Origin of the sequence: Nitrobacter winogradskyi Nb-255, from assembly GCF_000012725.1 — a bacterium.
Taxonomy (GTDB): Bacteria; Pseudomonadota; Alphaproteobacteria; order Rhizobiales; family Xanthobacteraceae; genus Nitrobacter; species Nitrobacter winogradskyi.
The window spans coordinates 3,223,968-3,339,310 of record NC_007406.1; the positions used below are offsets into that span (position 1 = coordinate 3,223,968).

Annotated in this window: 94 protein-coding genes, 1 tRNA gene and 2 pseudogenes (1 of these 97 only partly in view); 43 read left to right on the top strand and 54 right to left on the bottom strand. The window is 62.7% G+C overall.

Annotated elements, in window-relative coordinates:
- Positions 1-384 precede the first annotated feature (384 nt).
- Entirely contained in the window at positions 385-1,035 is a 651-nt protein-coding gene (locus NWI_RS15505; RefSeq protein WP_011316153.1) for a glutathione S-transferase family protein, read from the top strand.
- 569 nt (positions 1,036-1,604) lie between these two features.
- Positions 1,605-2,753, top strand: a complete 1,149-nt coding sequence (locus tag NWI_RS15515) for a PQQ-dependent sugar dehydrogenase (protein WP_011316154.1) — start codon at positions 1,605-1,607, stop codon at positions 2,751-2,753.
- A gap of 41 nt (positions 2,754-2,794) precedes the next feature.
- Here NWI_RS15515 and NWI_RS15520 read toward each other — a convergent pair whose 3' ends face one another.
- The 3 genes from NWI_RS15520 to aceA all read right to left on the bottom strand — a co-directional run bounded on the left by NWI_RS15520 (position 2,795) and on the right by aceA (position 5,316).
- Positions 2,795-3,349 carry a hypothetical protein gene (locus NWI_RS15520; protein ID WP_011316155.1) on the bottom strand — a complete coding sequence of 185 codons (555 nt, stop codon included), beginning with the start codon at positions 3,347-3,349 and terminating at the stop codon, positions 2,795-2,797.
- A gap of 425 nt (positions 3,350-3,774) precedes the next feature.
- The gene (locus tag NWI_RS15525) at positions 3,775-3,981 is read right to left on the bottom strand and encodes a DUF4170 domain-containing protein (protein ID WP_011316156.1); all 207 of its coding nucleotides are present in this window, start codon (positions 3,979-3,981) and stop codon (positions 3,775-3,777) included.
- 27 nt (positions 3,982-4,008) lie between these two features.
- Positions 4,009-5,316 carry an isocitrate lyase gene (aceA, locus tag NWI_RS15530; protein ID WP_011316157.1) on the bottom strand — a complete coding sequence of 436 codons (1,308 nt, stop codon included), beginning with the start codon at positions 5,314-5,316 and terminating at the stop codon, positions 4,009-4,011.
- Positions 5,317-5,485: 169 nt separating this feature from the next.
- Here aceA and NWI_RS15535 point away from each other — a divergent pair, with 169 nt between their 5' ends.
- On the top strand, positions 5,486-6,937 hold the full coding sequence (locus NWI_RS15535) for a helix-turn-helix domain-containing protein (RefSeq protein ID WP_011316158.1): 1,452 nt from the start codon (positions 5,486-5,488) through the stop codon (positions 6,935-6,937).
- 83 nt (positions 6,938-7,020) lie between these two features.
- Here NWI_RS15535 and NWI_RS15540 read toward each other — a convergent pair whose 3' ends face one another.
- Both NWI_RS15540 and soxC read right to left on the bottom strand, forming a co-directional pair.
- Positions 7,021-7,587: a c-type cytochrome gene (locus NWI_RS15540; RefSeq protein ID WP_011316159.1), complete on the bottom strand. Its 567-nt coding sequence runs from the start codon at positions 7,585-7,587 to the stop codon at positions 7,021-7,023.
- Positions 7,574-8,851, bottom strand: coding sequence for a sulfite dehydrogenase (gene soxC, locus NWI_RS15545; RefSeq protein ID WP_011316160.1), 1,278 nt, complete (start codon positions 8,849-8,851; stop codon positions 7,574-7,576). The genes NWI_RS15540 and soxC overlap by 14 nt, the downstream gene beginning before the upstream one ends.
- A 42-nt stretch (positions 8,852-8,893) precedes the next feature.
- Here soxC and NWI_RS18070 point away from each other — a divergent pair, with 42 nt between their 5' ends.
- Together NWI_RS18070 and NWI_RS15555 are read left to right on the top strand one after the other, a co-directional pair.
- Positions 8,894-9,139, top strand: a complete 246-nt coding sequence (locus tag NWI_RS18070; protein ID WP_041345208.1) for a hypothetical protein — start codon at positions 8,894-8,896, stop codon at positions 9,137-9,139.
- A 76-nt stretch (positions 9,140-9,215) separates the two neighbouring features.
- Entirely contained in the window at positions 9,216-9,719 is a 504-nt protein-coding gene (locus tag NWI_RS15555) for a DUF1993 domain-containing protein (RefSeq protein ID WP_011316161.1), read from the top strand.
- An 80-nt stretch (positions 9,720-9,799) separates the two neighbouring features.
- On the opposite strand, the gene glpD is transcribed toward NWI_RS15555, so the two are convergent.
- The 7 genes from glpD to NWI_RS18370 form a co-directional block, all read right to left on the bottom strand.
- Positions 9,800-11,374, bottom strand: a complete 1,575-nt coding sequence (gene glpD, locus NWI_RS15560) for a glycerol-3-phosphate dehydrogenase (protein WP_011316162.1) — start codon at positions 11,372-11,374, stop codon at positions 9,800-9,802.
- 161 nt (positions 11,375-11,535) lie between these two features.
- A complete protein-coding gene (locus tag NWI_RS18365; RefSeq protein ID WP_041345701.1) occupies positions 11,536-11,772 on the bottom strand; it encodes a hypothetical protein in 237 nt (78 codons plus the stop codon).
- Between the two features lie 330 nt (positions 11,773-12,102).
- Positions 12,103-12,552, bottom strand: a complete 450-nt coding sequence (locus NWI_RS15570; RefSeq protein WP_011316164.1) for an acyl-CoA thioesterase — start codon at positions 12,550-12,552, stop codon at positions 12,103-12,105.
- Positions 12,553-12,601: 49 nt separating this feature from the next.
- Entirely contained in the window at positions 12,602-14,692 is a 2,091-nt protein-coding gene (locus tag NWI_RS15575; protein WP_011316165.1) for a 3-hydroxyacyl-CoA dehydrogenase NAD-binding domain-containing protein, read from the bottom strand.
- 7 nt (positions 14,693-14,699) lie between these two features.
- Positions 14,700-15,983: an acetyl-CoA C-acetyltransferase gene (locus NWI_RS15580; RefSeq protein ID WP_011316166.1), complete on the bottom strand. Its 1,284-nt coding sequence runs from the start codon at positions 15,981-15,983 to the stop codon at positions 14,700-14,702.
- Positions 15,983-18,250, bottom strand: coding sequence for an acyl-CoA dehydrogenase (locus NWI_RS15585; protein WP_011316167.1), 2,268 nt, complete (start codon positions 18,248-18,250; stop codon positions 15,983-15,985). The genes NWI_RS15580 and NWI_RS15585 overlap by 1 nt, the downstream gene beginning before the upstream one ends.
- 345 nt (positions 18,251-18,595) lie before the next feature.
- Positions 18,596-19,000, bottom strand: coding sequence for a hypothetical protein (locus tag NWI_RS18370; RefSeq protein WP_244374934.1), 405 nt, complete (start codon positions 18,998-19,000; stop codon positions 18,596-18,598).
- A gap of 6 nt (positions 19,001-19,006) precedes the next feature.
- On the opposite strand from NWI_RS18370, the gene NWI_RS15590 reads away from it, so the two are divergent.
- From NWI_RS15590 to NWI_RS15610, 5 genes are all read left to right on the top strand, one after another.
- The gene (locus tag NWI_RS15590) at positions 19,007-20,785 is read left to right on the top strand and encodes a methyl-accepting chemotaxis protein (RefSeq protein ID WP_244374935.1); all 1,779 of its coding nucleotides are present in this window, start codon (positions 19,007-19,009) and stop codon (positions 20,783-20,785) included.
- Positions 20,786-20,987: 202 nt separating this feature from the next.
- Positions 20,988-21,203: a CsbD family protein gene (locus NWI_RS15595; protein ID WP_011316169.1), complete on the top strand. Its 216-nt coding sequence runs from the start codon at positions 20,988-20,990 to the stop codon at positions 21,201-21,203.
- Between the two features lie 137 nt (positions 21,204-21,340).
- A complete protein-coding gene (locus NWI_RS15600) occupies positions 21,341-22,108 on the top strand; it encodes a rhodanese-related sulfurtransferase (RefSeq protein ID WP_011316170.1) in 768 nt (255 codons plus the stop codon).
- Entirely contained in the window at positions 22,101-22,313 is a 213-nt protein-coding gene (locus NWI_RS15605) for a SlyX family protein (RefSeq protein ID WP_011316171.1), read from the top strand. The genes NWI_RS15600 and NWI_RS15605 overlap by 8 nt, the downstream gene beginning before the upstream one ends.
- Before the next feature lie 144 nt (positions 22,314-22,457).
- Positions 22,458-23,774 (top strand): DUF3422 family protein, encoded by a 1,317-nt coding sequence (locus NWI_RS15610; RefSeq protein WP_011316172.1) that lies wholly within the window; start codon positions 22,458-22,460, stop codon positions 23,772-23,774.
- Between the two features lie 31 nt (positions 23,775-23,805).
- Here the strand turns inward: NWI_RS15610 and NWI_RS15615 are convergent, their stop codons facing one another.
- A complete protein-coding gene (locus NWI_RS15615) occupies positions 23,806-24,792 on the bottom strand; it encodes an NAD(P)H-dependent flavin oxidoreductase (RefSeq protein ID WP_011316173.1) in 987 nt (328 codons plus the stop codon).
- On the opposite strand from NWI_RS15615, the gene NWI_RS18375 reads away from it, so the two are divergent.
- The 5 genes from NWI_RS18375 to NWI_RS17255 all read left to right on the top strand — a co-directional run bounded on the left by NWI_RS18375 (position 24,754) and on the right by NWI_RS17255 (position 32,995).
- Positions 24,754-25,761: a DUF2478 domain-containing protein gene (locus tag NWI_RS18375; protein WP_244374936.1), complete on the top strand. Its 1,008-nt coding sequence runs from the start codon at positions 24,754-24,756 to the stop codon at positions 25,759-25,761. The genes NWI_RS15615 and NWI_RS18375 overlap by 39 nt on opposite strands.
- A 179-nt stretch (positions 25,762-25,940) precedes the next feature.
- Positions 25,941-26,228 (top strand): hypothetical protein, encoded by a 288-nt coding sequence (locus tag NWI_RS15625; protein WP_011316175.1) that lies wholly within the window; start codon positions 25,941-25,943, stop codon positions 26,226-26,228.
- A 460-nt stretch (positions 26,229-26,688) separates the two neighbouring features.
- Positions 26,689-29,937 carry an ATP-binding protein gene (locus NWI_RS15635; protein WP_011316176.1) on the top strand — a complete coding sequence of 1,083 codons (3,249 nt, stop codon included), beginning with the start codon at positions 26,689-26,691 and terminating at the stop codon, positions 29,935-29,937.
- A 345-nt stretch (positions 29,938-30,282) separates the two neighbouring features.
- On the top strand, positions 30,283-31,101 hold the full coding sequence (locus NWI_RS15640; protein ID WP_011316178.1) for a formate/nitrite transporter family protein: 819 nt from the start codon (positions 30,283-30,285) through the stop codon (positions 31,099-31,101).
- Between the two features lie 950 nt (positions 31,102-32,051).
- A protein-coding gene (locus NWI_RS17255; protein WP_187147993.1) for an IS630 family transposase occupies positions 32,052-32,995 on the top strand; the annotation gives its coding sequence in 2 pieces (ribosomal slippage) (positions 32,052-32,387 and positions 32,390-32,995; 942 coding nt in all).
- 453 nt (positions 32,996-33,448) lie between these two features.
- On the opposite strand, the gene NWI_RS15655 is transcribed toward NWI_RS17255, so the two are convergent.
- From NWI_RS15655 to NWI_RS15665, 3 genes are all read right to left on the bottom strand, one after another.
- Positions 33,449-33,874, bottom strand: a complete 426-nt coding sequence (locus tag NWI_RS15655; protein ID WP_011316179.1) for a PadR family transcriptional regulator — start codon at positions 33,872-33,874, stop codon at positions 33,449-33,451.
- Positions 33,875-34,235: 361 nt separating this feature from the next.
- Entirely contained in the window at positions 34,236-34,430 is a 195-nt protein-coding gene (locus NWI_RS15660; protein ID WP_041345703.1) for a hypothetical protein, read from the bottom strand.
- Positions 34,431-35,105: 675 nt separating this feature from the next.
- The gene (locus NWI_RS15665; RefSeq protein ID WP_244374937.1) at positions 35,106-35,306 is read right to left on the bottom strand and encodes a hypothetical protein; all 201 of its coding nucleotides are present in this window, start codon (positions 35,304-35,306) and stop codon (positions 35,106-35,108) included.
- A gap of 356 nt (positions 35,307-35,662) precedes the next feature.
- Between NWI_RS15665 and NWI_RS15670 the strand changes: the two genes are divergently transcribed.
- A tRNA-Val gene (locus NWI_RS15670) sits at positions 35,663-35,737 on the top strand.
- Positions 35,738-35,783: 46 nt separating this feature from the next.
- Here the strand turns inward: NWI_RS15670 and NWI_RS15675 are convergent.
- The 5 genes from NWI_RS15675 to NWI_RS15700 all read right to left on the bottom strand — a co-directional run bounded on the left by NWI_RS15675 (position 35,784) and on the right by NWI_RS15700 (position 39,334).
- Positions 35,784-36,041, bottom strand: a complete 258-nt coding sequence (locus NWI_RS15675; protein ID WP_011316181.1) for a hypothetical protein — start codon at positions 36,039-36,041, stop codon at positions 35,784-35,786.
- Positions 36,042-36,184: 143 nt separating this feature from the next.
- Positions 36,185-36,493, bottom strand: a complete 309-nt coding sequence (locus NWI_RS15680; RefSeq protein WP_011316182.1) for a hypothetical protein — start codon at positions 36,491-36,493, stop codon at positions 36,185-36,187.
- Between the two features lie 61 nt (positions 36,494-36,554).
- Positions 36,555-37,306 (bottom strand): IS5 family transposase gene (locus NWI_RS17260; RefSeq protein ID WP_430691788.1). Its coding sequence is split into 2 segments (ribosomal slippage): positions 36,555-36,976 and positions 36,976-37,306, totalling 753 coding nucleotides; the frame shifts between segments, so codons are not numbered across the junction.
- A gap of 50 nt (positions 37,307-37,356) precedes the next feature.
- Positions 37,357-37,710 (bottom strand): metallophosphoesterase, encoded by a 354-nt coding sequence (locus NWI_RS15695; protein WP_011316183.1) that lies wholly within the window; start codon positions 37,708-37,710, stop codon positions 37,357-37,359.
- A 79-nt stretch (positions 37,711-37,789) separates the two neighbouring features.
- Complete coding sequence (locus NWI_RS15700; protein ID WP_011316184.1) at positions 37,790-39,334, bottom strand: acetolactate synthase large subunit; 1,545 nt, start codon at positions 39,332-39,334, stop codon at positions 37,790-37,792.
- A gap of 226 nt (positions 39,335-39,560) precedes the next feature.
- Here NWI_RS15700 and NWI_RS15705 point away from each other — a divergent pair, with 226 nt between their 5' ends.
- The gene (locus tag NWI_RS15705) at positions 39,561-40,124 is read left to right on the top strand and encodes a L,D-transpeptidase (RefSeq protein ID WP_011316185.1); all 564 of its coding nucleotides are present in this window, start codon (positions 39,561-39,563) and stop codon (positions 40,122-40,124) included.
- A gap of 98 nt (positions 40,125-40,222) precedes the next feature.
- Here NWI_RS15705 and NWI_RS15710 read toward each other — a convergent pair whose 3' ends face one another.
- The gene (locus NWI_RS15710; RefSeq protein WP_148203890.1) at positions 40,223-41,389 is read right to left on the bottom strand and encodes an isovaleryl-CoA dehydrogenase; all 1,167 of its coding nucleotides are present in this window, start codon (positions 41,387-41,389) and stop codon (positions 40,223-40,225) included.
- A gap of 350 nt (positions 41,390-41,739) precedes the next feature.
- Between NWI_RS15710 and NWI_RS15715 the strand changes: the two genes are divergently transcribed.
- On the top strand, positions 41,740-43,209 hold the full coding sequence (locus tag NWI_RS15715) for a YcjX family protein (RefSeq protein WP_041345213.1): 1,470 nt from the start codon (positions 41,740-41,742) through the stop codon (positions 43,207-43,209).
- Positions 43,206-44,252: a YcjF family protein gene (locus NWI_RS15720; protein WP_011316188.1), complete on the top strand. Its 1,047-nt coding sequence runs from the start codon at positions 43,206-43,208 to the stop codon at positions 44,250-44,252. The genes NWI_RS15715 and NWI_RS15720 overlap by 4 nt, the downstream gene beginning before the upstream one ends.
- A 226-nt stretch (positions 44,253-44,478) precedes the next feature.
- On the opposite strand, the gene NWI_RS15725 is transcribed toward NWI_RS15720, so the two are convergent.
- Entirely contained in the window at positions 44,479-46,227 is a 1,749-nt protein-coding gene (locus tag NWI_RS15725; protein ID WP_011316189.1) for a glycosyltransferase family 39 protein, read from the bottom strand.
- Positions 46,228-46,610: 383 nt separating this feature from the next.
- On the opposite strand from NWI_RS15725, the gene NWI_RS15730 reads away from it, so the two are divergent.
- The gene (locus NWI_RS15730) at positions 46,611-47,813 is read left to right on the top strand and encodes a molybdopterin-dependent oxidoreductase (protein WP_011316190.1); all 1,203 of its coding nucleotides are present in this window, start codon (positions 46,611-46,613) and stop codon (positions 47,811-47,813) included.
- An 11-nt stretch (positions 47,814-47,824) separates the two neighbouring features.
- Positions 47,825-48,157: a c-type cytochrome gene (locus NWI_RS15735; protein ID WP_011316191.1), complete on the top strand. Its 333-nt coding sequence runs from the start codon at positions 47,825-47,827 to the stop codon at positions 48,155-48,157.
- 356 nt (positions 48,158-48,513) lie between these two features.
- Here the strand turns inward: NWI_RS15735 and NWI_RS15740 are convergent, their stop codons facing one another.
- The 4 genes from NWI_RS15740 to NWI_RS15755 form a co-directional block, all read right to left on the bottom strand.
- The gene (locus NWI_RS15740; RefSeq protein WP_011316192.1) at positions 48,514-49,995 is read right to left on the bottom strand and encodes a trehalose-6-phosphate synthase; all 1,482 of its coding nucleotides are present in this window, start codon (positions 49,993-49,995) and stop codon (positions 48,514-48,516) included.
- Positions 49,996-50,175: 180 nt separating this feature from the next.
- On the bottom strand, positions 50,176-51,969 hold the full coding sequence (locus NWI_RS15745; protein WP_011316193.1) for a glycoside hydrolase family 15 protein: 1,794 nt from the start codon (positions 51,967-51,969) through the stop codon (positions 50,176-50,178).
- Positions 51,966-52,775 carry a trehalose-phosphatase gene (gene otsB / locus NWI_RS15750; protein WP_011316194.1) on the bottom strand — a complete coding sequence of 270 codons (810 nt, stop codon included), beginning with the start codon at positions 52,773-52,775 and terminating at the stop codon, positions 51,966-51,968. Before otsB ends, NWI_RS15745 begins: the two co-directional genes overlap by 4 nt.
- Entirely contained in the window at positions 52,772-54,217 is a 1,446-nt protein-coding gene (locus NWI_RS15755) for an MFS transporter (protein WP_011316195.1), read from the bottom strand. Before NWI_RS15755 ends, otsB begins: the two co-directional genes overlap by 4 nt.
- A 440-nt stretch (positions 54,218-54,657) precedes the next feature.
- Between NWI_RS15755 and NWI_RS18490 the strand changes: the two genes are divergently transcribed.
- From NWI_RS18490 to NWI_RS15775, 4 genes are all read left to right on the top strand, one after another.
- Positions 54,658-55,299 (top strand): OmpA family protein, encoded by a 642-nt coding sequence (locus NWI_RS18490; protein WP_011316196.1) that lies wholly within the window; start codon positions 54,658-54,660, stop codon positions 55,297-55,299.
- Between the two features lie 214 nt (positions 55,300-55,513).
- The gene (locus NWI_RS15765; RefSeq protein WP_011316197.1) at positions 55,514-57,097 is read left to right on the top strand and encodes a caspase family protein; all 1,584 of its coding nucleotides are present in this window, start codon (positions 55,514-55,516) and stop codon (positions 57,095-57,097) included.
- A gap of 201 nt (positions 57,098-57,298) precedes the next feature.
- Positions 57,299-58,126, top strand: a complete 828-nt coding sequence (locus NWI_RS15770) for an efflux RND transporter periplasmic adaptor subunit (protein WP_081431749.1) — start codon at positions 57,299-57,301, stop codon at positions 58,124-58,126.
- Positions 58,126-61,254, top strand: coding sequence for an efflux RND transporter permease subunit (locus tag NWI_RS15775; protein WP_011316199.1), 3,129 nt, complete (start codon positions 58,126-58,128; stop codon positions 61,252-61,254). Before NWI_RS15770 ends, NWI_RS15775 begins: the two co-directional genes overlap by 1 nt.
- Before the next feature lie 217 nt (positions 61,255-61,471).
- On the opposite strand, the gene NWI_RS15780 is transcribed toward NWI_RS15775, so the two are convergent.
- A complete protein-coding gene (locus tag NWI_RS15780; protein WP_011316200.1) occupies positions 61,472-62,146 on the bottom strand; it encodes a Crp/Fnr family transcriptional regulator in 675 nt (224 codons plus the stop codon).
- A gap of 285 nt (positions 62,147-62,431) precedes the next feature.
- Here NWI_RS15780 and NWI_RS15785 point away from each other — a divergent pair, with 285 nt between their 5' ends.
- Entirely contained in the window at positions 62,432-64,381 is a 1,950-nt protein-coding gene (locus NWI_RS15785; RefSeq protein ID WP_011316201.1) for an AsmA family protein, read from the top strand.
- A 175-nt stretch (positions 64,382-64,556) separates the two neighbouring features.
- On the opposite strand, the gene NWI_RS15790 is transcribed toward NWI_RS15785, so the two are convergent.
- Both NWI_RS15790 and NWI_RS15795 read right to left on the bottom strand, forming a co-directional pair.
- Positions 64,557-65,168: a pyridoxamine 5'-phosphate oxidase family protein gene (locus NWI_RS15790; RefSeq protein WP_187148049.1), complete on the bottom strand. Its 612-nt coding sequence runs from the start codon at positions 65,166-65,168 to the stop codon at positions 64,557-64,559.
- Between the two features lie 144 nt (positions 65,169-65,312).
- The gene (locus NWI_RS15795) at positions 65,313-67,043 is read right to left on the bottom strand and encodes a hypothetical protein (RefSeq protein ID WP_041345710.1); all 1,731 of its coding nucleotides are present in this window, start codon (positions 67,041-67,043) and stop codon (positions 65,313-65,315) included.
- A 529-nt stretch (positions 67,044-67,572) separates the two neighbouring features.
- Between NWI_RS15795 and NWI_RS15800 the strand changes: the two genes are divergently transcribed.
- Complete coding sequence (locus NWI_RS15800; protein WP_011316204.1) at positions 67,573-68,460, top strand: caspase family protein; 888 nt, start codon at positions 67,573-67,575, stop codon at positions 68,458-68,460.
- A 191-nt stretch (positions 68,461-68,651) separates the two neighbouring features.
- Here NWI_RS15800 and NWI_RS17265 read toward each other — a convergent pair.
- From NWI_RS17265 to NWI_RS18390, 11 genes and pseudogenes are all read right to left on the bottom strand, one after another.
- A protein-coding gene (locus tag NWI_RS17265) for an IS5 family transposase (protein ID WP_430691788.1) occupies positions 68,652-69,403 on the bottom strand; the annotation gives its coding sequence in 2 pieces (ribosomal slippage) (positions 68,652-69,073 and positions 69,073-69,403; 753 coding nt in all).
- An 85-nt stretch (positions 69,404-69,488) separates the two neighbouring features.
- On the bottom strand, positions 69,489-70,394 hold the full coding sequence (locus tag NWI_RS15815; protein ID WP_011316205.1) for an efflux RND transporter periplasmic adaptor subunit: 906 nt from the start codon (positions 70,392-70,394) through the stop codon (positions 69,489-69,491).
- 133 nt (positions 70,395-70,527) lie between these two features.
- Positions 70,528-72,975: an adenylate/guanylate cyclase domain-containing protein gene (locus NWI_RS15820; protein WP_011316206.1), complete on the bottom strand. Its 2,448-nt coding sequence runs from the start codon at positions 72,973-72,975 to the stop codon at positions 70,528-70,530.
- Between the two features lie 668 nt (positions 72,976-73,643).
- Positions 73,644-73,904, bottom strand: coding sequence for a helix-turn-helix domain-containing protein (locus tag NWI_RS15825; RefSeq protein WP_011316207.1), 261 nt, complete (start codon positions 73,902-73,904; stop codon positions 73,644-73,646).
- A gap of 454 nt (positions 73,905-74,358) precedes the next feature.
- Complete coding sequence (locus tag NWI_RS15830) at positions 74,359-75,396, bottom strand: alpha/beta hydrolase (protein WP_011316208.1); 1,038 nt, start codon at positions 75,394-75,396, stop codon at positions 74,359-74,361.
- 217 nt (positions 75,397-75,613) lie between these two features.
- Entirely contained in the window at positions 75,614-78,073 is a 2,460-nt protein-coding gene (locus NWI_RS15835; protein WP_011316209.1) for a TonB-dependent siderophore receptor, read from the bottom strand.
- A gap of 103 nt (positions 78,074-78,176) precedes the next feature.
- Positions 78,177-79,109: a FecR family protein gene (locus NWI_RS15840; RefSeq protein WP_244374940.1), complete on the bottom strand. Its 933-nt coding sequence runs from the start codon at positions 79,107-79,109 to the stop codon at positions 78,177-78,179.
- 116 nt (positions 79,110-79,225) lie between these two features.
- Entirely contained in the window at positions 79,226-79,774 is a 549-nt protein-coding gene (locus NWI_RS15845; protein ID WP_011316211.1) for an RNA polymerase sigma factor, read from the bottom strand.
- Between the two features lie 190 nt (positions 79,775-79,964).
- Positions 79,965-80,396, bottom strand: a complete 432-nt coding sequence (locus NWI_RS15850; RefSeq protein ID WP_041345214.1) for a hypothetical protein — start codon at positions 80,394-80,396, stop codon at positions 79,965-79,967.
- Positions 80,360-83,296, bottom strand: coding sequence for a toxin TcdB middle/C-terminal domain-containing protein (locus NWI_RS16525; RefSeq protein WP_187147994.1), 2,937 nt, complete (start codon positions 83,294-83,296; stop codon positions 80,360-80,362). The genes NWI_RS15850 and NWI_RS16525 overlap by 37 nt, the downstream gene beginning before the upstream one ends.
- Positions 83,297-83,613: 317 nt before the next feature.
- Positions 83,614-84,597 (bottom strand): annotated as a pseudogene (locus NWI_RS18390) (SpvB/TcaC N-terminal domain-containing protein); the annotation flags it as partial.
- A 334-nt stretch (positions 84,598-84,931) separates the two neighbouring features.
- Here NWI_RS18390 and NWI_RS15860 point away from each other — a divergent pair.
- The 10 genes from NWI_RS15860 to putA all read left to right on the top strand — a co-directional run bounded on the left by NWI_RS15860 (position 84,932) and on the right by putA (position 96,696).
- Positions 84,932-85,252: a hypothetical protein gene (locus tag NWI_RS15860; protein ID WP_011316212.1), complete on the top strand. Its 321-nt coding sequence runs from the start codon at positions 84,932-84,934 to the stop codon at positions 85,250-85,252.
- Positions 85,253-85,313: 61 nt separating this feature from the next.
- Positions 85,314-86,339: a FecCD family ABC transporter permease gene (locus NWI_RS15865; protein ID WP_049750596.1), complete on the top strand. Its 1,026-nt coding sequence runs from the start codon at positions 85,314-85,316 to the stop codon at positions 86,337-86,339.
- Complete coding sequence (locus tag NWI_RS15870; protein WP_011316214.1) at positions 86,336-87,118, top strand: ABC transporter ATP-binding protein; 783 nt, start codon at positions 86,336-86,338, stop codon at positions 87,116-87,118. The genes NWI_RS15865 and NWI_RS15870 overlap by 4 nt, the downstream gene beginning before the upstream one ends.
- A 5-nt stretch (positions 87,119-87,123) precedes the next feature.
- Positions 87,124-88,023 carry an ABC transporter substrate-binding protein gene (locus NWI_RS15875; RefSeq protein ID WP_011316215.1) on the top strand — a complete coding sequence of 300 codons (900 nt, stop codon included), beginning with the start codon at positions 87,124-87,126 and terminating at the stop codon, positions 88,021-88,023.
- 616 nt (positions 88,024-88,639) lie between these two features.
- Positions 88,640-90,712, top strand: coding sequence for a TonB-dependent receptor (locus tag NWI_RS15880; RefSeq protein ID WP_081431750.1), 2,073 nt, complete (start codon positions 88,640-88,642; stop codon positions 90,710-90,712).
- 327 nt (positions 90,713-91,039) lie between these two features.
- Positions 91,040-91,591 (top strand): TetR/AcrR family transcriptional regulator, encoded by a 552-nt coding sequence (locus NWI_RS18495; protein WP_011316217.1) that lies wholly within the window; start codon positions 91,040-91,042, stop codon positions 91,589-91,591.
- A 48-nt stretch (positions 91,592-91,639) separates the two neighbouring features.
- Positions 91,640-92,884 (top strand): MFS transporter, encoded by a 1,245-nt coding sequence (locus NWI_RS15890; RefSeq protein WP_011316218.1) that lies wholly within the window; start codon positions 91,640-91,642, stop codon positions 92,882-92,884.
- 333 nt (positions 92,885-93,217) lie between these two features.
- Positions 93,218-93,418: a cold-shock protein gene (locus tag NWI_RS15895; protein ID WP_011316219.1), complete on the top strand. Its 201-nt coding sequence runs from the start codon at positions 93,218-93,220 to the stop codon at positions 93,416-93,418.
- Positions 93,419-93,469: 51 nt separating this feature from the next.
- Complete coding sequence (locus NWI_RS15900) at positions 93,470-93,676, top strand: hypothetical protein (RefSeq protein ID WP_041345215.1); 207 nt, start codon at positions 93,470-93,472, stop codon at positions 93,674-93,676.
- A gap of 14 nt (positions 93,677-93,690) precedes the next feature.
- Positions 93,691-96,696 (top strand): bifunctional proline dehydrogenase/L-glutamate gamma-semialdehyde dehydrogenase PutA, encoded by a 3,006-nt coding sequence (putA, locus tag NWI_RS15905; RefSeq protein WP_011316220.1) that lies wholly within the window; start codon positions 93,691-93,693, stop codon positions 96,694-96,696.
- A gap of 182 nt (positions 96,697-96,878) precedes the next feature.
- Here putA and NWI_RS15910 read toward each other — a convergent pair whose 3' ends face one another.
- The 4 genes and pseudogenes from NWI_RS15910 to phaR all read right to left on the bottom strand — a co-directional run bounded on the left by NWI_RS15910 (position 96,879) and on the right by phaR (position 100,940).
- Complete coding sequence (locus NWI_RS15910; RefSeq protein WP_011316221.1) at positions 96,879-97,490, bottom strand: sigma-70 family RNA polymerase sigma factor; 612 nt, start codon at positions 97,488-97,490, stop codon at positions 96,879-96,881.
- A gap of 319 nt (positions 97,491-97,809) precedes the next feature.
- A pseudogene (locus NWI_RS15915) lies at positions 97,810-98,486 on the bottom strand (response regulator).
- A 1-nt stretch (position 98,487) separates the two neighbouring features.
- On the bottom strand, positions 98,488-100,230 hold the full coding sequence (locus tag NWI_RS15920; protein WP_011316222.1) for an ATP-binding response regulator: 1,743 nt from the start codon (positions 100,228-100,230) through the stop codon (positions 98,488-98,490).
- A gap of 116 nt (positions 100,231-100,346) precedes the next feature.
- Positions 100,347-100,940, bottom strand: coding sequence for a polyhydroxyalkanoate synthesis repressor PhaR (gene phaR / locus NWI_RS15925; RefSeq protein ID WP_011316223.1), 594 nt, complete (start codon positions 100,938-100,940; stop codon positions 100,347-100,349).
- A gap of 292 nt (positions 100,941-101,232) precedes the next feature.
- Between phaR and NWI_RS15930 the strand changes: the two genes are divergently transcribed.
- From NWI_RS15930 to yddG, 3 genes are all read left to right on the top strand, one after another.
- A complete protein-coding gene (locus tag NWI_RS15930; RefSeq protein WP_011316224.1) occupies positions 101,233-102,411 on the top strand; it encodes an acetyl-CoA C-acetyltransferase in 1,179 nt (392 codons plus the stop codon).
- A 145-nt stretch (positions 102,412-102,556) separates the two neighbouring features.
- Positions 102,557-103,282, top strand: a complete 726-nt coding sequence (gene phbB, locus NWI_RS15935; RefSeq protein ID WP_011316225.1) for an acetoacetyl-CoA reductase — start codon at positions 102,557-102,559, stop codon at positions 103,280-103,282.
- A 160-nt stretch (positions 103,283-103,442) separates the two neighbouring features.
- On the top strand, positions 103,443-104,309 hold the full coding sequence (gene yddG, locus NWI_RS15940) for an aromatic amino acid exporter YddG (protein WP_011316226.1): 867 nt from the start codon (positions 103,443-103,445) through the stop codon (positions 104,307-104,309).
- Between the two features lie 84 nt (positions 104,310-104,393).
- On the opposite strand, the gene NWI_RS15945 is transcribed toward yddG, so the two are convergent.
- A complete protein-coding gene (locus NWI_RS15945) occupies positions 104,394-105,752 on the bottom strand; it encodes an AmpG family muropeptide MFS transporter (RefSeq protein WP_011316227.1) in 1,359 nt (452 codons plus the stop codon).
- A 333-nt stretch (positions 105,753-106,085) separates the two neighbouring features.
- On the opposite strand from NWI_RS15945, the gene def reads away from it, so the two are divergent.
- The 3 genes from def to truA are packed head-to-tail and all read left to right on the top strand — an operon-like array spanning position 106,086 to position 108,357.
- Positions 106,086-106,613, top strand: coding sequence for a peptide deformylase (gene def / locus NWI_RS15950; RefSeq protein ID WP_041345216.1), 528 nt, complete (start codon positions 106,086-106,088; stop codon positions 106,611-106,613).
- A gap of 32 nt (positions 106,614-106,645) precedes the next feature.
- The gene (gene fmt, locus NWI_RS15955) at positions 106,646-107,590 is read left to right on the top strand and encodes a methionyl-tRNA formyltransferase (RefSeq protein ID WP_011316229.1); all 945 of its coding nucleotides are present in this window, start codon (positions 106,646-106,648) and stop codon (positions 107,588-107,590) included.
- The gene (gene truA / locus NWI_RS15960; protein ID WP_011316230.1) at positions 107,590-108,357 is read left to right on the top strand and encodes a tRNA pseudouridine(38-40) synthase TruA; all 768 of its coding nucleotides are present in this window, start codon (positions 107,590-107,592) and stop codon (positions 108,355-108,357) included. Before fmt ends, truA begins: the two co-directional genes overlap by 1 nt.
- A gap of 35 nt (positions 108,358-108,392) precedes the next feature.
- On the opposite strand, the gene NWI_RS15965 is transcribed toward truA, so the two are convergent.
- The 8 genes from NWI_RS15965 to yidC all read right to left on the bottom strand — a co-directional run.
- A complete protein-coding gene (locus NWI_RS15965; RefSeq protein ID WP_011316231.1) occupies positions 108,393-108,947 on the bottom strand; it encodes a 5'-methylthioadenosine nucleosidase in 555 nt (184 codons plus the stop codon).
- Positions 108,944-110,113, bottom strand: a complete 1,170-nt coding sequence (gene dapE, locus NWI_RS15970) for a succinyl-diaminopimelate desuccinylase (RefSeq protein WP_011316232.1) — start codon at positions 110,111-110,113, stop codon at positions 108,944-108,946. Before dapE ends, NWI_RS15965 begins: the two co-directional genes overlap by 4 nt.
- Before the next feature lie 7 nt (positions 110,114-110,120).
- On the bottom strand, positions 110,121-110,966 hold the full coding sequence (dapD, locus tag NWI_RS15975) for a 2,3,4,5-tetrahydropyridine-2,6-dicarboxylate N-succinyltransferase (protein WP_011316233.1): 846 nt from the start codon (positions 110,964-110,966) through the stop codon (positions 110,121-110,123).
- Positions 110,967-111,039: 73 nt separating this feature from the next.
- The gene (locus NWI_RS15980; protein ID WP_011316234.1) at positions 111,040-111,756 is read right to left on the bottom strand and encodes a pyrimidine 5'-nucleotidase; all 717 of its coding nucleotides are present in this window, start codon (positions 111,754-111,756) and stop codon (positions 111,040-111,042) included.
- Complete coding sequence (gene argB / locus NWI_RS15985; protein WP_011316235.1) at positions 111,753-112,649, bottom strand: acetylglutamate kinase; 897 nt, start codon at positions 112,647-112,649, stop codon at positions 111,753-111,755. The genes NWI_RS15980 and argB overlap by 4 nt, the downstream gene beginning before the upstream one ends.
- 244 nt (positions 112,650-112,893) lie before the next feature.
- Entirely contained in the window at positions 112,894-113,298 is a 405-nt protein-coding gene (locus tag NWI_RS15990; protein WP_011316236.1) for a DUF423 domain-containing protein, read from the bottom strand.
- Positions 113,295-113,948 (bottom strand): ribosome biogenesis GTP-binding protein YihA/YsxC, encoded by a 654-nt coding sequence (gene yihA / locus NWI_RS15995; RefSeq protein WP_011316237.1) that lies wholly within the window; start codon positions 113,946-113,948, stop codon positions 113,295-113,297. The genes NWI_RS15990 and yihA overlap by 4 nt, the downstream gene beginning before the upstream one ends.
- 150 nt (positions 113,949-114,098) lie before the next feature.
- Positions 114,099-115,343: the 3' portion of a membrane protein insertase YidC gene (gene yidC / locus NWI_RS16000; RefSeq protein WP_011316238.1), read on the bottom strand. It continues 600 nt past the right edge of the window; the window shows 1,245 of its 1,845 coding nt (coding positions 601-1,845); its start codon lies off the right edge, out of view — the gene reads right to left on this strand; it ends in the stop codon at positions 114,099-114,101.

Here is a 115,343-nt window from a genome sequence, read left to right on the forward strand (position 1 = left end):
GGGATCGCGGCACATTAGTGTGCGTCACGTTGCGCCGCAAGAAGCTTGCGATCAACGTTTCCGCGGCGATGCCGTTTCAGGGAAAATCGAGCCGGACACCCGGAGCCTTTCGCTCGGATGGAAATTATTGGCCTCGTCCCGCCTCCCCGGATCACAACCACCTGATGCCCCCGGCACCCGCGATCGCTTTCATGGCGAATGAACTTTCCAAAAAATCCCGGATAACGGCAACTCCCGGCTCTTCGCGCGGCGCAGCTTGTCGTCCCCCTCAATATGTTTCAGAGTTCAGGTCTTGCGTCGGTTCGATGCCATCCTCATTCTCAGATGCGGAAATTATCAGATGCGAAGTCGGCAGCTTCACGGCGCGACATCGGGGCCACGCGAATGTACAAGCTTTATTCGATGCAGCGCTCGGGAAACAGCTACAAGGTTCGCCTCGCGCTGACTGTCCTTGACGTGCCTTATCATGCCATCGAAATCGACATCCTGCGTGGTGAAAGCCGCACGCCGGATTTTCTGGCGAAGAACCCGAGCGGACAGGTGCCGTTGCTGGAGGTCGCGGAGGGGCGTTACCTCGCGGAGTCCAACGCGATCCTGTGGTATGTCGCGATCGGAACCAGGCTGGCGCCGGATTCACCGATCGAGCGCGCCGAAGCGTTGCAGTGGATGTTCTTCGAACAGCACGCGCTGGAGCCCAATATCGGCGCGGCGTATTTCTGGCTGTCGCTGGTCAAGGGAGGTCGTGATCTGCAGACTCACGCCCTGGACGACTGGATGGAGCGTGGCTATGCGGCCCTCCAGGTCATGGAGAATCATCTCAGAACCCATGACTTTTTCGCCGCCGGACAACTGACCATCGCCGACATCGCGCTTTATGCCTACACCCACCTCGCCGACCAATGTGATTTCGACCTCACCACGTTCCCCTCTGTCCGCGCCTGGTTGCGGCGAATCGAACAGCAGCCAGGCTTTATAACCATGGACGGCAGCGCGGCTTCTTCAGGCAACGCCGCGGTCGGAATCGCAAGAGCCTGATCGGCGCGGCCGGCATCAATCCCAGAGCCAGCTTCGACATGACAGGTACGGAATGGCAGGTGCGGGAACCGCTTCTCCTCACGCGGCTCGCCCCAATGCTGCCCGCGACTGGTGAAAGATGGTCGAGGGCGGGGGTGATTCGCGCATGCTCGTGGAGATTCGACAATGAGGCGCTCGCCGGGGTCGAGCGGATGGTTTGGAGGACGCTTCGCGCCCGTCGCATCCGCGCGCCTGATCAACGCGGTTGCGGCTTCACTGGCAATCGCCGCTCTTGCGGTCTTCCTTTCCGTCGCTTTCGCAATGTTGTCGATCAACGTCGCGATGGCCACGCCAATCGGAACCTGAACCATTCCTTGCAGTTTACATCAGCCGCCCCGCGATTGGATGCGGCTACCCATGTCTTGGGAATCCGATCTCTGCCGTGGGCCCCTGTCGTGAACCGTAGCTCATTAGAGCGGCCGCCGGTCAAATGGAATCAGCTCCGCCGCTCCAGTTAATTGATTGAGCATCGGATTTATCCCGAAACCGGTTCCCACTTTCGGGTCCGATGCTCTAGCCAGGAGCGGCCGATGAAAACACCCTTCACGCGGGCTACGGCCATTCTGAGTGCAACCACGATTCTCTCGGCTTTCTTCACCACCGGCGCGCGCAGCGAAAGCAGGTCGTTCCGGTCTTCAGCCGGACCAATCGAGGTCTCGACCGTCGCCAGCGGCCTCGTCCACCCCTGGGGGCTCGCCTTGCTGCCGGACGGGCGGATACTGGTCACGGAACGGCCCGGACGCTTTCGTATCGTCAGCCGCGACGGCGATCTGTCGCCGCCGCTGAAGAATGTGCCGGGTGTTTGGGCGTCCGGCCAGGGCGGCCTGCTCGACGTTGTCCTGGACAGGTCGTTCGCGGACAACAAGACCCTCTATTTCTGCTTCGCGGAGCGGGTGGACGGCGGCGGACGAACCGCCGTCGCACGCGCCCGGTTGGGTGAGGATCGTCTTCAGGACGTCCGGATCATCTTTCGTCAGGAGGGCCCGCTATCGTCAGGCAATCACTATGGCTGCCGCATCGCACAAGCTGACGATGGCAACCTGTTCGTGACGCTCGGCGATCACTTCAGTCATCGTGACGAAGCGCAGAATCTCGCCAACCACCTCGGCAAAGTGATCCGCATCGCGCCGGACGGCTCGGCGCCCTCCGACAATCCGTTCGTCGGCCGCGCCGACGCCAGGCCCGAAATCTGGAGCTACGGCCACCGCAACGAACAGGGGCTCGCCATCCATCCCGTGACCGGCGGGTTATGGGAGGTCGAGCACGGCCCGCGCGGCGGCGACGAGGTCAACATCATCGGCAAGGGCAGGAACTACGGCTGGCCGGTGATCGGCTACGGCGTCGATTACAACGGCGCGAAGATCCATGCCGGCGCGTCAAGGGAAGGCATGGAGCAGCCGGTGAAATACTGGGCGCCGTCGATCTCGCCTTCCAGCATGGCCTTCTATACCGGCACATTGTTTCCGTCGTGGAAAGGAAGCCTTTTCATCGGCGCGCTCTCGGGGCGGATGCTGGTGCGCCTTTCGCTCCGGGGCGATGAGGTCATCGGCGAGGAACGCCTGCTGCAAGACCTCAATGAGCGCATCCGCGACGTCCGCCAGGCGCCCGACGGCGCGCTTTGGCTCCTGACCGACAGCAAGGCGGGACGCCTGTTGCGGGTATCGCCATCCGGGAAATAACGGCCGCGCAGGGATCCCCGCACCGCGCGTCCCTCACCGTCTCACGGCGTTCTGAGCGCGGCGAGCAGCGCAAAGCCGAAAAGCACGGCGACGCCTGCGATGAATCCGAACGCGAATGTCAGGTATCCGCGGCGCGGCTTCCTCGTCTCCGCCGGCTCCCACAGCGGCGTCGCCGACAGCGCACGCTCACGCTCGATCATGCGTCGCGCGACATAATCCGTGACGGCCTTGACGATCGCGGCCGCGTCATGGGATTCCGTGAGCACGATCCGGCCGTACCGGGTATCCTGAACAAAGCGGTACAGGCGCTTGTCACGTCCCATCACGACATGGGCGACGATGTCGATCCACAGCCGCGGGGTGTCTCCCTTGCTGATACCCCGATCGAACAGATCGATCTGATCCGGCACCTGCGCGAACAGCGGGTCCAGCGCCTCGTTCAGGATTTCAAGCCGGGCCGCTTCCGCGTCGCGCAGATCCACGACGACGCCCGTGCGATCGGCGGCCTCGATCCGGGCCTGCCACAGCGCGTCGCGCAACCGCCGCGGCTTCGCCGTTTCCGCCACGCCCCTTCCAATGATCGGTGAGTCCGACATCGGTCGCCTTTCCCGCAGATGCTGCCGCCTTTTAACCAGACGGTAACCATGTAACTTAGAGCGTTTTCGAGGGAAGTGGCTACCGGTTCGCGTGAAGAAATCGCGTCAAATCAAATCCGAGAGCTCCGCTACTGATTGAATCGGAAGCGGAACGGCTCTAGCAGCAACTCCGGTCGGAAAAAATGCCATTTATATTCAAACATTTACGGGTTGGCGACTACTTCAGCGGGGGACTCCGCCTGCTGGATGAACAACGGCCCCGCCCGATCTGCCGGGCAGGGCCGCTGCTTCCTTGGACGCTTCTCTTCTTTTTAGAGCATGATCCCGAAAAGTGGAAACCGGTGTTCGGATAAGATCATGCTCGATCAAAAAATTAGCTTGGGTCTGGTTCAACGCAGTTGAAGCAGACTCTAGATGGACGAGCTTCAGCCCGCCATGCGGTTCGGCTCTTCCACGATGGAGAAGCGCACGCCGGCGCGGTAGCGGTTCTCCTCGGACACGACCTTCCAGGCATCCTCCGCTTCCTGCCGCGTCTTGAACGGTCCCTGCACCTGAGCCGAGCCTTCCACCAGCTTGTGGAAGTTCATTGAACCAAATTCGCCGCCAATCACCCAGAAATTGCTACGGGTCATGAGAACCTCCTCGCGTGTTCAACCGCTTTACTCAGCGGCCTGAACGTTGATCGGTGAGCCCTGAGACTTGAACTGCGCGGCTTCCGTGGAATCGTGAAGCGCAGTGGTCGACGACTGGCCTCCCGTGATCGTGGCCGAAACCAGATCGAAGTAGCCGGTGCCGACCTCGCGCTGATGGCGGGTCGCCGAATATCCGAACTTCTCCGAGGCGAACTCGGCCTGCTGGAGACGGGAATAGGCGGCCATGCCTTCGGCCTTGTAACCGCGCGCCAGTTCGAACATGCCATGGTTGAGCGAGTGGAAGCCCGCCAGCGTGACAAACTGAAACTTGTAGCCCATCGCCGCGATTTCCTTCTGGAAGTGCGCGATCGCGGCCTTGTCGAGGTTGGCTTCCCAGTTGAACGAGGGCGAGCAGTTGTAAGCCAGCATCTTGTCCGGATAGACCTTCCTGACGGCTTCCGCGAACGCGCGCGCGCCTTCCAGGTCGGGCTTGGAGGTCTCCCACCACAAAAGATCGGCGTATTTCGCGAACGACAGCCCGCGCTTGATGCAATGGTCAAGGCCGGTGCCAGGCTTCAGGCGATAGAAGCCTTCCGCCGTGCGTTCGCCGGTGATGAACTCGTGATCGCGCTCGTCAATGTCCGACGTGATCAGCTTCGCGCTCTCCGCATCGGTGCGCGCCAGCACGAGAGTCGGCACCCCGCAGACGTCGGCCGCAAGCCGCGCCGCGATCAGATTGCGCTCATGCTCCGCGGTCGGGATCAGCACCTTGCCGCCCAAGTGCCCGCACTTCTTTTCCGATGCGAGCTGGTCCTCGAAGTGGACGCCGGCCGCGCCCGCCTCGATATAGGCTTTCATGATCTCGAACGCGTTGAGCGGCCCGCCGAAACCCGCTTCGGCGTCGGCGACGATAGGTACGAACCAGTCGATCTTCGCCCCACCCTCGGCGTGCTCGATCTGGTCGGCGCGCTGGAAGGTGCGGTTGATGCGGCGACAGAGTTCAGGACCGGCGTTAGCCGGATAGAGGCTCTGATCCGGATACATCGCGCCCGCGGTGTTGGCGTCGGCGGCGACCTGCCAGCCGGAGAGATAGATGGCGGGCAAACCGGCGCGCGCCTGCTGCATCGCCTGATTGCCGGTGACGGCGCCGAGCGAATTCACATAAGGCATTTCGTTGAGTTGCTTCCAAAGCCGGTTCGCGCCCCTCTCCGCCAGGGTATGCTCGATCTGGACCGAGCCGCGCAGCCGTTCGACGTCCTCCGGAGCATAGGGACGGCTGATCCCCTCAAACCGCCCCTTGGGGGCGAGAACGATCTGCTCAAAGGTCCGGGACATCCCTATCTCCAGTTCACTTTAATGACATTGCATCGCAAGATGCTTGGGATAGATAAACGCCAAATCGGATTGATCGTATAGATGTCTTGATTTCAAATCATGATGTTGTGTAACACCTTGCTATGTAATGTATGTTATTTTGTAAAAATTGTCACATGCGAGCATCGGCATGGCCAGCGATCCAGGCAAGAAACTCTTCGTCGGTCCCCGGTTTCGCCGTGTCCGCCAGCAGCTCGGGTTGTCGCAGACCCAGTTCGCGGAAGGGCTCGGCATTTCTCCGAGCTACGTCAACCTGATCGAGCGCAACCAGCGCCCGGTCACCGCGCAAATCCTTCTCCGCCTCGCGGAGACCTACGATCTCGACCTGCGCGATCTCGCTACCGCCGACGAGGACCGCTTCTTCGCCGAGTTGAACGAGGTCTTTTCCGATCCCTTGTTTCGCCAGATCGACATTCCCAGGCAGGAGTTGCGCGATCTGGCCGAACTCTGCCCCGGCGTGACCCATGCGCTGCAGCGCCTCTACGCCGCCTATACCGAGGCGCGGCGCGGCGAAACGCTGGCGGCGGCGCAGTTCGCCGGCCGCGACGACAGCACGGGCGCACGCTTCGAGGCCGACCCGATCGAGCGGGTTCGCGACCTGATCGAAGCCAACCGCAACTATTTCCCCGAGCTTGAGCAGGCCGCGGAGGCGCTGCGCGACGAAATCGACGTTCCCGCACAGGACCTGTTCGCCGCGCTGAGCGCGCGACTGCGAGAGAAACATTCGATTCAGACGCGCATCATGCCGGTGGATATCATGCGCGAGACGCTGCGCCGCTTCGACCGCCACCGCCGGCAACTCCTGATCTCCGAACTCGTGGACGGTCCCGGACGCGCCTTCCAGCTTGCATTCCATATCGCGCTCGCCGAATGCACGCCCGTTCTTGATGCGATCATCGCCCGCGCCGGCGCGCTCGACGACACCTCGCGCCAGCTCTATCGCATCACGCTCGCGAACTACTTCGCGGGATGCGCGCTGATGCCTTATCAGCCCTTCCTTGCCGCGGCGGAATCGCTCGGCTACGACCTCCATGTGCTGGCGCAACGCTTCAGCACCGGCTTCGAGCAGGTATGCCACCGCCTGACCACGCTGCAGCGGCCGAACGCCCGCGGCGTACCGTTCTTCATGCTGCGCGTCGACAACGCCGGCAATGTCTCCAAGCGATTTTCGTCCGGCACGTTTCCGTTCTCGAAGTTCGGCGGCACCTGTCCGCTGTGGAACGTCCACTCCACGTTCGACACCCCGGACCGTCTGTTGAAGCAGGTGATCGAATTGCCCGACGGCACCCGCTACTTCTCGGTCGCACAGATGGTGCGCCGGCCGGTCGCGCCGCATCCGCTGGCGCAACCACGCTTCGCTATCGGCCTGGGTTGCGAAATCCGCCACGCCGCAAGGCTTGTCTATGCTTCCGGGATGAACCTGGACAATGCCGAGGGCACGCCGATCGGCATCAACTGCCGCCTCTGCGAGCGGGAAAACTGCGCGCAGCGGGCCGACCCCCCGCTCACGCGCACGCTGATCCTAGACGAAAATACCCGCCGCATGACAAGCTTTGCGTTTTCGAATGCGCGGGAGGTGTGATCGGCGGCGTGTTCCCTGTCTCGCTATCACGCTGTAATACTCTGGCGTTCTACCAAACTTCCATAGAGCACTGTCGCGTGAGTTCATCTGTAAAGTTCAAGCTCAGGCCGGGCGTCTGGGATAAAACCATCCTTGTTAGGCATCTGCACTTTGGGCAGGCTCTTCGCGTCAATGGTCTCGGACGGTTTGATGATCCTGGCTTCCGAAAGGATGTAAGCGACCAGCGAATATACTTCGTCATCCTTGAGCGAACCGGGCGCGCTGAACGGCATCGTACGCTTGATGTAATCGAATAGCGTCGTTGCATACGGCCAGTAGCTCTCGACGGTCTTGACCGGCGTTTTGCCCGCAAGCGAGCCCCGCCCGCCAAGCAGACGATCACCACCAATGCCCGCGGCGGGATTGCCTTGCAATTTGTCGCTATGACAAGCTGCGCAAGTGCTGGCAAAAACTTCCACACCGGCTTTTGCCGTTCCGCTCCCCGCAGGAAGTCCATCGCCCGAAGGCGGGATCGAGAAATACTTGGCGGCCTCGTCCGCCGTCGCGGTCTGGCCGACACCGAAGTGACCGACCATCGATTGAGCGCCAGCGCTGCCGGAGAACAGGCAGACGCCGATCACGCAGCCGAACCATGAGTTACGCATGGACATTGGTCACATCCCCCGCCTCGCTGACAGCCCAGCTCTGAATCGCATTGAGGTGATAGATCGAACCGAACGATCCGTTATTCCCACGGATTGCGATGAGTTGCTCGAGAGTGGGCTGGACATAACCGGTCTCGTCAATGCAGCGGCTCTGCAGCACCGCACCCTTGCCGTCCCACATCCACGGGAAGCTGAAGCGCACCGTGCACATCGGCTCGGGCGGCGATTCAAGCCGCGCCGGGTACCAGGTCCTTCCCGAATCCAGCGAGACATCGACAGACTGGACCCGCCCGCGCCCTGTCCATGCAAGGCCTGTGATGTTGTAGAAACCCGGACCCGGCAGCTTCATCTCTCCCGATGGAAACGTGATGACCGACTTGGCCTCCATGTCCAGGCTGAAGATGCGCGCCTTACCGCTTCCTAGAAGGTCGGTATACTTCGCCGTCTCCTCTCGCGTCATGAATGGCTTGTCGCTGACTTGCAGTCTCCGAAGCCATTTGATGTGAGTGTTTCCTTCATAACCAGGAAGAAGAAGCCGCAAAGGATAACCTTGTTCGGGACGAATAGCTTCGCCGTTCTGTCCGTAAACGATGAGGGCGTCCTTAAGCATTTTCTCCAAGGGAATGCTGCGTGTCATGACGGCGGCATCGGCGCCTTCGGCCAGAACCCAGGCCGCACCTTCCTTCAGTCCCGTCTCGCGCGCGAAAGTCGCGAACTGAACACCGGTCCACTCGGATGTGCTGAGCAGTCCGTGCGTTCCTTGCACGGTCTTCATGGTCGGCTTGTTCCACTCCGTCAGACCGTTGCCAGAGCACTCGATGAAATGCTTGCGCGTCACCGAAGGCAGCCGCTTGATGTCGGCCATCGAGAACGTCATCGAGCGTTCCACCATGCCATGGATCAGCAAGTTGTGCTTCGCCGGATCGATCGTCGGGATTCCGCCGTGATGGCGTTCGAAGTGGAGTCCTGATGGCGTGATGTTGCCAACTCCCCTGCCGAGCGGAGTGAGACTCCATGAGGTGTTCTCGTTCGGCGTCGGATAGCGCATGCGGGCTTCAGTCTCGAACTGGGACCTCGTTCCATAGCTTCCGTCGACGACCGGCCGTCCTTGCACTTTGGTCGGATCGTCAGGCACATCGTAAAGAACTGCACCGGTCGGCGCTTTCAGCACCTCGGCATGGGCGATCGTGGCTGCTCCGGCTGCGCCGACGAGTGAGCCCGCCGCGAACAAAAAGCCGCGCCGGCTCGATGTCGTCCGACGCGGGAACATTCCATCCCTGCACTCGCAATCTTCCCGGAGCCGATCTGCAATATGACGCTGTTCGGTCAAGACCAACTGCTCAGCCATCCGGCGAGCCTTGTCGTCATAGACGACCTTTTTGTTGCCGTTCAAGTCGCCCTCCTTGAGAGATTTCACGATCAAGGGAGCGTCACGCTAGACTTCGCTTTGTTGCTCTTCAAGCCGCTCTCCTCAAGCGTGTTTTTTTGCTGTGAAAGCGGCGCAGATCATGCGATCGAGAGGTTAGGATTTCCGTCCATGGTGGAGGTTGCGATATAATAATCTCCCATCCACAGAAGCACATTCCACTGTTTCGCCGTCGGTTTCCGCATTACCGAACACACAAAGGCATTCCATGTCATTCCATGATTCCGCTTCGCCGGCCTTTCTGCAAATGCTAGGCGCTCTCTCCGACATCCTCAGGAAAGCCGAAGCCCATGCCAGCGCCCGGAAGATCGCACCCGAAACGCTGCTCACCGCGCGGCTCTATCCGGATATGCTGCCGCTGACGCGCCAGATTCAAATCGCCTGCGATTTCGCCGTGAAGACCTGCGCGCGACTGAGCGGCTCGGAAGTACCGAGCACGCCGGATACGGAAAAGACCTTTGACGAGTTACAGCAGAGGATCGCGAAGGCAACGGATTACGTCAGGAAACTGCCGCCCGATAAATTCGACGGCGCGGAAGATCGCGAAATCACCTTTCCGGCGGGGCGCGACCAGACCATGACTCTGAAGGGTCAGCAGTATCTCAGCCACTTCGCCTTGCCGAATTTCTATTTCCACGCGACCACCGCATACGACATCCTGCGTCACAACGGCGTCGAACTCGGCAAGCGGGATTTCATGGGCGTGAAATAGGAAGGCTGGCTCGGGCATTTGAATGGCGGGAATGCTTCCGGTTTCGCGCGCGTTTGTTTCGCATCACCTTGCAATGATGCTCATGGGCGCGCTTCCGCCTCCCTCAAGCGTCCCTCCGTCTGCTCCGCGAACCAGGTCTCAAGCGCGGCGACGTCTGCCACCGACATCCGCAAGCCAAGCTTGGAGCGTCGCCAGATAACATCCTCCGCGGTGCAAGCCCATTCGTTGGTCATGAGATAGCGGACCTCGCGTTCCGTGAGCGTGGCCCCGAATTCGCGGCCCAGATCCGCCATCGTTTTCGCCGTCCCCAGCATCGCGGCGGCGCGGGAGCCATATGCGCGCGCAAGACGGCGCGCGTGCGCCAGCGTCAGAAAAGGATAGCCTCGCATTAGATCGGCCGGGATCCCCTCAACCGCGGAGACCTCCATGTCTCCGCCGGGCAGCGCCGCCTTCGACGTCCAGCCCTCGCGCGCCTTTGTCCCCTTCAGATAGGGTGACAGCTTTTCCAGCGCCTCTTCGGCAAGCCGGCGATAGGTCGTGATCTTGCCGCCATAGACCGACAGCAGCGGCGCGCCTTCAGGCGTATCGAGTTCAAAAGCGTATTCACGGGTAGCGGCCTTGGCCTCGCTCGCGCCGTCATCATAGAGAGGCCGCACCCCGGCATAGGACCAAACGACATCCCGCGGCGCGACCTGTTTCGCCAGATACTCGCTGACCGAGGCGCAGAGATAGGCGATTTCCTCATCCGACGCCTTCACCCTGGCGGGGTCCCCCTCATAGTCGCGATCCGTGGTCCCGATCAGGGTGAAGTCATCCTGATAGGGAATGGCGAACACGATCCGGCCGTCGCTGTTCTGGAAGATGTAGGCGCGGTCGTGATCGTAGAGCTTGCCGACCACGATATGCGACCCCTGCACCAGCCGCACCCGCGCGCGGCTGTTGACGCCGGCGCCCAGCCGCAGCACCTGTTCGATCCAGGGCCCGCCCGCGTTGACCAGCACTCGCGCGGCGATCGTGCTGCGTTCGCCGCTTCGTGTATCCTCGACCGTGACGCGCCAGAAGCCGTCGGACGGACGGGTCTCGACCGCGCGCGTCCGGGTCCGGATATCGGCTCCGCGATCGGCCGCATCGCGCGCTGTCAGAATGACGAGACGGGCATCGTCGACCACGCAGTCGGAATATTCGAAACCCTTATGGTAGCGGCCCGGACTCAGCGGCTTTCCGACCCGATCGCGCGCAAGGTCAACCGAGCGCGTCGGTGGCAACAGCTTTCGGCCTCCGATATGATCGTAAAGGAAGAGGCCGAACCGCAGCAGCCATGCCGGCCTCAGGCCGGCGTGATGCGGCAGCACGAAGCGCGCCGGATGAATGATGTGAGGCGCGATCCGCCAGAGGATCTCGCGCTCGATCAGGGCTTCGCGAACCAGGCGGAACTCGTAATATTCCAGATAACGCAGTCCGCCATGCACCAGCTTGGTCGATCCTGACGAGGTGCCACTCGCGAGGTCGTTCATTTCACACAGGAAGACCGAGTTGCCACGCCCGGCCGCGTCGCGCGCGATCCCGCAGCCGTTGATGCCGCCGCCGATGATAGCGAGGTCGTAAACCTGACCCACGGGCGCACCCTCCTCCATCATCTTATATGAAAGCGTCATCGAACCGGTTTGTGCCCAACGACGATCGTCTCGATTGCGAGGATAGCGACAATCGTGAGGCAGCAGCACCGAAGGCGCGGGACACCCCACGCCTGACATATGCCATGGTGCTGATGTTTGCCCAAGCGGTCAACGCAGTTTCTGCGTCGGCCTATGCCCCGTCAAAAAGGAAGCTTGGGCAGAGCGCGTCGCAGCGATTTCACGAACTCGGGACAGGCGGGCTTCTTGGACAACGCGCGATTCTTCGCCGCTCGCTCCGCGTCACGGGCACTGCGAAACAACCTGCCGTCGAGGGAGCTGAACCGCTGCGAGGCCGAGAAGAACCGGAACCCGGCGCGATCACGCACCACGATGCCTGCGGACTCTGAACCGACTTCGATGATGTAGCTTTTCGACATGTCCCACTCGCATTTTTTCGGCCTCAAGGCCGCGCCGATAACGGGCAACTGGGTGAAACGTTCCCTGTCGTTCAGTGGGTCATATGAGCATGATTCTGGGCAATACAACCTGGAATATGTCTAGAGTGAGCCGCCACCTCACGGAAACGTGAACAGGCCCATGTTTCTGATTCCTTGGGCATTCTTCAGGCGAACCGGTTTTTTATCCTGGTGCCGGGCGTGACAGGATATTTCGTTCAAAACGCGGCAAGCTGATGGCAGGTTGTACTTCGTGGCGGCAAGCCACGGCCAGGCCGACTGAAACGAGCGAATCGAAAAACGCCGGTTCGACTACGCCGGATTCGGCAGGCCGGTCTGGGGGATTTCCCGTGGCCGGCCGTTATCGTCGATCGCGACGTAGGTGAATTTGCCGTCGGTAACGAGGATGAACTGCTTCTCCTTGCGGCGCATCACCCAGGCTTCCAGATGCACCGCGATGGAGGTCCTGCCGACCCGGATCAGTGTGGCGTGTACGGAGACCAGATCCCCGACATAGACAGGCTTGCGAAAATTCATGGCCTCGATCGCCACGGTCACGGTGCGGGACTTCGCGAGCTTGGAAGCGAAGACGCCGCCGCCGATGTCCATCTGGCTCAATAGCCAGCCGCCGAAAATGTCGCCGTTCTGATTGGTGTCGGCGGGCATCGCCAGCGTGCGGATGCAAAGTTCGCCGAGCGGCGCGGTGTCGGCGATCGGCCGCGCGTGAGCGGCTGTCGGGTCGGTCATGGCCGTGTCTGTCATCCGTTGATCCGAAACAAGGTCACGCGTCGTCTTACTTGCACGCGTCGTCTTACTTGAATGAGTCCCAGCCGGGGTCCGGCGCAAAGCGAACGCCGAACTTCTCCGCGAGCCCGCGCAGATTGGCGGCGACATTCTCCGCGCCCCGGGTCCGCGCATATTTCAGCGGACCGCCGCGGAACGGAGCGTAGCCGGTGCCGAAGATCATGGCTCCGTCGACCAGGTCGGGATCATCGACGATGCCTTCGCGCAGGCACGCGACGCAGACGTTCGATATCGGCAGCATCAGGCGATCGATGATCTCGGGCTGAACCTGCACATCACCGGCCTCGCCCTTGTCGGCCTTGCCTTCGCGCCAGTCATAAAAGCCCTTGCCGGTCTTGCGGCCAAGCTCGCCCTTCGCAACCTTCTCGCGCAGCCAGTCCGGCGGCTGGGGGAGAGCGTCGCCGAACTTCGAACGCAGTTCGTCGCCGACGGCAAGGCAGATATCCAGCCCCACCTGGTCGGCAAGCTCGATCGGTCCCATCGGCATGCCGAATTTCTCCGCCGCCGCATCGATCACCGTCTTGTCGATCTTCTCATCCAGCATGACCATGGCTTCGAGCATGTACGGCGTCAGCGCGCGGTTGACGAGGAAGCCCGACGAGCTCTGCACCGGCAACGGCAGCCGGTCGATCGCCCCGACGAACGCCATGGCCTGTTTCAGCACCTGCAGGTCGGCGGCATCATGGCTGACCACCTCGACCAGTTGCAGCCGCGACACCGGATTGAAGAAATGCAGGCCCACCAGGCGCTCAGGGCGTTGCAACGTGGCGCGCAACTCCTGCAGCGGAATGCTCGAGGTGTTGGTGGCGAGGATCGCGCCCGGCTTCATTTTTGGCTCGATCGCGGCATAGACCTTCTGCTTCAGCTCGAGCTTCTCGGACACCGCCTCGATGATCAGATCCGCCTGACGCACGCCGTCGCCGCTCAGGTCGGGCACCAACCGATCAAGCCTGTCGCGGATACCGGTCCGCTTGCGGACGATCTTGCCGTAAAGACCGGCCGCGCGCTTGATCGCGGCGGCGATCGGTTCCGGCTTCATGTCCGCGAGCGTCACCCGGATATCCTGATGCGCGCACCACGCGGCGATGTCGCCGCCCATGGCGCCCGCGCCGATGACGTGCAGATGCTTCACCGTGTTGCCGCTGCCCGCGAGCTTCTTCATCTGCTCGCGGAGGAAGAACACCCGGATCAGGTTCTGCGCCGTCGACGTCACCATCAACTCGGCGAAGGATCGCTTCTCGGCCGCCAGCATCGCAGCCTTGCTGCCGCCGTGCTTTTCCCAGAGATCGATCAGCGCGTAGGGAGCGGGGTAATGCTCCTGCGGGGCCGCCTTCGCGGCCTCACGGCGCATTCGCGTGCCTAGAAAGCCGCGAACGGGACCGAGATTCAGCAGCCCGTTGAGCACGCTCGGCCGGCCACGCTTGAGCCGGCCGGCCACCGCATCCTTCACCGCGTTGCGGACGTGGCGCTCCTGCGTCACCGCATCGGCAAGCCCGAGCGATTTCGCTTTCCGCGCGTCGATGGTCTTGCCGGTCAGCATCAGCGTCATCGCCTGCATCGGGTTGACCAGCCGGGTAAAGCGCACCGTCCCGCCGAGCCCGGGATGCAGACCGAGCATCACTTCGGGGAAACCGAACCGCGCATTGTCGATGGCGATCCGGGTCCGGCACGCCAGCGCCACCTCAAGCCCGCCGCCGAGGCAGAAGCCGTGAATCACGGCGACGGTCGGAATCTTCAGGGCTTCCAGCCGATCGATGATTGCGTGGGCGCGGCCGATCGTCGTCTCGACCTCGCCGGGATCGGCGGCGCCGCGAAACTCGTTCACGTCGGCGCCCGCGATGAAGCCGGAGGTCTTTGCCGAACGGATCACCACTCCGGCGGGAGTCTGGTTTTCCAGCACGGTCAGAATCGCGGCGAATTCCTCCATCACCTCCGCCGACAGCGTGTTGGCGCTGGAATCCTTGCGATCAAACAGAACCCAGGCCACGCCATCGCTGTCACGGGTCAGCTTGAAATGGCGATAGGGACCGCCTGCGCCGGGTTTCGGCCCGAGTTCCAGCACGCGATCCTGAAGAACGTCCAATACTTTCGAATTCATGACGCCCTCACACCATCTCGACCAGCATGGCGCCGCCCAGCCCGCCGCCGATGCACTCCGTGGCAATCCCGCGCTTCGTGCCGAGCCGCTTCATGGCATTGACAAGGTGCAGCACGATGCGGTTACCCGAAGTGCCGACGGGATGACCAAGGCTGACCGCGCCGCCATCGACATTGAGTCTGGCGCGATCAATCGCGCCGGCGGCCCCTTCGAGCCCGAGCACGTCGCGGCAGAACTTCTCGTCCTCCCACGCGGCGAGGCAGCCGAGCACCTGCGTCGCGAATGCTTCATTGAGCTCCCAGGTCTCGATGTCCTGCAGCGACAGCTTGTTGCGATTCAACAGTTCGGTCGCCGACAGCACCGGCCCCAATCCCATGACTGAAGGATCCAACCCCGACCACTGGCTGTCGATGATCATCGCCTTCGGCTCAAGGCCGTGTTTGATGACGGCGTCCTCTGATGCGAGAATCGTCCAGCAAGCGCCGTCGGTGATCTGCGACGAGTTGCCGGCGGTGACCTGGCCCCACGGCCGCTCGAACACCGGCTTCAGCTTCGCCAGCGATTCCATCGATGAATCAGGGCGCACGCCATCGTCGTGATCGTAGAATCTGCCGTCGCGCGCGAAGGCGGTTTCCAGTTCGCCTTTCAGCCAGCCTTCGGCCTGCGCCTTCGCCAGGCGCTTGTGGCTCTCGACGGCGTAGGCGTCGGACTGCTCGCGCGTGATCCCGAAAAGATGACCGACCACCTCGGCGGTCTGGCCCATGTTGAGTTCGGTGATCGGATCGGTCAGCCCGCGCTCAAGTCCGATGACCGGCTTGAAGTAGGGCGGCCGCGCCTTGGCGATCGCCTTTACCTTCTCGACAATACCCTTGGCGGCGGCGACGCCGGCAAACCAGCGTACGCCCTGCTGCGGCCACACCAGCGGCGCATGGCTCAGCGCCTCCGCGCCGCCGGTCAGAATCAGGTTGGCGTCACCGTCGCGGATGTAGCGGTAGCCGGTGTCCATCGACTGCATGCCCGAGCCGCAGTTGATCTGCACCGTGAACGCCACCATCGCCTCGCCCATGCCGAGTCGCAACGCGGCGACGCGGGCCGGGTTCATCTCATCGGCGATGACGTTGACGCAGCCGAGGATGACTTGATCGAACGCCTCGGGCGCGAACGGCTGCCGCGCCAGGAGCGGCCGCCCGCATTGCACCGCCAGATCGACCGGCGTGAACGGTCCCGGACCGCCCCGCGCCTTCAGGAACGGGGTTCGGCTGCCGTCGATGATATAGACCGGGCGCACCATCAGCCTGCCGCCCTCGCCTCAGTCTGCTCGTGCACGACCTGCACGCTGACGGGCTCCTCCTTCTGGGGCGACAATGCTTCCGGCGCGAAATCGTCGACCTCGATGACACGGGCCACCGCCTCCTGCGCCGCGTTGTGCTGCTCGGCTTCGGCCTGGGTGATGACGCGCTGCCTGACGGCGGCATCCGCGTCGCGCAGGCGCGCCCCGCGCATCCGCTTGAACACATCCTCGGCGGCGGTAACCAGCAGGAATGCCTTTTCCAGCCGGGCCGGCCCGCTGTCATCATCGACATTCGACAGTCCCTGCGTCAGCCGATCGCGCGCGACGGAGGGCTCCAGCACCAATTGGGCGCAGGCGTGGATGACCTTGTCGCTCGGACCACGCGCCTGCGCGCCGAGCGGCTGGATCATGAATTTGAGCATGATCGCGACAACGCGGTTCGGCAGGTTCGCCAGGATGTCGGCGAACCGCTGCTCGATGGTGCGGAAACCGGTCGCCATGCACCATTCGACCAAAGCGAGATCAGCCTGCTGACGGCCCTCCTCGTGCCAGCGCTTGAGCACCGCCGACAGGAGATACAGTTCGGAAAGAATGTCGCCGAAACGTGCGGACAGCATCTCCTTGCGCTTCAATTTGCCGCCGAGCGTCAGCAGCGCCATGTCGGCGCAGAGCGCGAAAGCCGCCGAATAGCGCGAGAGCTGGCGATAGAATCCGGTCACCGCGCCGGCGTCATCCGGCGCGGGCGCGAAGGCCCCGCCGCTCCAGCTTCGGCCCCAGGCGCGGAACAGCGTTCTGAAGCTGTGGACGATGTGATCCCAGAAGGTCTTGTCAAAGGTGTCGAGACCTCTGGCCTTATCCGTGTCGCCGAGCGCATTCATCTCGTGCAGCAGGTAGGGATGCGCCCGGATCGCGCCCTGCCCGAAGATGATGAGATTGCGAGTCAGGATGTTGGCGCCTTCCACGGTGATCGAGACCGGCACCCCCCGATAGAGATTGCCGAGATAGTTTTGGGGCCCGTCGATCACCGCCTTGCCGCCATGGATATCCATCGCATCGTCGATCACGGTGCGCAGCCGCTCGGTGGCGTGCAGCTTCATGATGCCGGAGATGACGGCGGGATGGTGGCCCTCATTGAGCGCAGCGCAGGTCAGCCGCCGCGCCGCATCGATCAGATAGGCCGTGGCGGCGATCCGGGCCAGCGGCTCCTCGACGCCCTCGAACTTCCCGATCGGAATGCCGAACTGTTCGCGGATGCGCGCATAAGCACCGGCGGTGCGCGCGGCAAACGCCGCGCCCGCGGCCGACAACGAGGGCAGCGAGATGCCGCGCCCGGCGGCCAGCGCCGTCATCAGCATCTTCCAGCCCTGCCCCAGGCGTTCCTTGCCGCCGATGACATAGTCCAGTGGGATGAAAACGTCTTTTCCCCAGTTCGGACCGTTCTGGAATACCTGCATCGCCGGCAGATGGCGGCGGCCGATCGACACACCCGGCAGATCGGTCGGGATCAACGCCACGCTGATGCCGAGGTCCTCCTGCGTGCCGATCAGATGATCCGGATCAAAGGCCTTGAAGGCGAGGCCGAGCAGCGTCGCCACCGGCCCCAGCGTGATGTAGCGCTTGTGCCAGTTGAGCCTGAGCCCAAGCACCTCGCGCCCCTCGAACATGCCTTTGCAGATGATGCCGGTGTCGGTCATCGCCGCCGCGTCGGAGCCGGCTTCCGGGCTGGTGAGGCCGAAGCACGGGACGTCGCGTCCGTCGGCCAGGCGCGGCAGCCATTTGTTCTGTTGATCCCTGGTGCCGAAACGCATCAGCAATTCGCCGGGGCCGAGGGAATTCGGCACCATCACCGTGACTGCGGCGACCAGCGAACGCGATGAAATCTTCCGCACGACTTCCGAATGCGCGTAAGGCGAAAATCCGAGGCCGCCATGCTCTGTCGGAATGATCATGCCGAAGAATTTTTTCTGCTTGATGAAATCCCAGACTTCCGGCGGCAGATCGCGCAATTCCCAGTTGATCTTCCATTCGTCGAGCATGGCGCACAGTTCGTCCACGGGACCGTCGAGAAATGCCTGCTCTTCCGCCGTCAGCGTCGCAGGCGGCGTATCAAGAAGCTTCGACCAGTCCGGATTGCCGGTGAACAGGTCGGCATCCCACCAGACATCCCCCGCTTCCAGCGCCTCGCGCTCGGTATCGGACATCGAGGGCAACACACGGCGCGCCCAGGAGAAGATCAGCTTGGAGATCACGTCACGGCGAAAACTCATCGCAATGTCCTCTTGTTCGGGTAATCGACGCCGTCGAGCTGGTTCGGGATCGCTACAGGCAATGATCCTACACCCATAAGGGGAATATCTTTAGAATAGGGAAAGGCCGGCTTCATTTCATGTTTCATCTAAAATTAAACGAAAAATGGCCCGCCGAGCCTGAAGAGCCGAGCGCAAGGCCTGGTTGCGAGACATTTTCCGCTCGCGTCTATTGGTAAAATTTTAATCCTGTCCTCCGAAGATACCGCAGATTTGCGAAGATTCCGCAGATTCGAACGGTTCCTGTGTTCGCGCCCGCGAGGCCTTCTCGCCACCCCGCCGCGCATCGAAGCACGACGTTCTGACTCAATCTTTACTGAGAGACCAAATCAACGACTGGCTCTCGATCAACAGAGAACGGTTGATCGGCGTTTTACCTGCATCGGAAGGATCCGAATAATGAAGGCGAAGATAAGCGTTATATTGCCCGCGATCGTCTCCGCACTCGTCATGATAGGCGCCCTTTCCGCCGGAATCATGGCCTATCAGGCATACGAACAGCGACAGCAATCCGAGGCGTTCCTCGAAGTGAACCACATCTCGCAATTGCTGTTGCGAAGCGCGGGACAATGGGCTGTGGAGCGCGGATTGACCAACGCTCCTCTCATGTCGCCCGATGCCCTGCCCGCTGAACGCCGCCCTCAGATTCTTGAAGCACGGCAAACCGCCGATCGCGCATTTTCCGAGGCTGCTCGACTTCTGCGCGAACATACGGCGATGAAATCCGCGGAATCCCGGATCTCGGAAGCCGAGAGCGCTTTTCAGGCGTTCGTCGGGTTTCGCGCGCGCCTCGACGAGAATCTCGCCAGGCGAGGACCGGAACGGAGCGCGGAGGTCGTGGAGAGCTTCGCGCCGACCATCACCAGGCTGATCGAGGTTTCCGGCAACACGCTGCGGCTCACGCTGGAAACACTGACGCGTCCGCCCACCGCGGCTCTGACGCAACTGGTCAGCTTGCGGCATCTGACTGCGCAGATGGCGGAAAACGCCGGAAGGGAGCGCGCGCTCTTCGGAGGAATTGTCAGCTCCCGCGCCAGGCTTTCCACAAGCAGCTTGCGGACCATCGCGCGTTCACGCGGCTATGTGGAGCTGGCATGGGAAACCATCTCGCCAATCCGGATGCGCGCCGACCTGCCGCCAAAAGTCGCGGATGCAATCTCCGGCGTCGAGAAGGATTATTTCCAGCGCTACGGCCAGACTCGCGACGCCGTATTCGCGGCATCCGAGACAGGTGAATACAAGATCAGCGGCAACGACTATGTCGCGCAGGCGACGACCGCGATCAATTCAATACTCCGGCTGGCCGATGCGGTTGGGGAGGCCGCCGACCAGGAGGCGGCCAGGGTAGCCGCGGGCAGCCGGTCCCAACTGCTCAGCTCCGCACTGATATTGCTGGGCTGTCTCGCTCTCGCCCTTATCAGCTTCTGGATCGCGTTCTCGCGCATCCTGCGGCCGATGGCGGCGCTGACGACAGCCATGGGTGAACTCGCGAAAGGCAACTTCGCCGTCGTCCTGCCCGGACTGGAGCGCAAGGACGAGATGGGCGACATGGCGCGCGCGGTCGAAACCTTCAAGATCAAGGCCGAGCAGAAGGCGCGAGATGAAGCGGAGGCCAAGATGAAGCAGGATCAGTTGGCCGCGCAGCAGCGCAAGGCGGACATGCACCGTCTCGCCGACGGTTTCGAAGCGGCGGTCGGCGCGGTGATCCAGACCGTATCCTCGGCGGCGACCCAGTTAGAGGATTCGGCGACCGCCCTGACCCAGACGGCCGAGCAAACCCACCAGCTCTCCTCCGCCGTGGCGGCGGCGTCCGAGGAAGCGACGGTCAACGTTCAGTCCGTGGCTTCAGCAAGCGAGGAAATGGCGGCTTCCGTGAACGAGATCAGCCGGCAGGTGCAGGAAGCATCGAGGATCGCAAGCGACGCGGCGCAGAAGGCCCATCGCGCCGACCAGCGCATCAATTCGCTGTCGCAGGCGTCCACGAAGATCGGAGACGTGGTTGAACTGATCAACACGATCGCGAGCCAGACCAATCTCCTGGCCCTCAACGCAACCATCGAGGCCGCTCGCGCAGGTGAAGCCGGCCGTGGCTTTGCCGTCGTGGCGTCCGAAGTGAAGGCGCTGGCCGAGCAGACCGCGAAAGCCACCGCTGAAATCGGCCAGCAGATCACAAGTATCCAGTCCGCGACCAACGACTCCGTCGATAACATGAAGGAGATCGGCATCGTCATCGGCAGGATCGCGGAGATCTCCGCCACGATCGCTTCGGCCGTCGAAGAGCAGGCGTCCGCCACTCAGGAAATATCCCGCAACGTGCAGCAGGCCGCGACCGGAACCTCGGAAGTGTCCTCCAACATTATCGAGGTGAGCAACGGAGCTTCCGTGACGGGCAGCGCCTCCACGCAGGCCCTCGCCGCGGCGAAGTCTCTGGCCGGAGACACTGATCGCCTCAAGCAGGAGGTCGAGAAATTTCTCGCAACTATCAGAGCCGCCTGACACCCGGCGGCGCAAGACCTTCCTGGTCCGCGGCTGTATCTCGACGCTGACGTGAATCATGAGCGGATTACCAATCCGCTCATGAACATTCTCTCCTCCTCGCAATCCTCTAAATACGGCACGCCACCTGCTGTCCTTCGCTGGAACCCTTCAACGCGCCGCACGTTATGTTTCCGCAGGCTGACGTTAAGGAGAAAAACTCATGGGTTCCACGACCGACAAGATCAAGGGCACCGCCAACGAAGCAATCGGCAAGGCCAAGCAGGTTATCGGCGAAGCCACCGGTTCGGAGAAGCTTCAGGGCGAAGGCGCGATTCAGGAACTGAAAGGCAAGGGCCAGAACGCGCTTGGCGACGCCAAGCAAGCGACCAAGGACGCCGCCGACAAGGCGGCCGCCACCATCAACAAGAATCTCTGATCAATCAGGTTTCGGATGTGAAATGGGCCGGCCCTTTGCGGGCCGGCTCGTCTGTGCGGCGAAGTTAAAGATAACAACTCCGGTCCCTATAAACTGAACGGGTTTCGCGACGCGACGGGGGCTGCTAAACACGCCGCATGCTCAAGGTCGCCGCTTTGTATCAGTTCACGCCGCTGCCGGATTTTCGCGCGTTGCGCGAGCCGCTGCGCGAACTGTGCGCGGCACACGCCATCAAGGGCTCGATTCTGCTTGCCGCCGAGGGCATCAACGGCACCGTCGCCGGAACGCCGCGCGCGATCGATGCGCTGGTGTCGGAACTACAGACGGGCGCACTGTTTTCCGGACGGCTGAATGATCTCGAGCTGAAATTCTCGCAAGCGTCGGCGATGCCGTTTGCTCGGCTCAAGGTCCGTCTGAAGAAGGAGATCGTGACGCTGGGCGATCCCGCGACCGATCCGACCCGCGCGGTCGGCATCTATGTCGACCCTCAGGATTGGAACGAACTGATCGCCACGCCCGACACGATTCTCCTTGATGTCCGCAATGACTTCGAGGTTGTCATGGGCAGCTTCGAAGGCGCGATCGATCCGCAACTCGCCCGTTTCGGACAGTTCAAGGATTTCGCCGCGCAAGAACTCGATCATCGAAAGCATCGTCGAATCGCAATGTATTGCACCGGCGGGATTCGTTGCGAGAAGGCAAGCTCCTATCTGCTGTCGCGCGGATTCAAGGAAGTCTATCACCTCAAGGGCGGCATTCTGAAGTATCTTGAACAGATTCCTGAAAGCGAGAGTCGCTGGCGAGGCGAATGTTTTGTATTCGACGACAGAATCGCGCTCGGTCACGGACTGAAGGAATCCCGGCAGGCGAGCCCGGTGATGGACGGAGCGCCGCACGATGACTGACGAGACTTTCGCGGACCGCATCGACGCGCTGGAAATGCGCGCAACGTATCAGGAAGAGGCGATAGAGACGCTGAACCAGGTCGTCACCACGCAGTGGAAGCAGATCGACGCGCTGATGCGACAGATCGCTGAAATCGGCGAGCGCCTGCGGGAGGCTGAAGCCGCGCGGCCCGCCCCGGCCAATGAGCCGCCACCGCATTATTGAAGCGGACGCAACCCGTTTTCTCCCGCATCGCCGTTGATCGGCAGCCGTTCTGGGATTATCAGAAGGCGACACCGCGCATCGCCGCCGCGGTCGTTTCTCACGCAGCCGTCAACAGTAAAAGCGACGCACGCCGGAAAGGATCGCATGAGCGCGGAAGTCTCGATTGGGGACGCGGAGGCCGCCCGGCTTGCTCCGCACCCGCTCCGCAACGCGATTCTGGGCGAACTCCACGCGCGGCCCTTCACGGCGCTGACCGTCCCGGCCCGGATCCTGCATTTCGCGTTCGATACCGCCGGCGAGCGCGGGCACGCCGACCGCGTCAACCTCGCGAAATTCTGCGCGGCGCGCGGCCTTCCCGTGCCGACCTTCTCCGAACGACACTATCGCGTCGCCTTCGGCACCACCGCGCTACGGTGGGAGCAGCACTCCGAGTTCACGACCTACACCTGGGAGCTGCCCTCTCCCGCCAATGGCATTCCGTTTCATCCACCCGCCGCCGCGCTGGCAACCCCGATGCAGCTCGTGCCGCAGCCCGGGCCGCTGCTCGTCGCCATCGATATGCATGTGCTCGCCGACGGGCCCGCCGTCCAGCCACCGGAGCGGCTGTTCGAGCGAACCAGCCTTGCGCTCGCCGAAAACAATGACGGCGCGGCGATCTACGCCACGGACTTCCAGCCCGATCCGTCCGGCTTCGTGCGAATCCTGGTGGTCGACCGCAAGCTCAATCCCGACCGCGCCGGCGCGCTGGCCCAGCGCGTGATCGAGATCGAGACTTACCGCACGCTCGCCTTGCTCGGCCTGCCCGAAGCGCAGCGCCTCGCGCCTTCGATCAGCGCCGTCGAGCAGCGCCTCGCCGAAGTGACCGACAAGATGCGCAATAACGGCAATCTCGCGGACAATCGCCACCTGCTCGATGAACTCACGGCGCTGGCCGCCGAGGTCGAGGCCGGCGCCGCGGCGAGCGTCTTCCGCTTCGGCGCCAGCCGCGCCTATTATGAGATCGTGCAGCAGCGGCTGGCCACCGTCGGCGAGCGCAAGGTCGCCGGACTGCCGACGTGGACCTCGTTCCTGGCGCGCCGGATGGCGCCGGCGATGCGGACCTGCGTCACCACCGAGGCCCGCCAGGAGAGCCTCTCGCTCAAGCTCTCGCGCACCGCCAACCTGCTGCGCACACGCGTCGACGTCGAACTCGAGCAGCAGAACCAGGAGCTCCTGAAATCGATGAACGCCCGCACTCGGATGCAGCTCCGGCTGCAAACCACGGTCGAGGGGCTGTCGGTCGCGGCGATCACCTATTATGTCGTCAGCCTGTTCGGCTATATCGCCAAGGCGCTGCACGAGTCCGGAACGCTCGCGATCAAGCCGGGCCATCTGACCGCGGCCTTCATTCCGGTGGCGGCGTTCACGATCTGGTCGATCGTACGCCGCATTCGCCACAAGCACATCGGCCACGACGGCTGAACTTCCGGCGCATTTCGCTCCTGTATCCGCACTACGCCGCCCTACCCTCAAGCAGGCCGGTCAGGCGCTGGCGGATGATGCGCTCCGCACCGCTCACGATGCGCTCGATCAGATCCTTGCAGCTCGGCACATCATGGATCAAGCCCGCCGTCATGCCGCAGCTCCAGGCGCCGGCATTCACGTCGCCTTCGATCATGACCCGCGGATAGACGCCGGCGACCTGCTCCATGATATCGTCGATCCTTAGGCTGTCGCCTTTCTCGCGTTCGATCTCCATCAGCCTCTCGACCTTGCGGTTGTTCAGCACGCGCTCGGTATTGCGCAGCGCGCGCATGATCAGCCGGGTATCGCGCTCGGAGGCCGCGACCAGCGCCTGCTTCACGTTATCATGCACCGGCGCTTCCTTCGTCGCGATGAAGCGGGTGCCCATGTTCATGCCCTCGGCGCCGAGCGCCAGGGCGGCGACCAGGCTGCGCGCATCCGCCATGCCGCCCGACGCCACGAAGGGAATCCTGAGTTCGTCGGCCGCGCGCGGCAGCAGGATCATGTTGGGGATGTCGTCCTCGCCGGGATGACCGCCGCACTCGAATCCGTCGACGCTGACCGCATCACAGCCGATCTGTTCCGCTTTCAGCGCGTGCCGCACCGAGGTGCATTTGTGGATCACCTTGACGCCGGCGGCCTTGAGCGCCGCCATGTAGGCTTCCGGATTACGGCCCGCCGTTTCAACGATCCTGACGCCGCTTTCCACGATTGCGCGGATATACTCAGGATAGGGCGGCGCGGTGAAGGCGGGCAGAAACGTCAGGTTCACGCCGAACGGCCTGCCTGTCATGTCCTGGCAGCGCGCGATCTCCTTCGCCAGCAACTCCGGCGTCTTCTGGGTCAACCCGGTGATGATTCCGAGCCCGCCCGCGTTGGAGACGGCGGCGGCCAACTCCGCGAAACCAACATAATGCATGCCGCCCTGGATGATCGGATGCTCGATGCCAAACAATTCCGTAATGGCCGTTTTCACGTGAAGCTCCCGATTCGCTGGCGGTGGCGGATGCTTTCAGCATGCTCACACCCCACCGTCGATCCGGCAAGCTGGTTTAGGCGTTTCCGGATTGATGCAACGGCAAGCGGATACTCCGATCACTTGACAGGTTGCCATAGGTCGGTTTCACTTGCTTTCATATTGTTCCACGACCTGCCTGTCGCCAGTGAGGCAGCGTCCATTGCTGATCGCGAGGCCGCTCTGAAGCAGCAAGCTGCGGCTTTCTCCGCGCCGAATACATGCCGAATATATCAAAGGCTGCGGGCCGGAAAACGAGCGACGACGAAAACCCGGACGGCGATCAGGACAAGAACCCAGGACATGGCTGACGCAGAAGAGGAAACGATGGAGCAACGCCGTGCTCCCCACATTTCCGCCGGGTCCGGCCCCGACACGAATCCGATCGGGGTCGTGGCCTATGACGACGGGCTTGTCAGAGATGCCCTCATGGCCCAATGCGCGGCCGACCTGGCGACCTCAGGCTACAGGCTCGGGGGTATCGTCCAGTCAAATCCGCACCGTGAAGGCCGGCGGCGATGCGATATGTACGTCAAGGATCTGCTGGGCGGCGATGAAGTCAAGATCTCGCAGGACCGCGGCAACGAGGCGAGGGGATGCCGGCTCGACCAGGATGCGTTCGCGCGCATCGACGCCTGGATCGAGCGTGCCGTGCTCGAACATGTCGATCTGCTGATCATCAACAAGTTCGGCAGGGAAGAAGCCCAGGGCCGGGGCCTGCGCGCGGTCATCGCCGAAGCCTTGATCGCCGATATTCCGGTCATCATCGGCGTTTCCTCGCAGAACCTCGCCGATTTCCTGGCGTTCGCCGGAGAATCCGCAACGCGTTTGAGCCCCGACATCGAGACCATGACGGCCTGGTGCCGCAACGCGATCAAACGGCGCGCTCAAGATCAGTGCGAGCCGGGGCTGCCGCCGGTGGGCGCATAACCGACCGGCATAAAGGCCGCTGGCTGGATGAACCGGAAAAGGCTAGTCTTTCGTTCGGCGTCGGTTCGGTAGAGAACGAACCGCGTGATGCCGCCGCTGGCCTGCACCCATGGCTTCGAACGGCACCAGACAAATCAGCAACCACTTCATTCTCTGGCGCAAACAGATGAAACGACGCGATGGATGATAAGCAGATCCTCCAGAATGCCACTCGCAGTGCCGCCCAGGCGGGCATGATCACGCTTGTGTTCGAGAATTTTACCGCCCAACTGATCCGATATGTTCTCAGCGGGTATCTCCTTGATGATACGTCTCTCATGACCCTCCGGGACAACTGCATCCGCGATCTCAAGAATTCCACGATCACCGGATTGCCGTTGGATGACGAGGCGGAAATCTTCAGGCAGGCGGTCGAGAACGCGGAGAAGCTGCTCGACGCGGCGATCACCAGGGGGCGGGACATCTAGCATCCGCTGCCGTGTTCGACCTCCATTACATTGATGAGCCCCGCATGGAGGAGCCCCGCATGGCTCGAAAACGGCTCCTGGCCGGCCGGCTCGCGGCCCGCTGGGAGATCGCAGCAATCGCGCCCTCTTCCCCTCTCCGTTCTGATTTCCAGTCTGGCCGGGTACGTTGACGCCATGGTTTCAAGCCCGTACAGACGCTGGAGCGCCGCCGGTCCGGACTTGAACACCTGTCCTGCGGCTCCTGCGGCCGCCGCCTTCGCACGATGCATGCTCCCGGCGATCGTTCGACTGCGGACCATGCGGAGAGCTTTTCACGAGGTGCCAACAGGACCCTTCCGCGCCGGCGACGCGACGCCTCGGCGCGAATTCGGCGAACGTCTTGTGGCTGATGTCGCGGCCGGTCGGTTTTTTGTCCGGCCCACGACGATGATATAAACGAGTTGTTCAGTGAGGTTTCACGATGTCGGTATCCGTTAGCAGCACGATCGAGGAGATGCAGGCGGAGCGTAACGCGCTTCAAAGCTTTGCCGACGATCGCGCCCGCGACTTCGTCGGCAGGCAGTCGGTGCTTGCGCGTGTCACCGACCTCTGTCTCTCCCCCGCCAAGGAGCTTTCTCCCACGAAGGAGGGCCCGCCATGGGGGATCTGCATCACCGGCGATCCGGGTTCGGGCAAGAGCGCCCTGTTCGGCGAACTTCTCCGCCGCCTGAAGGAAACCGATGCCTTCATCCTCGCGCATGCCGCGGAAGCGACCCCGCAGGCCACGTCGATCGATGCCATGCTGCGCCGCTGGATTACCGAGCTTGGCAGCGCCCTCGGCGCCGGCGATATCGACCTCGCCGCCAATATCGATCCGGAGATTGTCGAACGGGCCTTCGCCTCGCTGCTGGTGCGGATGGCTTCGAAACGGCGCGTGGTGGTCCTGATCGACGCGATCGACCAGTTCAGGAAAACCTCTCGCGGGAAGTTTACGAGCTGGCTGCCGCGGCTGTGGCCGATCAATGCGCGCCTGGTCGCGACCGGCGTTGCCGGAGGCGCCTCCAAGGCGCTGTCCGAGCGCTCCAGTGTGGAGGCGTTGGCTCTGCCGCCGCTGGAGTCGTCCGAGGCGGAGGGCATCATCGAAGCGGTCTGCAAGCGCAACCAGCGCAAGCTGGCTTCACCGGTGATCGATGCACTGCTCGCGAAGAAGCATGCGGGCGGGCCGGCCTGGGGCAATCCGTTATGGCTGGTGCTGGCGCTCGAGGAACTCGAACTGCTCGACAGCAGTGATTTCGCCGACATGCAGCGTGAGTATGCCGGCTCTCCGGAGCAGCGCCTGCAGAGTGCGATGCTGGATGCGGTCGGCGCGATGCCGACCGACATTCCGCTTCTCTGCCGCGCGACGTTCGATAGCGCGGCCCAGCTGTTGAGCCCCGCGATCGCGGCGGCGTTCATCGGCCTCCTTTCCGCGGGCCGGACAGGATGGCGAGAGAGTGACTTCCGTCAATTGCTGCCGCAGGTCGGTGGCGAGGCATGGGACCAGAAGCGCTTTGCTACGCTGCGCAACCTGTTCCGCGGTCAGGTTCATCAGCATGGCGACCTTGCGCAACTGGATTTCAACCATTCCCAGGCGCGCGCCGCCGCCCGTTCGCGCCTTGCCGCGTTGCGCGTTACGAATCCCGAACTGCACCTGCTGATCGCGGATCACCTTCTGACGCTTGCACCGGACGACCGGCTGCGGGTGACTGAAACCATGGTCCATCTTCTGGCAAGCAAGGACGACGTCCGCGCGGCCCGGCACTATGGCGATCCATCGCTCGGCGAAAAGGAGCTGGGAGCCGCCACGCTGGCGCTCGCCGATGCGGTCATTTCGCCGGCGACCGGCACTCCGGCGAGCGCGGCGCGCGAGATGTGCCGTTTGCTTGAGAACCCGGATCACTCCGTCCGCGCCCGCGTGGCCGAGCGGCTGCTCGTCAGTTTTGACGATGTGGCGGGCCGGCACATTGCTTCCGATGTCCGCCTGATCGTTTTGAACGCGATCGAACAAGCGTTCCGGCAACTGCTGCGCGACGAACCCGGCAATGCCGGCTGGCAGCGCAATCTGTCGGTTGCCCACGATCGCGTCGGCGACGTGCTGGTGGCGCAGGGCAAGCTGCCTGAGGCGCTTGCGTCGTTCCGTGAGGGACTTGCGATCCGGGAGAAATTGACGGGCACGGACCCGGACAATGCCGGGCTCCAGCACGATCTATCGATCTCGTACGAGAAGATCGGCGATCTGCTTGCGGTGCAAGGCAAGCTCGACGAGGCGCTGGACTCGATCCGCAAGCAGCTCGCGGTTGTCGAGCGGCTGGCGAACAGCGATCCCGACAACGCAGACCTGCAGAGCGAGATCTCGCTGTGCCATGAAAAGATCGGCGAAGCGCTGATGGCGCGAGGCGATCTTCCGGGAGCGCTGGGCGCGTTCCAGAACCAGCTCGAGATCAGCGAGCGGCTGGCGCGCGGCGCGGACACCGACGACAGCAAATGGCAGCGCGAGCGAACGCTCGCTTACGATCGCGTCGGCGACGTGCTGATGGCGCAAGGCAAGCTGCCGGAGGCGCTCGAATTTTTCCGCAACGGACTGACGATCAAGGAGCGGGTCGCAAAGGCTCACCCCGAGAACACGAGCTGGCAACGCAGCCTGTCGATCTCCCATGATCGCATCGGCGACGCGCTGGTGACGCAGGGCAAACTGCCTGACGCGTTGACCTCTTATCGCACCGGACTTGAGATCGCCCAGAAACTGGCGCGCACCGAGCCCGAGAATGTCGGCTGGCAGCGCGACCTGTCGGTGTCGCACGCCAAGATCGGCGATGTGCTGGTGGCGCAGAGCAGTCTGCCCGACGCATTGAAAGCCTTCCATGAAGGTTTGACGATCAGGCAGCGCCTGGCGAACGCCGATCCCGACAATGTCGATTGGCAGCGCGGTCTGGCGGTGTCCTACGATCGCATCGGCGACGTGCTGATGGCGCAGGACAACATGGGCGATGCGCTGAGCGCCTTCCAGGATCAGTTCGCGATCGCCGAGAAGCTGGCGCGGATCGATCCGAACAACACCGGCTGGCAGCGCGATCTGTCCGTATCCTACGAGAAAGTCGGCGACGTCCAGATGGCGCAGGGCAATCTGCCCGACGCGTTGAAATCCTATCGCGGGGGGCTCGCGATCAGAGAGCGGCTGGCGCGCACCGAGCCCGATAACATCAACTGGCAGCGCAGCCTGTCGGTGTCGCACGATTGCATCGGCGACGTGCTGGAAGCTCAGGGCGAGGTGGACGAGGCGTTGAAAGCCTTCCACGAAGGGCTTGAGATCAGGAAACGGCTAGCGCAGCGTGATCCGTCCAACGTCGGATGGCAGCGCGACCTGACCGTATCTTACGATCGTCTCGGCGAGGTGTTGGAATCGAAGGGCGACCTGGAAGCGGCCGAAAAGTCCTTCCGCGAAGGGCTGGCGATCATGGAGCGGCTGTCGCTTGCCGACCCCGGCAACGTCGATCTGCAGCGCGGCGTGGCCGTGAGCCAGGGACACCTGGCCGAAATGTACCGCCGGTCCAACGATCACAACAGCGCGCTGGCCGCATTGCGGCAGGGACAGGCCGCCATGGAGCGCGTCGTCATGCGCGCACCTGAGAATGCCGGCTGGAAAAAAGATCTGGACTGGTTCACCGAACAGATCTCGACCTTGACGGATTAGAGCATTTTCCGGCGAAGCGGGATGACCTGCTCGCCGCAAGAAAATGCGACCGGACAATAATGTTCTTGAGCATGATCCGATTCATCTTGATCGGACCATGCCCAAGATTCGCCTTCCTCGGTAAACGGATATCCGCAGCCCGGCGCCTTGCAGTTGCGCTTGCGATCGGCTGCGCGCGGCGGGCATGAACGCCCGATGATTTTTTTTCGCGCGCGTCAAGTTCGATTCGCATGTGACACTTCGTCTCGACGTTGCACGATATTCAGATATCTGATATGCATTTGAGCGATAACGGCGCTGCCTGCTCGGCGGCGACCGGAAAAATCAAATGCAGGGGGGAACGCAATGGCCGATTATGCGAACGCCAGCGTTGTGATCGAAACGGTGCCGCCGTCCGATATGGGCGCGGCGATCGCGGCGGACGCCGCAAAAAAAGCCAAGTACGGCACCATTCACCTACTCATTCGCGGCTTCTTGTGCACACCCTTTCTGGCTTATGGCGCCAGCGTCGTCTTCGCCATGGTTGCGGCGGGCATACCGCTCGCGGTAGCCGGACTTGTCTTCCCGGCGGGATACATCACGCTGAGCTTCCTCGGCCTGGAGATGGCGACCGGCAGCTTCGCCACGATGCCGATCGGCATGTACGCCGGAACGATCACTCCGCTTCAGCTCGTTCGCAACTGGTTCTGGACCCTCGGCGGCAACCTGCTCGGAGGCATATTCTTCGGCTGGCTGCTGTGGTTCTCACTAACCAAGGGTGGCGCCATCGAGCCGGACAAGATGCTCCAGGTCATCGCACGCACCGCCGAGCACAAGGTCGAGTATATTCATTACGGTCTCATTGGTTGGTGCGCAGCGATCGGCAAGGGCGTCCTTTGTAACTGGCTTGTCAGCCTCGGGTCCGTGATGTCCAAAGCCACCCGCAGCACAGTCGGCCGGGTCGTGCTGATGTGGATACCGATCGGAATGTTCTTTGCGCTGGGATTCGAGCACACCGTGGTCAACATGTGGTTGTTCCCGACCGCCATTCTCTCGGGCGCCAACGTGTCCATCTACGAGTGGTGGGTGTGGAATCAGATCCCGGTCACGATCGGCAATATTCTGGGAGCGATGGTCCTCAACGGCACGCTGTGGTACTTCACGCACACCCTGCAGAAAGACTAAAGCATTCGCTTAGGTTCCTCGACCTCGAATGAGGATCCTAAGTCACCCAAGACTCTAACGCGTTCGAACGAAGCATATCCTCGGGCTCGATCCGAGGATATGTGCGGAAGGGCGCGACGAACAAAATCCGGAGCTTCGCTTCTGGTTTCATCTGTCGCGAAGCTCTGGAACATGATCCGATCAAGTTGAAGCGAACCACGCTCCAGAGATTATTGTCCGGTCGCATCTCTTGCCGAGCGTATCTCTTGATCTTGCGACCAATAGTTCGTCTACCTCGCCGGAAAATACTCCAGGCCGCGTCGGCCATGACAATGCCTGATGGCGCAGCCATGTGGGGCGGCCATGTGGGGTTTGGCGCTCAGGCCACAACGCGAGCGCCTGCGGGGTTTTGATCTTCAGCCTCCTTTTCGTGCCTGATGGCGTGGATGATGGTGGTCGCGGATAATCGAAGGATCGGCGATCAGACACTCAAAGTCGGGACCGTCTGACATCACAGTCAAAGATGCGCCACCATGCAGCTTCGGCTGACGCGGCGCAAAACGCTATTCCCTTCGCCGAGCACCACGGGCAGATCGCGCCCCGGCAAGCCGGTCATACAATCCAGAGGACAGGCTTCACAAACATGCGGGTTGTCGCGATCGTCTGGTTCAATTCCGTTGAATCAGACACTGGCCTTAACTTTTGATGGAACATGGTCCCATCCGGAAACCGGTTTCCACTTTCCGGCGCGGCCCTTCGGGTCGAGATCATGCTCTATAGCGTTTTCGAGCGGAGTGGATGACCTGTTCGCGTGAAGAAAACGCGTCAAAACAAGATCATAGAGCCTCGCTTCTGATTCCATCAGAAGCGAAATGGCTCTAGAGCGGGATGGGTTTATTTTGAATCGATTGAGATTCCCAAATCAGAATTCATCTGATTCAACATGCTGACTGGGAAGGAGGCCAGCATGGATGGGACGAGCCTATTCGAACGACCTTCGTGAGCGGGTAGTGCGTGCTGTCGTTAAAGGCGGCCTGTCGCGGCATCAGGCTGCGGCCCAGTTTGGGGTGGGCATCAGCACGGCGATCAACTGGGTACAACGCTTCCACGAGACCGGCAGCGTCGCGCCAAGCCAGATCGGCGGCTATAGGCCAAAGAAGATTGCGGGGCCGCACCGCGAATGGCTGCTGCAACGGTGCCGAAAGGACTTTACCGTGCGCGGGCTGGTGGCCGAACTTGCCGAGCGTGGCCTTAAGGTCGATTACCGCACGATGTGGGAGTTCGTTCACGCTGTGAAGCTCAGTTACAAAAAAAGACGCTGATTGCTGCAGAGCAGGATCGTCCCGATGTCGCCCGTCGGCGAGCGCAATGGACCAAGTATCGAGATCGGATTGATCCCACTCGGCTGGTGTTCATCGATGAGACCTGGACCAAAACCAATATGGCGCCGCTGCGGGGCTGGGCGCCGCGCGGTCAACGCATCAGAGCCAAGGTGCCGCATGGCCGCTGGCAGACCATGACCTTTATGGCCGCTCTGCGCCACGATCGCATCACCGCGCCGTGGTTCATCGAGGGGCCGATCAACGGCGAAGCCTTCCTTCTCTACATCGAGAAGGTTCTGGTCCCGACCCTGCGGCACGGCGACATCGTCATTATGGACAACCTCGGCTCGCACAAGGCCAGCGCCGTGCGTCGCGTCATCCGTGCCGCCGGTGCCCGGCTCTTCTACCTGCCGAAATACTCGCCTGATCTGAACCCGATCGAGCAGTTCTTTGCCAAGTTCAAACACTGGCTACGCAAAGCCACGCAGCGGACCACCGAGGCCGTCTACAATGCTATCCCTCCGATCCTCGAAACCGTTGCACCGGCTGAATGCGCCAACTACTTCGTCAATGCAGGATACAACCAAATCTAAACTCATCATGCTCTAGCCGCGCGTGCGCTCACCACCGATGATACAGGGGCAACGTCCGCGCCTGTTACCCCGTCGCTCAGGACCGGACGGCACCCCATGGTTGACTGCTAGAAAGTAACCTTGAATCACTCCGCGAAGGGAAGCCCAAGAGTCCACGTAGACCTAAGAACCTGTTTGAGAATGCACCCAAGCACATCAATCGATGTGACGGCGAGGCGCTGGCTGCGCCAAAACCCGCAGAAAATGAGCCGCCGTCCGGCGACGGCGCCATCTCCAATCAGGCTGTCGTGCCTTTCTCAAGGTTCTAAGCGACCGACCCATTTCGGAGTCGCAGGGGGCTGACGCCCCCTCTACTTCAGAAGCAGCGGTTCAGGGAACGCAATCAATGTCTTACCGACCGTTCATCAATCCGAAAACGCGATGGCCATCGGCCACCTGGCGTTTGGCGCAAGGCTATTTTCTCGGCATGGCTGCGCGGGCAAGGACATCCAGCAGTCCTTCCGTGGAATCCGCGTCGGCCTCCTTCTGCCGTTCAGCAACTCCAAGAGCCTGGCGCCAGCGGGTGACGCGTTCGCCAAGAGCCTTCAGCCGGTTGAGGACGGCGTCGGCGCGATCGCGATGCTGCTCAAGATAAGCGCGGCCTTCGTCAGTAATGCTGAAAAGTCTGGGAGGATCAGCAGAAGCTGTCAGACAACGCTCTTCGACGAGCTTGGCCAACATCGGATGGACGACATTGGGGCTGGGTAAAAACCAGTCAGCCGTCATTTTCTCGACCGTCTGGATAATGTCGTAGCCGTGACGGGGCGCCTCGGAAATGAGTGAGAGCGCAACGAGACGCAGATCGCCTTCGGCCACACCTTTTGATGATGGAGCCGTCATTTCTGTTCTCCGTGAAGATGTCTCTTTGCTCGAAAGAAACCCATATTATGCTGTAACGCAAGACATATTTCCTGGAGCATTTGCTTCTGATTCAGTCGGAAGCAAAACTCTAGATGGTTGTTTTGACGCGTTTTCTTCCCGCGAGCCGGATGTCGTCGTTCGGAAACGATCTGGCCGTCCTGCCTGCGCCATGCCATGGCGGTCTCGCCGGTTCCAGTACTCCTCGGCCGCGCCGCTGCAAACGGAGGCGAACCTCCTTGGGCTACGATGGAGCCACATTGAAGTGAGGACGATCGGCGTCGGTGGCAATCGGACAAGCTATTACTCTGGCGATCACAAAAGCCGTCCTAGAGCCCGCCCCTCACTCCGGTTGCGAGGGAGAATTCTTGTCCACTCGTCTGACGCGGAGGCCGGGCGGCAAAACCTGACCACCCTGCTCGTCGGCGACGGGAATGTCTGAAACGAGACCCGCCCGCAGCGCGTTCTCCCAGGCGCCCAACTCCGTCGACGCCGGCTCGCCGATGCGTCTGTCGCGATCGAACAGCGCGTAAAGCATGGGCATCCCTCCTGATTATTCAGCCTTTCGCTTCTGACGGGATCTGAAGCGAAACCTCGAATCTGATTTGACGCGTTTTTCTACGCGAACGGGGATCATCCACCTCGCTCGACAACGCTATGCTCTGCCAACCTCGGGGACGACAGGTCGGTTCCCGCGCCAGCGAACGCTTAGGCCCTCCAAGTCGAACATCTGCCGCAGCGCACGGAATGCGCCGGGGACACCGGCAGGTTCTCACCGTCGGCGGTGATCGCCAGCTCAACAGCATCAACTGACGCCGCGGAACCTATCCTGCCCCTGACATAAGACCGGAACCGGCTGTGTTAATCAGGTCACAGACGAATCAACCGATATCGGGCATTCTGACGGGGTATGGCTGCAAACAAGGTAACGGCAGTACACAGGGCTGGATCGATTTCCATGGCTCGCCTCAAGCCATTCTTGAACAAGCATTCTTGAACAAGAATGGCTTTTTCTTTGATTAAGGTACATGAGACCGCTCTCGTGCCATCCGGGGGAAAGCGGCACAGCCGCCCGAAACCAGGACCGGATGCCGGCAAGCACCTACGCGCGACTGTCCATGTCAAAAGCTGGCTATATCAAAAGCAGGCTATGTCAAAAGCAGGCTGGCTTGACACCAAACGCGGGCTTGACGCCAGACGCGCCGTACCAGCTTCACTTCGGCGTCTGCAACCCCGGCGAATTCGCCCAGCGGTCGATATGGGCCGCGATGTCCGACAGACGACGCTTTCTCAACGCTTCATCGTTGCGCGCATTCGGAGAAGGTTCGCCGGCCGCCTTGTTGACGCCCGCAGCAAACTCGGCCAACCGATCTTTCAAGGACTTTAGCTCGCGCAAACCACGTTGCACCCTCATGGCGTTGCTCCCTGTTTGAAACGGAACGGATCGCGAGCAGCGTTCTCCGGAACTCTGTTTAGAAGCCACAACCCTCATGGTGGTAAGCAAAAGTATGCGCCGTCCGCCATCGAAAAGCGAGTCCGATATTCACTCCTGAGATGGAACGATTAAAAACCACCCCGCCATCGCTTGAAAACACGTCAGAACAACATTCCGGAGCGTCAACGGCAGATGATACGGTATCATTGACGCGAGCGGCCGGTGGAAGTCCGCTTGACACTCCTGCCCCGCATTCCCTAAATCGCGACTTCGTCGCCGCGCCGGGTCGGGCTCGATCCCGAAGTTTGGGAATTCTTCCGGCAGATGATGATCCCGGGCGCATAGCTCAGCGGGAGAGCGTTCCCTTCACACGGGAGAGGTCCAAGGTTCGATCCCTTGTGCGCCCACCACTGGATCCGGCTTTGAGGCGCGCGCCTTCCCGCTCCGCCCGATCATTCACAGCAGCTTTGTGCGCGCGAGCAACGCGCGCAACGCATCGGTCGCCTTGCGGCTAAGCATCGCGTTGCCGGCCGCGGCCTCGAGCGCCGCGCACGCGTCCTCATGCAGTGTGCGAAACTCCGCCCACTCGGCGGTGCTCAGGCGGGTGATGAAGTCATAGGCCTGTCCCACGGTGGCGATAGCAATAGACTCGCCGTTCACCGTGATGCGGAACGTCGCCTGCAGTTTCGTGATCGAGTCCGAGACCTTGTCCATTGCCACACGAAGACCTGCGCCGCGCGCGGCCGTCAAGATAAACCATCGGGATTATCCCACGAAAGAACCCGGCCGTCTCCTTATCCAAGGCACACGCATAATCCAACGCGGCGCCGCGGTTTCCCCTTTTTCGGGATCCTGCTCTAACCGCCCTGAGCCGGGCCATGAACGACGATGAAATCGACCGGCCCGCCCGGCGTTGCGTCATCGAACACGCCGGTCACGAGACGGCCTGTTCGCCATGCTCCGGTGTCGAGATTGGTCCGGCCCTGGTACAGTTCCGGCCCCTGGGCGACCGAGTTGTGTCCATGCACGACGTGACGGCCTTCAAAGCCAGAGGCATCTCCCTTGGGATAGCGTTTCCAGAGCAATGTGATTTCGGACTGCGCATCGCGCGCAATGCCGCGGTCGAGTCCTGCGTGAACATAAATCCGGTGCGCGTCGATATGCATGAGCGGCAGCGTCGCAAGCCAGGCGATGTCAGCCTCGGGAATGCCTAGGCCGGATCGACATTCACGGCAGCCAGATCAGGGCTGCGGCCAGGTGAACGAAGCCCGTGAAGTGAACGGTTCGCCTGTCGTAGCGGGTGGCGAAACGGCGGAAGTGCTTGAGACGGTTGAAGCAGCGCTCGATGCGGTTGCGGTGCTTGTAGAGACCGGCGTCATGCGGGATGATGATTTTGCGCGTCCTGTTTGAGGGGATCACCGCTTCGGCGCCCATGCCGGCGATGAGTGCACGCAAGGCGTTGCTGTCATAAGCCTTGTCGGCCAGCACGGCGTCCCCGGCCTGGGCTTCGAGCAGCGCGGGGGCTTGTGTGATGTCTCCGACCTGCCCGGCGGTGACGATGAAACGCAAGGGTCGGCCCAGCGCATCGGCGAGCATGTGGACCTTGGTGGTCAGTCCACCTCGGGAACGCCCCAGCGCCTGATCCTTGGCCCCCCTTTTCCGGTAGCCGCCTGCTGATGGGCTCGAACGATGGTTGAGTCGAGCATCAGATACTGGTTGTCGCGATCGGCTGTCAGGGTGGAGAACACCCGTTCCCACACACCGGCATGGCACCACCTGCTGAACCGCCGATGCACCGTCTTCCAGCGACCATAGCGCTCCGGCAGGTCACACCAGTGCGCGCCGGATCGCAGCACCCACAGGCAGCCGTTCACAAACAACCGATTATCCGATCCCGTCCGTCCCGGATCAGAGGCCTTGCCTGGCAGCAACGGTGCAATCTTCGCCCACTGATGATCGCTCAGCTCATACCGCTTGATCCCCATCGTGCAGCTCCGTGTCAGAATCACGGAACCCTATGAATCAGCGATCAGACCGCCTGGGAATCCTGAATGTCGATCCGACCTAGGGGATCGCCTCCATAGGATTCGACGACCGCATCACCCCCGCGCTTCAGCCAACGCGTCATCGTCGCGGGATCGCGACACGCCGAAATCATCATCGCGTCGTGATTGCCTTTGAGTGGAACGAAGGTCCAGCCTGCCGGCATTCCGCGCCGCAAGCGGGCGATGACCTTGTCGCTGTCCGGTCCCTTGTCGACGTAATCGCCGAGCATAACGAGGGTGCCCCCGTTGCCGGCGGCGTGGGCATGAATCCCGTGCAAGGCCTCGCTCAGCAGATCGAAACGGCCGTGAATGTCGGGAATGACATAGGTCAGGCTCATCAAAACTCCCGCCACCGGTGCGCCATTCCGTCACGCTCCGTGCATCGGCTGTCGTTCACGGCTGCATCCCGCATCGTCGTCACATCTGGACTTCGATCAGGCGCGGCCCCTGCTCGGCCGAGGCCTCCGCAAGCGCCATGCTGAACTCATCGGCCGTGGTCACGGCGCGGCCCGGCACGCCCATGCCTTTGCCTAGCGCGACCCAGTCGAGCGGGGGGCGGTCGAGGCTCAGCATGTCCATGGCCTTCCTGCCGGGCTCGCCGGCGCCGACACCGTCGAACTCGCCGCGCAAAATCTGATAGATGCGATTCGAGAAAACGACCGTAATGACGTCGAGGCTTTCGCGGGCCTGCGTCCACAGCGATTGCAGCGTATACATCGCGCTGCCGTCGCCGACCATGCAGATCACTTTGCGATCCGGACAAGCTATCGCAGCGCCGATCGCCACCGGCGTCGAAAATCCGATCGAACCGCCCATGTTCTGTAGCCAGTCATGGGGCGCGGCGCAGGCGGTCGGTGGAAAAAATCCACGGCCGGTCGAGATCGACTCGTCGACGACGACGGCGTTCTCGGGAATGGCCATCGCGATCGCCCGCGCGATGGACGCCGGGTTGAGGGGCCCCGTCGGCCACGCCAATTCCATCGGCTGCTGCGGCTTCGCATCCCGCGGCCTGGCGCCGACGGCACCGGCCAATACCTCCAGCGCTGCTATCGTATTCTCGTCCTTCGCCGTCATGCGATGCACCTCGCAGCCCTCGGGCTTCAAGCGGCTCGGCTTGTCCGGATAGGCGAAGAAAGCGACGGGATCGTCGGCTTCAACCAGGATGATGTTGCTGAAGGGCTTCAGAGCGCGCAACGCCTGATCGATCGGATAGGGAATACGCTCCACGAAAAAGCGGCCGCGGCCGCGCGCCATGCGCGCGTTATAGGTCTCTGCCATCACCTGGCAGCCCGTGTTGCCGGCGATGCCGGCGGCCAGCGCCAGCCCCCTTTCGGTCAGCGCGCGCCCGCCGAGCAGAAGCAATGTCCCGCCGCCGCTGCGCAGGATCCTCGCCGCGCCGTCGATCGCCTGCGGTGAATAATCCGGGCGCTGCGACGCCCCGGTGACTTCGGCGACGCCATCGGCTTCGCTCCATGCCGCGTCGGCGGGCAATATCAGCGTTGCGATCTGCGGCGGCGAACTTTTGGCCGCTGCGACGGCGGCCGCGCCGTCACGAGCGACCGATCTCGAATCCGGCGAGGTGCGGATCCAGGCCGACATCGGCCGGGCCAGCGCCTCGATATCCGATGTCAGCGGCGCGTTGCATTCGATGTGGGGAATCGCATGCTGGCCAACGATATTGACGATGCCCGAGCCGGCCTTCCTAGCGTTGTGAAGATTGGCAATGCCGTTGGCGAGGCCCGGTCCGAGATGAAGCAGGGTGCAAGCCGGCGTACCCTTCATGCGGAAATAGCCGTCCGCAGCGCCGGTCACCACGCCTTCGAACAACCCGAGCACGCAACGCATGCCCTCCACGCGGTCGAGCGCTGCGACAAAATGCATTTCTGATGTGCCTGGATTGGCGAAGCATGTATCCACGCCGCTTTTGATCAGCGTCCGGACCAGGCTTTCAGCGCCGTTCATCTTGTACTCCGCTGTTCAATTTTCGGTGTTCCTGTCAACATCGCTCCCGCCGCGTCCTCACCGGCCCTGCCGGTGACCACCGTGGCGTTCCGCATGACTCTGGGCGGGAAAGCTGATGTTTTTTCCCAACGTCAACAGGGAAGAAGCATCCCTGCATGAGCGCGACTTGCGAAATCAGGCGAATTATGGCCTGACTCACAGTCAAATCGATTGATGCGAGGAAATAATGACGCGCGTTTTGGCTCTTTTGATTGCCACCGCCTTTGTTTTCAGTGCGAAGCCGGCTCTCGCCCAATTCCTTGATACCGGCGACTTCATGAATTTTGGCTCCGGTTATACATCCGCAAGTCCGATCCCCCGGCAGCTTGTCTATTTCCAGAGCCGGTATGCGCCAGGCACCGTTGTCATAAGAACCGGCGAACGGCGGCTCTATCTCGTCCTCCCTGGGGGCCAGGCACTGAGATACGGGATCGGCGTTGGCCGCGACGGCTTCCGCTGGAGCGGCGTCCACCGAATCAGCGCCAAGAAGGAATGGCCGAGCTGGACGCCGCCCGCGCAGATGCTGCGCCGTCGCCCGGATCTGCCGCGCTTCATGAGAGGCGGCCTTGAAAACCCGCTTGGTGCGCGCGCGATGTATCTGGGCTCGACGCTCTATCGGATTCACGGCTCCAACGAGCCGGAGACGATCGGTCAGGCGGTATCCTCCGGCTGCTTTCGCATGACCAACGATGACGTGGTGGACCTTTATAACCGCGTGTCGGTCGGCACCACGGTCGTCGTCAAGAATTAAAGCGCTTTCAAGCGAAGTGGACGCCGGTTCGCGTGAAGAAAACGCGTTAAATCAAAATCATGGAGCCCGCTTCTGATTTTATCAGAAGCGGAAATGCTCTATGCGCTCTTCTCGAACAGTTCGCGACCGATCAGCATGCGGCGGATTTCGCTTGTGCCCGCGCCGATCTCGTAGAGCTTGGCGTCGCGCAGCAGACGGCCGGCCGGGTAGTCGTTGATGTAACCGTTCCCGCCCAACAACTGGATCGCATCCAGCGCGCATTGCGTTGCCTTCTCGGCAGAGTAAAGGATCGCCCCCGCCGCGTCCTCGCGCGTGATCTCGCCGCGATCGCACGCCTTCGCCACCGCATACACATAAGCACGGCATGCGTTCATGGTGACATACATGTCGGCGACCTTGGCCTGCACGAGCTGGAAGCTGCCGATCGGCTGTCCGAACTGCTTGCGCTCGCGCACATACGGCATCACCATATCCATGCAGGCCTGCATGATGCCGAGCGGACCGGCGGCGAGCACGGCGCGCTCGTAATCGAGACCGGACATCAAAACGTTGACGCCGCGGCCGGCGTCCCCGAGCACGTTGTCCTCAGGGATCTCGCAATCCTCGAACACCAGTTCACAGGTGTCGGAGCCGCGCATGCCGAGCTTGTCGAGCTTCTGCGCGGTTGAGAATCCATTCATGCCTTTCTCGAGGATAAAAGCGGTGATGCCACGCGCGCCCGCGGCGGCATCGGTCTTGGCATAGATCACCAGCGTATCCGCGATCGTCCCGTTGGTGATCCACATCTTGCTGCCGTTGAGAATGTAGCGGTCGCCTTTCCTGTCGGCACGCGTCCTCATCGAGATCACGTCGGAACCGGCGCCCGGTTCGGACATCGCCAGCGCGCCGACATTCTCGCCGGATATCAGCTTCGGCAGATATTTGCGCTTCTGTGCGTCGCTGCCGTTGCGGCGCAACTGATTGATGCAGAGATTGGAGTGCGCGCCATAGGATAGTCCGACCGATGCCGAACCGCGCGAGATTTCCTCCATCGCGATGCAGTGCTCGAGGTAACCCAGGCCAGCGCCGCCATAATCTTCCTCGACCGTGATGCCGTGAAGTCCGAGCGCGCCGAGCCTCGGCCAGAGATCACGCGGGAACTGGTTGGACGTGTCGATTTCGGCGGCGCGCGGCGCGATCTCATTGGCGGCGAAATCGCGGACCGTCTCGCGGATCGCATCGGCGGTCTCGCCGAGATCGAAATTGAAAGCATTGGAGATGGACACGCGAAACTCCCCCAGGTGCAACCAGAGCCAGTCGCGGTTTTGCGCCGAAACGACCATGCCATGGCGAGATGACGGAGAGAAGAGCCGGCGCACGGCATCTCGCGGCCCATCGCACCTGCAGCATCACGTTTGCATTCAGGTCGTGAACGAATCGTCAGGGTTTATTTTCGGTGTCCTGTGGCCGCGGAAAAGGCCATATAATGATGTCCGATCGGGGGCAACGAAACCTCAACCTAATTGATGTACGACTCACTTGAATAACGAAACCCAGGCCCGGCAATCGCCGCTTTCCGATTGCCCACGAACCCTATGTGCGCCATTGCAGGCTTCATCACCGACATCACATCAACATGGCCGCCAGCTTTTCCGATATCGTTGAAGAAGCGCGCCTGTCGGCGCGCGCGCTGCTGGACTACGGCGAAAACTTCTTCAACCCGACGATAAGGCTCGGCGTGACCGGCCTGTCCCGCGCCGGCAAAACCGTGTTCATCACAGCGCTGGTGCATGGTCTGTCGCGCGGCGGCCGGTTTCCGGTTTTTGAATCTCTCGCCAGCGGCCGTATCGCACGCGCGCAGCTTGCCCCGCAGCCGGACGACGCTATACCGCGATTCAACTATGAACATCACGTCAACACCCTGATCGCGGAGCGGCGCTGGCCGAGTTCGACTGTCGACATCAGCGAGTTGCGGCTCGTGATCGGCTATCAGCGGCAGAACGGTTCGGATCAGACGCTGACGCTGGATATCGTCGACTATCCTGGCGAATGGCTGCTCGACCTGCCGCTGCTCGACAAGAGCTATGAACAATGGTCGGCCGAGAGCCTCGCGCTGTCGCGGCAGCAGCCGCGCGCGCGCCTCGCGCAAGCCTGGCACGCGCATCTCGCAACCATGCGACCCTCGGCGCGCGAGGATGAACAGGCGACACTCACCGCCGCCCGGCTGTTCACGGACTATCTTCGCGGGTGCCGGGACGAACGCTTCGCCATGAGCCTGTTGCCGCCGGGCCGTTTCCTGATGCCGGGCAACCTCGCGGGCTCGCCCGCGCTGACCTTCGCGCCGCTCGACCTGCCGGCGGGCGGAATCCCGCTTGACGGATCGCTCTGGGCGATGATGCGACGGCGCTATGAGGCCTACAAGGACCTCGTGGTGCGGCCGTTCTTCCGCGATCACTTTTCGCGGCTCGACCGGCAGATCGTGCTGGTCGACACGCTCGCCGCCTTCAATGCGGGGCCGGAAGCCTTATATGACCTCGAAGCGGCGCTCGCGGGAATTCTCGATTGCTATCGTGTGGGCCGCAGCACGTTGCTGAGCACATTGTTCCGGCCGCGGATCGATCGCATTCTGTTCGCCGCCACCAAGGCAGACCATTTGCATCATGTCAGTCATGATCGGCTTGAAGCGATCCTCCGGCGCATCGTGGAGCGCGCCGCCTCGCGGGCCGAAGTCGCCGGCGCAACCATCGATGTCGTCGCCCTGGCGGCGGTCCGCGCCACCCGCGAAGCCCAGGTGCGATGCGGCCGCGAGAAACTGCCGTCCATTCTCGGCACTCCCCTTGCCGGCGAAGCCGCCAATGGCGAGACCTTCGACGGCAATACCGAAGTCGCGACGTTTCCGGGCGACCTGCCCGAGGATGTCACGAGCCTTTTCAGCGGAAACGGCGCATTTCGCGGGCTGTCGACATCCGCTATGGATCAGGCCGACTTCCGTTTTCTGCGCTTCCGTCCCCCGCGCCTCCAAAACGAAGGAACCGGCGAGCCGTCGCTGCCCCATATCCGCCTCGACAGGGCGCTCCAGTTCCTTATCGGAGACCGACTGCAATGAGTGAGCGTACCGGCCAGCGCCGTCCCGTCACCTTCAAGCTCGACGATCCGCACGTCGTGGTCCTGGAACGCGACGAGGCCGCTGCCCGGCCCGCTCGCGGCAGCATCAGCATCACGCCGGAAGCGGAACCCGAGCCGGAGCCGGTGCTGCTGCCGGAATCGCCGGATACGCCTCCGGTGCCGGCGCGGAAGGGATTTCGCTGGGGGGTGCTGTTCTGGTCGTCGCTGGCCGGGCTCATCCTGCTCGGCACCGTCCTCGGCGCGATCAACTTGATCGGGGACCTGTTCGCGCGCAGCGAAGGACTTGGTTTTCTCGGGCTGACGCTGGCGGCGCTGTTCGTCGTGGCATCGATCGTCATCGCGGCACGCGAGATTCTTGGCCTTGCCCGTCTCGCCACCATCGAGAACCTGCACCGGCGCGCGCTGGCCGCGATCGCGGCTGACGATCGCAAGGAGGCGGATGCGGTGGTGCGCGATCTGGTGAAGCTCGCCCACAACGATCCGCATCTGGCGCGGGCGCGGGCCACGTTGCGGAGCCACAGCACCGACATCATCGACGGCGCCGATCTGGTGCGGCTGGCGGAGCGCGAACTGATGGCTCCGCTGGATCAGGAGGCCCGCCGGCTGGTGTCGGTGGCGGCGCAGCGCGTGTCGATCGTCACCGCGATCAGCCCCCGCGCCGTCGTGGACGTGCTGTTCGTATTCGCCGCCGCGATGCGGCTGGTGCGGCAGCTCGCGCGCCTCTATGGCGGAAGGCCGGGCACGCTCGGGATGATCCGGCTGATGCGCCACGTCATCGCGCATCTCGCGATCACCGGCGGCATCGCGGCCAGTGACACGCTGATCCAGCAGATGGTCGGTCAGGGCATCGCCGCGAAACTGTCGACGCGTCTGGGCGAAGGCGTGCTCAACGGATTGCTGACCGCCCGTCTCGGGCTTGCGGCGATCGACGTCACCCGGCCGATGCCGTTCACGGCGCTGCCACGTCCCGCGCTCGGCGATCTGGTCAAAGATCTGTTGCGCAAGCGCGACGGCGGCAATTGACCGAGCGCGTAGAGTCCGCAAGAGCCAGAGCATGATCCCGAAAAGCGGGATCCGGTTTCCGGATAGGATCATGCTCAGTCAAAAGGATGAGGCCGCAGTCTGATTCGACTCCGTCGGGACAGACTAGAGCCTTTTCGCTTCTGACGGAATCAGAAGCGAGGCTCTATAACCTTGATTTAACGCGTTTTCTTCACGCGAACCGATATCCACTTCGCTCGAAAACGCCCTAGAGCATGATCCGATCAAGCTGAATCGGACCATGCTCTAGAAATGGTTTTCTGGTCGCATTTCTTGCGACGAACAGGTCATCCACTTTGCCGGAAAATGCTCTAGCCGGGCGAAAAGCCGCCCCGTTCTCCGCCAGTTTTCGCCATGTGTAAAACGGCGATTCCGGCGGCGGGGATAGCTCCGGCGTCCAGCCGGTCAGCTTCTCCAGCACATAGCTGTCCATGACCCGCCCGCGCCAGATCCGCTGGACCTGGCCGAGCGGCGTGAGCACCGCCGTAGTCGAGGCCAGAATCGAAGAGTCATCCGGCTTCCGGGCGACATAGAGCCCGGCATGCCCGGCAATCCTGTCGAAGCCCGGATCCCGAAACCCCAGGAAGCGGCCGCGCTCGTTGATCTGGATCACCGGCACGCGGTCCCTGAGATGCCAGCGCAGCATTGCGTATACGCGGTAATCGACCGTCGCGATCCAGGTCGCCCCGGAGTTACGCATCTCGCTTTCAGCACGGCTCGCGACCTGCGCGAATCCCGCCTCGCCGCCGATCGGATCGTTCTTGCCGATGAAATTCCACGGACTGACGATGTAGTAGAGGAAGATCACGACGATGAGACAGAGACCCGACGCGATCGCGGCGCTGGCCCAGAACGTTGACCATTTCACCATCCATGCCGGCCATTTCTCGCGCGGCCGTATCGCGATGTCGATTGCGGCCGCCGCGAAGCCAAGCGGCCACATGAACATCGGCCAGGTGTCGCCGACCCGAAGAGTGAGCGATTTCCAGAGGAAATACCCGAACGGGACCAACACGGCGGTCGACAGCAGCACGGCGACGGGATCGCGATGCCGGTAGCCGCGCCACGCCGTGAGGCCTACGGCGAACAACACCACTGGCAGCAGGATCGGCCCGACCTGGCCGAACTGAAGGCCGATGTAATCACCGAGGGTGCGAAGGTTGAAATCATGCGCCGCTGTCGCGCGAACAAACTGAAACCTGAACGAGGCCCAGTCGTGCATCCCGTTCCAGATCAGCACCGGTGAGAACACCGCGACGGCGATCAATACCGCGGCCCATGGATACGGACTGCGCAGCCAGCGCAGCCGCCAGTCCGGCACCAGGATGAAAGCGGCAATAGCGGGAACCAGCATCACGGCGGTCAGCTTCGATAGCAGCGAGAGGCCTCCGAAAACACCGGCGGCAAGCCACCAGCGCGCATCGCCGCTCTCCGCAAGCCTCACCAGCGACCAGACCATCGCCAGAACAAAAGGAATGAGCGCGATATCGGGCGCGACCTTCGCCATCAGCAGGCCGTAATACAGCGCGGCCTCCATCATCAGAACCGCCAGCATGGCGGCGCGGATGTCATGCGTGACCCGGCGGACGATGTCGGCCAACAGCAATTGCGATACCGGCATCGCCAGCAGCCCGGCGAACCTGACGCCGAAATTCGTATCGCCGAAAATCGCGGTGCCGAAACGAATGAACCACGCGATCATCGGGGGATGATCAAGAAAGGACAACGCGCTTTCCTTCGACCATGTCCAGTAATAGGCCTCGTCCGTGCGCAGTTCGAGGACGCCGGCAAAAACACAGCGCATCGCGGTCATGGCGGCGATCAACGCCGCGAACCAAAGCAGCGACGAACGCGCCGGACGTTCATGATGCAGCGGGGGGTGGTCGGGATCAGCGATGATCATCTGGATGCCGAGGTTGCGCCCGTCGCGCATCCTCGCTCCGGTGGCTTCGAGCATGTTCGCTCCTGATTGAATCAGAAGCGAAGCTCTGGATTATTGTTTTGACGCGTTTTCTTCACGCGAACAGGTCATCCATCCTTAGGGCTCAAGCCCCGAGGACACGCTTCGGTCGAAAACGCTATAGGTCGCGCTTTCTCGACCACTCCGTCTCCGCTGTCAATCAAAGCGGGCTCGTGGGTTCCGGGTAGAACAAGCGGCAGCAACGTTATTCCGCCGGAGCCGGAATCCCGAACGGAAATCTCCATAGATCGTCACCCGCTTCCCTCACGCGAAGGCATTGATTGACTTGCGGGCTGGCGGTGCGAGACTTGCCGGATGAAATAGCCCGCGACCGCCTCGAATGGAAGCCTTGTAAAAGGTAAGAAGGCTGGGAGAACGCCATGCTCGACCGACGGGACATGATGAAACGCATCGGCGCGGGACTGGCGCTCGGCGTCGGCCTGGCTCCTCTTAAAGTCCTGGCGCTCGACCGCGTGACGATGCCTTTCGACAATGGCGAACGCCCGCTGGTCAAATATCCCCAGAAGCGCCCGATGATCGGGATCACCAGCCGGCCACCCCAGCTCGAAACACCGTTCCCGGTTTTCAACGAAGGCCCCATCACGCCGAACGACGCCTTCTTTGTCCGCTATCATCTTGCCGACATCCCGCTCGACATCGATCCCGCCACCTTCACGCTCGAGATCAAGGGCAAGGTGGATCACCCGCTCAGGCTGTCGCTCGAGGACATCAAAGCGATGGCCCAGACGGAGATCGTCGCGGTCAATCAGTGCTCGGGCAACAGCCGCGGGTTCGTCGATCCCCGGGTCGCCGGTGGCCAGCTCGGACACGGCGCGATGGGTAACGCACGCTGGCGCGGCGTTTCACTCAAGACCGTGCTCGATCGGGCCGGCGTGCAGCACGGCGCGAAGCAGGTGGTTTTCGGAGGCATGGACGGCCCCGTCAGCGACACGACGCCGGATTTCGCCAAGGCGCTCGACGTGGATCACGCGCGCGACGGCGAGGTCATGCTGGCCCATCTGATGAACGGAAGAGACCTGCCGTTTCTGAACGGCTTTCCGCTTCGGCTCGTCGTTCCCGGATACTACGGCACCTACTGGATCAAGCACCTCAATGAGATCACCGTCATCGACAACACCTATGACAATTTCTGGATGAAGAAGGCCTATCGCATTCCCGACAATGCCTGCGCCTGCGTCGAGCCGGGCACGACGCCGACAGCGACGGTGCCCATCGGCAGGCTCAATGTCCGTTCCTTCATCACCAACATTCCCGAGGGCGCGCAACTCAGGCGCGGTGGAAAGATCTTGAAGGGGATCGCGTTCGATGGCGGCACAGGTATCAGAAATGTCGAGGTTTCGGTCGACGGCGGCAAGACCTGGAAAGGCACACGGCTCGGACGGGACTATGGGCGATACGCGTTCCGTGAATGGAAGACCCCGGTCAGGCTTGCTCCCGGGCCGCATGAATTGAAGGTGCGCGCCACCAGCAATGGCGGCGACGTGCAGCCGGCTGAGGCCAGGTGGAATCCGGCCGGTTACATGCGCAATGTCATCGAGACCGTCCGCGTGACCGTCTCTTGAGGGAGGCTCCCATGACGCGTTCCGTTGCTCTTGCCCTCGCAACCGGCATCGGGCTTGCGGCGAGCCTGTACACCTGCGCCTCGACGACGGCTACCGCAGGGCCGCTTTCCTACGAACTGCCGCGCGAGACGATCGAATTCAAGCCGGGACCAAATCTCGACGTCGTGAAGAACAACTGCCTGGCCTGTCATTCAGCGGATTACATCGCAACCCAGCCACGCGGCCCGAAGTTCGGGAAGGATTTCTGGCAGGCGGAAGTCAACAAGATGATCGGGGCGTACGGCGCGCAGATCGACGAGGCCGATATCGGCAAGATCGTGGATTATCTGGCTGCTACGTATTGACGGCGCAAGGCTTACATTTCACGCAAGGCTTAAGAGCCTTTCCGCTTCTGATTGAATCAGAAGCGGGGTTCTGCAGTATTATTTTGACGCGTTTTCTTCACGCGAACCGGCATCCACTTCGCCGGAAAACGCTCTAGAGCCTTTTCGCTTCTGATGTAATCAGAAGCGAGGCTCTATATTGTTGTTTTGACGCGTATTCTTCACGCGAACCGGTATCCACTTCGCTTGAAAACGCTCTAGATTTCACCAACGGGCGCGGGACGGATCGTGCCTCACACGCGCGAAGCCCCGGCGGGCGCGACCTCGTGCGAACGTTCAGCATTCTTGCTCCTGATTCAAACAGAAGCGAGAATGTTCTAATGAACGCCGGCGCCGCTACGCGATCCCACCAAATGCAGAGGCCATGATTTCGACGTCACCGCCGCGGCCGCGGCAGGACAATTGCTTGCGGTCTTTTCGTTGGACGCGCGCGCATCCTCCAGCGCTTCGGAAAAGTCCGTGAACCATTGCTGGGCGGTGCCGGCGCGCAGCTTCCGCATCATCGCCTCCCAGCGCGTCCTGCGTTCCGTCAGAGGCATCGCGAATGCGGCGGCGATGGCGCGGGCCATTCCGTCGATTTCGTGCGGGTTGACGAGGAGCGCTGTCTGCAACTCATTCGCCGCGCCCGCGAATTTGGACAGGACCAGGACGCCGGGATCGGCGGGATTCTGCGCGGCCACATATTCCTTCGCGACGAGATTCATCCCATCATGCAGCGGCGTCACCACGCCCACGCGCGCCGTACGATAGAGGCCGGCCAGCACGGTCTGGCTGTATCCCCGGTTAAGGTAGCGGATCGGCATCCAGTCGGTTTCGCCGTGGCGGCCGTTGACCTCGGTCACCAGTCTGGCAAGCTCGCTCTTGAGGTTGCTGTAGGCTTCGATCGTGCCGCGAGAGGGCGTCGCGATTTGCAGCAACGACACGGTGCGCTTCAGCGCGGGATTCAAGACCAGCATCCGATCGAATGCATTGATCCGGTTCACAAGGCCCTTCGAATAGTCGAGGCGATCGACGCCGATCGCCAGTTGCTCTCCGTTCAGGCTGCGGCGCAATCGCGATACGTCCGGATGCGATGACGCCTTGGCGGCCTGCAGCGCAAATTTCTCGACATCGATACCGATCGGAAATACCGCGCATCGCGACTTGCCGTAACGCGAGGTCACGACGCTGTCCTGAATCTTGAGGCCAAGCTCCGATTGAACGTAGCTGAGAAAATTTTCGCAGTCGTCGTCGGTCTGGAACCCGATCAGATCATAGGCCAGCATCGCCTCGATCAGTTCGCGATGATGCGGCACCGCGCCCATGATGGCGCGCGCCGGCCAGGGCGTGTGCAGGAAGAAGCCGATGGGATTGCGGACACCGAGATCGCGCAATTCCGCGCCAAGCGAGAGGAAATGGTAATCCTGAATCCAGAACGCGGTGTCCGGCTTGCGAAAGCGCATCAAGGCTCTCGCCATGAAAGCATTGACCTCGCGATACGACTGATAGTCGTGGTGTGACACGCGAATGAGATCGGACCGGGAGTGCAGCGCAGGCCACAAGGCCGAGTTGGCGAAGCCTTCATAGTAGCCGCCGTAGTGCGCGGCTGGCAGATCGAGCAATGCAAGCGCTCCCGCACCGAGCGCTTCAACTTCAGCAAAGGGCTCCTTATGCGACCCGTCGCGCACCCGACCGCTGGAACCTACCCAAATTGCGCCTGATTTTTCGATAACTGGTAACAAAGCCGCCGCGAGGCCGCCTGTCAGGGGCTCATTGGCCCGCGCACGCGCCACGCGATTAGAAACGACAACGAGGCTCACAAGGGTCCCCTCCTGGTTTTGCACCCGTTAGATAAACGCTCGTTCATCAATATGGTTCCTGCCTCCTTCCCACCAAAATGACGCCAAATTCAGGCAGTCTAGAACGAAACTCAAGTTCTTCGTGAATTGGAAATGAAACAGTTGCCACAATACTTTTAATGGGAAGTGTCTTCCATTGAATCAACTACGCCAGTAGCGATCTTCCCAGTTCCGCGACAGTTTCATGCCGGTCAGGATCAATCCGGCCATCGAATAGGTTTGCGGGAAGTTTCCGAACAGCGCGCCGGTCTTGGGATCGACATCCTCCGACAGCAGCCCGAAGCGATTGCGATGCGCCAACGCATCCGTGAACGCCTCCCGCGCTTCCTCGCGCCGACCGAGCGCCCACCAGGCATCGATCAGCCAGAACCGGCAGATCAGGAAGGCGGTCACCGGAAGACCGAAGTCGTCTTCCGCCGCGTAGCGCATCACATGCTTTTCACGCAGCAGCTCGCGCTCCATGGCGGCGACGGTTTTGACGAACCGGGGATCGTCGACCTCGCACACCCCGAGTTCAGGCAGCAACAGCACGCTCGCATCGAGATCATCGGACCCGAACGCCGCCGTGAACGCCTCGCGCTTCGGATTCCAGGCGCGCTCGATCAGTTCCGCATGCAGGGGGTCGGCAATTGCGTTCCAGTGCGCCGCGCGGTCCGACAGGCCAAGCCGCTCCGCGATGGCCGCGAGCCGGTTGATCCCGGCCCAGCACATCGCCGCGGAATGAGTATGGATGCGCTGACGGCCGCGATATTCCCATATGCCGGCGTCGCTCGTCATCGCGACCCGGGCCGCCTTGTCGCCCAGCGATTCAAGCAGCCTGAACAGGCTTTCGTCACCTGGCCGCGGCAATCGTCGGTCGAAGAACATGGGCAGCGCGGCGAGGATGGCGCTTCCGTATGTGTCGTGCTGCTTCTGATCGACCGCGGCATTGCCGACGCGCACCGGCCCATCGCCATGATAGCCTTGAAGGTCGGCGGCGATCCACTCGTTCAGCGGCAAATTCGGAACCACGCCGTAGACCGGCTTGAGATCCTCCTCGGCGTTGGATGCGAGCGAGAGCGTGAAGCCGATGAAGTCCTCCATCGTCCGCGTCGCTCCGACGCGATTGAGCGCCTTCACGACGAAATAGGCATCGCGCAGCCAGCAATAACGATAGTCCCAGGTGCGGCCCGAGCCGGGCGCCTCCGGAATCGAGGTGGTGTGCGCGGCGATGATGCCGCCGGTTTCCTCGAAGTTGGACAGCTTGAGCGTGATGGCCGCGCGGATAATGGCTTCCTGCCATTCATAGGAGATGTAGAGGCGCCGCACCCAGCTGAGCCAGTAGGTTTTGGTTTCCTCCGCGAAGCGCTGGGCGGTCGATGCGAGATCGCCGGGAAACGCTTCGTCGTTTCCGAACACGAGATACATCGGCCGCGTCAGAACGAACGGCGTTTCGTTTTCGATCAGGGCGAGCGGCGCATCGGTGGTGACGCGGAGCGCGGTGCCGTCTTCCTCGAAGTAGCGAATGTGGTTGCTGCCCATCGAGTGCCGGGCCAGCGGCTTGCCGTAGGCGTGCGTCGGCCGGATGCGGATGGTGATCCGGGGCAGGCCCGCGACGGGCTCGATGATGCGAAACAACTGCGGCGGCCGGAATATGCGGCCGTACTGCCGGAAACGGGGCGCGAAGTCGGTGATGCGCACGGCATTGCCGTGCGTGTCGGTCAGGACGGTGGAGACAATCGCGGTGTTACGAACATAGTCCGACTGAAAGTCGGCCATGCCATCCAGCACGACATCGCTGAAGCCCTTTTCTTCGTTGCCCGCGAGCAGGCGCGAGAATACCGGGTCCGAGTCGAAGCGCGGGAAGCACCACCATACGAGTCGCGCGGTCGGATCGACAAGAGCCGCCGTGCGGCAGTTGCCGATGACGGCAAGATCGAGCCCATGATCGATCATTCAGCGATCGCTCGCTCGTCGTCCAGAAGACGGGCCAGCCAGGCCCTGACATTACAGGGCGCTTGAAAGTGCCCATCGACGCCCTGGGCGCGCCGTCCGACCGAGAACGACAGGCCGTCCATGTCCGGCATGATGGCGAAAACGGTTTCATCGGTCACGTCGTCGCCGATGAAGACAGGCCGCCGCCCCTTGAACGGCTCATGCGACATCAGTTCGGCCACTCCGGTCGCCTTGGTGAATCCCGAATGCTTGATCTCGCAGACGAACTTGCCCGGCAGCACCTCTATGGGCGCGTTCGGCAACTCGGCGCGTATGGCCGATACCCGGTCATAGATCGCAAGCTCGACGTCGGGCGCCTTTCTGAAGTGCAGCGCCAGCGAATACCCCTTGTTTTCGACCAGGATGCCGGGATGCAGGTCGGAGATGGCCGCGAAACGCCGCATCAGATCCGGATTCATCGGCGGCGCATGGGCAGCCACGGCCTCGCTTTCAACCGAGATCCGCATCTCCGCACCGTGGCCACCGACCGCGGGAAACAGCGTCGGCGCGAAGATCCGGTCGATATCGCGGAGCGATCGGCCGCTGACCAGCGCCAGCGCGCCGCCGGTCCGCGACAACAGCCTCGGCAGCGACGAAGCGAGCCTTGGCGGCACGCGAACCTCGCTCGGCGACGGCGCGAGATCGAGCAGCGTGCCGTCGATATCGAGCAGCAGCGCGGACGTCCCGAGCGGCAGCGTGCGAGGCTCAACGTCGTCGGCCACTGAAGCGGTTTTGTTCGGCACGGTTCCTGTTACACCCTGATTCATCGTGACTCCACAGCGGCGAGCGGCGACGCTACCGATTCCAGCGGTCGCCGCTCGGCGGCGATTCCGAATCGCCAGCCGATCAGCGCGGCCGCGACCATTAACGCCGATCCGAAACAATATCCGATGAATACGCTGTCACGCGAGCCGCTGTCGATCAAGGCGCCGAACAGCGCGGGGCCGGCGACGCCCCCGATTGCGGTCCCCACACAATAGAACACCGCGATCGCCAGTGCCCGCACTTCAAGCGGAAAGGTCTCGCTCACGGTCAGGTAAGCCGCGCTGGCCGCCGGCGAGGCAAAGAAAAAGATCACCATCCAAGCAATCATCTGGGTCTGCGCGGTCAGAACGCCGGCGGCGAAGAGATAGCCTGTTATGGCGAGCAGGATGCCGGAGATCCCGTAGGTGAACGCGATCATCGCGCGGCGTCCGACCGTATCGAACAGCCGGCCGAGCAGCAACGGCCCGAGAAAATTGCTCGCCGCGAACGGCAGGAGGTACCAGCCGATCTGATCCGCCGGAATGTTGAAGAAGGTCGACAGCACCAGCGCATAGGTAAAGAAGATCGCGTTGTAGAAGAACGCCTGCGCTGTCATCAGCGCGAGGCCGACCAGCGAGCGTTTCCGATATACTTTAAACAGCGTCCTGGCTACCTCGCGCAGCGGTGTGTGGCTGCGCATCCGAAGCTCAATCACCGGCCAGACCCCGCCGGCAGGCTCATCCGGATCGCGAACCGCCCTCCGTTCGATGCCGGCGACGATGCGCGCCGCTTCCTCCGGCCGGCCATGAACCATCAGCCAGCGGGGGCTTTCCGGAATCCAGAGCCGCATCACAAACACCACAAGTCCGAGAACCGCGCCAGTGAGAAATGCAAGCCGCCAGCCCAATTCGGGATCGATGACTTGTGGATCGAGCAGGACGATCGAACCCGCCGCGCCCAGGGCCGCGCCGATCCAGAAACTGCCATTTATGGTCAGATCGGTCCAGCCGCGATACCGCGCCGGCACCAATTCCTGGATCGTCGAGTTGATCGCGGTATATTCGCCCCCGATGCCTGCGCCCGTGAAAAACCGGAACAGCGCGAAGCTGGCGAGATCCCAGGACAGCGCCGTCGCCGCGGTCGCGACCAGATAAAGTGTCAACGTGGCGAAGAAAAGCTTCTTGCGTCCGATGCGGTCCGTCAGCCAGCCGAAACCCAGCGCGCCGAGCACGGCCCCGATCAGATAGGCGCTGCCGGCGATGCCGATATCGAGATTGCTGAATTGAAGCGTGGGACTGTCCTTGAGCGCGCCGGACAGCGCGCCTGCCAGCGTCACCTCCAGCCCGTCCAGTATCCAGGTGATCCCGAGAGCCGTTACGACCCGTGTATGGAACGGGCTCCAGCGGAGACTATCGAGACGGGCGGGAATATCTGTCTCGACGATCCGGTCGTTCCGTTCCTGCAATGATCACCTTATCAGTTGTCAAAACCGCGAATCGTCGGGCCACTCCCGGCCGTTCGCAGCGACGCTCACGGCTGGCTGGAATGCAGGGCACAAGGGACGCCGGGCGATCCCCACGGAATGCGTCAGGATGAAGATCTGCCTGAGGATCTGTTGGCGTTCGCTCCCGGCGGACCTGCGCCCCTGTCAGTTTGACCAGCAAACGCGCAACTCCGCTCCCCGGTTCCGTCCCGCAACGCCCGCCGGTTCATGGGTAACGTCATCCTGGGCTGTGGTATTTTGAACAAACTTCCCCCGAGCGACGTCAAATCGGGGGGGTGGGCAATACTTTAAACCCGCCTTTGTGATGCCGGTCACGGTAATGATGTCGCAGGTCATGCATAGAGAATGCTACGCTGACGACCCATCGCGTGGCGGACTTATAGAGATACAGGGAGATAATCATGTTGATTCAGAGGATTTCCGGGAAAAGCCTCGGAGCAGCCATTCTGGCGGCCAGCCTGATGGCGATCGCGGCGCCGCAGGGCGTCTCGGCGGACGACCTTTCCGCCCAGCAGATCATCGACGGGCTGAAAGTCTCGAAAACGCGAAGCCTGAGCGCGTCACCGCGGCCGACGCTCGATCCGAACGACCTCAACTTCGTCCAGAAGGTCCGCGGCAAGACACGCTCGCTGTCCATGGGCGACCGCAGTCAACTGGCGGAGATTGCCGCGAAGCGCCCGAAGATCGATCTGGACATCAATTTCGATTTCGATTCCGCCGCCGTGACCCCGCGCACTGAACCGCAGTTGCACAGCCTTGGGAAGGCGCTGACCAGCGACGAACTGGCAGGCTCCGTCATCATGCTCGGCGGGCACACCGACGGCAAGGGATCCGACGCCTACAATCAAAACCTCTCCGAACGCCGGGCTGAAGCCGTGAAGCGCTTCCTTGTCGAGACGTACAAGATTCCGGCGGCGAATCTGGTCGCGGCCGGATACGGAAAAGAAGGATACAAAAATCCTGCAGACCCGTTCGCTGCTGAAAACCGTCGCGTCGAGGTCGTCAACATGGCCACCAAGGACCAGGCCGCGAATAGCCAGTGAATGCACCGCAGACAGGCGCACCGGAGCCGTCCCGTGCGCCTCCGCCATCGAATGCAGATGCTTCCCGCGCGGTGGATCGCGGGTGGCCCGCTCTGGCGCCATTGACAGGGGCTGCGCCGCCTGTTTGAAAATACCGATCGCGTAAGATAGGGGTCGCCACGGCGCAGGCTGAACGGCGTCCGCCTTGGGACTGTTGCCTTGGGACTGTCGTCGCATGAACATTCGGGTCGCGGTGCTGGCGGTATTGACGCTGACGATGGCGCTCGCGATGGGGCCGGCCGCATCAGCCGCGACGGACGGCAGCGCGCGGGTCGCGCTCGTGATCGGCAACGCCGTCTATCCGGACAGTGAAGCGCCGCTCAAGGAGCCGATCAACGATGCCCGCGATGTCGCCGCCGAACTCAAGCGCAACGGGTTCGACGTCGAAACCGGAGAAAATATGACCGGCGACGCCATGCGCCTCGCGCTCAAGCGTCTGTACACCCGCATCAAGCCCGGCAGCGTCGCGCTGATCTTCTTCAGCGGATACGGCATCCAGTCCGGACGCCAGAGCTATCTGATCCCGGTCGACGCACAGCTGTGGACCGAAGCGGATGTGCGCCGCGACGGCTTCAGCCTCGAGACCATTCTGGGCGAGATCAACAATCGCGGCGCGGGAGTCAAGATCGCGCTGCTCGACGCCTCCCGCCGCAATCCGTTCGAGCGCCGTTTTCGCAGCTTTTCGGCCGGTCTGGCTCCGGTGATCGCGCCGAGCGGATCGCTGGTGATGTATTCCGCCGCGCTCAGTTCGGTGGTGGGTGACGTGAGCGCCGATCACAGCCTGTTCGTAAGCGAGTTGCTGAAGGAGATCCGGGTCCCCGGCCTGACAGCCGAGCAAACGCTGAATCGCACCCGCGTCGGCGTGACGCGCGCCTCGCGCGCCGAGCAGGTGCCGTGGATTTCATCATCACTGGCGGAGGATTTTTACTTTGTTCCGGGTCAGGGCGGCCAGGCTGACGCCGCTCTTATGCCATCAACGCCTCACCGTCCGCAGGCCCAGGCCCCATCCGCACCGGTTGCGCCGCCTCCGTCCGCATCTGCCCCGCCCGCATCCGACCCGGCGGCATCGGCTGCGCCCGCACCCGCGCCGGCCACTACGCCCGCCGAGTCGATGGCGCCACCACATACGCCCGCCCCATCACAGACGCCTGCCGTTGCGTCCGCGCCTTCGGAGCCCGCTCCCTCGCCGGCCCAGGTCCCGGAACCTGCGGCGGAGCCTCGGCCGCAAGCGCGGGATGACCACAAGACCGAACTTGCTCTGGCCGAGGACCCAACGATCAAATCGCTGACGGCCAGGATCGCCGCCAAGACAGACGACGCCAGCGCGCTGTATCGGCGTGGGCAGGTCTATGCCAGCAAAGGCGCTTACGCTCTCGCCATAAAGGACTTCGATGCGACGATCCGGCTGAATCCGAAGGATGTGGAAGCCTACAACAATCGCTGCTGGGTCCGGACCGTGATCGGCGAGTTACAGGCGGCGCGCCGAGATTGCGACGAGGCCCTCAGGCTGAGGCGGAATTTCGTGGACGCGCTGGACAGCCGCGGCCTGCTCAATCTGAAAAGCGGCGCGAACAAGAAAGCGATCGCGGACTTCGACGCGGCGCTCAAGATCAACCCCAGGCTGACCTCCTCGCTCTACGGACGGGGACTTGCCAGGCAGCGCAGCGGCGCCGTCGCGGAGGGCAGCCTGGACATCGCCAACGCCAAGGCAATGGATCCCGACATCGCGAAGGAGTTTGCCGGCTACGGCGTGCGTTGACGTCATGGACAATACTGCGTGATTTTCGACCGGTTTGTTTGCGATTGCGGATGCACCTCACAGGTCTCCGCATCGGAGCGCGGCGCGTTTCAATGTGAGAATTTCAGAGTGAGGCGACTTTCGGATACTTTTGGGCCGCGATGCGCGCGTAAGCTCGTCTCCGGCCTGCTTCTTGGCGTGGCGGTGGCGGCCCTTGGGGTGATGGGCCCTTCGCTCGCCGCCGATGACACCGAGCCGTCCGCCGGCGCCCTCGTAACCGTCGCCCGCGCCACCAATGCCTGCTTTTCCGAGATGGTTCGTGTGACCGGTTTTATTGTCGCGCGCCAGGAGGCGGTGGCCGGCCCCGACTCGGAAGGATCGCTTGTCACCGACGTGCTGGTCCGCGAGGGCGACACTGTCGCGCTGAATCAGGAACTCGCCCGGCTGACGCCTCCGCCCGGCGGCAAATCGGGATCGACCCTGCGCGCGCCCGCCGCCGGCCTTGTCACCCAGGTCCGCACCGCCGTCGGAGCGCCGGCCTCGCCGCAGGCCGGACCGATGTTTCGGATCGCCGTCAACAATGAGATCGAGCTGGACGCCGAGGTTCCTTCGATCCATGTGCTCAAGCTCAATCCAGGCGCGAGCGCGCGGGTCAGTCGTGAGGACGGCCCCGATCTGGTCGGGCGCGTCCGGCTGGTCTCGCCCGAGATCGATCGCAAGACCCAGATGGGCCATGTCCGGCTGTCCCTGAGCGCGGACCCGAGCTTGAGGATCGGCATGTTCGCCCGCGCCAGCATCGACGCCAAGCGCAGTTGCGGCGTGGCAATTCCCCGCTCCGCGATCGACCACCTGACGGTTCAGGTGGTGAAAGGAGATATCGTGGAGAAGCGGCGCGTCCGCATCGGATTGACCTCCGACACCGCCGTCGAAATCCTCGAAGGACTGAAAGCCGGAGAAACCGTCGTGGCCGACGCCGGCACCTCGCTGCATGACGGCGATCGGGTCAAGGCCATATTCACAGATGACCTCGATCGATCGCGAGTACATTGATGGCCTCCAATATTTCCGCCTGGTCGATCCGGAATCCGCTTCCGTCCGTCCTCTTCTCGATCATTCTGCTGATTCTGGGCTGGGTCAGCTTCACCAACCTCGCGATCACGCGGCTGCCGAGCGCGGATATCCCGGTGATCTCGGTGGCAGTCTCGCAGTTCGGCGCCGCGCCAGCCGAACTTGAAGCCCAGGTCACCAAGACCATCGAGGATGGCGTTTCGGGCGTCGAGGGCGTCCGGCATATCTCGTCCTCGATCACCGACGGGCTGTCGCTGACCACCATCCAGTTCGCGCTGGAGACCAACACCGATCGTGCGCTGAACGACGTCAAGGACGCCGTGACGCGGGTCCGCGCCAATCTCCCGCAGAACGTCAACGAACCGCTGATCCAGCGCGTCGACGTCATCGGATTGCCGATCGTCACCTATGCCGCGATTTCGCCCGGCAAAACGCCCGAACAATTGTCCTATTTCGTCGACGACGTGGTGAAGCGGACATTGCAGGGCGTGCGCGGCGTCGCCCAGGTCGAGCGCATCGGCGGCGTCGAGCGCGAAATCCTGGTGTCGCTCGACCCGGACCGGCTGCACGCCGTGGGGCTGACGGCGGTCGATGTCAGCCAGCGGCTGCGCGGCATCAACGTCGATGTCGCCGGCGGGCGGGCGGAGATCGGGCAGAACGATCAGGCGATCCGGACCCTTGCCGGCGCCAAGACCCTCAACGAACTGGCAGGCACGATGATTTCCCTGCCGGGCGGCAGTGAAATCCGGCTCGACGATCTCGGCACGGTGACCGATACCATCGCCGACCGCCGGACCTTCGCCCGCTTCAACGGCGAGCCGGTGGTCGCGCTTGGCATCAAACGCTCCAAGGGAGCGAGCGATGTCGTGGTGGCGGAGGCCGTGCAGGAGCGGATCAACGCGCTCAAGGAGCAATATCCCGAGGTCGATCTGAAGCTTATCGACACCTCCGTCGAGTTCACCAAAGGCAACTACGAGGCGGCGATCTCGACCCTGTTCGAAGGCGCGACCCTCGCCGTCATCATCGTTTTCCTGTTCCTGCGCGACATCCGCGCCACCATCATCGCCGCGATCTCGCTGCCGCTGTCGATTTTCCCCGCCTTCTGGGCGATGGACATTCTCGGCTTCTCGCTGAACCTGGTCAGCTTCCTGGCCATCACGCTCTCCACCGGCATCCTTGTCGACGACGCCATCGTCGAAATCGAGAACATCGTGCGCCACATGCGGATGGGCAAGTCGCCCTACCGCGCCGCGCTGGAAGCCGCCGACGAGATCGGCCTCGCCGTGATCGCGATCAGTCTCACCATCATCGCGATCTTCGCGCCGGCCAGTTTCATGTCGGGCATCGCGGGGCAGTTCTTCAAACAGTTCGGCATCACCGTGTCGGTACAGGTGTTCTTCTCGTTGCTGGCCGCGCGTTTGGTGACGCCCGTGCTCGCCGCTTACTTCATGAAGGACCATCCGCACGAGGCGCCGCCGCCGGGGCGCGTGCTACGCGCCTATACCCGGCTCGTGACCTGGTCGGTGCGGCATTACATCATCACCGTTCTGATCGGGTTTGCCGTCTTTGCCGCCTCGATCTGGAGCATCAAGCTGCTGCCGCAGGGCTTCCTGCCGGCGCAGGACACCGCGCGCTCGCTGCTGGCGATCGAGCTGCCGCCCGGATCACAGCTCGCCCATACCGAAAAGGTCACGGAAGGCATCGCGGCGCGATTGCGCAAACGGCCGGAGGTGACGAGCGTCTTCGTCGACGGCGGACGGGTGCCGCCCGGACTTCAGGAGGTGCGCCGCGCGTCCCTGATCATCAACTATACCCCCAAGCAGGACCGCGGCATCACCCAGCGCGAGCTTGAACTCCAGATCGGGCAGGATCTCGAAAGCGTTCCCGACGTTCGTTACTGGTTCCTCGACGAGAACGGCCTGCGCGCCGTCGCGCTGGTGGTGACCGGGCCCGACATCGGCATCGTCAGCAATGTCGCGAACGAACTGGCGACACAGATGAAACGCATTCCGCTGATCGCCAACGTCACGCCGGAGACATCGCTCGACCGTCCCGAACTGCGCATCCGGCCGCGGGCTGATCTGGCCGCGCGCCTTGGCGTTTCGACCGAGCAGCTCTCGCAAACCATCCGCGTGGCGACGATCGGCGACGTCGGTCCCGCGCTGGCGAAGTTCGACGCCGGCGACCGCCAGGTTCCGATCCGCGTGCAGTTGGAGGACGGCGCACGCGCCGACCTGAAGGTGCTGGAGCAGATGCGGGTGCCGATCGGCGGCGGACGCGGCCATGTCCCGCTTTCCGTCGTTGCCGACATCAGATTGGATCAAGGCCCCACCAGCATCAACCGCTACGACCGCGAGCGGCAGGCCACCGTCGCGGCCGACCTCGTCGGCACGGCCGCGCTCGGCGATGCGACCGACATGATCAACGATCTGCCGGTGATGAAGAGCTTGCCGAAGGGCGTGCGGGTCAATCCGTCGGGCGACGCCGAGAGCCTGAACGAACTGTCCGAGGGATTCGCGACGGCGATCACCGCCGGGCTGATGATGGTTTATGCGGTTCTGGTGCTGCTGTTCGGCACGTTCCTGCAACCGATCACCATCCTGTTCTCGCTGCCGCTCTCGATAGGCGGCGCGATCATGGCGCTGCTGCTCACCGGCAAGCAGCTCACGACTCCGGTCTGGATCGGCATCCTGATGCTGATGGGCATCGTCACCAAGAACGCCATCATGCTGGTGGAGTTCGCCATCGAATCGATCCGCGAAGGCCGCGCACGGGAAGAGGCGATGATCGACGCCGGCATGAAGCGCGCGCGCCCGATCGTCATGACCACCGTCGCGATGGTCGCAGGCATGATGCCGAGTGCGCTTGCATTCGGGGCCGGCGGTGAATTCCGTTCGCCGATGGCGCTCGCGGTGATCGGCGGCCTGTTGTTTTCGACGATACTGTCGCTGGTGTTCGTGCCCGCGATGTTCCTGCTGATGGACGATGTCGGCAAGTTCATCTGGCGCCACAGCAAACGGGTGTTGACCTCGGGCGCGGAGATCGCCCAGCCTGAAACGGCCGAACACAAAAAGCCAACGAGTGCCGTACCGCTTCCCGGCGCCGAGTAAGCGCTGGAGACTTTCACTGCTTCATGGAAGCGGTGAAGGACTCTAACCGGATTCCATCCTGGAGCGGGATGAGGAAAAGCGTGTAGCGGTTTTCCGCCCGCATCCCGCGTTTCAAAATATTGAGGATCTATCACGTTGATGGTTTGGATCGCTTCGATCCAAACCATCGTGATCTCGGGTCAAGCCCGAGGACATGCTTCGCTCGAAAATACTGTGGCTAAGCGTTGCGCGCCACGGCGTTCAGCCGGCTGATGTTCTTGAGCAGGATGCGGCCACGTTGAAGATCGAGAATGCCGTCCTTGCGCCATTGCTGGAGCTGGCGATTGACGCTTTCACGCGCCGCGCCGACGTAAACGCCGAGTTGCTCCTGCGAAATGTGAACCTCCGAGCCGTAATCATCGGCCAGCGCGCACAGCCGGCGCGCCATTCGAACCGGCAGCGGTTGCAGCACCGACTCCTCCATGCGCTCGCTGATCCAGCGGATGCGCTGGCATAGCAGTTCGATCAGGCGGATGGCGATCCGCGGCTCCCGCTCAAGGAACGCCAGAAGATCGCCCCGGCGCAGCACGAACAGTTCGGCCGGCTCGCCCGCCACCGCGTCAGCGGTGCGAGACTGACCGTCCAGCACCGCGATTTCGCCGAACAGGTCTCCCGGCCCCTGAAAGTTCAGGGTCAACCGGCCGCCGTCGGAATCACCGGTCTCGATGCGGACCTGACCGCGGCGAACGCCATAGAGCGCGTCACCGTCATCGCCCTTCTGAAACAGGACCTCGCCGGCATTGACCTGCACGGTGTGACAGAGCGCCGCCATGCGTTGCAGATCATCGGGCTCAAGATCCGAGAACAACGGATTCATCTTGAGAATAACCGCGAATTCCGACTGCCTGCTCATCGCCTTCATCCTGAGACCAACAGCCCGACGAGATCATCAGGCCCCTGGCCGGCGCGCCTGACCGGGTCTCGCCGACAGGCGCCGAACGCCACATTTTTCAATGTGCGCCCGATCGAAAATCGAGCAAAGTGTGTCATAGGCGCGTATTCCGCAAAAGTGGATACCGGTTTTGCGATCAGAGTACGCGCAAGTTAATGATTGAGGGCATTTTCTTCACGCTGACCGGATTCCACTTAGCCGGAAAATGCTCTGACGGTCGGCAACCCAAGGACGTGCTATTCCGAGATGGCAAAAGCATTGAAAATCGTGAGCGCCGTCGCAGCCAGCCTGGTCGCGGTCGTCCTCATGCTTCTCGTCACCGGAATCCCTTCCCGTTTCGTCACGTCGCTGGTGCAGGACCGGATCGAGCGCGACACCGGGTACCGGATTGCGATCAACGGCACGACCGGAATTGAGCTATGGCCCTCGCCCGGATTCGCGCTGCACCATGTGACGTTTGATCGTCCGGGGAGCGCCGCCACGGATGCTCAACTCGCCGTGGGGGAAGTCCGCGCGACGCTCGAGCTTGCGGGCCTGCTGTCGGGGACCTTGAAGATCTCGGAATTGACCATCGACCACCCCACGCTGCGGGCGCCGCTGCTTCGTGAACGCACCGGCGGTGGCGTGCCGTCCCGGCCGGATCGCTCCGAGGAGACAGCGGGAGACGATACGGCGTTCCCGATCGGAAGGGTGACGGTTTCCAACGGCGCGATCGTTTTCTTCGATCCGCAAACCGGGTGGGAGGACCGCATCGATGACGTGAACGCCAGCGTGAGGCTTGGCGCCGACCGGCGAATCAACATCACGGGCGACGCGCGTCCCGGCGGCCGATCGCTGACATTCGCCATCGCTGCGACCCCTCCCGCGGGTCCGCTCGGACGCCGGAATATCCCGACCGAGCTGACGCTTGAAGTTTCGGGCGCGCCGACCCGTCAACTGACCGCCAGGGCCGAGGTTCGGATCAACAGGCAGACGCTTCTTATCAATGGCCTGTCCGGATCGCTCGACGACGGCAAGTTCAACGGCTGGGCGTCGGTCGATCTTGCGAGCAAGCCGCTGGTGAAGGTCGATCTCGATTTTCAGAAGCTCGACCTGAGCGCAGCACCAAGCGAAGCTTCCGCGCCACGCTCGGGCGCGCAGCCCTCCAGCGAGCAGTCATGGAGCGACGCGCCGATCGATGTCGGCGGGCTCAACTATGTCGACGCGCAGGGGACGATTTCAGCCGCGGAACTGACGATCGGCGGGGCGCGCTTCGCGCCGGCCCAGGTCGAGGCCGCCCTCGCCAGAGGCGTCTTGAAGGCTTCCTTTCCGAACCTCGGCGTCTATGACGGGCGAGCCAATGGCAGCCTGTCGATCGACACGTCCACCGGCGACAGCCCTTCCTACGCGCTCAAGGCCGAGGTGACCGGTGTTCGCGCGCTGCCGCTGTTGTCGAGTCTCGCCGGTTTCGACAATGTCGACGGCAGGATGCGGGCGACAGCCGATGTCCGGGGCGCGGGCGCCAGCTTGCGCGCGGTCATGTCGAGCCTTGCGGGAACAGCTTCGATCGACGTCCGCGACGGGGCGATCCGCAATCTCAATATCGCGAAAATGATCCGCGCGTTGACGTCCGGCACCCTGTCGGGATGGCAGGAGCGTCCTGACCAGACCACCGACCTGTCGCAACTCAGCGCCACCGCGACCATCGTTAAAGGGCAAGCGACCACGAATGATCTGTATCTCGCCGGTCCGCTTGTGCGGATGACCGGCGCGGGCTCCGTCGATCTCGGCGCGAAGATGCTGGCGCTCCGGGTCGAGCCGAAGCTCGTCATGACAACCGAGGGCCAGGGAGGGCGCGCCGACCCGATCGGCCTTGGCATTCCGGTCGTCGTGCAGGGATCATGGAGCGAGCCGCGCATCTATCCTGATGTCGCGGGCATCCTCGATGACCCCGGCGCGGCCTATGCCAAGCTCAGGGAATGGGGACAGGGATTGTTCGGCAGCAGCGGGACCGGCAACTCCGGCACGTCCGTCCCCCATATCGGAGAGACCCTTGATACCTTGATCCGGCAAGGTCTCGGCGCGGGAGCCTATCCCGCTCCCGCGGAATCGCCTGCCGCGGGCAAGCCTCCTGAAGGACCGCCACGCCGGGAGGCGCCGTCCCCGGACAAGCCGCCGCCCATCGACGAGATCATGAAGCAGATGTTCGGGCGTTAGAGCGTTTTCAAGCGAAGTGGACACCGGTTCGCGTGAAGAAAACGCGTCAAATCAAAATCATAGAGCCTCGCTTCTGATTCCATCAGAAGCGGAAAGGCTCTAGATCATGATCCGATCAAGTTGAAGCGACCATGCCCCAAAATACTCTTCGCAATAGCGAGCCGGCTCTCAAGCCTTACCACATCGTCTGCCGGGCGCGCTCGAGCCAGGCTTTGTCATATTCCTCGCCGCCGACCCGATCCTTGCTCATCTCGGCGAGAATTTCACCGGGTGTCGGCAAGCTCTTGAGGTCAACGTGCCTCGAAGGATCCCAGAGGTGCGATCGGATGATCGCCCGCGCGCACTGGAAGTAGATCTCCTGAACCGTCATCACGATGACCGAACGGGGCGTTTTGCCTTCCACACCGAACGATGCGAGCAGTTCGGGGTCGGCCGACACCAGCGCGCGGCCGTTGACGCGCACGGTGGTGCCAGATCCCGGAATCAGAAACAGCAGCGCGGCCCTTGGATCGCGGATGAGATTACGCAGCGAATCGATGCGGTTATTGCCGCGCCGATCCGGCAATATCAGCGTCAGGTCGTCCTGAACGCGAACGAAGCCAGGCAGATCGCCACGCGGCGAGCAATCGAGCCCTTCCTCGCCGCAGGTCGCCAGTATCGCGAATGGAGAGCTTTCGATCAGCGCGCGATAGGCCGGCGTGATCCGATAGGCCACCTTGATCGTCGCGGCCTCGCCGGGCTGGCCATAAATGGCCTCGAGCTGCTCGACCGTCTCGATGGCGGTCACCACGATTTCATCTCCTTGCGTCGCATCTTCCGCCGTTGATGGCCCCGGACGGATTGTCAATCCTATACCAGCCCGGCGCACGTCTGTGGGAATCGTGCCCCCGAAGCCCGTCCAGAAGAATAAGGGGTCCGGGCCGCCCCGCTATTATACCACCCGCTGCATCGCCTTGCGCGCCAGGGCCAACCCCATCAGGACGAAGGCGGAGGTCACTTCCGGGCCACCCACCACGATGCGGGTCGGCGTTTTCATCTTGTTCCATTCGTAAGCCCTGAAGGGACTGCGCCGCCCGCCTTCGCCGGCGTGATTGACGATGCAGTTCAGCGCCGGCCACAAAGCCGCCCTGTCCGCGCCGAGATGGCCCAAGGCGATGAGCGCCAGCGCCGCGTCGAACACGTTCATCTCGGCGGAGATCAGCGTGTCCTGCACGTAGCCAAGGATGCGGCCGCGCATGTAGCTGAAACTGTCGTCGGGATCGATCGCCCGCCGGGCGGCGGAAGGCAGCATCGAAAATGCCGCGTAGCAGCGTCCGAAGTAGGCGCAGTAAAGCTCAGGCAGATAGTAGATATGGGACCTCGGATCGGTGAACGCGCCGCTCTCGACCAGACGTCTCTGGAAACGGATGATTCGTTGCACCGTTTGCAGGCGCTGCGGCGTCTGAAGGACACGCCACCGCGAGCAGTTGCGGAAGCTGACCTCGAGAACATCGAGATTGAGGGTGGGATCGAGATCGTTGCCGTAAGGGCGATCACCCGCGAGACTGTCGATCCAGGTGACGATGCCGCCGTCGTAATCGATGTTGTCGTTCAGCGGTACGGTCACGAGCGGCTCGTTGGCGCCGCCGCCGACCTGATAGCCGGCGTAGAAATCGAGCAACGGCTGATCGAGGATCGGATCGTTCGAGCCGGCCTGCGTCGCGGCCGAAAACGAACAGGCCGTGGTGTCGCAGTCCGGAACGTAAATGCCGAAGCCGAGGTTCTGCTTGATATGCGTGAAAAACCGGTTGAACCGCGGATGGGGATTGGGCGCCAGCGCCGTGATCACGCCGACCCGGCTCCCGTCCCGCGAGAAAACCTCCTCCCTGCTGGTTCTCAGGCAGAAATCGACCATTTCGCAGTTGGCACGACGGATCGCATCGGTTTCGGCGGGCGTGGCAAGACCGGTTTCGGCAAAACTCAACAGCGCTTCGGTGAAGAAAGCGTCGTAATAGGCCGAGCGATGGCGGATCTGCACCGGCTCCCACATCGGTTCGGCGACGCCGCGCCATGGCGGGTTGATCACCTCGCGCGCCGGCGATCGTGCGATGAAAACCCGTGCCAGGTTAAAGAGCAGCGTCGAATTCTTGTAGCCGCGCGCGTCGAGGCCGGTGAGGGCGACGAGAAAATCCCGGCCGCGCAGATCAGGATCGCCGATCAGGTTGAACGCCGCGAAGGTGGGGATGAACCCGTTGTTTCGGAACGATCGAAGCAGATGCGCGCCACACGTCCGGATCACCCGCTCGATATCAGCAAGGCCCGGCTCCATCCCCGAGCAGGTCGTCGCGCCGGGCCGGGGATGGTGCAAGGTCACCGTATCCAGCAACGCGGCCACCGGTCGGCCGATCGCGGCCCAGTCCGGCGTCTCTTCATCCCGCGCCTGCCGCAGCGCGTCCTGCAATTCCTGAAAACGGGTCGGATCCCGCAGTTCCGGCAGGCCGGCGCGCCGCAACAGCGGGCGCAGGGCCGGGTTCGCCAGCGCGGTTTTATAGAATTTGGCCAGATGGCCGTCGCCGCCCCGATGGCGCAACAGCACAGGATCGCACACCTCATAGAGCGTCGGGCCGTCCTTGCGGTTCGTCAGCGCGCGGTAGACAGCGCCGGCTAGATGGCGAGCAGTCATGATTTCTTTCCGCGCCATAGCGCATGTTAGTTCTTTCCGCCCGCGCTATCGCGCCTATTGTGGCGTCTCACTCAACGATTGGCCGGTCAAGCCGTTGAGACGCATACGATTATAGCGTTTTCGAGCAAAGGGGATACCGGTTCGCGTGAAGAAAACGCGCCAGAACAACAATCCAGGGCTTCGCTTCTGATCAACCGGAAGCGATGAAGGCTCCGCGCGAAAGGCCAATGTGATAGTCACCGCGCCAGACCTGAGCCTACCGTGGGCTCGCCGGCGCTACTCCCTCTCCACAATTTCGCACTTCTTTCGGCGACCGCCCCGGTTCCCGTGCATACGCTTAACCAATTGTGTTACCGATAAATAAAGGTTTCATGTTGCTCATTGGGCCATCAGCGGTGCAAAATCGTCTTTATGCTGCGGCGCCGCAAAACCAGCGCATTTGACCGCGACAAGCGGGCGCTCTCTCAAACCAAACGGACGGTGGCGCGGCTCCTGTCGCGCTCTCGAACCGGACCAGGAATCGATCAGGATGACGTTGGGTCAGTTTCGCGTTTCCCACCGGTCGGTCATGTTAGCCGCTGTCCTCGTCGGGATGGTCTCGCTGGCGATCGGGGCCCATGCGGCCCTCAACAAGCGCAGCCTGGAGGTCGCGAAGGCCCTGGAAGCCGAGGACACGACCGGCAGCATCGCGGTCAAGCGCGCGCGGGTCGCGCTGGTCATCGGCAATGGGCACTATCCCGATGCAAACCAGCCGTTGAGGCAGTCCATCAATGATGCTCGGGCATTCGCAGCGGTTCTGCGGCGCGACGGCTTTGACGTCATCATGGTCGAGGACGCCGACAAGGAGGATATGCATCGCGCGGTCCGCCGGCTTCAAGCGAAGATCGGTCCGGATACGACGGCGCTGCTGTTCTTCAGCGGTTTCGGCATTCAGTCGGGCCGCGAGAGCTACATGATCCCGGTCGACGCGCGGATCTGGAGGGAATCCGACGTTCGGCGCGACGGGCTCTCCATCGAAACCGTCCTCCGCGCGATGAAGGAGCACGCCGCCAAGGTCAAGCTCGCCGTGATCGACGCCTCGCGGCGCAACCCGTATGAGCGGCGCTTTCGCTCCTACTCACACGGTCTTGCGCCGATCAACGTACCGGATAACGCGCTGATCCTGTCATCGGCGACGCCGGGACGGGTCGTCGATGAGTCAGGCGGACAATACAGCCCGTTGATGGTTGAACTGCTCAAGAGTTTCGGTCAGCCGGACAGGGATGCCGAAACGGTTTTCAGCAGGACGCGCGCGGCGGTTTCGCGGGCGAGCGAAGGGAAGCAGGTCCCGACCGTGTCGTCCTCGCTGGTTCAGGATGTGCCGTTCAAGCCTGATACGGCAGCGGCCTCCCGCAAGGACACGGCGGCTATCGATTAGAGCATTTTCCGGCGAAGTGGATGACCTGTTCGCCGCAAGAAAATGCGACCAGACAACCATTTCTAGAGCATGGTCCGATTCAGCTTGATCGGATCATGCTCTAAAGCATGATCCCGACCCGAAGGACCGCGCCAGCGCGAAGTGGGAACCGTTTCCACTTCGCTTGAAAACGCTCTAGGCCGGATCGACATTCACGGCAGCCAGATCAGGGCTGCGGCCAGGTGAACGAAGCCCGTGAAGTGAACGGTTCGCCTGTCGTAGCGGGTGGCGAAACGGCGGAAGTGCTTGAGACGGTTGAAGCAGCGCTCGATGCGGTTGCGGTGCTTGTAGAGACCGGCGTCATGCGGGATGATGATTTTGCGCGTCCTGTTTGAGGGGATCACCGCTTCGGCGCCCATGCCGGCGATGAGTGCACGCAAGGCGTTGCTGTCATAAGCCTTGTCGGCCAGCACGGCGTCCCCGGCCTGGGCTTCGAGCAGCGCGGGGGCTTGTGTGATGTCTCCGACCTGCCCGGCGGTGACGATGAAACGCAAGGGTCGGCCCAGCGCATCGGCGAGCATGTGGACCTTGGTGGTCAGTCCACCTCGGGAACGCCCCAGCGCCTGATCCTTGGCCCCCCTTTTCCGGTAGCCGCCTGCTGATGGGCTCGAACGATGGTTGAGTCGAGCATCAGATACTGGTTGTCGCGATCGGCTGTCAGGGTGGAGAACACCCGTTCCCACACACCGGCATGGCACCACCTGCTGAACCGCCGATGCACCGTCTTCCAGCGACCATAGCGCTCCGGCAGGTCACACCAGTGCGCGCCGGATCGCAGCACCCACAGGCAGCCGTTCACAAACAACCGATTATCCGATCCCGTCCGTCCCGGATCAGAGGCCTTGCCTGGCAGCAACGGTGCAATCTTCGCCCACTGATGATCGCTCAGCTCATACCGCTTGATCCCCATCGTGCAGCTCCGTGTCAGAATCACGGAACCCTATGAATCAGCGATCAGACCGCCTGGGAATCCTGAATGTCGATCCGACCTAACGGGCCGCGCTCTCTTCCAGGGCGATCGGCCTGACCGGATCGCCTTCGCGCAGCAAGGCGCCGGCACGCGCCACCACGACGTCGCCTTCCGACAGCCCCTCCCGGATCTCAACCTGTCCTCCTGACAGCAATCCGACCTCGACGTGCCGCGTTTCAACCCGCTGGCGCCGGACCACCTGAACCACCGCGCCCGCGCTCCCATACAGGATCGCCGTCAACGGCACCGCGATGCCGCAGCTTTCGCCGGTCTTGATGATGGCGCGGCCAAACGCATTGACCAACAGGTGCTTGCTGGGATCGACGGAGATGAAGACCTGCCCGAGCTGGCTGTTCGGTTCGACCGTCGGCGCGATCAGCCGGACCTTGCCGTCCATTTCATCGGCCCCGACCGCCATGACTTTAGCGGCCTGACCGACCGCGAGTTTCGCCAGATCGCCGCTCGGCACCTGCCCCACCAGATCGAACTCGTTGCCGGTGACGATACTGAACAGCGCCTCGCCCTTGCCCGACGCCACCGCTCCGATCCCGGCGGACGAGCGGCTGACCAACCCGGCCACCGGGGACGAAATCTGGGTCGTTCCGCCTTCGGGGCGCGTCAGTCGGGCAAGCGCCTGCCCGGCGGTCACGCTCTGTCCCGGCTCCGCGAGGATCTCGGCGACCTTCAAGCCCGGCCGCTCCGGCCGCACCGCCGTCTCGTTCCTCGGGATCAGTATCCCCGTGACCTGAACGCTCGCCGAGAAGCAGAACCTTGTGGCTTTCAGGACGCTGACAGCGGCGGCGTTCGGGATATCCTGTTCGTCCGCCAACACCCCCGCAGGAGCGACGAGGGCTGTCACCCATACAGCGGCGAGCGCGAGACCCCGCGTTGCAATGTGGCGACCTCCCAGCAATTTCGTGGACATTGACAACACTCTTTCCGGGAAGATCGCGGCGAGAACGCGATCCGCTTCGCTTGAGAACGCTATAGTCAAGCCCGAACCGCGTTTCAACAACCGGCACGATCGAACGCTTCACAAGGATTAAAGCAAGGATGGTTCATGCCGTGCGGCCCGCGGCGGAGCGGACGGACCCGCCCTCGGCGGGATCGCGCCAGCGATGAATCTCAACCGCCACAATCGGATGGTGAAAGCCTTTCAGGACCATCGGCGCCAGTTCAGCCGCCTCGACGAGGTGTTCGACCATGCCATAGGCGCGCTGATTGACCACGATCTGGCCCGCTTTGGCTTCATCGCAAAGGCGCGAGGCGAGATTGGTCACGCTGCCGATCGCCGCATATTCAAGCCGGCGCTCGAACCCGACCTGGCCCAGCGTGGCGTAGCCGACGGCGATCCCGACGCTGAAGCCGAGACTGTGACCGCGGCTTCGCCATTTCTGCGACAGCAAGCCGATGGCATCGCGCATTTCGACCGCCATCCTGATGGCGCGGGGGGTGTGATCCGGAACCGGAACCGGAGCGTTGAACAGGACCATCACGCCGTCGCCCGCGTAGCGGTCCAGCGTGCCTTCATACTTGAAGATCAGTTCACCGAGCGCCGCGTGATATTCCCGCAGCACGTTCATCGCTTCTTCCGGTTCCGAGCTTTCGGTGAAGGCCGTGAAACCGCGCAGATCGCAGAACACCACCGTCACTTCGCCGCGATGGCTGTCGAGCAGCGAATTCTGTCCATCGGACGAGGCGACGATCTGCGCGACCTGTGGCGCGAGGAAGCGTTCCAGCCTGCGGATCCGTTCGATCTCGCCGAGTTGCGCCTCGACCCGCTCCTCAAGCGACCTGTTCCAGTTGAGCAGCCGATAGGTCTGCTCCTGGAGCTTGTCGGCCTGTTGCTGGACCACGCCGTGCGCAATGGCAAGCTCCTTACCCTTTCGATCGACCTCATGAAACAGCCTGGCATTGCGCATCGCCGATGCCGCCTGATGGGCGAACGTCTGCATCAGTCCGACCAGGTTCGGCGAGAACGCGCCCGCGCTCCGTCGCAGCATGATGAGCGAGCCAAGGACGCCCTGCTGGTCCACGAGCGGGACCACCAGAACGGAACGGAAGCCGGCCGAGGCGGCGACCTCGTTGAGCGGATTCGCCTCGGCCGATGCAAGATCCTCAATCGCGATCGACTGGCCGTTCGCCGCGGCCGCGCCCAACAAGCTGTCGTCCGAACCGATGACGAGGTGGTCGCCGGGCGCCGATTTCTCGATGCCGCTGGCCTGGACAAGATCGAAACGCCGGCTACCGGCATCGAAACCGTAGATCAGCACGGCGTCCGCTTTCGTGATCTCCAGGGCACGGGCGGCGACGGTCGAGAGAACCGCCTCGAGATCCAGCGACGATACGACGGCGCGGCCGACTTCCTCGAGCACCTTGAGTTCGTTCACGGACTGCGCCAGATCGCGCGTGCGTTCCTTGACCTTCAGCTCGAGGTCCGAATAGGTCTCCTGAAGCTGCCCGGCCATGCTGTTGAACCGCTCCGCGAGCTGCTCAAGCTCGTCGCCAGTCTTGATGTCGATGCGGTGCCCGAAGTCGCCGGCGCCGAGGCGCCGCGCGCCCCCGCTGAGCGCCTGGATCGGGACCAGCATCCGGCGCGCCAGCAGCATGCCGGCGATGATCGCGACCACGAGTCCGAACGCGACAAGGATTCCGATGCGTATCAGGAGATCGAGGATCGGCGCGAAAGCGAGACTTGCGGGTTGTTCAAGCACCACAAACCAGCGAAGCGTGGAGACCGGGCTCGATGCAGTCAGCACCGCCTGACCTTGATTGTTCGTGCCCGATGCCGAAGACCCGTGTCCGGCATTCAGCAAGGACGCGACCTGCGGCCGTGAAGAAAGATTCTCGCCGGGATGTGTTGTCTTGTCGGACGAGGCGAGCAGGATGCCGCTCGCGTCCACGACGTAGGCAGAGCCCGCCTTGCCGCCCTGCGCATCGTCGACATATCCGGACAGAAAGCGAAGATCGACTTCCGCCACCGATGCGCCCGCGTCCCGTCCCGCATGAGCGACGGCGATCGACATGAATGGCCGTCGATCGCGGAAGAACACCGGCGCGTATGTCACGCCCTGCGCTATGGTCCGGGTGAACCTCGCGTCGCGGGAGAAATCAGCCCCGCTGCCGACCAGAACGGAGCGGCGAGACAGACGGAGTTGCTCGCGGCCCGATCCGTCGAGCTGAAAGATACGATCGACGGCCGGGACCTGGTTCAGTAGTTCGGCGTAATCGGCGCGTCGTTGCTCGACTGTGACGACGCTGGCGCGCGTGACCCAGCTGACCTGACGCTCCAGATCCACCATCGCCTGCGAGATGCGGTGCGCCGCCGCATCGGCCTTCTCCGACATCGCCTGAACAAGCGCGGTTTTGGTCTGATTGTAGCTGATCCAGATCTCGAGCGCGCCGTTGACGGCGAGGACGAACAGCACCAGGCCGACAAGCGACATGACGTACTTGACGAAAAGCCCCCTGCGAGGTGACCGGCTGTTGTTCTCTGCCTCGTTCATCCATGTCTCCGCTCGGCGGCCGCGGTCGACGGCCTCGCCGATGGCACCCTTTAGATCACGCTCACGATCCCGATCGAATACGCCCAAAAAAAGATGATCGATTTCAATGTCTTGAGCCGAAAGATGTGGACGAAAGCGCTCCCCCTCTCCTCGTTACCCTCCATCCCCCTCTCCCGCGGGGCTGGAGCCGTCCCTCGCCCTTCGCGGCGACCGGTGATCCTTAGCACAGTTCCGCCGTGCCGCGGCGAGCCGGAATCACGCTCCGGCGGGTCCGACGATGCGTTCCGCCTCCTTGCGGGAGAGCGCGAACTTCTTGCGAACAGCGTCTGGAGCATTTCCGGCAAAGCGGATTCCGCTTCGCCGCGAGAAAATGCGGCCAGTCGCTAGAGAATGTTCGAGCATGATCTTTTCCGAAAGCCGGTTTCCACTTTGCGCTGGCGCGGCCCTTCGGGTCGGGATCCTGCTCCAGCTTCCGCATGATCCGATTCAACTTGGATCATGCCCAAAGAAAAACCCCGCCGAAGCGGGGTTGTGATTCAGGCTATAGCGCGATCAAGCGAAGCGTGTCCTCGGAGTCGATCCGGGACGAGCGCGGTCCGCCGAAAGAAAACGTCTCAGAACAACACTCAAGAGCTTCGCTTCTGATTCAATCAGAAGCGAGCGCGATCTTAGTGCTTGACGCCGACGTGAGCGTCGCCCTTCAGCGCCTTCTCCTCGACGCCGAGTGTTTCACAGATCGCCTTCAGGCGTGAAGGATCCGGAAACCGGATTCCGCGCATGTAGAGCGAGATATCGCAGCGGCGGAAATCATGGGGGCCGCGAAACCGCTTCGATGCTTCGCGGGCGAACTCCACATCGGTCCAATGCTTGTCGGCGACAAGTTTCGCAAGGCGATTTCCGAACTCTACCTTATCGGCATCTGTCATCATTTTCTTTTCTTCCTGACTTCCCTTTCCCCATGCATCGATCATCCGGACAGACAATCGCCCGAACGACGAGTCATGACGCAAGCCGCCAGCCTTCCAGCGAGTTTCCTTCCGTCAAAGGGAATGTATATCTTACAATACATCGCCTGATTGACTTCCCACGCTCGCTTCAGGGCACCCCTGCGCATTACGCATGCAAAGTGTCAACTCGTCGACTTATGGATCGGATGAATGATGAAGTGATCGCCAGAGTCTTTGTGTCTTGACGCGTCTTCTTCACGCGAACCGGATTCCGCTTCGCAACGCTATGGCGCGAGCTCTTCAACGTAAAGCTCTTGACTTAACCGTCTTCGTCTCCGTTTCGGATGCAATGAACTCACGAGCTTCGAAAGACCGCAAGCCGCTGTCGCCCGGCGACGATGTTCATGCGCTGTTGCAAGCGGTCAGGATTGCGCCTTCAGGCCCCGTCGACCGGCTGGCCGTCAATGGAGCGTCGGATCACCTGGCGAACCTTCGCGTTGGACAGGAACAGGTCGTGGTTGATAATGCCCCATCCCTGCGCCGAGGCGTCGATGACGCGCAGCCCAAGCCGCTCAAGCTTGGCTTTTTCGGCGGCGCCGACGCGCGTGACGCCGCCGGCCAGGAAACCGGAGAGGGCCAATGCGCGATCGTTGGTCGCGGTGACGACCGTGATCTTCCTGGCGAGCGGACCGACGCGCGCAACCGAGGAGGTGAAGACATCGATGTCGATGTCGGGCGAGGCGAAAATGACGGCCCCGATGCGATCGCCTGCCGCCGGCTGCCGCGCGCAGATCTGGCGCAGCGCCTCCATCGTCAGCATGGTGCCGACCGAATGCGCGACGATGTGGATGCGGCCGGTGATCGGGCTCGCCATCAGACCGGTCACGACCTGATCAAGCGCGTCGCGCGACCACATCGCGCTCTCCCGGTCGTAGACGTAGTCGAGCAGGCTCGCCCTCGACGGCCAGGAGAACACCATGGTCTCGCCGCGAAAGCGGATGCCTTCGGAGATCCGGGCGGCGTCGAGCGCCGCGCTTTCAAAGGTCTGGTTGAAGCCGTGAACGTAGATCAGCACGTCACGGGTTCCGCCCGGCTCGGCATAGAGGTCGCCGATCTGGCTGGTCGGCTCGATCGCGTCCAGACGCCAGTCGCCGAGCCCGACGGCGCTGAGTGAGAATCGTCCCTCGCCTGGCGGTGTGAGCCTGGCGCGTGCGACGTGCAGCCGCCCGGCTCGCTCGGACCCATACCAGGGCTTGGCGCGCGCGCCGTCCACGGGCTTGCGTGTGGTGGCGACCAGAAGCGTCGGATTGGCGGTGAGTTCGGCGGCATCGAAGCTCGCCCCGCCGGAGGAGAGAGCCGCGCTGGTGCAGCCGCCGACGGACGCGCCGAGAGTCAATGTACAGGCCGCGCCCGCGAACGCGCGCAACACGGCGCGGCGGCAGGCGAGTGGCGGCTGGTGAATGTGATGCGGCAATGTGCAGGTGTCCCCACGATGGGAGCGTGGTGCACGGCAATCGCGGCGAGAATGCGGACATGAGGGAACCGCGGCGAGCGGCCGCTGGTTCCCCGAGAGATCGTTGAGCACCTGTGCTGGCGGGTTTATCGCAGGCTTATCGTGGATGGCCGGAGACGCGGGTCCATCTTTTGGAAGAAGTATGGATTGCCGGATCAAGTCCGGCAATGACGGCGAGCTACCAGCGATAGCTCACCCTGCCGAGCACGGTGCGCACGCGCCCGACGTTGCATTGATCGATAAAGAAACATGCCGCGACATACTGCGTGTCAAACAGGTTGGTTGCGTTGACGGAGAAACGCCAGTTGTCGATGTCGTAGCGGATCATCGCATCCACCACCGTATAGGCCGGTGCATAGAACGTGTTGAGAGCGTCGCCGACGCTGGCCGAGACATAGTGTATGCCGCCGCCGAAGCCGAGGCCGTTTAGCGCACCCTCGCGGATGGTGTAGTCGGCCCAGAGCGAGGCGAGATGCGGCGGCGATCGAAACGGTCGCTTGCCGAGGTCGGCGCCGTTACTCCTGGTGACCCGCGCGTCGTTATAGGCATAGGCCGCGGTCAGGTTGAGATTGCTGGTCAGACTGGCGACCGCTTCGAACTCGAAGCCACGTGAGGTGACCTCGCCGATCTGGATTGAAAAACCCGGATGCGCCGGGTCTATCGTCGTTACATTCTGACGCCGAAGATCGTAAACAGCGGCGGTCATCCGCAAGTTCGTGTCCTTTGGCTGGAACTTGATACCGGCCTCGTGCTGTATACCGGTGGTCGGCTTGAACGGTGTCCCGTCGAACGTCGTTCCGGACGTGGGCACGAAGGACTCGGAGTAGCTGATGTAAGGGACCATGCCGCTGTCGAACTCGTAGCCGAGCCCGGCCCGCTTGGTGAAAGCGCTACTGTTCTGATTGTTGACTGCGTTATTAAAAATGCCAACGGTTCTGGTGTCCACCCAGTCGTGGCGACCGCCGAGAGTCAGGATCCATCTCTCGAGCTTGATCTGATCCTGAAGGTAGATACCGGTGAGATTTTGGGTTTGCACAGAACCAAAATTGTCAGCCGGCATGAAAACAGGCGACCCGTAGACGGGAGCAAAGACATCGATCGGACCGACGACGCCGTCCCATGTGCCTTGCTGGGTGCTTTTGCGCATTCGATAGTCAACACCGAACAGCACGGTGTGGTGCAGCACGCCGGTGGTCGCTTTCAACTCGGCGTGGTTGTCGACCGCGAACGTGTCCCAACCATAGCGGACTCTGGAAGCACTACGGTCAAGCGTGCGCAAATCGGCCTGCAGGCCCACCGGCGCGACGTCACGATAATCCCAAATCTCATGCGAGTATTGAAGATTTTGCCTGAAGACGAGGCTGTCGGTGGCGCGATGCTGAAAATTGTACCCGATGGCGGTCGTCTCCGTGTTGCTGTAGTCGAAGGCAGGCTCTCCGATGTAACGTGTGATCGGGATTCGCCCGTTCGGATTCGGCAGCGCCGTACCCCGCGCAGGAAGGCCATAGTTCCATTTGCTGTCGTCTCTTTGATGCATGGCGAAAGCGTTAAGCTCGGTCACGTCCGTCGGACGCCACGTCACGGCGCCTGAAAGAAGCGCGCGCCGGTCATTCGAAAAGTCGATGCCGTTGCCGCCTTCGCGCATCAGGCCGGTGAAGCGATAGAGCAGCGATCTGTCCTCCGTCACCGGGCCGCCGAAGTCGAAACCGCCACCCCTCTGACCGAAGCTCCCGCCCTGAAGCCTTACTTCGTGAAAGGGTCGTTCAGTCGGACGCTTGGTGACGAGACCGATTACACCGCCCGGTTCATTCTGCCCATAGAGAACCGAGGCAGGCCCGCGCATCACCTCGACGCGCTCCAGCGCGTAGGGATCAATGTCGCCGACGTTGATGGAGCGCAGCCCGTTTAAGTAGAGCGATCCTGACGTCGGGCTAGCATTGAAACCACGGATCTGGGCACCGGTAGAATTGAACTGATTTCCGTTGCTCCCGGCAAGAACGCCCGGCGTATAGTTGAGCGTCTCGTTCACGGACTGAGCTTGCCGGGTTTGCATCTGGTCTTGCGTCACCACCGAAATCGACTGCGGCACCTCGATGATCGGCGTATCGGTTTTAGTAGCGGTGGCGCTGCGGCTGGCGACAAAACCGTTCACCGGACCCCAGGCGGTCTCGCCCTGCACATCGATCGTATCGAGCGAGATCGAGCCTGATGGAGCCGCGCCGATACCGCCGCCCGCATTCGGCCGCTGGATTGCAACGGTTGAGGCATTGGTAAAACGGTAGCTGAGACCCGTTCCCGCCAGAAGGCGGGTCAGCGCCTGATGGGGCGTGAGATTGCCGGCTACGCCGGGCGACCCGACGCCGCGCCCGATGCCGCCGTCGCCGACGACATCGATGCCGGTGACACGGGAGAAAGCCGAGATCGCGCCGGCGAGCGGCTGGGGAGGAATGGAGAAGCTATAACTTGCACTACGCGCCGCCGGGGCCGCGACAGGCGCGCTCGATCCCGGCGTCTGCGCGTTCGCGACGCCGACCATGCCTGTCGTCAGGACCGTCGATAGAAGCAGAACAATCGCGCACCCGTTCGAGGCGTCAGCCCATGCTTCCGTGACCAGCCTTCTCTCCGCCCCGCTTCTCATACCCTTTAAGCCCCCATACACAGGCCCCGGCAGAGACGCCGGAGCGCGGTTACAGAGTCAGACAATCGGGGCTCCGGAATTTTGCGACATGACGTGAAAAAAATCAGCCGGCCGGAAACAACAGCGTCAGGTATGGCGTGGCGGCCACAATCCGGATCGGCACCTCCTCGGCGAGTTGCGCCACGATCGTCTCGGTGCGGTTGAGGTTGACGATGAGCGTAATGGGGCGCTGCGCGAGCGAGGTGCTCATGACGACAATGCGCCCCGAGCGCCAGCGGTTGAGCGCCTGCACGGCCTGTCCGAGGGGCGCCTGCGTGAACACCAGCCGTCCCTCCCGCCACGCGAGTTCGGTGCCGGTTTCCGACTGCCGGAGTTCTCCGATATGGCGGCTGTCATAGGTGACCAGCGAGCCGGCGGAAACCCGGGCGGACTCCTCGCCAAGCGCGACATCGACGGTGCTGTCCGTCACGATCACGGTCGCGCTGTCATCCCGATAATCAACGCCGAACGCCGTGCCGAGCGCGGTCGTGCGCCCCTCACCGGCCTCGACGACGAACGGCCGCCCCGCGTCTTTCGCCACCGTGAAAAAGGCCTCGCCTTCGTGGAGCGTGAGGCCTCGCCGCTCGCGCGTGAAAGCCAGTGAAAGCTTGGTTTCGGCCGCAAGATCGACGGTCGATCCGTCGGCGAGATTCACGGTGCGCCGTTCGCCGGTCGCGGTCCGGTAGTCGGCGAACGGATGGCTCGCGAGGTATCGCCACGCCCCGAGGCCGACAGCGCCGATGACGACCGCCTCGCCGAACCTGCGGCGCGTTACTGCCTTGCGCGCGGCGCGGTGGCGGTCCTTCATGCCCGGAAGCTCGATCGCGCCCGTCCACAGCCTGTCGATATCCGCATAGGCCCTGACGTGGCGCGGATCGGCCGCGAGCCACGCCTTCAACGCCTTCGTGTCGGCAGCGGAAGGCTTGCCGTCGTGCATCGTGGCGAACCAGACGGCCGCCTCCTCGACAATCCGGACATGATCGGGATCGTCGGCCATCTGACTATCTGCCCCTCGTTCCATGCGAACAATCTCCCGGACGGCGCAGACAGCCGGAGGCTATGCCTGCTCGTTCTCTTATATGACAATCGGGAGAGGCGGATTTTCGAGGAAAATTAACGCCGCGCCTCATCGAGCCGCAGTTTCATCCGGGCGAGGATGCGCACCATATGACCAAACGCCGTCCTGGGCTGGATGTCGAGCATCCGGCCAATCTCAGCGAACGTCCTGCCGTCGATGCGTGACAGAATGAAAACCGCGCGATGGGCCGGCGGGAATTCCTTCAGCGTCGCGTAAACGATCATCAGTTCCTGCCGGGACAACAGAACCTGCTCGGCCGACGGAGTTTCGTCCGCGAGCGTCGCAAGCGCGGTGTCCGGGTCATCGACAAAAGACAGGATGCGCTGGCGGCGATTGTGGTTGATCGCCAGATTGGTCGCCGTGCGAAACAGATAGGCATGACCATCGGCGATGGATGTGCGGGATCGCGCCGCCCAGAGCGCGAGAAACGCTTCCTGGGTCAGATCCGCGGCAACGTCCGCGGACGGCACGCGCCGGCGCAGGAAACGGGTCAGCTCCTTGCTGTGTCGCCGGAAAAGATCATGGACATCGAACGTCACGGGCCGAGCCTTGTCCCCTCGATCGCGCAGGTTTCGCGCGATCATGGCCCGGCTTTATCGAATGAACAATTCCCTCGCAATATCAGTTGTCTGGATTGGTTCTAAGCTGGTGGGTGACGATAGTATCGCGCCCGCCGCCACTCCGGTTGTTCATGACCGGGACGACTTCTGGCGGAACCGCGCCGGGGGGCGCGGATCGTTGCCGGTGACCGCCATGAACTCCTCGCGTGTGAGATCAAGCTTGTCGCCATTCGACAGTTGCATCAGCGCGTAGGTGTCGTCCCCCTGCTGTGGCAAGGATGCGCGCCCCGGCGGCGAACGCGTGTGCGAGCTTGGTGCCGATCGGCATCTTGAACACCGATACCGGCGTGGACGCGGTGCCCGCGACGCCCGTGGTGTTGTCGGGAATGAGGTTCATGACCTGACCGACCGCTTCCACGCTGTTGCCGGCCGCGCGCGTGGTCATCGAAACGCCGGTCAGGTTCTGATAACCCTGCTCTTTCGGAATGAGACCGTTCGCGATGAGGTCGGCGTAGTATTGCCGCTTCGCCTGCGCGGACTGTTTCGACTTTTGCAGCGCCTGAACCTGCCAGTCCGCTTCGCGAAACTCCATGCGGCGGATGTCTTCGGTCAGGTTCTGGAGCTGGCGCTCATGCCTCGCCCGCATCGCCGCGAGGAACTCGGCATCTCCCTTTTCGAACGCCGCAAGCAGTTCGGCGCCGAACGTGCGCACTTCAGGCCCTGTGGCGGCAACGGCGCGCTGCCATGGGTCTCGCGAGCGAGCGTCGCGCTACAGTTCGGCTCCCATCGTGCCGGATCGTCCGGACAGGCCGCTCGCGTGCGTCTGAAACGATCCACGTCATAGACGACGCGCGTGGTGGCTCCTGCGAGGAGCGTCTCCGCGATCGCATGAGGATCGCCGTCGCCGAACAGGCCGTCGAGCTGCGCTTGATCGAGATCGGCGACGAATCCGGCCAGCGTGTCGCCTTCCGCCGGCGCGGGCTGCGGTTTGCCCATGACCGCGGTACCCGCGACCATGCCGAGCGTGTCGAAGATGACTTCCGTCCGGTTACGGTTGGCATCGCTGACGGCGGACGGCTGCATGACGCGGTAGTCATAATTATCGACCGTCACGCGATTGCCGAGCGCGTCGCGAGTCTCCGTGATCAGCAGATCGTAGTCATCGAAATCGACGAGCGAGTCCTCGCCGAACGGACCGCGATAACGACGCGGCATGAAGAAGTGAGCCGCCGCTTCCGCGAGTTCATCGGTGGCGGAGGCATCTTGAGCATGAAAGAACGAGCGTCCGGAGGGCGCCCACCAGTGGCCGTTGCCGTCGAGGTCGACGTAGCCCCCGCTCGACGCATCCCGCCCGCCCAGCACGGCCGCGGGATCAGGCAACAGAGCTTCAGGGCGCTGCCCCGGAAGGCGGCGCTGGAACATTTGATCAAGAAGACCCGGCGTGAATGCGAGCTTGTAACTTTCGCCTGACAGACACAGCGATTGAATTTCGCCGGGCGGCAGCAAACCGTCCAGGTCGTTGCGGCGATAGAGCGTTCGCGTCCATTCAATTGGCCGCCGCCGCTGATCTCCCGAGGCTGTCGCTTCATAAGCAAGATCGGGACCCGACCGCTTGTGGCGCAGACGGCCTTCGCGCACCGGATCTGGCTCGATGAAATCCGACGCCTGGAATCGGCCACCCTCCTCCCCCGTCGGCGCATAGCCGGTCAGTTCGAAGGTGATCGTCTCAAAGGGGAGCGGATTGCGCTGGGCATCAGGCAGCGTGACGGCGTTGGTGAAGCGCGTTTCGACATAGGTCAACAGCGGGGAGGTTTGCCGCGCGCGATCCCATGGCGTCGGCAGCGGAGAGGCACGGCGGCCATAGGCGATCGCAACCTGCTTGAGCACATTTCCATAGTCGTCCACTTCCAGCGTCAGCTTGTGCTGAAGGCGCGGATCGTTCGGATCGCGTTCGTAATGATGGGTGATCGATTCACGCTCGTGCGTGAAGAATACCGCGTAGCGATTGCGACCCCGACGCTGAAGCATCCGAATGCTGAAGCTCTGTTCTGTAACGGTGTAAGGCGTGCGTGCGCGCCGGACCCTTTCAGGCGTCGCCAGCGGCCCCTCGGCATCGTCCGCATAGACCTCCTGGCGAAGCATAGCGCCTTTCAGCGACCGGCACGCCCCCCGCTCTTCTTCCGGCGTCAATCCGGGCGGCACTATAGTGTTGTCGAGAAGCTCGGCGCGAGCCGCCGCGAGCGTCAATCCAGGCTCGCGAAAATACTCGCGCTCGAACAGACGGGAGACGCGTGAAGCCCCAAGCTGGATGCCGGTGTGGAACCAGCTCCTGGTGTGCACCGGGGGCAGGTGCGAGCCGGCGGCGAGGTTGTCCGTCGGCACGCCGCCGCCATCGAACGCCGCAAGCCGTTCCGTATCCCACTGCTCGACCATGCCGAAGCCGCGGAACTCGCGCTCATCGCCATCGTAGTGACCATGATGGTATGCGAAGCGCGTCACGAATCTATTCCGGCTGACGTGGTCGATCGATTCGACCCGTTCAAGGACATGCACCGGAAACGGCAGGCGCGTGATCCAGGGCTGCCCTGCCTCCCGATCGGCGAGATAGAACTCCGTGGAGGATTTGTAAGTCAGCCGGGTTTCCGCACCGAGCTGGTTGTCGTAACGCGCCAGCAGATGCGGTTTGACGCCGCGCGCAAGATCGATGAACTCGACCGGACGCCATGCGATGCCCGCAAGCGCGGTTGACCACACAAGGCAAGCCGTCCCGTGGCCAAGGAGATCGAAGACGTCGAGCGACACGCCTTCGGTCAGCACCATCTCTGAAATCGTGCGCGGCTCGCTCAGTCCGTTGCCGCTTTCATTGAGGAAGATCTGGACGCCCTTGCGCCCGGCATAGATGATGTCGGTTGGCCCGGAGCCATCGACATCGGCGAAGCGAAGCCGGCGCGCATCGAAGATGCCGTCCTCGTCGAAGCAGGGCGAGCCCTCCATCGTGACCTTGGCCCCGAATCGGCCATGACCGAGATTGGGCCAGTAACAGACCTCGCCGTTGCGAACACGAACGAGGTCGGCCAGCCCGTCGCCCGACATGCCGGCGAGAAACACGGCCTGATCCGCCTGCCCGAACAGCACGCGCGGACCGCGCTCCTCGTTCCACGGCACCCGCACGCGCACCGCTTCGCCGAAACCGGCATCGCCAAGAGAAGGGTGCCAGGAGATCGCCTGATCATCCAGGATCAGAATGTCCGCGAGCCCGTCACCCGACAGATCGGTCAGACGAACGTTCGGACTGCTGAAATCGACGAGCGGAAAGGCGCGGAACGGCCGAAACGGTGTCCAGCCGCCCTCCTCGGTACGATCGAAATATCCGCCGGCGCCCTGCACGAGCGTCGCAAGCTCCAGGCGGCCGTCCGAGTCGAGATCGATGAGTTGCGATCGGCCGCTCTCGCCGATGGGCCTGGAGCGAACCGCCTGAACGGGGCCGAACCGGCCCTGTCCGCGATTCGGCCTGTAGTACCAGGCGCCCGATTCCTCGGCGAGCACGCCGGCGATTCCCTCGCCATCAAGGTCCGTCCACTGATAGCCATGGCCGGCGACGCCCGCGGGAAGATTCTCGAGACTTTCGCGTGGAAGATGCTCGACCTTCCACTTCTGAGGCGCCGCATCGCGAGCGGACTGGGCGTATAGTCCAGCAGCAGCGCAGGCAGGGAGCGGCGCCGGTACGACCCCTCGTCAAGCAGCCGGTATCCGGATTGCGTGACGCGCGCCAGGCGCGTGCCGAGCGATCTGGCATCGTAATCGAGCTGAATGTCGCGCACGAGCGTCCGCGCAGTCCCGAGCCGCTCCGGCATGCGATGCGCCATCAGAATCCGCTGGCATAATCGATGCGTGCGAATCTCAAAGCCGGCGCGCGTTCTTGAGAATGAATCGGGACGCAAATGCCTGGGCAGCGGCCGGGCTTCCGTCCAGCGCACCCGTCCAGATCCTTCCGCCTCGGGTTCATGCGCGAATGGTTCGTCGCCATAGTCGAGCACGACTTCGAACAGCCACCCGGTTTGCTGATCGATCTGCGGCTGCGGAAGATGATCGCGGCGCGCCGAGTCGCATGAAACATCGAGCAGAACCGGCCTGCGGTTTCCATACCGGATACGTTTGAGGTACCGGTTCGCGCTCCGGACTCGGAGCCGCTCGCTCGAACGGGTGACATCGACGCCGTCACCACCTTCCGCCGCGTAGTCGTACGCGATGGCGTTTCCGCGATCATCGTAGCTTCGGCAGATGAGCCACTCGAATATCCGCTGCGTATCCTCCGGATCCGCAATGCGCGACGCCAGCGTTTCACCATACACCGTGAGAATGTTGTCCGGGGATATGGTGCGCCAGTGAGTGTCGCCATCCGCGATGCGGGTCCAGCTTTCGATCCGCGAAAAGGTCCCTTCGATGCGAGGCCGGAAAGCTCGCACGAAGTAGCCGTTCACCTCCCGATATGCTGCCCACGGCGCATCATCCGCGGTGACCGGAACGAGATCTTCCGATCCCGACAACAGGAAGATATCCGCCGCGGCATCGGCTGCCGCGACATTGTCGGCATGTCGCGCGAAAGGCACGTAGCGCGGAACGCCCTTATCGGTCCGCCTGGAAATAGAGGGAAGGCCGAGAGTCCAGCCGAGCCCGAAAGGGCCGTTGCCCGAGCCGGAGTTGTAAGACAAAGCAAGCGCCGGTTGAAATCCGCTGCGACTCTTGCTCAGAGGAACGGGAATGGTGAGGGTTGCCGTGCCATTGGCCGGATTGGTTCGAAACTTCTCGCCCAGCCCGCGAATAGCCCCCGCCGCCCTTTGGAACACTCACCTGCGGGGCCGCAAACGGCGAAGGCGTTTCGGGCTGTTGCTCGGCTTGCGGCATGAGACCGATGTGTCCTTCGCCTATGATGTCCTTTCGTGTTCTGCTGATACAACGAGGTTCAATCCCGAAGTGGAAATCGAGAACGAAAATCGTAAAAATAGACTCTGCTGATTTATCGAATGATACCAGCCAATCTCGCTATTTAGTATTTAGCCTTTTGCGACAGTTCTATCGTTCCGGCATCATCTCTCGGAGGATTCAAGACAGATGGGATCCGACGCGATATCGAAACGATGAAAAGGAAACGAGCAGCGGTCTCCGGGACAGGAGCAGGATATGATCGAGGTTCAGCGGATTGACGACGGCAACCCCCTCGGTTTCGAGGTCGTGGTGCGGGAGGGAAAGGGCGAAACCCGCCACCGCGTTACAATGTCTGAAGCCGGTAGCCGGCAACTGACGGCCGGCAAGCACACGCCGGAGCGATGCATCGAGGCCGCCTTTCGCTTCCTGCTCGACCGGGAGCCCAAGGAGTCGATCCTCGCCCGCTTCGACATTTCCGTGATTTCCCGCTACTTCCCCGAATTCGAGCAGGAGCTGCCCGGCTATCTCTCGGCGGGTCAGGAAGACAGCCGGTCAGGAAAAAGGGGGGCGTCATGAGTTCTCTGAAATGGGCCGCCGGACAGGCCGGACCGGCGGTTCGCCCTGCTTTCGAGGTCACATGGTGATCGCGCCCGCCGCCGGCCGCCAGCGCATGATCGTGACGCTGGCGTTGTGTGCGGGTGTCGCGGCCTTGACGCTGGTGTCACTGGGAATAGGACCCGTGGCGCTGTCACCGACAACGATCCTCCATGCCTTGTTTGGTGGCGGCGGCGACGTTCAGCGGATCATCGTGCTGGAGATCCGTTTGCCGCGCGCGATCCTCGCGATCGTCATCGGCGGAATTCTCGGTTTATCGGGCGCCGCCCTGCAGGGACTCGTGCGCAATCCCCTGGCGTCGCCGTCGTTGTTCGGCGCGCCGCAGGCGGCCGCGTTCGGCGCGGTGCTGCTGATCGCGCTGGGATGGGCCGACATTCATTCCTTCGCCTTGCCGGTGGCGGCGATCCTGGCGGCGTTCACTTCAGTGTTCGTGCTGCTCGTGATCGCGGGGCGTGACACCAGCCTCTTGATCCTGATCCTCGCCGGGCTGGCGATCTCCGCTCTTGCCGGCGCGGCGACGTCGCTGACCATGAACCTTTCAAGCAACCCTTTCGCGGCGCTGGAGATTGCATTCTGGCTGCTGGGGTCGCTGGAAGACCGCAGCTTTCGGCATGTGGCGCTGGCGCTGCCGTTCATCGCCGCGGGAGCTGCGACGCTGATGAGCCAGCGTCATGCGTTTCGCACGCTCAGCCTCGGTGAGGAGGCCGCGCTCAGCCTGGGAGTCAATGTCGGCCGGCTTCGGCTATGGACGATCCTCGGCGTTGCGCTTGGGATTGGCGGCGCGGTTGCGGTGTCAGGCGCCATCGGCTTCATCGGGCTGGTGGCCCCGCATCTGATGCGTCCTCTGATTGGCTACGACCCCTCACGGCTGCTGGTGCCGAGCGCGCTGACCGGCGCTGTGCTCCTGCTCGCAGCCGATATCGCGGTGCGTGTCATTCCTTCGACCTCGGATATCAAGGTCGGCGTCCTGACCGCGTTGATCGGCGTACCGTTCTTCCTCTATTTGATCGTGCGCGAGCGGCGGGCTCTGGGTGGAGGGGTGGCATGAGCGAGGACGCTGTTCTCGTCGCGTCGTCGCTGTCCGTGCATCTCGGAAAGAGGCTTGTCCTGAGCGACATTTCGCTGACGCTGCCGGGCAGGCGCCTTGTCGCGCTGGTGGGACCGAACGGCGCCGGCAAGACCACGTTGCTCCGGGCGCTGGCGGGACTGCTGCCGTCCGAAGGCAGGATCGAGATCCGCGGCGACGCGCTTTCATCCCTCAGCCTTCAAGAACGCGCTCGCCGTTTCGCCTATCTGCCGCAGGGTCACCAGGTGCATTGGCCGTTGCCGGCCAGGGATGTGGTGGCGCTCGGGCGTTACCCGCACGGCGCATACGATCCCGGAAGGCTGACCGGCCACGACGCCGACGCCGTGGCGCGGGCGATGCAAATGGCCGACGTGCTAAATCTGAGCGATCGCCGCGTGACGGAATTGTCGGGCGGCGAGCGCAGCCGGGTCGCGCTGGCGCGGGTGCTGGCGGTGGAAGCGCCGGTGCTTCTGGCCGACGAGCCGACCGCATCGCTCGATCCGCGTTATCAGATCGAGGTCCTTATCAAGCTGCGGGCAACGGCCGACAACGGAACGCTGGTTATCGTGGTGACGCATGATCTCGGACTGGCGGCACGTTTCGCCGATACTGTTCTGGTGATGTCGGAGGGACGTCTGGTGTCGCAGGGACCGCCCGCCAGCGCGCTGTCGGAAGCAATCATGGCCGAGGTCTTTCGCATCAGAACCTATCGTGCCGACCATGAACACGAAATCGTTCTGGTGCCGTGGGCGGAGGCGTAATCGCGATGTCGTGGCTTTCGCGGCTGCACCTCTTTCGCAACGCGATCCGCGCGGGCATCGCCGCACGAAGCGGCGATCTTGCCGCCGTCGCCTTAGGCTTCGCGATCGCGATGGTCGCGCCCGCGCACGCCGCCGATCTGCCGCGCATTGCCTCGATCAATCTATGCACCGATCAGCTTCTGATGACGCTTGCCGACCCCGCACAGATCGTCGGCCTCAGCCCTTATTCGCGCGATGCCGCGCGCTCCTACGCCGCGGACGAGGCGAGGAACTATCGGCGGCTCTCCGGCGAGGTCGAGGACGTGCTGATGCTCGGACCCGACGTTGTCGTCGCCACCCCTTACACCAAGCATGCGACGCGGGAGCTCTTGAAACAGCAAGGGATGCGCGTGGACGAATTCGACGTCGCGAATTCGGTCGAGGACGTGAAGGACCAGATTCGCCGGATGGGCGATCTCGTCCGCCATCCGGATCGCGCGGAAATGCAGATCTCGCGGCTCGACGCCGCGATCGCCCGCGCGAGGAAGGCAACGGCGCGCAAGCGCTATCAGGTGCTGGCGCTGTCGCGGCGCGGCTGGGTGTCCGGCGCCGACAGCCTCGCCAGCGCATTGCTCTCGGTCGCCGGACTCTCGAACGCGGCAAACCGCCTCGGCATTCGGTACGGCGGATTCGCCAAGCTTGAAACCATCGTCGCCGCCCGGCCGGATCTCATCCTGATATCGGACGGCGGCAATATCGCCGAGGACCAGGGCAGCGCGCTGCTCCTGCACCCCGCGCTGGAAAAGATGTATCCCCCATCGCGGCGGATCATCGTTCCTGAAGATCTCACGGTGTGCGGGGGCCCGATGCTTGCCGATGCATTGGAGCGGCTGGTCGCGGAGCTTGAACGCATCGGTGGCCTGTAGAGCATGATCCCGACCCGAAGGGCCGCGCCAGCGCAAAGTGGTAACCGGTTTTCGGAAATGATCATGCTCAAATAGAAAGATAAGCGACGGGTCTGATTCAACGGGGTTGAATCGGATTCAACGCAGTTGAACCAGACTCTCGCGTTTCGCGCGCCATGGCTTCAGGCTTGATCCGGGGACGGACCCCGGTTCGCGTGAGGAAAGCCCGTCAGAACGACAGTCTGGAGCTTTCTTCACCGCTCCGGGAGGGTCTCGATGCCCTCGGCGGCGAGACGGGAGCGCTCGCAGACCACCGGGTGACGGGATCGCCGTTGCCGCGAGTCTTCAAAGGCCGGCCGTCTTGAACCGCGCACAGCCTGGCTCTCCATAAATATCCACCGTTCTCACCATACGCACATCAGCTTGCGCGCAGCCGGTCCGGCATCCGCCGCAACGGTCATCGTGACACCGCACCTCCCCTCCCCGGAGCAGGAGGAGCGGACCGGCGCAGCACTCTCGCGATTTCGCACTTTCGCTCTTGCGAGGCATTCGCAACTATCGTAATGCAATTGCGACCTATTCGCGATCTAAGGTGGTGAGCGTGAGATTTTCCAGGTGGTTTTTGCAGACGTGCGTGATGGCCTTTTCAAGCGCTGCCGCGGCGCAGACGATCGATCTTCCGGAAGTGGTCGTCACATCCCCGAACCCGATACAGACAGCGCCGAACAGCGACGAGGCGGGCTACCCAGGAGCGACCTCTCAGTCCATTGCCGCGGCATCGTCGTTTACGTCGGTATCCGTCATGACATCCCAGCAGGGGCTGACCCGAGGCGCCGCCTCGCTGGGCGACGCGCTGAGCACAACGCCGGGCGTCTCATCCACCACCTTTTCACCGGTAGCCAGCCGACCCGTCATTCGCGGACTGGGCGGCTTCCGCGTGCGAACACAGGAGAACGGGATCGGCTCTCATGACATGGGCAATCTCGGAGAAGATCACGCTGTTACCATCGACCCGCTTGTTGCCGGCCGCGTGGAGGTTATCCGGGGTCCGGGCACATTGCGGTATGGTTCGCAGGCGATAGGCGGCGTGGTCAGCGCCAATAACGGACGCATTCCAACGGTGATTCCGCCGAACGGAGTTGCGTTCGAGGCGCGTGGTGGTTTGAACAGCGTCAGCGGCGGCAAGGATGGCGCGCTGCTTCTCGACGCCGGAGGCGGCGATTTCGCTCTCCATGTCGACACCTTCAAACGAGCCGCGGGCGACTATCGGATTCCGGGGGGAATCCAAGAAAACTCCAGTTACTCGTCGCAAGGATATAGCATCGGCGGCTCCCATCTTTTCAAGGATGGCTTTGTCGGCGTGTCCTACCAAAGCATGGCCACGACATACTTTATTCCGGGCATCGATTCCGCCCGCGAGAAAAATCATATCGACCTGCGTCAGTCGAAATGGAGCAGCCGGGGCGAATGGCGGCTCAGAGAAAGCGGGATCGATACGCTTCGCTACTGGCTCGGATTTACCGACTACAAGCACGACGAGATCGACGGTCTGGGCGCGGCGACCAATATCGGCTCGACGTTCCGGAACAGAGAGCTCGAATCACGAGTCGAGGTGTCGCATCTACCGTTCAGTACGGCATTCGGCGAACTGACGGGTGCGGCAGGCGTCCAATGGGGACGCCGCCAACTCTCCGTCAAAGGTGCGCAAGAGGAATTGCTGTCCCCGGCGCGCGCGGAGAACCTCGCGGCGTTCATCTTCGAGGAACTGCAACTTATGCCCGCCTTGCGCATGCAGGGCGCCATTCGAATGGAACGCACCGCCATCGCCGGCACCGGTGCGAGCTTTCCGTCGTCGTATCTTCCGCCCCCCGACCAACCGAGCCTCTTCGCGGTCAATCGCAGCTTCCTGCCCGTCAGCGCAAGCGCCGGACTGCTGTACGACCTGCCATATGGCATGGTTGCGCGCGTCACGGCGCAGCATGTCGAGCGTGCTCCGGACCCTGTCGAACTTTTCTACAAGGGCCCCCACGACACGCCGCGCACATTCGAAATCGGCGACCCGACGATGACGCTGGAAAAGGCAGACACGCTGGAAATCGGATTGAAGCGCGGGCGCGGCGATACGCGGTTCGAGATCTCCGCCTACTACACAAAATACCAAAACTTCATCTACAAGAATTTTACGGGGTTGATGTGCAACGACAGTTTCGCAACCTGCGGGGCGCCGGGCGCGAGCTTCGATCAGATCATCTATTCGCAGCGCGACGCCACCTTCACGGGCGGTGAACTCCAGATCGAACACGACGTGGCACGTCTGTGGGATGGAATATGGGGGGTGGAGGCGCAATATGACGTGGTGCGCGCCACGTTCGCGGATGGCAGCTACGTGCCCAAGATACCGCCCTATCGCCTCGGCGGCGGACTGTTCTACCGCGATCCGAGCTGGAGCGCGCGCATCAACCTCCTGCATGCGTTTGCCCAGAACAATCTGGGCGCATTCGAGACTCCCACCCCCGGATACAATCTGCTCAACGCGGAGGTAAGCTATATGGCGAAACTGCCCACTCCGACATTCCCGACGGAACTGACGATCGGCCTGAGGGGAGAGAACCTGCTGAACGACAGCATTCGTTTCCACCAATCGTACAAGAAGGACGAGGTCCTGCAGCCTGGACGCAACATTCGTTTATTTGCGTCCGTCAAGTTCTAGAGCCTCGCTTTTGATGGAATCAGAGGCGAGGCTCTAATCTTGATCTAACGCGTTATCTTTACGCGAAGCGGTTTCCATCCTCGGCTCAAGCCCGAGGACATGCTCCGCTCGGAAACGCTGTAGAGAACCCACGCGTTCACGACCTGTCCAAGGAAACCTGCGACCGATCATCGACCGCCAGCCACGGCCTCCTGAGCAGCGAAAGAATGCGGATCGGCATGGAATGCGGCGACGAAGATCAGGGACGATAAGGCTTCAGGCCCGCAAATCTCATCTTGCCGTCAGCGAATAAACTGATAGGCTACCTGTCGTACGGTAGGATTTTGGATGGCGAAGATCGAGCGCAATGAAATTATAACCCGCGCCGCCGAACTGTTCCGGATCGGCGGCTACGACGACACGTCGATGGCGCAGATCGCGGATGCCTGCGGAATCCGCAAGGCTAGCCTCTATCACCACTTTCCGGAGAAGGATGGGCTGGTTCTGGCGGCGATCGAGCACATCCACGAGCATTTTCGGAAGCACATCTTTGCTATCGCCTACCGCAACAATGCCGACGCCAGACAAAGGCTCCATGCGCTCTGCGAAGCGACGTTCAGCTACTTCAACGGCCGGGACGGCGGATGCCTCCTGGGAAATTTCGCGCTGGCGCTGACGGAACGCGCGCCGCGCTTTCAGGAGCCGTTACGCTCTTATTTCGACGATTGGACAAAAGCCATCGCTCATCTGCTCACCGCGGAGCACGGAGAGTCCAGGGCTCGCGATCTGGCTTTCGATTCAGTTGCGCACATCCAGGGGGCGATCATGATGATGCGCCTCTACCACCAACCCCAACATCTCCGCCGGGCGCTTGAGACAAGCATCAGGATGCTCCCCTAAATTTTTCCCTCAAAACCTACCGTATGGCCGGTAGTGAATGGAAACAACATGCAGAAAGCGCAGCAGCATTTCCACGGTCCATGGATCGTCGCCGTCGCCTTCGTGACCCTCATGGGGGCATTCGGCCTCAACCTGAGCGGCGGCCAGTTTTTCGCGCCGTTGGCGCAGGAGTTCGGGTGGGGACTCGCCGCGTTGAGTTCAGCGGCTGCGCTCAACATGATTGTATGGGGGATCTTCCAGCCGCTCACGGGACGGATGATCGACCGTTTCGGTCCCAAGCCGGTCATCGTCGGAAGCGCCGCCTTGATGGGAGCGGCCTTTTTGCTGTCCTCGACGATTTCAACGGTTTGGGAGTTCTATCTCTACTACGGAGTGCTTGCCGCCATTGGCTTCGCCGGCTGCGGATCGATGGCCAATTCCGTCCTCGTTGCGCGATGGTATGTCCGGGGACGAGCAAGGATGCTGGCTCGAAGCGCAATGGGCATGAACATCGGCCAGCTTGTTTTCCTTCCGCTGACGGGATGGCTTATCATCGTCTCTGGTTTTCGCGGGGCGTTTCTTGGGCTCGGCGTTTTGATGATCGTGGTGATTGTCCCGCTCGTTCTGTTCGTTGCGCACAGTTCGCCGGACAAGATCAACCAGGCGCCGGACGGCGACGAGCTTTCCACCTTTACGGCGCCGAAATCCGCCTCGCTTTCACAAGCCGTCAGAAGCCCGGATTTTTGGGCAGCGACCTGCGGCTTCGTGACCTGCGGATACTCGCTTTATCTCGTCGTGATCCATCTACCGCGTTTCGCCGTCGATCTCGGGGCGAACCTTGCCACGGGCGGACAGGTTCTCGGCCTTGCCGCTGGCGCAAGCGCGATTTCGATGTGGACGTGCGGCCAACTGGCCGGACGGGCCGGCAAGAAGAACCTGCTGATCGGCCTCTATCTGGTCCGCGCGCTCTCGCTTGCCTTCCTCGCCGTCTCAACGGAGGTTTGGCAACTCTATGCGTTCGCTCTTGTCTACGGCCTGTCGTCCATGCCCATCATTCCGTTGAAGACCGGACTGATCGGGGACCTCTTCGGGGCAAACGCCATGGGCAGCATACTCGGGACCGTATGGTTCCTGCATCAGATCCTCGCAGCCATCGCCGTATATCTAGGCGGCTATTTGCGGGTCGAGACCGGAAGTTACGCGGCGGCCTTCTGGTCAGCCGCGATTCTGCTCCTGATCGGCGCGGCATCGACTAGTCTTGTTCGCAGCCCTGGCGGGCCGGTTCCTCTGAAGCCGAATCCAGCGCGCAGCTAGTGTCCCGATTCCGAAGTTCGCACACCCTCGCGAGCAACCTTTGATGCGAACTTCGGAATCAAAGGGACACTACCAACTTTATGATTCTCGTATGGTTTGGGTCCAGAAGCTCGCTTGACGGACTCGCCGAGGCACCGGGAGTTCAGGATGTTGCTTCGAAGGTTCCGAATTGTGGCAAAATTCTACCGATTCCCGGCAGAACTCTCCCCAAGTATTGCAGCCTGTGTGTTTGATCTATCAAGCCGCCCCGAGACCGCGTATCGTGCGTGCGCCGTCGGACAAGCCGGGTTTCCCGGGAGCCGGCGACTGTTTCAATCCTGCGGAGACTTGCGAATGGCTAAGGGTACTGTGAAGTGGTTCAACCCGACCAAAGGTTATGGTTTCATCCAGCCTGCCGGAGGCGGCAAGGATGTGTTCGTCCATATTTCAGCCGTCGAAAGAGCAGGTCTTTCAACGCTGAATGAAGGCCAGACCGTTGAATTCGAGGAAGTTGCCAACCGGGGAAAGACGTCGGCCGAAAACCTGAAGGTTTGACGCGACCACGCTATCCATCAGACCCGGATAGAAGCGCGCCCTCGCAACGTGATGCATTCCGGTGCGAACGACATCGGCTCCGCCGACGCCATCAGGTCTTCGCTCACCGCGCAGACTGAACCCGCCGGCGACGATTACAGGGGTCCCCATAGCAAGGTCGCGCAGGAAGCGGCCGGGGATCTTCGCACACGCTTCCTCTCCAATCGGGAACAGATCACCTTTCTCAGCCTGTATCGGTTCAATCCAGAATCATCGTGATCCGGGGATCGCCGATGTCGCCCCAGCCTCCGCCACCGTTCTCGGTCCCCTACGCTCCGGATGACCGGACGATCGCGAAGCAGTTGCTCACCGGGGCGCGGCTGGCGCCTGAACAGGAAACGCGGATCGATCAGACGGCGCGACGCCTGATCGACGCGATCAGGCAAAACGACGACCCGCTGGGCGGCGTCGAGGACATGCTGCGCGAATTTGCCCTCTCTACCAAAGAGGGGCTCGCACTGATGGTGCTCGCCGAGGCGCTGCTGCGGGTGCCCGATGCCGAGACCGCGGACAGGTTCATCGAGGACCGGCTCGGGCAGGGTGACTTCATCCACCACGAGACCCGATCCAGCGCCTTCCTCGTCAACGCATCCGCCTGGGCGCTTGGATTGTCGGCGCGGGTCATCCAGCCGGGCGAGACGCCGCAGGGAACCATCGGGCGGCTCGCCAAGCGGCTCGGCGTTCCGGCGATCCGCGCGGCGACCCGGCAGGCGATGCGGCTGATGGGAAGCCACTTCGTACTGGGCGAGACCATCGAGGCGGCGCTGGAGCGGACGCACACTCATTCAGCGGGATGTTCCCGCTACTCCTTCGACATGCTCGGCGAGGGCGCGCGCACGGCGGCGGATGCGGACCGCTATTTCGATTCCTACGCCGCGGCCATCGAGGCGATCGGCCGCGGCGCCGGCGACAATCCGCTGCCCGACCGCCCCGGCATTTCGGTCAAGCTGTCGGCGCTACATCCGCGCTATGAGGCGGTCAGCCGGGGACGGGTGATGGCGGAGCTGGTGCCGCGCGCCATCGACCTCGCCAGGCGCGCCAGGGCGCTCGATCTCGCCTTCACGGTCGATGCGGAGGAAGCCGACCGGCTGGAGCTTTCGCTCGACGTGGTGGCCGCTATTGCCGTCGACCGCTCGCTTGCAGGATGGAGCGGCTTCGGCCTCGCCGTCCAGGCCTATCAGAAACGCGCCGGCGCGGTGATCGACTATATCGACGATCTCGCACAAGCCCTGAACCGGCGGATGATGGTTCGCCTCGTGAAGGGCGCATACTGGGACACCGAGATCAAGCGCGCGCAGGAGCGCGGGCTCGAAGGTTATCCCGTGTTCACCCGCAAGGCGATGACGGACCTGAATTACCTCGCCTGCGCACGAAAACTGCTGGCGCTACGCCCGCGCCTCTTTCCGCAATTCGCGACCCACAATGCCCTCACCGTCGCGACGCTGCTCGAACTGACGGGTGGAGAAAGCGGATTCGAATTCCAGCGCCTGCACGGCATGGGCGAAGCGCTCTACGCCGCACTGTGCAAGGATCGTCACGCGATCGCTTGCCGCATCTACGCGCCGGTCGGCAGTCACCGCGACCTGCTCGCCTATCTGGTGCGCCGCCTGATCGAGAACGGAGCCAACTCCTCCTTCGTCGCCACAGCCTCCGATCCCGATGTGCCGCCGGAGACGCTGCTGCGCAGGCCGGCCGATATCATAGGAAGCGCCGACAATGCCGGGCACGCCAGGATTCCATTGCCGCGCGATCTTTTCCAGCCGGAGCGCATCAACTCGCGTGGAATCGAATTCGGCGAGCGTGCCGCCGTCAACCGGCTGGTCACTGATGTCGCGACTGAACGCGTCTCAGCCGTCCCCGTAAACTATAGCGGGCCGAACGACGTGAACCGTGCCGTTACTACGGCGCGTGACGGCTTCTCCACATGGAGCCGCGCACCGGCGACGGAGCGGGCGGCCGCCCTGGAGCGCGCGGCGGATTTGCTGGAGCAGCGATCGGCGCGTTTCATCGCGTGGCTGCAAAGAGAAGGCGGCAAGACGCTGGATGATTGCGTGTCGGAAGTCCGCGAGGCCGCCGACTTCTGCCGCTACTACGCCGCGGAAGGCCGCAAGCTGTTCGGCGACGCGCAACCGTTGCCCGGTCCGACCGGCGAACGCAACACGCTGCGGCTACGCGGACGCGGCGTTTTTGCCGCGATCTCGCCGTGGAATTTTCCGCTGGCGATCTTCATGGGTCAAGTGACGGCGGCGCTGATGGCCGGAAATGCCGTGGTCGCAAAACCGGCCGAGCAGACGCCGCGGATCGCGGTGGAGGCCGTGCGCCTGTTGCATGAAGCCGGGATCCCGGTGAAGGCGCTTCACCTGATTCAGGGCGACGGACACATCGGAGCCGCGCTCGTCGCGCACCGCGACATCGCGGGCGTGGTCTTCACCGGTTCGACGGAGGTGGCGCGGTCCATCAATCGCGTGCTCGCCGGAAAGGACGGCCCCATCGTGCCGCTGATCGCCGAGACCGGCGGCATCAACGCCATGATCGCCGACGCCACCGCGCTGCCCGAGCAGGTCGCCGACGATGTCGCGACGTCGGCATTCCGCTCGGCCGGGCAGCGCTGCTCCGCGCTGCGGCTTCTGTTCGTTCAGGAGGACGTGGCTGATCGCATCATCGAGATGATCGTTGGCGCGGCGCGCGAGCTGAAGATCGGCGATCCGTCGGATCCCGCCACGCATGTCGGCTGGGTGATCGACGACGACGCCAGGAAACGGCTGGATGCCCACATCGCGCGCATGACGCGCGAGGCCCGCGTCCATTTCGCAGGGCCTGCGCCGTCATCCGGCAGTTTCGTCGCGCCTCATATTTTCGAACTGGACGACGCGCGGCACCTGACCGAAGAGGTGTTCGGACCGATCCTTCACATCGTGCGCTACAGTTCCTCCGCGCTCGATGGCGTTCTGGAGGCCATTGCCGATAGCGGCTATGGCCTGACGCTCGGAATCCACTCGCGCATCGACGATACGGTGGAAGCGGTCGTCGACCGACTTCAGGTCGGCAACGTCTACGTCAACCGCAACATGATCGGCGCCGTGGTCGGGGTGCAGCCGTTCGGCGGCCATGGCCTGTCGGGAACCGGGCCGAAGGCCGGCGGCCCGCACTATCTCACCCGGTTCGCCACCGAACAGACCGTGACGGTGAATACCGCCGCGGCCGGCGGCAACGCGGCATTGATGACTGGAGAAGGCTGAATGATAGCGTTTTCGAGCGAAGCATATCCTCGGGCTTGATCCGACGATGAAATACGGTTCGCGGCAAGGACAACGCGCCAAAATAACAATCTCAAGCTTCGCCTTTGATCCAATCAGAAGCGAAGCTTGAGCAGTAAGGACAACATGCCGTCCCGCGTTGTGGCCGCCAAACAAGCGCCCGGTCAGGCCGCCAGCGTCTCGAGGCCCGCGCCTTTCAAAAGCGTCGCGAGTTGCTTGCGGGCATAAAACATACGGGTCTTCACGGTGCTCGGCGGAATGCCGATGATCTCACCGGCTTCCTCGACCGTCTTCTCGTGATAATAGACGAGATGGATGATCTCGCGATGCGCCGGGGACAGCTTGGCGATGCAGGCGCGCAGAATGGCGCTGACATTGCTGCGATCGAGCGATGTTTCGGGCGTATCAGCGCCATCAGCGATCTCCCGGACATTCTCCTGGTCGATATCTTCATGGCGGCGCTGGCGCATCGCTGTCAGCGTCTTGAACCGGGCGATCGACAGCAGCCACGTGGATACGCGTGAACGGCCCTCGAACTGGTCGGCGGTACGCCAGACATCGAGAAATACCTGGCTTACAATATCCTCGGCCGCCGTCGCGTCGCGCAGGCTGCGCAGCACGAAACGGTAGACCCGAACGTTATGCCGCAAATACAGCGTATGCATCGCCGAGCAGTCCCCATGGGCAATCCGCTTAAGAAGCATCTCGTCTGTAGTTGTCTGAGCGGCGACAATACCCTGGCAAGCGGCGGCGCTGATCGCGATGACGTTTTGCATGACGGCTTCCCCTTATTGTTGGGAAAATTGTTAGCCGTCCCGCGTTTCAGAACGTCTGCGCAGAAAGCGAAAAATGGTTTCGCGGAGGAGGAATTTGTTTCGTCCCCTCGCCGGCGATGAAACAAATCAGTGGCGAAGCAGATCAGAAGCAGGCCATGTTTTCGGCTCACAGGTTTTCTCAAGCGAACCGAACAACCTCGACGGCCGGCGAGCCATGGCGAGACTCCCGCGAAAAGCGGTTCTCGTCCGAGCCATCAGAATGCACATAAGTTATTGATTATACGTCACTTCAGGGAGATACCCAGCGGCTGCCGGCGATTCAGGCCTTGTCGCCGGAGGGCGAAAACAGATAACCGCCGCCACGGATGGTCCGGATCACCGCCGGTTTTGCGGGGTCGGGCTCGATCTTGCGGCGGATCCGCATGATCCGCAGATCAATCGCCCGATCGAAGGCTTCGCTGTCGCGTGCATTGGCCAACTCCAGCAGCCGCTCGCGCGACAGAACCCGCTTCGGATTGGCGGCGAAAACCTTCAACAGACCGAATTCCGACGCCGTGAGCGGATGTTCATTGCCTTCGTCGTCCCGCAAGGCCTGCGCTTCCAGATCGAGCCATTTGGTGCCGAATCGGACGAGCTGACCCGCCGGCTCGGCGGCGGCGCCATCAGTTCGCGCAATTCGCACGGTTTCGCCACGTAGTCGTCGGCGCCGAGTTCGAGGCCGACGACGCGATCGATCGGGCTGGCCGTCGCCGTCAGCATGATTACAGGGATGTTGGTGCGGCTTTTGAGATCACGAATGATCGAGAGGCCGTCCTCCTCCGGCATGTTCAGGTCGAGCACCACGAGATCAGGGGCCGTCCTGCCGATCGCCTCCCGCAAGCTGCGGCCGCCGTCGCACAGCGTGATGGCGAAGCCATGCATCTTGAGATAGTCGCCGACCATCTCGCGGGCGGGCGCCTCATCGTCAACGACAATGATATGCGGATTCCGGTTCATGTCAGGTCGCAGCAGGCAGGATGATGGTGAAGGCCGATCCCTGTCCGGGACCACCGCTATCGGCTTTGATCTCGCCATCATGCATGTCGACGATCCGTTTCACGATCGACAGGCCCAGACCGGTGGAGCTTTCACCGGCGGTAGGTTTCGCGGATAATCGCTGGAAGCGGCCGAACAGCCGCCCCAGGTCCTCCGGCGAAAGGCCGGCGCCTTCGTCCGTGATGCGAATGATGGTGTTCCCCGCGTCGTGGTCGACCAGCAGGGTGATCCTTCCTCCCACCGGGCTGTACTTGATCGCGTTGCTGACGAGATTGTCGATCGCCTCGCGCATCCGGTCCTGATCGCACATCGTGACATGGCCGGCGGGAGCCGACACGGTGATGGTCTGCTGCTTGTTGAGCGCGGGAGGCTGGTTGGCCTCGGCGACCTCGGCGACCAGCGCCGCGACATCGACCGGCTCGCGCCTGATCGTGATATCGAAGGCGTCCGCCATGGCGTCTGAAATCAGGTCATCGACCATCGCGATCAGGCGCTTGGTGGCGTCGCGGATATGATTGATCTGCACGGTGACGGTGTCTCCGGACGAGCCCGCGCCGATAAGCTCGGCGAGCATTTCGGCTCTCCCCAGGATAACCCCGAGCGGATTCTTCAGGTCGTGCGCCACCGTCCCCAGAATCTCGTTCTTAAACCCGTTGGCCCGCTGCAACCGCAGCCATTGCGCGGAAAGCCTGCGATTGGCCTGCATCAACGCGCGCGTGCGTTGCGCGACGCGATCTTCGAGCTGTGCGTTGGCGTCCTGCAGTTGCTGATAAAGGATCACGTTGTCGAAGGCGATCGACAGCCGGCTGCCGAAGATTTCGACCAGCGAGCGGTCGGTATCCGACAGATCGCACTCGGCCTGCAGCAGGATCACGACCTCGCGACCGCTGCCAGTGCGAATATAAAGAATGGAGCGGTGATCGACGAATTCGTGCCTGCGACGCCTGAACGCGTCTTCGACCGTCTGCTTGAGATCGCAATCGAGCGATGCCTGCCCCTCCGCCCCGCTAAAGCGCCTGTAGCAGCCGGATCCTGCGAGCACCGAAAAGTCGTCATCATCAGCGCCGCCGTCGCGCAGCACCAGAATGCCGGCGCAGTCGACGTTCAAAAGTGACGCAAGCTGCGTCAGGACTCCCTCGGCGAGGCGCTGCATCGACTTGAAATCATAGAGCGTCGAGGCGGCATCGATGATGATTTCGAGGCCGCGGCGGGTCTGCACCATCCGCTCGAGCTGCTGATAGCTGCGCAGCGCCGCGGTCAGCGAGGTGAACAGCTTGTCGGCGGTGAGTTCCGTTTTGGCCTTGTAATCGTTGATGTCGTAGTCGACGATAACGCGACGCTCCGGGGCCTGTCCCGGCTGCCCGGTGCGCAGGATGACGCGCACCGTTTCGTTCCGCAGGTCGTTGCGGATGAACTCGACGAGATCGAGGCCCGCTTCGTCGGTTTCCATGATCACATCGAGAAGCACCGCGGCGATGTCAGGGTGCGCGCGCATCAATTCACGCCCCTCCGCCGCGGAATAGGCGGAAAGAATATCCAGCGTCTGTCCGTTGAGGCTGTAGTCGCTCAGCGCAAAGCGCGTACCTTCATGCACGGCCCGATCGTCGTCGATCACGGCGACCTTCCATTTGCGCACCGTCGATGCGTCCGGACGATCAGCCCCTGAATCGTCGATCAGGTCGAGGACGTCATCCTGGTCGGCCATCGTACTGTCCCCGCCGTCTGTTCATCCTTGCCCGGTCGTGAATTGCAGCCGCCGCGAACTGATCTTATCCGAGAATGGAAGCGCCGGCCGGTCGATCACGACCACGAACCCGACGCCTACTCCTTCTTCGGCTCTTTCGACATCCGCTCCAGGCGATCTTGCATCTCCTTCATCTGCCGGCGAAGATCTTCGATGTTGTCGCCGGGATCGGGGGCATCGGGCGTTTTCTCCGGCTCGGGCGCGGCACCGCCGCGCGGCGGCACGAATGGCTTGAACATCGAGAAGGTGCGCTCGAAAAGCTCCATGTTGCGGCGGACATGCTCTTCAAGCGGCGCGAAAGGCGTGCCGCTGAAGCTGCTCGTCAACTGCTTGCGGAACTTCTCCTGCTCGCGAGTCAGCAGGTCGATCGATCGTTCGAGATATTTCGGCACCACCATCTGCATGCTGTCTCCGTAGAAACGGATCAATTGCCGAAGGAACGTGGTCGGGAGCAGGTTCTGCCCCGTCTTGTTCTCCTGTTCGAAAATGATCTGCGCCAGCACCGAGCGGGTGATATCGTCCCCGGTCTTTGCATCGAACACAAGGAAATCCTCGCCCTGCTTGACCATCGCCGCGAGATCCTCCAGCGTCACATAGGTGCTGGTGCCGGTGTTATAGAGTCGCCGGTTCGCATATTTCTTGATCGTCGTTGGTGTCTCTGATTTCACCATCGGTCCACACATCCCTGCCGAGGACCCCGCCGGCGTCCACGATGGGGTTTACACGTAGCGCATTGCAGCAAAGTAAGCATTTTCAGCCCGCTTCGGCTACCGTTTTATAAAAAACAGTTAATTCCCAAACATTGGAGGTGCTCACGATCATGTACGGGCGCAACTTCCGGCCATCGGCGTGATTGACACACTCTCATGAGGCCAACAGGATACATACATCCAGGCGATCACGAACCGCCGGCGCGGGCGTGTCAGCATCGAATCCAAGTCACTCAAGTTCCAGGAGGTCTCCATGTCGGACGATGTCGTCATCGTCAGCGCCGCCCGCACTCCGGTGGGAAGTTTCAACGGCGCGCTGGCCACGACGCCAGCCCACGCGCTCGGCGCTATCGCCATCAAGGCCGCGCTGGAGCGGGCGGGAGTCGAGCCCGGACGGGTTTCCGAGGTCATCATGGGCCAGATTCTGACCGCGGCGCAGGGCCAGAATCCGGCGCGTCAAGCGTCGATCGGCGCTGGCGTTCCGGTGGAAAGCCCGGCCTGGGGCGTCAACCAGCTTTGCGGTTCCGGCCTTCGCACCGTCGCGCTCGGTTATCAGGCCATCCTGAACGGGGATTCGGAGATCGTCGTCGCCGGGGGACAGGAATCAATGAGCATGGCGCCGCACGCGCAGCATCTGCGCGGCGGCGTGAAGATGGGCAACCTCGAACTGATCGACACCATGATCAGGGACGGGCTATGGGACGCGTTCAACGGCTACCACATGGGCAACACCGCCGAGAATGTCGCGCGCCAGTACCAGATCACCCGCCAGCAGCAGGACGAGTTCGCCGCCGCCTCGCAGAACAAGGCGGAGGTCGCGCAGAAGGCAGGCCGCTTCAAGGACGAGATCGTGCCCGTCACCGTCAAGAACCGCAAAGGCGATATCGTGGTCGACACGGACGAGTATCCGAAGGCCGGCGTGACGGCCGACTCCATCGCCAAGCTGCGGCCCGCTTTTGAAAAGGACGGCACCGTGACCGCGGCGAATGCGTCGGGAATCAATGACGGCGCGGCGGCCGTGGTGCTGATGTCGGCCGCGCAGGCTTCGAAAGAGGGCAAGACTCCCCTCGCCCGCATCGTCTCCTGGGCCCATGCCGGCGTCGACCCCAAGATCATGGGCACCGGCCCGATTCCGGCGTCCCGCGCCGCGCTGAAAAAAGCAGGCTGGGCGATCGGAGACCTCGACCTCATCGAAGCCAACGAAGCCTTCGCGGCGCAGGCCTGCGCCGTCAACAAGGATCTCGGCTGGGATACCTCCAGGGTCAACGTCAATGGCGGCGCGATCGCCCTCGGTCATCCGGTCGGCGCCTCGGGCGCGCGCGTGCTGGTGACGCTGCTTCACGAAATGCAGAAGCGAGACGCCAGGAAGGGCCTTGCCACGCTATGCATCGGTGGCGGCATGGGCATCGCGATGTGCGTCGAGCGCGGCTGAGCGGCAGCGGACGTTTCAGATGACGGTGAAGTCACCGCGGTTCGTACTGAGGATGAAATGCCCGGTCACCCGCCGGGCATTTTCAATCTCCAAGGTCTTTGGACGGTCATGACGATTTCGACTTGCTCTTCAGGAGGATGACGCAATGGCACGAGTGGCGCTGGTAACCGGAGGGACTCGCGGAATCGGCGGGGCGATCAGCAAAGCGCTGAAAGCGGCCGGCTACAACGTCGCGGCGAGCTACGCCGGCAACGACGCGGCGGCGGAGAAGTTCAAGGCGGAAACCGGGATTCCCGTCCACAAATGGGACGTCGCCTCGTTCGAGGCCTGCGCCGGCGGCATCAAGCAGGTCGAAGCGGACCTCGGGCCCGTCGAGGTGCTCGTGAACAATGCCGGCATCACCAAGGACACGGCCTTCCACAAAATGACGTTCGAGCAGTGGAGCGCCGTCATCAACACCAATCTCGGCTCGCTGTTCAACATGACGCGCCCGCTGATCGAGGGGATGCGGGCGCGCAAGTTCGGCCGCATCATCAACATCTCGTCGATCAATGGCCAGAAAGGCCAGTTCGGCCAGGTGAACTATTCGGCGGCGAAGGCCGGTGAGATCGGCTTCACCAAGGCCTTAGCGCTGGAGAACGCCAAGACCGGAATCACCGTGAACGCGATCTGCCCGGGTTACATCAACACCGAGATGGTGCAGGCGGTGCCGAAGGATGTCATCGAGAAAAGCATCCTGCCGCAAATTCCGGTGACGCGCCTCGGCGAGCCCGAGGAGATCGCGCGCGCGGTGGTCTTCCTCGCCGCCGACGACGCCGGCTTCATCACCGGCTCGACGCTTTCCGTCAATGGCGGGCAGTATCTGGCGTAGGAAGCGGTCGGCATCGCCGCGGGCGGCGATTGACTTGCTCCCAACAAAGGCCGTCATGGCCGGGCGTGACCCGGCCATCCACGTCTTTGACGTTGCAACGATTGAAAGACGTGGATGCCCGGCACAGGGCCGGGCATGACGGGGGACAAGCTGCTGGTCCATGACCTCGCGCACCGCCACGCTCATCGGCCTCGCGGCCATTCTGATGTGGTCGCTGCTTGCGGTCATGACGGTCGCGACCGGACGCATCCCCGCGTTTCAACTCGCGGCCATGACGTTCGCGATCGGCGGTCTCGCCGGCTGCGTGAGCTGGCTGTTTCGTCCCAAAGGCTTCCGCGCGTTGCGACAACCGGCGGCCGTCTGGCTCGTGGGAGTCGGCGGGCTGTTCGGCTATCATGCGCTGTATTTCATCGCGCTGCGGCAGGCGCCGCCGGCCGAAGCAGGGCTCCTGAATTATCTCTGGCCGCTGCTGATCGTGCTGTTCTCCGCGATGCTGCCGGGTGAGCGGCTGGCGCCGCATCATCTGATCGGCTCGACCCTCGGGCTTTTCGGGACGGTTCTGCTGTTTGCGGGTAACACCTCGATCGTGTTCGAACGCGCTCAGATGTCCGGTCTCGCGGCGGCGTTCATGGCCGCGTTCGTCTGGGCCGCGTATTCGGTGCTGTCGCGCCGCCTCGCCTCGGTTCCGACCGACGTGGTCGCGGGATTTTGCCTGGCGACGGCCGCGCTGGCGGCGGTCGCGCATCTGCTCGTGGAACAGACGGTTTGGCCCGACAATGCGGCACAGTGGCTCGCGATCGTCGCGCTCGGCATCGGTCCCGTGGGCCTTGCCTTCTATGTCTGGGACATCGGCGTGAAGCGAGGCGACATTCGCGTGCTCGGCGCGGCCGCCTATGCGACGCCGCTGCTTTCGACCTCCTTCCTGATACTGGCAGGCTTCGCGAAGCCGACCGCGGCGCTCGCGGTCGCCGCCGCGCTGATCGCGGGAGGCGGCTTGATCGCGGCGAAGGACATGATCCGGAAATAGCGTTTTCGAGCGAAGTGGGTACCGGTTCGCGTAAAGAAAACGCGTCGAAAAATAAACCTAAAGCCAGCTTGTTGAACCGCCGCCCTACGCCTGCAGCGCGGCAAAGTGACCGCGCCGCTGCAGCCATGCCAGCAGGATCAGGCTCGGCAGCGCCACCAGCGTGCAGATCACAAAGAACAGCGGCCATCCGGTGGCCTCGGCCACGAATCCGGCGCTGGCGGACAGATAGGTCCGGCCGACCGCGGCCAGCGCCGTCAGCAACGCATACTGGGTGGCGGTGTGCAGCGGATTGCGACACAGCGCGGACAGATAGGCGACGAAGATCACCGTGCCGATGGCGCTGGTGAAATTCTCCGCTGTAATCGCAAGAGCCAGCGCCCACTGATCGACGCCGACCATCGCCAGCCATGAAAACGACAGGTTGGCCACCGCCTGCAAAATGCCGCCGATCCACAGGCTCGCCGCCAGCGGATAGCGCCGCGCCACGAAGCCGCCGGCAAAGCCGCCGATCAACGTCGCTGCAAGACCGACCCCCTTCACGATGGCAGCGTAGTCGTTGCGGGTGAAGCCGAGGTCAATAACGAACGGCGCGGTCATGCTGCCGGAAAACGCGTCGGTGAACTTGAACAGCACGATGAAAACCAGGATTGCGAGCGCATCCTTCCTGGCGATGAACTCGGAGAATGCGCCGACCGCGGCGTTCACGATGCGCGCGAAACCGCCCTTGGCGCGTGTCGCCAGTTCGGCGCGCACGGATTGCTCGGGCTCGGTGGCGATGAGCGCGGTGACGGTGCCGATCAGAACCATCGTCGCCATGCCGACATAGCCCCACGCCCAGGCGGAGGCGCGGACGAGACCCGTCCCTTCGAGCGCGCTGACGAAGAAAAGAGCCCCGGCGGTCGAGACCAGCATGCCGATGCGATAGGCGGCGACGTAGGCGGCCATGCCGGCGGCCTGCTCGCTTTCCGGCAGGCTCTCGACGCGGAAGGCGTCGACCACGATGTCCTGCGTCGCCGATGTCGCCGCCACCAGCAGCGCGCCGAGCGCGACGAACCACGGCGCCTTCGCCGGATCGGTTGAGGCCAGCAGCAGGATCGCAGCGATCAGAAGCAGTTGCGAGAACACAAGCCAGCCGCGCCGGCGGCCGAACCGGCGCGTCAGCAACGGGATGTGCAGGGCGTCGACCAGCGGCGCCCACAGGAACTTCAGCGTATAGGGCGTGCCGACCAGGACGAACAGGCCGATCGCGCGCAGATCGATGCCAGATTCGGTCATCCATATCTGCAGCGTCGAGCCCGACAGCGCCAACGGCAGACCGGAAGAGAAGCCGAGCATCATCACGATGAGAACGCGCGGCTGCAGATAGACCGCCATGCTCTCGCGCCATGACGCGCGGGGAGCAACGTCGGATACGATCGGGGCGGCGGCGTCCGGAGCGGTCATCTGGTGGTGTTAGCAGATTCGCGAGGCCCGACATTCCATGATTGCTCTCCCGGCCTGGAGTTGGCGCGACAGTAGAGGCAAAAACAGTTCCGGATCGCCCGATCTGACAATCCGCCGCGTCGCGGCAAATGCTAACGCGCGAACCAAGCGAGAACATCTGAAAGTTAACGAAAGCTCGACGCGCGGCCTTTTCTTTTTGATCGAGCATGATCTTTTTCGAGAACCGGTTTCCACTTCGCGCCGGCGCGGCCCTTAGGGTCGGGATCATGCTCTTAAGCGATCGGAGCGGCTCGCGGATTGACCCCGGCAGGCCCGGGGATTACATCGCCCTGCATGGCTATTCGCGAAATAATCATCCTTCCGGACAAGCAGTTGCGCCTCGTATCCAGGCCGATCGAGACGGTGACGCCGGAGATCCGCAAGCTCGCCGACGACATGTTCGAGACCATGTACGACGCCCCCGGCATCGGGCTGGCCGGCATCCAGATCGCGCAGCCGTTGCGCATCGTCACCATGGACCTCGCCAGACGCGACGAGGAAGGTGAACTGACGCCGCGGCCGAGGGTTTTCATCAATCCGGAAATCCTGTCGGCGTCGGAGGAACTCTCGGTCTACGAAGAAGGCTGCCTGTCGATCCCCGAATATTACGAGGCGGTCGAGCGGCCCTCGCGGGTACGGATTCGCTTCACCGACCTCGACGGCAAGGTGCACGAGGAGGATGCCGAGGGCCTTTTCGCCACCTGCATCCAGCACGAGATCGACCATCTCAACGGCGTGCTGTTTGTCGATCACCTTTCGAAACTGAAGCGCGACCGCGTGATGAAGAAATTCACCAAGGCCGCCAAGTTCGCCGCGAAATAAAAGCGGCTTGTGCCGCGCAGACAATCAATAAGATGCCGCTTCGCCTGATCTTCATGGGCACGCCCGATTTCGCGGTGCCGACCCTGCAGCAACTCGTAGCCCACGGCCACGAGATCGCGGCCGTCTACACCCGCGAGGCAAGACCCGCCGGCCGCGGCATGAAGCTGCAGCCGACACCCGTGGCGCGGGAAGCGCAGCGGCTCGGCCTCCCCGTGCTGACGCCGAAAACGCTGAAGACGCAGGAATCGCAGGACCAGCTTCGTTCGTACGGAGCCGATGCCGCGGTCGTCGTCGCCTACGGTCTGATCCTGCCGCAGGCGATCCTCGATGCCCCGCGATACGGCTGCTACAATCTGCACGCATCGCTGCTGCCGCGCTGGCGCGGCGCCGCGCCGATCAACCGCGCCGTCATGGCCGGCGACGCTGAAAGCGGCGTCATGGTCATGAAGATAGATGCCGGCCTCGACACCGGCGACGTCGCCATGGCCGAGCGGGTCCCCATTACCGATGCGATGACGGCCTCCGATCTACATGACACGCTGGCGCCGCTGGGGGCTGATCTGATGGCGCGGGCGATGGACGCGCTGGAGCGCGGCGAGTTGCGCCTGACGAAGCAAAGCGAACAAGGCGTCGCCTCTACCGTCACCTACGCCGCCAAGATCGACAAGGCCGAAGCGCACATCGTTTGGAGCAACCCTGCGCGCGAGGTGCTGCGCCACATTCATGGCCTGTCACCGTTTCCGGGCGCCTGGTGCGAGATGCCGGTCGATGGCGAGGCGGTACGCATCAAGATCCTGCGATGCGAGCTGGCGGAAGGCGCGGGATCACCGGGAGACCTTCTCGACGATCGCCTGACCATTGCGTGCAAGGATGGCGCGATCCGCGTTCTCGAATTGCAGCGCGCGGGAAAGCCGCCGATGAAGGCCGCCGCTTTCCTGAACGGCACGCCGCTGACGCCGCCGCTGCGGCTCGACTGATGCCCCGCTACAAGCTCACCATCGAGTATGACGGTGGTCCCTTCTGCGGCTGGCAGTACCAGACCAACGGGCCGTCGGTGCAGGGCGCGCTGGAAGCGGCGGTCAAGGCGATTTGCGGTGATGACGTCCGCGTGCACGGCGCGGGCCGCACGGATGCCGGCGTTCATGCGCTGGCGCAGGTGGCGCATTGCGATATCGCCAGGCATTTCATGCCGGACCGGCTGCGCGACGGACTCAACGCTCATCTGCGGCCGCATCCAATCGGCGTGCTCGAAGCCGAGATCGTGCCAGACAGCTTCGAGGCGCGCTTTTCGGCACGCAGGCGACATTACATTTATCGCATCGCCAATCGCCGCGCCAATCTCGCCATCGATGTGGGGCGGGTCTGGCGCGTGCCCCGGCCGCTCGATACCGAAGCGATGCACGCTGCCGCGCAACGGCTGCTCGGCAAGCACGATTTCACGACCTTTCGCGACACCGAATGTCAGGCCAAATCGCCGGAAAAAACGCTCGATCAGCTCGACGTGATCAGGAACGGCGACAATGTCAGCATCATCACTTCGGCGCGCTCCTACCTGCACAGCCAGGTGCGCTCCATGGTGGGTTCGTTGGTGTGGGTCGGGCATGGCCGCTGGAATGCCGACGATCTGTCCGGCGCGCTGGCGGCGCGGCGGCGCGAAGCCTGCGGGCCGGTGGCGCCACCCGACGGATTGTACCTCGCGCGGGTCGATTACGAGGGGAGTATCCCCCTCAGGCAAGATCGATGATCGCTGTCATGCGCGAATTTTACGCGCTCCGTCCTTCACCGAATCCGGTCCAGCGTATCCCAGAACAGGCCCTCGCCGTCCTTCACATTGGCGGTCCAGTCCTGATGCGCGAGGTCGTTGGCGTCGTCGGTGATGAACTTGAACGCACGCCACGGCAGGCCGTGACGCCGGCACACCTGCGCAACCGCGAACAACTCCATGTCGACGATGTCAACGTTGTTCTCGATCAGCCATGGATCGGAGCTTGTGACAAAGCTGTCGCCGGTGCCGCAGACGACGCCAGACTGGCCCGACGTCAGAAGATCAAGCTCGGGAGCAAACGGCGTGCGTCCGCGCGGAGCCAGCGGCATCGCCATCATGTCGCGCTGGACGACGGTTGATACTTCCACGAGGCCCCGGAGCGTCTCGTTGATCTTTCCCGCTGTCCCGTAGTTGATGACGAGATCCGGGTGCAGCGTCAGCAGCGCCAGCGTGGCCGCGCTGGCGGCATTGATCTTGCCGACGCCGGTGTAGATCACCCTGACGCCGTCAGGGAGCCGCGCCCTGCCGAGTTCATCTTCAATGGCGGTGAGAACGAGAATCCTGCTCATGCGAAGTAACGGTCCAGCACGCCGCGATAGACCCGCGTCAGCTTTTCGAGATCAGCGATCGGAACGCGCTCGTCGATCTGGTGCATGGTCCGCCCGACCAGACCAAACTCGATCACCGGGCAATAGTCCTTGATGAAACGCGCGTCCGACGTGCCGCCGCCGGTGCTCAACTCCGGCCTGCGGCCGGTGACATCCTCAACGGCCGCGGCCACGAGATCGGTGAACGGGCCGGGCTCGGTCAGGAACACGTCGGCATTCGAAGGCTCCCACACGATGCGGGTTCGGACACGATTGCCCGAGGCTCCCGCGACACGCGCCTCGACCAGCGCACGGAGCGATTGCTGATCGTGATGATCGTTGAAGCGGATGTTGAACCTCGCGCGCGCCTGTCCCGGAATCACATTGGCTGCCGGATTTCCGACATCGACCGAGGTGAATTCCAGATTGGAAGGCTGGAACTGAGAGCTGCCCTGATCCAGCGGCTCGCTCACAAGCGCGGTGATCAGCGCGGCGATCTCCGGAATCGGATTCGAGGCGCGGTGCGGGTAAGCGACGTGACCCTGCACGCCGTCGACATACAGCGTGCCGGACTGTGAGCCGCGGCGGCCGATCTTGATGCAGTCGCCGAGTTCCTCGACATTGCTGGGCTCGCCGAGCACGCAGTGATCGAATTTCTCGCCGCGCGCGGCGGCCCATTGCAGCAGCTTGACGGTGCCGTTGACGGCGATGTCCTCCTCGTCGCCTGTGATCAGGAACGAAATCGAGCCGCTGCCGTCTTTCCCCGGCCGGCCGCCATGCGCCGCGAGATAGTCCAGCGCGGCCGCGACGCCGCAGGCGACCCCGCCCTTCATATCCACCGCGCCGCGCCCATAGAGAAAACCATCAACCACATCGCCCGAGAACGCGCCACGGGTCCACGCGGCTTCGTCGCCTGGAGGTACGACGTCGGTATGACCGGCGAAAGCGATGTGAGGGCGGCCGGAGCCGATGCGGGCATAGAGATTGTCGATGTCGGCGACGCCCGGCTCGCTGAAGGTGATCCGGTGAACATCAAAGCCGGCGTTCTTGAGCAGCGGCTCGAGCACGCCGAGCGCACCGGCGTCCGCCGGCGTCACCGAAGGGCAGCGGATGAGATCGCGAGCGATGGAAAGCGCGTCGTTTCCCATCGCCGTCTCAGTCCCTCAGTAGTTCGTTGATCCCGGTCTTGGAGCGCGTGCGTTCGTCGACGCGCTTGACGATGACCGCGCAGGCGGTGGACGGACCGAGCTGGCCGTTGCTCAGCGGCTTGCCCGGCAGCGCGCCCGGCACCACCACCGCGTATTCCGGCACTTCGCCCATGAAGATCTCGCCGGTCGTGCGATCGACGATCTTGGTCGAAGCGCCGAGGAAAACGCCCATCGACAGCACCGCCCCCTTGCGCACGATCACACCCTCCGCCACTTCCGAGCGCGCGCCGATGAAGCAATCGTCCTCAATGATCACGGGCCCGGCTTGCAGCGGCTCCAATACGCCGCCGATGCCCGCGCCGCCGGAGATGTGGACCCGCTTGCCGATCTGGGCACAGGAGCCCACCGTGCACCAGGTGTCGACCATGGTGCTCTCGTCGACATAAGCGCCAAGATTGACGAACGACGGCATCAACACGACGTTCCTTGCGATGAAGGCGGAGCGGCGCACGATCGCGCCCGGCACGGCGCGAAAGCCGGCGTCACGAAATCTGTTCTCGTCCCAGCCCTCGAACTTCGACGGCACCTTGTCCCACCACGCGGCGTTGCCGGGACCGCCGGGGATGACGCTCATGTCGTTGAGGCGGAACGAGAGCAGCACGGCCTTCTTCAGCCACTGATTGACCTGCCACTTGCCGTCGGCCGCGCGCTCGGCGACGCGCGCCTCGCCCTTGTCGAGCAGGCCGAGCGCCTGATCGACGGCATCGCGCACTTCGCCCCTTGTCGCGGGGGTGATGGTCTCGCGCGCGTCGAACGCGCCGTTGATGGTGGTTTCGAGCGATGCGGTAGGCATAGGGTTTCTGCGCCTCTACTACGCGAATGCAGTTTGTCAACCGTGGCTGTTCTCTTGGACGCAGGCAGCCCTGTCAAGCCGATCGCGCCGTCAGTCCCGCCAGAAAACCGGAGAGATCGTCGGTGACGTGATCGACGTGCGGCGCACCGCCGCGGCCTTCCATTTCCCAATCCTCACGCACGACCTCGCGCGTCCCGTCCGGCACCACCAGCACGGTCGTCATCCCCAGTTCATGCGGGACGACGAGATTGCGCGCCAGATCCTCGAACATCGCGCTTCTCGCGGCATCGACATGATGACGTTCGAGAAAGCGACGATAGGTCCGCGGTGAAGGCTTCGGCTCCATCCCCGCAGCGATGATGTCGAACACGGCCTCGAAGTGATGACCGAAACCGAGCCGCTCCAGCACCTTGCCGGCATGGGCGGTCGAGCCGTTGGTCAGGATCAGCTTGCGGCCCGGAAGCCTTTCGATCGCCGCGCCCATCGCCGGGTTGGGATCGAGCGGCGAGTGATCGATCTGATGGACGTAAGCGAGATAGTCGTCGGGCGAGACGCCATGCTCGGTCATCATGCCGCGCATGCTGGTGCCGAAGCGCTTGTAGTAATCCTTCTGGATACGCCTCGCCTCGACCGGATCGACGTTGAGAAACTGGCCGATATATTCACCGATCCGGGCGTCGACCTGCTGCCAGAGATTGACGTGATGCGGATAGAGCGTGTTGTCGAGATCGAACACCCATGTGTCGATATGACTGAAACCGCGGTGGGGATGTCGCTGCGCGCAGGTCACTTGTGAATCAGCGTTCCCGTGCCCTGATTGGTGAAGAGCTCCAGCAGCACCGCGTGAGGAGTCTTCCCGTCGATGATGACGACGCCGCTGACGCCCTGCTCCAGCGCGTAAATGCAGGTTTCGACCTTCGGGATCATGCCGCCCGAAATCGTCCCGTCGGCGATCAGCTTGCGCGCGTCGCTGATCGATAGCTCCGGAATCAGCTTCTTCGACTTGTCGAGCACGCCGGGAACGTCGGTGAGAAGCAGAAGACGCTTGGCCTTCAACGCACCGGCCACCGCGCCGGCGAAGATGTCGGCGTTGACGTTGAAGGTCTGGCCGCCTTTCGAGGTGGCCAGCGGCGCCAAAACCGGAATCAGCTCATGACCGATCAACTGATTCAGAAGCGTCAGATCGACCTTTTCGGGCTCGCCGACAAAGCCGAGATCGACCACCTTCTCGATGTTGGAATCCGGGTCCGCCAGCATCCGCGTGGCCTTCGCGGCGGTGACCATGTTGCCGTCCTTGCCGCAAAGTCCGACAGCCTTGCCCCCGGCCTCGTTGATGTAGCCGACCAGTTGCTTGTTGATCGAGCCGGCAAGCACCATCTCGACGATTTCGATGGTCGCGGCGTCGGTAATGCGCAGACCGGCCGCGAATTCGGATTTGATCCCGAGCCGTTGCAGCATGGCGGCGATCTGTGGGCCTCCGCCATGCACCACGACCGGATTGATCGCGGTCTGCTCGAGCAGCACGATGTCGCTGGCGAATTGGCGGGCGACGTTTTCCGAGCCCATGGCATGGCCGCCATACTTGATGACGATGGTCTCCTCGTCATATCGCTGCATGTGCGGCAGCGCCTCGGACAGGATGCGCGCCTGATCGAGCGGGCTGATGCGGGAGTCATCGGGCATGAAGCTGATCCCTCGAACTGATCTCTTGGCCGGCGGGAGAACGGGTTCTAGAGCATGATCCCGAAAAGTGGAAACCGGTTTTCGGATAAGATCATGCTCAAAAAGATAAGCGACGAGTCTGATTCAACGCAGTTGAACCGGACTGTAGATGTTATTTTGACGCGTTTTCATAACGCGAACCGGAATCCGCTTCGCTCGAAAACGCTATAACCGATCGGCGGCAGGGCCGCAAAGCCGCTTCGGATCAGGATCCGGACCGGTCGGAACGGGAGGCCGCGCGAGGCAGGACCGCGGCGATCGCGAGCAAGAACCAGCTCAGGATCATCAGCGTTCCTCCGGTCGGAGCGGCTCTCGGGAAAAGGTGATGTCCGAGAAACTGGCGCACCATCATGTCCGCGCCGAACAGGGTCGCGCCCGCGACAAAGCCGCCGGCCGCCAGGAGGCCGATGCGCGGACGAACGATCTGCCGGTCCGCCAGAAGAACAGCCAGCATCGCGGCCGGAGCGTGCAGCGACAGCATCGATGAAGCCGAAAGCGCAAGCCTGCCGCCATCAGCCGTGTGGGCGGCGACCGCCCCCAGGATGACGCCGGCGGCGCCCATCAGTCCCGCCGCAATGACGATGATCCGAAACCAGCCGAGGTGCGTCATCGACGATGATCTCCTATCAGGCGGGCCATGGCGGCACGCAACTCCGGGATTCCGTTCCCCGTCCGTGACGAAGTCACCAGCACATCCGGAAACGCCGCAGGGTGGCTGGCAAGCTGCGTCCTGGTGATATCGATACGTTCCGCCATCTCGGTCACCTTGACCTCGTCGGCCTTGGTCAGCACGACCTGGTAGCTCACGGCGGATCGGTCGAGGGCGCCAAGAACGGTCTTGTCGATGTCCTTGATGCCGTGGCGCGCATCGATCAGGACATAGACGCGCGCAAGCGTCGCCCGACCGAGCAGGAACTGGTGGATCAACGACGTCCACGACGCGATTCTGGCCTTCGGGGCCGACGCAAAGCCATAGCCCGGCATGTCGACCAGCCGGACATCGACCCCTTTGGGACCCTCGAAGAAGATCAGTTCCTGGGTTCGTCCCGGAGTGCGTGACGTCCGCGCCAGCGCGCTGCGGCCGGTCAGCGCATTGATCAGGCTCGACTTGCCGACATTGGAGCGTCCGGCGAATGCGACCTCGAGGCCCGACATCGGCGGCAGCGTCTCGATCGACGGCGACGCCCAGATGAATTGCCATTCCCCGGCAAACAGCTTCCGGCCCTGCTCGATCAATTCCGCATCAAGGCCGGTTGTCATGCGAACAGGCCTTCCCGGCATGGCGTTGCGCGTTCGCGACAAGACTGGCCGGTCGTCCGCAGAACGGCTGGATTCGAGAACGTGCTCGCCGGGCATTGGATGGCTTCGTCCGTCATGCTCCCCCGCAACGATCGCAAGGCGGAGCTCCGCCTATGTGGTCTTCGCCGGCTTGTCGGAGGATTTGCGGCGGAAGGTCGACTTCACGTTATCGAACAACTCCACCTTCACGCCGTTGCGACGCATGATGTAGCTCTGCTGAATCACCGACAACGTGTTGTTCCACGCCCAGTAGATCACAAGACCCGCCGGGAAGGCCGCGAGCATGAAGGTGAAGATCACCGGCATCCAGTCGAAGATGATCTTCTGGGTCGGATCCGGCGGCGTCGGGTTCAGCTTCATCTGGAACCACATCGTGACGCCCATGATGATCGGCCACGCGCCGATCGCGAGATAGGGCCCGATCAGCGGCACCACGGAGGGATCGTAGGGCAGCAGTCCGAACAGGTTGAAGATGTGGGTCGGATCGGGCGCCGACAGGTCCTTGATCCAGGCGAAGAAAGGCGCGTGACGCATTTCGATGGTCACGAACAGCACCTTGTAGAGCGAGAAGAACACGGGAATCTGCAGAAGGACCGGAAGACAGCCCGAGATCGGGTTGATCTTCTCCTTCTTGTAGATTTCCATCATCTCCTGCTGCAGCTTCATCCTGTCGTCGGGATAAAGCTCTCTCAGCGCGTTGATCTGCGGCTGGATCGCCTTCATCTTCGCCATCGACGCGTAGGATCTGTTGGCAAGCGGGAAGAACACCAGCTTGATCAGAACGGTTACGACCAGAATGGAAACGCCGAAGTTACCGAACACGTGAAAGAAGAAGTCCAGCGCGAGGAACATCGGCTTGGTGATGAAATAGAACCAGCCCCAATCGATCAGCAGGTCGAAATGGTTCAGGCCGAGTTGCTTGTTGTAGCCGCCAAGCTCCGCCAACGGAAAATTGAGGCCGACAACGCCCGCCTCCTTTGCGCCGGCAAAGAGGCGCGTGCTGACTGCGCCCGTGCCGCCGGCCGGGATGGTCCGCGCATCCTCCAGATAGTCGGTCTGGTAGGTCCTGACCGCACCCGCCTGATCGGAGGAGAAGCGCGCCTGCAATCGCGCGCTGGTATCGGGAAGCAACGCCGCGGCCCAGTATTTGTCGGTGATGCCGAGCCAGCCGTTGGTGACATTGAAGGTGACCGACCCGGCTTCGTCGATATTCTTGTAGGAGTATTCCTGCAGCTTCTGATCGCCGAGATAGCCGATAAGGCCTTCGTGCAGGATGTAGTAGCCCGAGATCTCGGGCGTGCCATGACGCGAAATCAGCGCGAACGGGTACAGCGTCACCGGAGCGCTGCCGGTGTT

Coding starts and splice junctions, on each gene's coding strand:
- NWI_RS15505 (WP_011316153.1), top strand. CDS start 385: ATGTACAAGCTTTATTCGATGCAGCGCTCGGGAAACAGCTACAAGGTT.
- NWI_RS15515 (WP_011316154.1), top strand. CDS start 1,605: ATGAAAACACCCTTCACGCGGGCTACGGCCATTCTGAGTGCAACCACG.
- NWI_RS15520 (WP_011316155.1), bottom strand. CDS start 3,349: ATGTCGGACTCACCGATCATTGGAAGGGGCGTGGCGGAAACGGCGAAG.
- NWI_RS15525 (WP_011316156.1), bottom strand. CDS start 3,981: ATGACCCGTAGCAATTTCTGGGTGATTGGCGGCGAATTTGGTTCAATG.
- aceA (WP_011316157.1), bottom strand. CDS start 5,316: ATGTCCCGGACCTTTGAGCAGATCGTTCTCGCCCCCAAGGGGCGGTTT.
- NWI_RS15535 (WP_011316158.1), top strand. CDS start 5,486: ATGGCCAGCGATCCAGGCAAGAAACTCTTCGTCGGTCCCCGGTTTCGC.
- NWI_RS15540 (WP_011316159.1), bottom strand. CDS start 7,587: ATGTCCATGCGTAACTCATGGTTCGGCTGCGTGATCGGCGTCTGCCTG.
- soxC (WP_011316160.1), bottom strand. CDS start 8,851: ATGTTCCCGCGTCGGACGACATCGAGCCGGCGCGGCTTTTTGTTCGCG.
- NWI_RS18070 (WP_041345208.1), top strand. CDS start 8,894: ATGACGCTGTTCGGTCAAGACCAACTGCTCAGCCATCCGGCGAGCCTT.
- NWI_RS15555 (WP_011316161.1), top strand. CDS start 9,216: ATGTCATTCCATGATTCCGCTTCGCCGGCCTTTCTGCAAATGCTAGGC.
- glpD (WP_011316162.1), bottom strand. CDS start 11,374: ATGACGCTTTCATATAAGATGATGGAGGAGGGTGCGCCCGTGGGTCAG.
- NWI_RS18365 (WP_041345701.1), bottom strand. CDS start 11,772: ATGTCGAAAAGCTACATCATCGAAGTCGGTTCAGAGTCCGCAGGCATC.
- NWI_RS15570 (WP_011316164.1), bottom strand. CDS start 12,552: ATGACAGACACGGCCATGACCGACCCGACAGCCGCTCACGCGCGGCCG.
- NWI_RS15575 (WP_011316165.1), bottom strand. CDS start 14,692: ATGAATTCGAAAGTATTGGACGTTCTTCAGGATCGCGTGCTGGAACTC.
- NWI_RS15580 (WP_011316166.1), bottom strand. CDS start 15,983: ATGGTGCGCCCGGTCTATATCATCGACGGCAGCCGAACCCCGTTCCTG.
- NWI_RS15585 (WP_011316167.1), bottom strand. CDS start 18,250: ATGAGTTTTCGCCGTGACGTGATCTCCAAGCTGATCTTCTCCTGGGCG.
- NWI_RS18370 (WP_244374934.1), bottom strand. CDS start 19,000: ATGTTCGCGCAGAAGTCGAGCAGCCTCGGAAAATGCGCGATCGGCGGT.
- NWI_RS15590 (WP_244374935.1), top strand. CDS start 19,007: ATGAAATCCGCGGAATCCCGGATCTCGGAAGCCGAGAGCGCTTTTCAG.
- NWI_RS15595 (WP_011316169.1), top strand. CDS start 20,988: ATGGGTTCCACGACCGACAAGATCAAGGGCACCGCCAACGAAGCAATC.
- NWI_RS15600 (WP_011316170.1), top strand. CDS start 21,341: ATGCTCAAGGTCGCCGCTTTGTATCAGTTCACGCCGCTGCCGGATTTT.
- NWI_RS15605 (WP_011316171.1), top strand. CDS start 22,101: ATGACTGACGAGACTTTCGCGGACCGCATCGACGCGCTGGAAATGCGC.
- NWI_RS15610 (WP_011316172.1), top strand. CDS start 22,458: ATGAGCGCGGAAGTCTCGATTGGGGACGCGGAGGCCGCCCGGCTTGCT.
- NWI_RS18375 (WP_244374936.1), top strand. CDS start 24,754: ATGCTCGATGCCAAACAATTCCGTAATGGCCGTTTTCACGTGAAGCTC.
- NWI_RS15625 (WP_011316175.1), top strand. CDS start 25,941: ATGGATGATAAGCAGATCCTCCAGAATGCCACTCGCAGTGCCGCCCAG.
- NWI_RS15635 (WP_011316176.1), top strand. CDS start 26,689: ATGTCGGTATCCGTTAGCAGCACGATCGAGGAGATGCAGGCGGAGCGT.
- NWI_RS15640 (WP_011316178.1), top strand. CDS start 30,283: ATGGCCGATTATGCGAACGCCAGCGTTGTGATCGAAACGGTGCCGCCG.
- NWI_RS15655 (WP_011316179.1), bottom strand. CDS start 33,874: ATGACGGCTCCATCATCAAAAGGTGTGGCCGAAGGCGATCTGCGTCTC.
- NWI_RS15660 (WP_041345703.1), bottom strand. CDS start 34,430: ATGCTTTACGCGCTGTTCGATCGCGACAGACGCATCGGCGAGCCGGCG.
- NWI_RS15665 (WP_244374937.1), bottom strand. CDS start 35,306: ATGAGGGTGCAACGTGGTTTGCGCGAGCTAAAGTCCTTGAAAGATCGG.
- NWI_RS15675 (WP_011316181.1), bottom strand. CDS start 36,041: ATGGACAAGGTCTCGGACTCGATCACGAAACTGCAGGCGACGTTCCGC.
- NWI_RS15680 (WP_011316182.1), bottom strand. CDS start 36,493: ATGCATATCGACGCGCACCGGATTTATGTTCACGCAGGACTCGACCGC.
- NWI_RS15695 (WP_011316183.1), bottom strand. CDS start 37,710: ATGAGCCTGACCTATGTCATTCCCGACATTCACGGCCGTTTCGATCTG.
- NWI_RS15700 (WP_011316184.1), bottom strand. CDS start 39,334: ATGAACGGCGCTGAAAGCCTGGTCCGGACGCTGATCAAAAGCGGCGTG.
- NWI_RS15705 (WP_011316185.1), top strand. CDS start 39,561: ATGACGCGCGTTTTGGCTCTTTTGATTGCCACCGCCTTTGTTTTCAGT.
- NWI_RS15715 (WP_041345213.1), top strand. CDS start 41,740: ATGGCCGCCAGCTTTTCCGATATCGTTGAAGAAGCGCGCCTGTCGGCG.
- NWI_RS15720 (WP_011316188.1), top strand. CDS start 43,206: ATGAGTGAGCGTACCGGCCAGCGCCGTCCCGTCACCTTCAAGCTCGAC.
- NWI_RS15725 (WP_011316189.1), bottom strand. CDS start 46,227: ATGCTCGAAGCCACCGGAGCGAGGATGCGCGACGGGCGCAACCTCGGC.
- NWI_RS15730 (WP_011316190.1), top strand. CDS start 46,611: ATGCTCGACCGACGGGACATGATGAAACGCATCGGCGCGGGACTGGCG.
- NWI_RS15735 (WP_011316191.1), top strand. CDS start 47,825: ATGACGCGTTCCGTTGCTCTTGCCCTCGCAACCGGCATCGGGCTTGCG.
- NWI_RS15745 (WP_011316193.1), bottom strand. CDS start 51,969: ATGATCGATCATGGGCTCGATCTTGCCGTCATCGGCAACTGCCGCACG.
- otsB (WP_011316194.1), bottom strand. CDS start 52,775: ATGAATCAGGGTGTAACAGGAACCGTGCCGAACAAAACCGCTTCAGTG.
- NWI_RS18490 (WP_011316196.1), top strand. CDS start 54,658: ATGTTGATTCAGAGGATTTCCGGGAAAAGCCTCGGAGCAGCCATTCTG.
- NWI_RS15765 (WP_011316197.1), top strand. CDS start 55,514: ATGAACATTCGGGTCGCGGTGCTGGCGGTATTGACGCTGACGATGGCG.
- NWI_RS15770 (WP_081431749.1), top strand. CDS start 57,299: ATGGGCCCTTCGCTCGCCGCCGATGACACCGAGCCGTCCGCCGGCGCC.
- NWI_RS15775 (WP_011316199.1), top strand. CDS start 58,126: ATGGCCTCCAATATTTCCGCCTGGTCGATCCGGAATCCGCTTCCGTCC.
- NWI_RS15780 (WP_011316200.1), bottom strand. CDS start 62,146: ATGAGCAGGCAGTCGGAATTCGCGGTTATTCTCAAGATGAATCCGTTG.
- NWI_RS15785 (WP_011316201.1), top strand. CDS start 62,432: ATGGCAAAAGCATTGAAAATCGTGAGCGCCGTCGCAGCCAGCCTGGTC.
- NWI_RS15795 (WP_041345710.1), bottom strand. CDS start 67,043: ATGACTGCTCGCCATCTAGCCGGCGCTGTCTACCGCGCGCTGACGAAC.
- NWI_RS15800 (WP_011316204.1), top strand. CDS start 67,573: ATGACGTTGGGTCAGTTTCGCGTTTCCCACCGGTCGGTCATGTTAGCC.
- NWI_RS15815 (WP_011316205.1), bottom strand. CDS start 70,394: ATGTCCACGAAATTGCTGGGAGGTCGCCACATTGCAACGCGGGGTCTC.
- NWI_RS15820 (WP_011316206.1), bottom strand. CDS start 72,975: ATGAACGAGGCAGAGAACAACAGCCGGTCACCTCGCAGGGGGCTTTTC.
- NWI_RS15825 (WP_011316207.1), bottom strand. CDS start 73,904: ATGATGACAGATGCCGATAAGGTAGAGTTCGGAAATCGCCTTGCGAAA.
- NWI_RS15835 (WP_011316209.1), bottom strand. CDS start 78,073: ATGAGAAGCGGGGCGGAGAGAAGGCTGGTCACGGAAGCATGGGCTGAC.
- NWI_RS15840 (WP_244374940.1), bottom strand. CDS start 79,109: ATGGCCGACGATCCCGATCATGTCCGGATTGTCGAGGAGGCGGCCGTC.
- NWI_RS15845 (WP_011316211.1), bottom strand. CDS start 79,774: ATGATCGCGCGAAACCTGCGCGATCGAGGGGACAAGGCTCGGCCCGTG.
- NWI_RS15850 (WP_041345214.1), bottom strand. CDS start 80,396: ATGCGGGCGAGGCATGAGCGCCAGCTCCAGAACCTGACCGAAGACATC.
- NWI_RS15860 (WP_011316212.1), top strand. CDS start 84,932: ATGATCGAGGTTCAGCGGATTGACGACGGCAACCCCCTCGGTTTCGAG.
- NWI_RS15865 (WP_049750596.1), top strand. CDS start 85,314: ATGGTGATCGCGCCCGCCGCCGGCCGCCAGCGCATGATCGTGACGCTG.
- NWI_RS15870 (WP_011316214.1), top strand. CDS start 86,336: ATGAGCGAGGACGCTGTTCTCGTCGCGTCGTCGCTGTCCGTGCATCTC.
- NWI_RS15875 (WP_011316215.1), top strand. CDS start 87,124: ATGTCGTGGCTTTCGCGGCTGCACCTCTTTCGCAACGCGATCCGCGCG.
- NWI_RS15880 (WP_081431750.1), top strand. CDS start 88,640: ATGGCCTTTTCAAGCGCTGCCGCGGCGCAGACGATCGATCTTCCGGAA.
- NWI_RS18495 (WP_011316217.1), top strand. CDS start 91,040: ATGGCGAAGATCGAGCGCAATGAAATTATAACCCGCGCCGCCGAACTG.
- NWI_RS15890 (WP_011316218.1), top strand. CDS start 91,640: ATGCAGAAAGCGCAGCAGCATTTCCACGGTCCATGGATCGTCGCCGTC.
- NWI_RS15895 (WP_011316219.1), top strand. CDS start 93,218: ATGGCTAAGGGTACTGTGAAGTGGTTCAACCCGACCAAAGGTTATGGT.
- NWI_RS15900 (WP_041345215.1), top strand. CDS start 93,470: ATGCATTCCGGTGCGAACGACATCGGCTCCGCCGACGCCATCAGGTCT.
- putA (WP_011316220.1), top strand. CDS start 93,691: ATGTCGCCCCAGCCTCCGCCACCGTTCTCGGTCCCCTACGCTCCGGAT.
- NWI_RS15910 (WP_011316221.1), bottom strand. CDS start 97,490: ATGCAAAACGTCATCGCGATCAGCGCCGCCGCTTGCCAGGGTATTGTC.
- NWI_RS15920 (WP_011316222.1), bottom strand. CDS start 100,230: ATGGCCGACCAGGATGACGTCCTCGACCTGATCGACGATTCAGGGGCT.
- phaR (WP_011316223.1), bottom strand. CDS start 100,940: ATGGTGAAATCAGAGACACCAACGACGATCAAGAAATATGCGAACCGG.
- NWI_RS15930 (WP_011316224.1), top strand. CDS start 101,233: ATGTCGGACGATGTCGTCATCGTCAGCGCCGCCCGCACTCCGGTGGGA.
- phbB (WP_011316225.1), top strand. CDS start 102,557: ATGGCACGAGTGGCGCTGGTAACCGGAGGGACTCGCGGAATCGGCGGG.
- yddG (WP_011316226.1), top strand. CDS start 103,443: ATGACCTCGCGCACCGCCACGCTCATCGGCCTCGCGGCCATTCTGATG.
- NWI_RS15945 (WP_011316227.1), bottom strand. CDS start 105,752: ATGACCGCTCCGGACGCCGCCGCCCCGATCGTATCCGACGTTGCTCCC.
- def (WP_041345216.1), top strand. CDS start 106,086: ATGGCTATTCGCGAAATAATCATCCTTCCGGACAAGCAGTTGCGCCTC.
- fmt (WP_011316229.1), top strand. CDS start 106,646: ATGCCGCTTCGCCTGATCTTCATGGGCACGCCCGATTTCGCGGTGCCG.
- truA (WP_011316230.1), top strand. CDS start 107,590: ATGCCCCGCTACAAGCTCACCATCGAGTATGACGGTGGTCCCTTCTGC.
- NWI_RS15965 (WP_011316231.1), bottom strand. CDS start 108,947: ATGAGCAGGATTCTCGTTCTCACCGCCATTGAAGATGAACTCGGCAGG.
- dapE (WP_011316232.1), bottom strand. CDS start 110,113: ATGGGAAACGACGCGCTTTCCATCGCTCGCGATCTCATCCGCTGCCCT.
- dapD (WP_011316233.1), bottom strand. CDS start 110,966: ATGCCTACCGCATCGCTCGAAACCACCATCAACGGCGCGTTCGACGCG.
- argB (WP_011316235.1), bottom strand. CDS start 112,649: ATGCCCGATGACTCCCGCATCAGCCCGCTCGATCAGGCGCGCATCCTG.
- NWI_RS15990 (WP_011316236.1), bottom strand. CDS start 113,298: ATGACGCACCTCGGCTGGTTTCGGATCATCGTCATTGCGGCGGGACTG.
- yihA (WP_011316237.1), bottom strand. CDS start 113,948: ATGACAACCGGCCTTGATGCGGAATTGATCGAGCAGGGCCGGAAGCTG.